The 113,421-nt window shown below is 61.6% G+C and carries 104 protein-coding genes, 1 tRNA gene and 2 pseudogenes (2 of these 107 only partly in view); 49 read left to right on the top strand and 58 right to left on the bottom strand.

Annotation, left to right across the window (positions count from 1 at the left end; translation table 11 throughout):
• On the bottom strand, nucleotides 1–1,355 hold the 5' portion of the coding sequence (locus AC6I97_RS02980) for an N-acyl-D-amino-acid deacylase family protein (protein WP_497944013.1). 313 nt of this gene lie to the left of the window's left edge; the window shows 1,355 of its 1,668 coding nt (coding positions 1–1,355); the start codon lies at nucleotides 1,353–1,355; its stop codon lies off the left edge, out of view.
• 10 nt (nucleotides 1,356–1,365) lie between these two features.
• Nucleotides 1,366–2,673: an alanine racemase gene (locus tag AC6I97_RS02975; protein ID WP_497944012.1), complete on the bottom strand. Its 1,308-nt coding sequence runs from the start codon at nucleotides 2,671–2,673 to the stop codon at nucleotides 1,366–1,368.
• 180 nt (nucleotides 2,674–2,853) lie between these two features.
• Here AC6I97_RS02975 and AC6I97_RS02970 point away from each other — a divergent pair, with 180 nt between their 5' ends.
• From AC6I97_RS02970 to AC6I97_RS02960, 3 genes are read left to right on the top strand one after another with little or no spacing between them, the layout of a single operon-like run.
• Nucleotides 2,854–3,861 (top strand): sugar kinase, encoded by a 1,008-nt coding sequence (locus tag AC6I97_RS02970; RefSeq protein WP_497944011.1) that lies wholly within the window; start codon nucleotides 2,854–2,856, stop codon nucleotides 3,859–3,861.
• Nucleotides 3,862–3,865: 4 nt separating this feature from the next.
• Nucleotides 3,866–4,627 carry an IclR family transcriptional regulator gene (locus AC6I97_RS02965; protein WP_224165837.1) on the top strand — a complete coding sequence of 254 codons (762 nt, stop codon included), beginning with the start codon at nucleotides 3,866–3,868 and terminating at the stop codon, nucleotides 4,625–4,627.
• Nucleotides 4,624–5,028 (top strand): RidA family protein, encoded by a 405-nt coding sequence (locus AC6I97_RS02960; protein WP_024818727.1) that lies wholly within the window; start codon nucleotides 4,624–4,626, stop codon nucleotides 5,026–5,028. The genes AC6I97_RS02965 and AC6I97_RS02960 overlap by 4 nt, the downstream gene beginning before the upstream one ends.
• Nucleotides 5,029–5,251: 223 nt before the next feature.
• On the opposite strand, the gene AC6I97_RS02955 is transcribed toward AC6I97_RS02960, so the two are convergent.
• Nucleotides 5,252–6,553 (bottom strand): LssY C-terminal domain-containing protein, encoded by a 1,302-nt coding sequence (locus AC6I97_RS02955; protein ID WP_224165841.1) that lies wholly within the window; start codon nucleotides 6,551–6,553, stop codon nucleotides 5,252–5,254.
• A 221-nt stretch (nucleotides 6,554–6,774) separates the two neighbouring features.
• On the opposite strand from AC6I97_RS02955, the gene AC6I97_RS02950 reads away from it, so the two are divergent.
• The 3 genes from AC6I97_RS02950 to AC6I97_RS02940 are packed head-to-tail and all read left to right on the top strand — an operon-like array spanning nucleotide 6,775 to nucleotide 10,558.
• Nucleotides 6,775–7,377 (top strand): PadR family transcriptional regulator, encoded by a 603-nt coding sequence (locus tag AC6I97_RS02950; RefSeq protein WP_224165842.1) that lies wholly within the window; start codon nucleotides 6,775–6,777, stop codon nucleotides 7,375–7,377.
• Nucleotides 7,374–9,140 carry a sulfatase family protein gene (locus AC6I97_RS02945; RefSeq protein ID WP_497944010.1) on the top strand — a complete coding sequence of 589 codons (1,767 nt, stop codon included), beginning with the start codon at nucleotides 7,374–7,376 and terminating at the stop codon, nucleotides 9,138–9,140. Before AC6I97_RS02950 ends, AC6I97_RS02945 begins: the two co-directional genes overlap by 4 nt.
• Nucleotides 9,141–9,199: 59 nt before the next feature.
• On the top strand, nucleotides 9,200–10,558 hold the full coding sequence (locus AC6I97_RS02940) for an MFS transporter (RefSeq protein ID WP_497944009.1): 1,359 nt from the start codon (nucleotides 9,200–9,202) through the stop codon (nucleotides 10,556–10,558).
• Between the two features lie 56 nt (nucleotides 10,559–10,614).
• Here AC6I97_RS02940 and AC6I97_RS02935 read toward each other — a convergent pair whose 3' ends face one another.
• Nucleotides 10,615–11,592 carry an NAD-dependent epimerase/dehydratase family protein gene (locus AC6I97_RS02935; RefSeq protein WP_497944008.1) on the bottom strand — a complete coding sequence of 326 codons (978 nt, stop codon included), beginning with the start codon at nucleotides 11,590–11,592 and terminating at the stop codon, nucleotides 10,615–10,617.
• Nucleotides 11,593–11,864: 272 nt separating this feature from the next.
• Here AC6I97_RS02935 and treS point away from each other — a divergent pair, with 272 nt between their 5' ends.
• On the top strand, nucleotides 11,865–14,141 hold the full coding sequence (gene treS / locus AC6I97_RS02930) for a maltose alpha-D-glucosyltransferase (protein WP_309928336.1): 2,277 nt from the start codon (nucleotides 11,865–11,867) through the stop codon (nucleotides 14,139–14,141).
• Nucleotides 14,142–14,242: 101 nt separating this feature from the next.
• Nucleotides 14,243–14,683, top strand: a complete 441-nt coding sequence (locus AC6I97_RS02925) for a VOC family protein (protein ID WP_224165847.1) — start codon at nucleotides 14,243–14,245, stop codon at nucleotides 14,681–14,683.
• A 9-nt stretch (nucleotides 14,684–14,692) separates the two neighbouring features.
• On the opposite strand, the gene AC6I97_RS02920 is transcribed toward AC6I97_RS02925, so the two are convergent.
• Together AC6I97_RS02920 and AC6I97_RS02915 are read right to left on the bottom strand one after the other, a co-directional pair.
• On the bottom strand, nucleotides 14,693–15,343 hold the full coding sequence (locus AC6I97_RS02920) for an alpha/beta fold hydrolase (protein WP_497944007.1): 651 nt from the start codon (nucleotides 15,341–15,343) through the stop codon (nucleotides 14,693–14,695).
• Between the two features lie 25 nt (nucleotides 15,344–15,368).
• Nucleotides 15,369–15,713 (bottom strand): rhodanese-like domain-containing protein, encoded by a 345-nt coding sequence (locus tag AC6I97_RS02915; protein WP_497946906.1) that lies wholly within the window; start codon nucleotides 15,711–15,713, stop codon nucleotides 15,369–15,371.
• A 237-nt stretch (nucleotides 15,714–15,950) separates the two neighbouring features.
• Between AC6I97_RS02915 and AC6I97_RS02910 the strand changes: the two genes are divergently transcribed.
• Genes AC6I97_RS02910 through AC6I97_RS02900 form a run of 3 tightly spaced genes read left to right on the top strand, consistent with a single transcriptional unit; the run spans nucleotide 15,951 to nucleotide 19,196 of the window.
• Complete coding sequence (locus tag AC6I97_RS02910) at nucleotides 15,951–16,322, top strand: metal-sensitive transcriptional regulator (protein ID WP_224165849.1); 372 nt, start codon at nucleotides 15,951–15,953, stop codon at nucleotides 16,320–16,322.
• A 49-nt stretch (nucleotides 16,323–16,371) separates the two neighbouring features.
• Nucleotides 16,372–16,605, top strand: a complete 234-nt coding sequence (locus AC6I97_RS02905) for a heavy-metal-associated domain-containing protein (protein WP_497944006.1) — start codon at nucleotides 16,372–16,374, stop codon at nucleotides 16,603–16,605.
• 8 nt (nucleotides 16,606–16,613) lie between these two features.
• Complete coding sequence (locus tag AC6I97_RS02900) at nucleotides 16,614–19,196, top strand: heavy metal translocating P-type ATPase (RefSeq protein ID WP_497944005.1); 2,583 nt, start codon at nucleotides 16,614–16,616, stop codon at nucleotides 19,194–19,196.
• A gap of 81 nt (nucleotides 19,197–19,277) precedes the next feature.
• On the opposite strand, the gene AC6I97_RS02895 is transcribed toward AC6I97_RS02900, so the two are convergent.
• A complete protein-coding gene (locus AC6I97_RS02895; protein WP_011776687.1) occupies nucleotides 19,278–19,550 on the bottom strand; it encodes a DUF2277 domain-containing protein in 273 nt (90 codons plus the stop codon).
• A 158-nt stretch (nucleotides 19,551–19,708) separates the two neighbouring features.
• Between AC6I97_RS02895 and AC6I97_RS02890 the strand changes: the two genes are divergently transcribed.
• Entirely contained in the window at nucleotides 19,709–19,972 is a 264-nt protein-coding gene (locus AC6I97_RS02890; protein WP_011776688.1) for a WXG100 family type VII secretion target, read from the top strand.
• A 73-nt stretch (nucleotides 19,973–20,045) separates the two neighbouring features.
• Here the strand turns inward: AC6I97_RS02890 and AC6I97_RS02885 are convergent, their stop codons facing one another.
• Nucleotides 20,046–21,092 (bottom strand): EamA family transporter, encoded by a 1,047-nt coding sequence (locus AC6I97_RS02885; RefSeq protein ID WP_497944004.1) that lies wholly within the window; start codon nucleotides 21,090–21,092, stop codon nucleotides 20,046–20,048.
• 71 nt (nucleotides 21,093–21,163) lie between these two features.
• On the opposite strand from AC6I97_RS02885, the gene AC6I97_RS02880 reads away from it, so the two are divergent.
• Nucleotides 21,164–21,712 (top strand): CGNR zinc finger domain-containing protein, encoded by a 549-nt coding sequence (locus AC6I97_RS02880; protein WP_224092762.1) that lies wholly within the window; start codon nucleotides 21,164–21,166, stop codon nucleotides 21,710–21,712.
• 90 nt (nucleotides 21,713–21,802) lie between these two features.
• On the opposite strand, the gene AC6I97_RS02875 is transcribed toward AC6I97_RS02880, so the two are convergent.
• The 3 genes from AC6I97_RS02875 to AC6I97_RS02865 all read right to left on the bottom strand — a co-directional run bounded on the left by AC6I97_RS02875 (nucleotide 21,803) and on the right by AC6I97_RS02865 (nucleotide 24,154).
• On the bottom strand, nucleotides 21,803–22,156 hold the full coding sequence (locus AC6I97_RS02875; RefSeq protein WP_224092748.1) for a hypothetical protein: 354 nt from the start codon (nucleotides 22,154–22,156) through the stop codon (nucleotides 21,803–21,805).
• Between the two features lie 75 nt (nucleotides 22,157–22,231).
• Complete coding sequence (locus tag AC6I97_RS02870; RefSeq protein ID WP_309928354.1) at nucleotides 22,232–22,804, bottom strand: DUF308 domain-containing protein; 573 nt, start codon at nucleotides 22,802–22,804, stop codon at nucleotides 22,232–22,234.
• Between the two features lie 9 nt (nucleotides 22,805–22,813).
• Complete coding sequence (locus tag AC6I97_RS02865) at nucleotides 22,814–24,154, bottom strand: MATE family efflux transporter (RefSeq protein WP_497944003.1); 1,341 nt, start codon at nucleotides 24,152–24,154, stop codon at nucleotides 22,814–22,816.
• A gap of 42 nt (nucleotides 24,155–24,196) precedes the next feature.
• On the opposite strand from AC6I97_RS02865, the gene AC6I97_RS02860 reads away from it, so the two are divergent.
• Together AC6I97_RS02860 and AC6I97_RS02855 are read left to right on the top strand one after the other, a co-directional pair.
• Nucleotides 24,197–24,817, top strand: coding sequence for an antibiotic biosynthesis monooxygenase (locus AC6I97_RS02860; protein WP_497944002.1), 621 nt, complete (start codon nucleotides 24,197–24,199; stop codon nucleotides 24,815–24,817).
• A gap of 4 nt (nucleotides 24,818–24,821) precedes the next feature.
• Nucleotides 24,822–25,256: a DoxX family protein gene (locus AC6I97_RS02855; RefSeq protein WP_224165855.1), complete on the top strand. Its 435-nt coding sequence runs from the start codon at nucleotides 24,822–24,824 to the stop codon at nucleotides 25,254–25,256.
• 151 nt (nucleotides 25,257–25,407) lie between these two features.
• On the opposite strand, the gene aztD is transcribed toward AC6I97_RS02855, so the two are convergent.
• Complete coding sequence (aztD, locus tag AC6I97_RS02850) at nucleotides 25,408–26,721, bottom strand: zinc metallochaperone AztD (protein WP_497944001.1); 1,314 nt, start codon at nucleotides 26,719–26,721, stop codon at nucleotides 25,408–25,410.
• Between the two features lie 146 nt (nucleotides 26,722–26,867).
• Between aztD and AC6I97_RS02845 the strand changes: the two genes are divergently transcribed.
• Nucleotides 26,868–27,851, top strand: coding sequence for an acyl-CoA thioesterase (locus tag AC6I97_RS02845; RefSeq protein ID WP_224092743.1), 984 nt, complete (start codon nucleotides 26,868–26,870; stop codon nucleotides 27,849–27,851).
• A gap of 76 nt (nucleotides 27,852–27,927) precedes the next feature.
• On the opposite strand, the gene AC6I97_RS02840 is transcribed toward AC6I97_RS02845, so the two are convergent.
• The 8 genes from AC6I97_RS02840 to AC6I97_RS02805 form a co-directional block, all read right to left on the bottom strand.
• On the bottom strand, nucleotides 27,928–29,019 hold the full coding sequence (locus AC6I97_RS02840; RefSeq protein WP_309928359.1) for a nitrilase-related carbon-nitrogen hydrolase: 1,092 nt from the start codon (nucleotides 29,017–29,019) through the stop codon (nucleotides 27,928–27,930).
• Between the two features lie 179 nt (nucleotides 29,020–29,198).
• The gene (locus AC6I97_RS02835) at nucleotides 29,199–30,191 is read right to left on the bottom strand and encodes a LacI family DNA-binding transcriptional regulator (protein ID WP_497944000.1); all 993 of its coding nucleotides are present in this window, start codon (nucleotides 30,189–30,191) and stop codon (nucleotides 29,199–29,201) included.
• 149 nt (nucleotides 30,192–30,340) lie between these two features.
• Nucleotides 30,341–31,054: a gluconate 2-dehydrogenase subunit 3 family protein gene (locus AC6I97_RS02830; protein WP_224165859.1), complete on the bottom strand. Its 714-nt coding sequence runs from the start codon at nucleotides 31,052–31,054 to the stop codon at nucleotides 30,341–30,343.
• Between the two features lie 39 nt (nucleotides 31,055–31,093).
• Nucleotides 31,094–32,746, bottom strand: a complete 1,653-nt coding sequence (locus AC6I97_RS02825) for a GMC family oxidoreductase (protein WP_497943999.1) — start codon at nucleotides 32,744–32,746, stop codon at nucleotides 31,094–31,096.
• 44 nt (nucleotides 32,747–32,790) lie between these two features.
• A complete protein-coding gene (locus AC6I97_RS02820) occupies nucleotides 32,791–33,741 on the bottom strand; it encodes an aldo/keto reductase (RefSeq protein WP_224165861.1) in 951 nt (316 codons plus the stop codon).
• Between the two features lie 42 nt (nucleotides 33,742–33,783).
• Complete coding sequence (locus AC6I97_RS02815) at nucleotides 33,784–34,842, bottom strand: ABC transporter permease (RefSeq protein WP_224165862.1); 1,059 nt, start codon at nucleotides 34,840–34,842, stop codon at nucleotides 33,784–33,786.
• Nucleotides 34,843–34,881: 39 nt separating this feature from the next.
• Entirely contained in the window at nucleotides 34,882–36,459 is a 1,578-nt protein-coding gene (locus AC6I97_RS02810) for a sugar ABC transporter ATP-binding protein (RefSeq protein ID WP_224165863.1), read from the bottom strand.
• Between the two features lie 73 nt (nucleotides 36,460–36,532).
• On the bottom strand, nucleotides 36,533–37,624 hold the full coding sequence (locus tag AC6I97_RS02805) for a sugar ABC transporter substrate-binding protein (RefSeq protein WP_224165864.1): 1,092 nt from the start codon (nucleotides 37,622–37,624) through the stop codon (nucleotides 36,533–36,535).
• Between the two features lie 262 nt (nucleotides 37,625–37,886).
• On the opposite strand from AC6I97_RS02805, the gene AC6I97_RS02800 reads away from it, so the two are divergent.
• On the top strand, nucleotides 37,887–39,098 hold the full coding sequence (locus AC6I97_RS02800; protein ID WP_346347104.1) for a LacI family DNA-binding transcriptional regulator: 1,212 nt from the start codon (nucleotides 37,887–37,889) through the stop codon (nucleotides 39,096–39,098).
• A 6-nt stretch (nucleotides 39,099–39,104) separates the two neighbouring features.
• Here AC6I97_RS02800 and AC6I97_RS02795 read toward each other — a convergent pair whose 3' ends face one another.
• Nucleotides 39,105–40,019 (bottom strand): LysR family transcriptional regulator, encoded by a 915-nt coding sequence (locus AC6I97_RS02795; protein WP_224167595.1) that lies wholly within the window; start codon nucleotides 40,017–40,019, stop codon nucleotides 39,105–39,107.
• A gap of 154 nt (nucleotides 40,020–40,173) precedes the next feature.
• Between AC6I97_RS02795 and AC6I97_RS02790 the strand changes: the two genes are divergently transcribed.
• The 5 genes from AC6I97_RS02790 to AC6I97_RS02770 all read left to right on the top strand — a co-directional run bounded on the left by AC6I97_RS02790 (nucleotide 40,174) and on the right by AC6I97_RS02770 (nucleotide 45,172).
• A complete protein-coding gene (locus AC6I97_RS02790; RefSeq protein WP_224165865.1) occupies nucleotides 40,174–40,644 on the top strand; it encodes a nucleoside deaminase in 471 nt (156 codons plus the stop codon).
• Between the two features lie 675 nt (nucleotides 40,645–41,319).
• On the top strand, nucleotides 41,320–41,886 hold the full coding sequence (locus AC6I97_RS02785) for a recombinase family protein (protein WP_224093937.1): 567 nt from the start codon (nucleotides 41,320–41,322) through the stop codon (nucleotides 41,884–41,886).
• A 341-nt stretch (nucleotides 41,887–42,227) separates the two neighbouring features.
• Nucleotides 42,228–43,352 carry a tyrosine-type recombinase/integrase gene (locus tag AC6I97_RS02780; protein WP_497943998.1) on the top strand — a complete coding sequence of 375 codons (1,125 nt, stop codon included), beginning with the start codon at nucleotides 42,228–42,230 and terminating at the stop codon, nucleotides 43,350–43,352.
• Complete coding sequence (locus AC6I97_RS02775) at nucleotides 43,345–43,698, top strand: helix-turn-helix domain-containing protein (protein WP_224092706.1); 354 nt, start codon at nucleotides 43,345–43,347, stop codon at nucleotides 43,696–43,698. The genes AC6I97_RS02780 and AC6I97_RS02775 overlap by 8 nt, the downstream gene beginning before the upstream one ends.
• Before the next feature lie 337 nt (nucleotides 43,699–44,035).
• Nucleotides 44,036–45,172, top strand: a complete 1,137-nt coding sequence (locus AC6I97_RS02770; protein WP_224164432.1) for a Fis family transcriptional regulator — start codon at nucleotides 44,036–44,038, stop codon at nucleotides 45,170–45,172.
• A 36-nt stretch (nucleotides 45,173–45,208) separates the two neighbouring features.
• Here AC6I97_RS02770 and AC6I97_RS02765 read toward each other — a convergent pair whose 3' ends face one another.
• From AC6I97_RS02765 to AC6I97_RS02715, 11 genes and pseudogenes are all read right to left on the bottom strand, one after another.
• Nucleotides 45,209–45,487 carry a hypothetical protein gene (locus AC6I97_RS02765; protein WP_224092703.1) on the bottom strand — a complete coding sequence of 93 codons (279 nt, stop codon included), beginning with the start codon at nucleotides 45,485–45,487 and terminating at the stop codon, nucleotides 45,209–45,211.
• A 278-nt stretch (nucleotides 45,488–45,765) separates the two neighbouring features.
• A pseudogene (ppgK, locus tag AC6I97_RS02760) lies at nucleotides 45,766–46,524 on the bottom strand (polyphosphate--glucose phosphotransferase).
• A 103-nt stretch (nucleotides 46,525–46,627) separates the two neighbouring features.
• Nucleotides 46,628–47,629, bottom strand: a pseudogene (locus AC6I97_RS02755) (sugar phosphate isomerase/epimerase family protein); the annotation flags it as partial.
• A 1-nt stretch (nucleotide 47,630) separates the two neighbouring features.
• Nucleotides 47,631–48,842: a Gfo/Idh/MocA family protein gene (locus AC6I97_RS02750; RefSeq protein WP_224092701.1), complete on the bottom strand. Its 1,212-nt coding sequence runs from the start codon at nucleotides 48,840–48,842 to the stop codon at nucleotides 47,631–47,633.
• Nucleotides 48,843–48,863: 21 nt separating this feature from the next.
• A complete protein-coding gene (locus tag AC6I97_RS02745; protein WP_224093936.1) occupies nucleotides 48,864–50,000 on the bottom strand; it encodes a Gfo/Idh/MocA family protein in 1,137 nt (378 codons plus the stop codon).
• Between the two features lie 2 nt (nucleotides 50,001–50,002).
• Complete coding sequence (locus tag AC6I97_RS02740) at nucleotides 50,003–50,773, bottom strand: sugar phosphate isomerase/epimerase family protein (RefSeq protein ID WP_224092699.1); 771 nt, start codon at nucleotides 50,771–50,773, stop codon at nucleotides 50,003–50,005.
• Between the two features lie 516 nt (nucleotides 50,774–51,289).
• Nucleotides 51,290–52,804 (bottom strand): GH1 family beta-glucosidase, encoded by a 1,515-nt coding sequence (locus tag AC6I97_RS02735; protein ID WP_224092697.1) that lies wholly within the window; start codon nucleotides 52,802–52,804, stop codon nucleotides 51,290–51,292.
• 56 nt (nucleotides 52,805–52,860) lie between these two features.
• The gene (locus AC6I97_RS02730) at nucleotides 52,861–55,233 is read right to left on the bottom strand and encodes a glycoside hydrolase family 3 N-terminal domain-containing protein (protein WP_497943997.1); all 2,373 of its coding nucleotides are present in this window, start codon (nucleotides 55,231–55,233) and stop codon (nucleotides 52,861–52,863) included.
• A 215-nt stretch (nucleotides 55,234–55,448) separates the two neighbouring features.
• Nucleotides 55,449–56,351, bottom strand: coding sequence for a carbohydrate ABC transporter permease (locus AC6I97_RS02725; RefSeq protein ID WP_224092695.1), 903 nt, complete (start codon nucleotides 56,349–56,351; stop codon nucleotides 55,449–55,451).
• On the bottom strand, nucleotides 56,348–57,283 hold the full coding sequence (locus AC6I97_RS02720) for a carbohydrate ABC transporter permease (protein ID WP_224092693.1): 936 nt from the start codon (nucleotides 57,281–57,283) through the stop codon (nucleotides 56,348–56,350). Before AC6I97_RS02720 ends, AC6I97_RS02725 begins: the two co-directional genes overlap by 4 nt.
• A gap of 5 nt (nucleotides 57,284–57,288) precedes the next feature.
• Nucleotides 57,289–58,626: an ABC transporter substrate-binding protein gene (locus AC6I97_RS02715; RefSeq protein WP_224165867.1), complete on the bottom strand. Its 1,338-nt coding sequence runs from the start codon at nucleotides 58,624–58,626 to the stop codon at nucleotides 57,289–57,291.
• 159 nt (nucleotides 58,627–58,785) lie between these two features.
• On the opposite strand from AC6I97_RS02715, the gene AC6I97_RS02710 reads away from it, so the two are divergent.
• The 5 genes from AC6I97_RS02710 to AC6I97_RS02690 all read left to right on the top strand — a co-directional run bounded on the left by AC6I97_RS02710 (nucleotide 58,786) and on the right by AC6I97_RS02690 (nucleotide 64,629).
• Nucleotides 58,786–59,442 carry a TetR/AcrR family transcriptional regulator gene (locus tag AC6I97_RS02710; RefSeq protein ID WP_224092673.1) on the top strand — a complete coding sequence of 219 codons (657 nt, stop codon included), beginning with the start codon at nucleotides 58,786–58,788 and terminating at the stop codon, nucleotides 59,440–59,442.
• A gap of 404 nt (nucleotides 59,443–59,846) precedes the next feature.
• Nucleotides 59,847–61,691 (top strand): glycoside hydrolase family 3 protein, encoded by a 1,845-nt coding sequence (locus AC6I97_RS02705; RefSeq protein ID WP_224165868.1) that lies wholly within the window; start codon nucleotides 59,847–59,849, stop codon nucleotides 61,689–61,691.
• 171 nt (nucleotides 61,692–61,862) lie between these two features.
• The gene (locus AC6I97_RS02700) at nucleotides 61,863–62,099 is read left to right on the top strand and encodes a hypothetical protein (protein WP_223948826.1); all 237 of its coding nucleotides are present in this window, start codon (nucleotides 61,863–61,865) and stop codon (nucleotides 62,097–62,099) included.
• 437 nt (nucleotides 62,100–62,536) lie between these two features.
• Nucleotides 62,537–63,730 (top strand): endo-1,4-beta-xylanase, encoded by a 1,194-nt coding sequence (locus AC6I97_RS02695; RefSeq protein WP_224165869.1) that lies wholly within the window; start codon nucleotides 62,537–62,539, stop codon nucleotides 63,728–63,730.
• 737 nt (nucleotides 63,731–64,467) lie between these two features.
• Complete coding sequence (locus AC6I97_RS02690) at nucleotides 64,468–64,629, top strand: hypothetical protein (RefSeq protein ID WP_224092664.1); 162 nt, start codon at nucleotides 64,468–64,470, stop codon at nucleotides 64,627–64,629.
• Nucleotides 64,630–65,123: 494 nt separating this feature from the next.
• On the opposite strand, the gene AC6I97_RS02685 is transcribed toward AC6I97_RS02690, so the two are convergent.
• Nucleotides 65,124–66,470, bottom strand: a complete 1,347-nt coding sequence (locus tag AC6I97_RS02685; RefSeq protein WP_224165870.1) for a flavin monoamine oxidase family protein — start codon at nucleotides 66,468–66,470, stop codon at nucleotides 65,124–65,126.
• A 762-nt stretch (nucleotides 66,471–67,232) separates the two neighbouring features.
• Nucleotides 67,233–68,702 carry an APC family permease gene (locus AC6I97_RS02680; protein WP_224165871.1) on the bottom strand — a complete coding sequence of 490 codons (1,470 nt, stop codon included), beginning with the start codon at nucleotides 68,700–68,702 and terminating at the stop codon, nucleotides 67,233–67,235.
• A 644-nt stretch (nucleotides 68,703–69,346) separates the two neighbouring features.
• Between AC6I97_RS02680 and purU the strand changes: the two genes are divergently transcribed.
• The 3 genes from purU (at nucleotide 69,347) to AC6I97_RS02665 (ending at nucleotide 73,774) form a co-directional block, all read left to right on the top strand.
• Nucleotides 69,347–70,210: a formyltetrahydrofolate deformylase gene (gene purU / locus AC6I97_RS02675; protein ID WP_224092635.1), complete on the top strand. Its 864-nt coding sequence runs from the start codon at nucleotides 69,347–69,349 to the stop codon at nucleotides 70,208–70,210.
• Nucleotides 70,211–70,265: 55 nt separating this feature from the next.
• Nucleotides 70,266–72,740: a GcvT family protein gene (locus tag AC6I97_RS02670; protein WP_224092633.1), complete on the top strand. Its 2,475-nt coding sequence runs from the start codon at nucleotides 70,266–70,268 to the stop codon at nucleotides 72,738–72,740.
• Nucleotides 72,741–72,853: 113 nt separating this feature from the next.
• Complete coding sequence (locus AC6I97_RS02665) at nucleotides 72,854–73,774, top strand: bifunctional methylenetetrahydrofolate dehydrogenase/methenyltetrahydrofolate cyclohydrolase (protein WP_224093935.1); 921 nt, start codon at nucleotides 72,854–72,856, stop codon at nucleotides 73,772–73,774.
• 238 nt (nucleotides 73,775–74,012) lie between these two features.
• Here AC6I97_RS02665 and AC6I97_RS02660 read toward each other — a convergent pair whose 3' ends face one another.
• The 5 genes from AC6I97_RS02660 to AC6I97_RS02640 form a co-directional block, all read right to left on the bottom strand.
• Nucleotides 74,013–74,228, bottom strand: coding sequence for a hypothetical protein (locus AC6I97_RS02660; protein ID WP_224092623.1), 216 nt, complete (start codon nucleotides 74,226–74,228; stop codon nucleotides 74,013–74,015).
• Nucleotides 74,216–75,616, bottom strand: a complete 1,401-nt coding sequence (locus AC6I97_RS02655) for an NAD-dependent succinate-semialdehyde dehydrogenase (protein WP_224092622.1) — start codon at nucleotides 75,614–75,616, stop codon at nucleotides 74,216–74,218. The genes AC6I97_RS02660 and AC6I97_RS02655 overlap by 13 nt, the downstream gene beginning before the upstream one ends.
• Nucleotides 75,617–75,841: 225 nt before the next feature.
• A complete protein-coding gene (locus tag AC6I97_RS02650; protein WP_224092620.1) occupies nucleotides 75,842–77,410 on the bottom strand; it encodes an aldehyde dehydrogenase family protein in 1,569 nt (522 codons plus the stop codon).
• A 62-nt stretch (nucleotides 77,411–77,472) separates the two neighbouring features.
• Nucleotides 77,473–77,823 carry a cupin domain-containing protein gene (locus AC6I97_RS02645; protein WP_224092618.1) on the bottom strand — a complete coding sequence of 117 codons (351 nt, stop codon included), beginning with the start codon at nucleotides 77,821–77,823 and terminating at the stop codon, nucleotides 77,473–77,475.
• Nucleotides 77,820–79,091, bottom strand: coding sequence for a flavin monoamine oxidase family protein (locus tag AC6I97_RS02640; protein ID WP_275964888.1), 1,272 nt, complete (start codon nucleotides 79,089–79,091; stop codon nucleotides 77,820–77,822). The genes AC6I97_RS02645 and AC6I97_RS02640 overlap by 4 nt, the downstream gene beginning before the upstream one ends.
• Before the next feature lie 226 nt (nucleotides 79,092–79,317).
• On the opposite strand from AC6I97_RS02640, the gene pmfR reads away from it, so the two are divergent.
• Complete coding sequence (pmfR, locus tag AC6I97_RS02635; RefSeq protein ID WP_224092615.1) at nucleotides 79,318–80,754, top strand: transcciptional activator PmfR; 1,437 nt, start codon at nucleotides 79,318–79,320, stop codon at nucleotides 80,752–80,754.
• A 42-nt stretch (nucleotides 80,755–80,796) separates the two neighbouring features.
• Here the strand turns inward: pmfR and AC6I97_RS02630 are convergent, their stop codons facing one another.
• The 5 genes from AC6I97_RS02630 to AC6I97_RS02610 all read right to left on the bottom strand — a co-directional run bounded on the left by AC6I97_RS02630 (nucleotide 80,797) and on the right by AC6I97_RS02610 (nucleotide 87,634).
• Nucleotides 80,797–82,968: an amylo-alpha-1,6-glucosidase gene (locus tag AC6I97_RS02630; protein WP_224092613.1), complete on the bottom strand. Its 2,172-nt coding sequence runs from the start codon at nucleotides 82,966–82,968 to the stop codon at nucleotides 80,797–80,799.
• Between the two features lie 543 nt (nucleotides 82,969–83,511).
• Entirely contained in the window at nucleotides 83,512–84,168 is a 657-nt protein-coding gene (locus AC6I97_RS02625) for a GntR family transcriptional regulator (protein ID WP_224165872.1), read from the bottom strand.
• A gap of 120 nt (nucleotides 84,169–84,288) precedes the next feature.
• Nucleotides 84,289–85,347 (bottom strand): transketolase family protein, encoded by a 1,059-nt coding sequence (locus tag AC6I97_RS02620; protein WP_497943996.1) that lies wholly within the window; start codon nucleotides 85,345–85,347, stop codon nucleotides 84,289–84,291.
• Complete coding sequence (locus AC6I97_RS02615) at nucleotides 85,344–86,234, bottom strand: transketolase (RefSeq protein WP_224165873.1); 891 nt, start codon at nucleotides 86,232–86,234, stop codon at nucleotides 85,344–85,346. Before AC6I97_RS02615 ends, AC6I97_RS02620 begins: the two co-directional genes overlap by 4 nt.
• Nucleotides 86,235–86,296: 62 nt before the next feature.
• Nucleotides 86,297–87,634, bottom strand: coding sequence for an MFS transporter (locus AC6I97_RS02610; RefSeq protein ID WP_224165874.1), 1,338 nt, complete (start codon nucleotides 87,632–87,634; stop codon nucleotides 86,297–86,299).
• Nucleotides 87,635–87,838: 204 nt separating this feature from the next.
• Here AC6I97_RS02610 and AC6I97_RS02605 point away from each other — a divergent pair, with 204 nt between their 5' ends.
• The 5 genes from AC6I97_RS02605 to AC6I97_RS02585 are packed head-to-tail and all read left to right on the top strand — an operon-like array spanning nucleotide 87,839 to nucleotide 92,636.
• Complete coding sequence (locus tag AC6I97_RS02605; protein ID WP_224165875.1) at nucleotides 87,839–88,681, top strand: sugar phosphate isomerase/epimerase family protein; 843 nt, start codon at nucleotides 87,839–87,841, stop codon at nucleotides 88,679–88,681.
• A 33-nt stretch (nucleotides 88,682–88,714) separates the two neighbouring features.
• Nucleotides 88,715–89,488 (top strand): SDR family NAD(P)-dependent oxidoreductase, encoded by a 774-nt coding sequence (locus AC6I97_RS02600; protein ID WP_224165876.1) that lies wholly within the window; start codon nucleotides 88,715–88,717, stop codon nucleotides 89,486–89,488.
• Between the two features lie 33 nt (nucleotides 89,489–89,521).
• Nucleotides 89,522–91,273, top strand: coding sequence for a dihydroxyacetone kinase family protein (locus AC6I97_RS02595; protein WP_497943995.1), 1,752 nt, complete (start codon nucleotides 89,522–89,524; stop codon nucleotides 91,271–91,273).
• A gap of 9 nt (nucleotides 91,274–91,282) precedes the next feature.
• A complete protein-coding gene (locus tag AC6I97_RS02590; protein WP_224165878.1) occupies nucleotides 91,283–91,741 on the top strand; it encodes a ribose-5-phosphate isomerase in 459 nt (152 codons plus the stop codon).
• A 37-nt stretch (nucleotides 91,742–91,778) separates the two neighbouring features.
• Nucleotides 91,779–92,636 carry a hypothetical protein gene (locus AC6I97_RS02585; protein ID WP_224165879.1) on the top strand — a complete coding sequence of 286 codons (858 nt, stop codon included), beginning with the start codon at nucleotides 91,779–91,781 and terminating at the stop codon, nucleotides 92,634–92,636.
• A gap of 28 nt (nucleotides 92,637–92,664) precedes the next feature.
• On the opposite strand, the gene dnaB is transcribed toward AC6I97_RS02585, so the two are convergent.
• On the bottom strand, nucleotides 92,665–94,050 hold the full coding sequence (gene dnaB / locus AC6I97_RS02580; protein WP_224092586.1) for a replicative DNA helicase: 1,386 nt from the start codon (nucleotides 94,048–94,050) through the stop codon (nucleotides 92,665–92,667).
• Nucleotides 94,051–94,680: 630 nt separating this feature from the next.
• Here dnaB and AC6I97_RS02575 point away from each other — a divergent pair.
• Nucleotides 94,681–95,151: a hypothetical protein gene (locus tag AC6I97_RS02575; protein WP_224093934.1), complete on the top strand. Its 471-nt coding sequence runs from the start codon at nucleotides 94,681–94,683 to the stop codon at nucleotides 95,149–95,151.
• A gap of 7 nt (nucleotides 95,152–95,158) precedes the next feature.
• Entirely contained in the window at nucleotides 95,159–95,734 is a 576-nt protein-coding gene (locus AC6I97_RS02570) for a hypothetical protein (RefSeq protein ID WP_224092578.1), read from the top strand.
• A 6-nt stretch (nucleotides 95,735–95,740) separates the two neighbouring features.
• On the opposite strand, the gene AC6I97_RS02565 is transcribed toward AC6I97_RS02570, so the two are convergent.
• Together AC6I97_RS02565 and AC6I97_RS02560 are read right to left on the bottom strand one after the other, a co-directional pair.
• Nucleotides 95,741–96,103 carry a TFIIB-type zinc ribbon-containing protein gene (locus AC6I97_RS02565; RefSeq protein ID WP_309931460.1) on the bottom strand — a complete coding sequence of 121 codons (363 nt, stop codon included), beginning with the start codon at nucleotides 96,101–96,103 and terminating at the stop codon, nucleotides 95,741–95,743.
• Between the two features lie 49 nt (nucleotides 96,104–96,152).
• Nucleotides 96,153–96,776 (bottom strand): FMN reductase, encoded by a 624-nt coding sequence (locus AC6I97_RS02560; protein WP_224167597.1) that lies wholly within the window; start codon nucleotides 96,774–96,776, stop codon nucleotides 96,153–96,155.
• 178 nt (nucleotides 96,777–96,954) lie between these two features.
• Between AC6I97_RS02560 and AC6I97_RS02555 the strand changes: the two genes are divergently transcribed.
• The gene (locus AC6I97_RS02555; protein ID WP_497943994.1) at nucleotides 96,955–97,131 is read left to right on the top strand and encodes a hypothetical protein; all 177 of its coding nucleotides are present in this window, start codon (nucleotides 96,955–96,957) and stop codon (nucleotides 97,129–97,131) included.
• 1 nt (nucleotide 97,132) lies between these two features.
• Here the strand turns inward: AC6I97_RS02555 and AC6I97_RS02550 are convergent, their stop codons facing one another.
• Entirely contained in the window at nucleotides 97,133–98,116 is a 984-nt protein-coding gene (locus AC6I97_RS02550; protein ID WP_497943993.1) for an alpha/beta hydrolase, read from the bottom strand.
• Between the two features lie 346 nt (nucleotides 98,117–98,462).
• On the opposite strand from AC6I97_RS02550, the gene AC6I97_RS02545 reads away from it, so the two are divergent.
• The 6 genes from AC6I97_RS02545 to AC6I97_RS02520 are packed head-to-tail and all read left to right on the top strand — an operon-like array spanning nucleotide 98,463 to nucleotide 104,128.
• Nucleotides 98,463–99,446: a GntP family permease gene (locus AC6I97_RS02545; RefSeq protein WP_497943992.1), complete on the top strand. Its 984-nt coding sequence runs from the start codon at nucleotides 98,463–98,465 to the stop codon at nucleotides 99,444–99,446.
• Nucleotides 99,418–99,897, top strand: coding sequence for a GntT/GntP/DsdX family permease (locus tag AC6I97_RS02540; protein ID WP_497946894.1), 480 nt, complete (start codon nucleotides 99,418–99,420; stop codon nucleotides 99,895–99,897). Before AC6I97_RS02545 ends, AC6I97_RS02540 begins: the two co-directional genes overlap by 29 nt.
• 46 nt (nucleotides 99,898–99,943) lie before the next feature.
• The gene (locus AC6I97_RS02535; protein WP_497943991.1) at nucleotides 99,944–101,194 is read left to right on the top strand and encodes a CaiB/BaiF CoA transferase family protein; all 1,251 of its coding nucleotides are present in this window, start codon (nucleotides 99,944–99,946) and stop codon (nucleotides 101,192–101,194) included.
• Entirely contained in the window at nucleotides 101,191–102,168 is a 978-nt protein-coding gene (locus AC6I97_RS02530; RefSeq protein ID WP_497943990.1) for a hydroxymethylglutaryl-CoA lyase-like TIM-barrel protein, read from the top strand. Before AC6I97_RS02535 ends, AC6I97_RS02530 begins: the two co-directional genes overlap by 4 nt.
• Nucleotides 102,169–102,170: 2 nt before the next feature.
• Nucleotides 102,171–103,160: a 2-hydroxyacid dehydrogenase gene (locus AC6I97_RS02525; protein ID WP_224165886.1), complete on the top strand. Its 990-nt coding sequence runs from the start codon at nucleotides 102,171–102,173 to the stop codon at nucleotides 103,158–103,160.
• Nucleotides 103,157–104,128, top strand: coding sequence for a glycerate kinase family protein (locus AC6I97_RS02520; RefSeq protein ID WP_224165887.1), 972 nt, complete (start codon nucleotides 103,157–103,159; stop codon nucleotides 104,126–104,128). The genes AC6I97_RS02525 and AC6I97_RS02520 overlap by 4 nt, the downstream gene beginning before the upstream one ends.
• On the opposite strand, the gene AC6I97_RS02515 is transcribed toward AC6I97_RS02520, so the two are convergent.
• Nucleotides 104,125–104,574 carry an SRPBCC family protein gene (locus AC6I97_RS02515; RefSeq protein ID WP_224092539.1) on the bottom strand — a complete coding sequence of 150 codons (450 nt, stop codon included), beginning with the start codon at nucleotides 104,572–104,574 and terminating at the stop codon, nucleotides 104,125–104,127. The two genes, AC6I97_RS02520 and AC6I97_RS02515, sit on opposite strands and share 4 nt — an antisense overlap.
• A 92-nt stretch (nucleotides 104,575–104,666) precedes the next feature.
• Here AC6I97_RS02515 and AC6I97_RS02510 point away from each other — a divergent pair, with 92 nt between their 5' ends.
• A complete protein-coding gene (locus AC6I97_RS02510) occupies nucleotides 104,667–105,551 on the top strand; it encodes a hypothetical protein (protein WP_224092537.1) in 885 nt (294 codons plus the stop codon).
• Between the two features lie 87 nt (nucleotides 105,552–105,638).
• Here the strand turns inward: AC6I97_RS02510 and AC6I97_RS02505 are convergent, their stop codons facing one another.
• The 4 genes from AC6I97_RS02505 to AC6I97_RS02490 form a co-directional block, all read right to left on the bottom strand.
• Nucleotides 105,639–106,097, bottom strand: a complete 459-nt coding sequence (locus tag AC6I97_RS02505; RefSeq protein ID WP_224165889.1) for a hypothetical protein — start codon at nucleotides 106,095–106,097, stop codon at nucleotides 105,639–105,641.
• A 959-nt stretch (nucleotides 106,098–107,056) separates the two neighbouring features.
• Nucleotides 107,057–107,956, bottom strand: a complete 900-nt coding sequence (locus AC6I97_RS02500) for a diacylglycerol/lipid kinase family protein (protein ID WP_497943989.1) — start codon at nucleotides 107,954–107,956, stop codon at nucleotides 107,057–107,059.
• Between the two features lie 57 nt (nucleotides 107,957–108,013).
• Nucleotides 108,014–108,805: an IclR family transcriptional regulator gene (locus AC6I97_RS02495; protein WP_224092536.1), complete on the bottom strand. Its 792-nt coding sequence runs from the start codon at nucleotides 108,803–108,805 to the stop codon at nucleotides 108,014–108,016.
• 113 nt (nucleotides 108,806–108,918) lie between these two features.
• Nucleotides 108,919–109,770 carry a PhzF family phenazine biosynthesis protein gene (locus tag AC6I97_RS02490; RefSeq protein ID WP_224092534.1) on the bottom strand — a complete coding sequence of 284 codons (852 nt, stop codon included), beginning with the start codon at nucleotides 109,768–109,770 and terminating at the stop codon, nucleotides 108,919–108,921.
• Nucleotides 109,771–109,825: 55 nt separating this feature from the next.
• Here AC6I97_RS02490 and AC6I97_RS02485 point away from each other — a divergent pair, with 55 nt between their 5' ends.
• Nucleotides 109,826–110,254, top strand: a complete 429-nt coding sequence (locus AC6I97_RS02485; RefSeq protein ID WP_224092532.1) for a DUF1801 domain-containing protein — start codon at nucleotides 109,826–109,828, stop codon at nucleotides 110,252–110,254.
• A 58-nt stretch (nucleotides 110,255–110,312) separates the two neighbouring features.
• On the opposite strand, the gene rplI is transcribed toward AC6I97_RS02485, so the two are convergent.
• The 4 genes from rplI to rpsF form a co-directional block, all read right to left on the bottom strand.
• Nucleotides 110,313–110,765 carry a 50S ribosomal protein L9 gene (gene rplI / locus AC6I97_RS02480; protein WP_223935139.1) on the bottom strand — a complete coding sequence of 151 codons (453 nt, stop codon included), beginning with the start codon at nucleotides 110,763–110,765 and terminating at the stop codon, nucleotides 110,313–110,315.
• Nucleotides 110,766–110,783: 18 nt separating this feature from the next.
• Nucleotides 110,784–111,023, bottom strand: coding sequence for a 30S ribosomal protein S18 (rpsR, locus tag AC6I97_RS02475; RefSeq protein WP_003800144.1), 240 nt, complete (start codon nucleotides 111,021–111,023; stop codon nucleotides 110,784–110,786).
• 127 nt (nucleotides 111,024–111,150) lie between these two features.
• Nucleotides 111,151–111,741, bottom strand: coding sequence for a single-stranded DNA-binding protein (locus AC6I97_RS02470; protein WP_216924481.1), 591 nt, complete (start codon nucleotides 111,739–111,741; stop codon nucleotides 111,151–111,153).
• 50 nt (nucleotides 111,742–111,791) lie between these two features.
• Entirely contained in the window at nucleotides 111,792–112,097 is a 306-nt protein-coding gene (rpsF, locus tag AC6I97_RS02465; RefSeq protein ID WP_021473324.1) for a 30S ribosomal protein S6, read from the bottom strand.
• A 231-nt stretch (nucleotides 112,098–112,328) separates the two neighbouring features.
• On the opposite strand from rpsF, the gene AC6I97_RS02460 reads away from it, so the two are divergent.
• On the top strand, nucleotides 112,329–112,667 hold the full coding sequence (locus tag AC6I97_RS02460; RefSeq protein ID WP_497943988.1) for a YnfA family protein: 339 nt from the start codon (nucleotides 112,329–112,331) through the stop codon (nucleotides 112,665–112,667).
• A 71-nt stretch (nucleotides 112,668–112,738) separates the two neighbouring features.
• Here AC6I97_RS02460 and AC6I97_RS02455 read toward each other — a convergent pair.
• Nucleotides 112,739–112,821 (bottom strand) — tRNA-Leu (locus AC6I97_RS02455).
• A 135-nt stretch (nucleotides 112,822–112,956) separates the two neighbouring features.
• Between AC6I97_RS02455 and AC6I97_RS02450 the strand changes: the two genes are divergently transcribed.
• Nucleotides 112,957–113,421 carry the 5' portion of a DUF1345 domain-containing protein gene (locus tag AC6I97_RS02450; RefSeq protein ID WP_224092528.1) on the top strand. It continues 195 nt past the right edge of the window, so 465 of the gene's 660 nt are visible here — the first part of the coding sequence; its start codon is at nucleotides 112,957–112,959; its stop codon lies beyond the right edge, outside the window.

Below are 113,421 nucleotides of genomic sequence, written 5' to 3'. Positions count from 1 at the left end.
CGGGAGTAGTGGCCGAGGTAGCGAGGGAAGGTTCCCCATGCCCGGGGGTGTGGCTTGGCACCGACCAGGAGGCCGTCGCTGCCGCCGGTGTGGGTGCGGTGCTTCATGATTGCCTGGACGTTTTCTTCGTGCCCCACGTGCTGGAGGATTCCGGTGCCCAGGCGGTCTTCGGTGAGGATCCGCACGAAGATATCGAACGGTTCCTCGTTGGTCCCGGCGGCGATCTCCTTGATGGTCTTCCCGACATAGCCGGCGAGCGCCGCGTTCTGGACGCCGCTGATTTCCAGGGTGTCCCACTCGGCAACTACGCCATGGCAGCCGTCGGATCCGTAGATCTCCACGGCTTCCCGGATGCGTGCGCGGGTCTCGGGGTCTTTGAGACGGGCAAGCGTCGCTTCCGTGCCTCCGGACGATGCCCAGCTGGGGAGGATCGCGGAGAGCGTCGTGGCTCCGGGGAGGTAGGGGTAGGTGTCCAGGGTGATGTCCACGCCGTCATCAAGCGCGCTATCGATCAGCTCCAGGAGTTCGCCTGCCCGGCCCTTGTTCTCCGCGAAATTCATGGTTGCGTGGGAGAGGTGCAGGGCGCAGCCTGTGTCCCTGCTCAGGCCGATCATCTCGGCATAGGCATCCAGTGCGCCCTTGCCGTAGGAACGGTGGTGCGGTGCATAAAAGCCGCCCAGCTCGCCGACAGTCCTGCAGAGGCCGGCGAGTTCTTCGGTCTGCGCGTACATGCCCGGCGTGTAGGTCAGGCCGGAGGACATTCCCACGGCGCCTTCCTGCATCGCCGTGCGGATCACGTCTTGCATCTGCTGCTGTTGCTGCGGCGTCGGATCACCTTCGGCGAAGCCCATCACCATGGCCCGGACGGTTCCCTGCGGGACGAGGTAAGCGGCGTTGGTTGCGATCCGGCCTGTAGTGCCATCGTCGTCGGTGCTTTCGTCATCCAACCGATCCAGGTACTCACGCACGGTCCGCCAATTCCAGTCGAAGTCCGCCGGGTTGTCGTTCCAACCAGCGATCTTCTCCCGCACACCTGCAAGCGTGGCATCGTCCACTGGTGCGTACGACAGGCCGTCCTGACCCAGCAGTTCCGTGGTGACGCCTTGGCTGAGCTTGGCGTAATGCTGCCTATTAACAAGCAGTTGCAGATCAGAATGCGCGTGCATGTCGATGAAACCAGGGCTCAGGACCAGGCCCGTGGCGTCGATGGTGCGATCGGCCCCGGTTTCGCCTGCGGTGAACGTTCCGGCGTCGACGACGGCGGCAATCACCGCGCCGTCCAGCAGGACGTCCGCCGGGCGGCGGTCCGCTCCGGTTCCGTCCACCAAGGTGGCGTTGCTGATGAGGGTCTTCATGGCGTTCGTCCTAGAAGAAGGTATGGATGAGGTCGACGACGGTCTGGTCACCGTTGGTGTCTGCGAGTACCGGGATGACGGTCCATTTGTCGAAGGCTGTGCAGGGATGGGACAGGCCCAGCCGGATGACGTCGCCGGGACGAACGGTGGTGGTTTTGGCATCGAAGGTCATGAAGGAATGCTGATCGTTGACCGAGGTGATTTCGGCCCCAACCAAAGGCTCCATGGCTCCGCCGAGGACCGGTCCGATGAACTGCGGCTCGGGCAGGCCTTCGTCGAACGGGAGGTCCCTCTTGCCGGCGTCGAGGATGGCCAGGCCCGGCTCTGTCTGCGAAACCACGCGTGCCCAGCCATGCATTGCGGCATGGAATGGTTGATCGCCTTCCCGGGAAAACGGCGAGATTCCGCGGTAGAAGCCGTCGTCGTGGATGATGTAGGCGCCGCTGCGGACCATGAGGTCCACACTGGGATCTCCCATTTCGGCGCCGGTGCTGATACAGGACGAGAGAACGGAGACGACGTCGTCGAAGTACGCGCTGCCTCCTGCCGTGATGATCACCGACCCGGAGCCGTACAGCCCGCCGGCCAGCAGTTCCTCGTGAAGCAGCCGCATGTCGGTGAGGTATCCGCGGACGGCGCCCAGTCCGGCGTCGTCCGCGGTGTGCGCGAGCGAGCCTTCATAACCGCTGACGCCTACCAAACGCAGGTTCGGTGAGGCGGAGATCGCGCGGGCAACCTGCATCGCGGCGTCAACACCCCGGGCGCCTGTCCGGCCGCCGTGGGCCCCGAGCTCCACGAGCACGTCCAGCACGGCATCGCTCCCGGTGAGCACGCGGTTAAGAACTTCCACCGTTTCCACGGAATCCACCCAGGACAGGATGGGCGCTTCGGCAGTGGCGTTGGCTGCGACCCACTCGATGGCGTGCGGATCCGTGAGGCTGTTCGCGAGCTGAAGGTTTGCGACGCCGAACTCGCGGGCTACGCGAAGCTGCGCGAAGTTGGCGAGGGTGATGCCCCAGGCGCCGCGGTTGAGCTGTTCAGTCCAGAGCTGGGGGGACATGGTGGTCTTGCCGTGCGGGGCAAGCAGCACGCCGTGTTCCTTGCACCAGTCAGCCAGGCGATCGGCGTTGCCCTGGAGCGCCGTGTTATCAAGTGTCAGCAGCGGCGTCTGCAGATCGCCCAGGGTGTGCTTGGCGGCGAGGAATTCGGCGTGCGTGATCCCGTTGGCGGTTGCCGGAATGGCCTTGTGCCGCCAATCAAGCTGACGGTTTGCAAGGCCGGCCACGGCGTGTGCCGAGATGGCTTCGGAAGTGTTCACGGGTTCATTCCCTTCGCGGGGCTGCGTTTTTGAAGCTGCGGTGTGGGGCTGTTCAGTATGCGATTCTCAGTTGCGTTGCGTATTTTGCAACGCTGGTTGCAAACCTGTTGGTGATATGTCTAACATGGTGGCGGACGGAGAGTCAAGACCGCTGAGAAGCGCACAACTAGTGGGAGAACGATGCTGTCAGCTGTATGCGTTGGCGAGACGATGGCCATGCTCACCCCAGCCCAAGCTGTTCCCCTGCACCAGGCCACGGAGCTCCACTGCGGGATCGGCGGTGCAGAGTCGAACGTTGCCATGGGATTGGCTGCCATGGGCCTGGACACGCACTGGGTCAGCCGGGTGGGCCACGATGGCTTCGGCACTCGCATTCTGGACGACCTCCGGGCGCACGGGGTGGGGGTCACCGGCGTCGAGGTGGACGAATCCCGGCCAACCGGCCTCTACGTGAAGGTCCCCGCCCAGGAATCAGACCCCGACGGCGGCAGTTCGGTTTTGTACTACCGGCAAGGTTCCGCGGCGTCGGCCATGGGACGCGGCACACTTTCCAATCCCGCCGTTTCCTCACTGCTGGAGAACGCAGCGCTGATCCATCTGAGTGGCATCACCGCTGCCCTGTCCCCCGAGTGCCTGTCTCTCTTGGAAGCCTTGCTGGCCGAACCGCGGAACGGGCGCATCGTCAGCTTCGACGTGAACTGGCGAGCCGCCCTTTGGGCAGGCCAAGACCGGTCCGTCCTGCAGCGCCTGGCGAACCGGGCCGACGTCGTGCTTGTTGGAAAAGACGAAGCCGAGCACGCCTTCGGCACCACCGACGAAGCCGAACTCCGCCGTTTGATGCCGGACCCTCAGGTGCTGGTCATCAAGAACGAGGCGATCAGCGCAATCTCCCTCGACCGGAGTGGCACACGGGAAGAGGTTCCCGCACTGTCCGTCGCCGTCGTCGAGCCTGTGGGCGCCGGCGACTCGTTCGCCGCCGGTTACCTCAGCGGCATGCTGTTTGGGCTCGGCCAGAAAGCGAGCCTGCGCAGGGGGCACGTCGCAGCCGCCTGCACCTTGACTGTTCATGGCGACCGCGGTCCGCTACCCGACGCCGGGGAGCTCGCGGCCATCCTCGATTCTTCGGATGAGGACTGGGCTGCTATCCATGTTGAAGAGGGACATTTCAACACCAAAACCGGAGCGTGACATCTTGAGCCAGAGCCTCATGCGGGCCATCGACCTGCTCGCAGAACTTGCAGCGAAGCCCGCCACCCTTGACGAGCTCTCGTCCAAAGCATCCGTGCACAAGACCACCGTGATGCGGCTCCTGCACGCCATGGAGGAGAAACGGTTTGTTGTGAGGGACGAAGAGCAGCGGTTCATGCTGGGTTCCAAACTGTTCGAACTGTCATCGCTGGCCCTGGAGCAGCGGGACATCCGAAAGGTAGCGCACCCGCACCTGGCCGAACTGAACGGGCGAACCGGGCACACCGTGCACTTGGCCGCATTCGAAGGGAATGAGGTGGTGTACATCGACAAGTTCGAGTCGCACCACCCCGTCCGCATGTACTCACGCATCGGCCTGACTGCATCGCTGCACTCGGCCGCTGTGTCCAAAGTCCTCCTCGCTGACATGCCGCGCAGCCGGCAGGAAAAGATTGCCGCGGGGCTGGACTACGTAAAAGTTACCGAGAACACCCTGACCTCGCCGGAGGCCCTGCTGGCCGAACTCGAGCAGGTCAGGGAACAGGGCTGGGCCCACGACAACGCCGAGCACGAAGCATTCGTGCACTGCATCGCGGCCCCCATCCGCGACGCCAGCGGCGCCGTTGTTGCCGCAGCCTCTTGTTCGGTACCGGTAGTAATGCTCAGCTATGAAGGCTTGCTTGAGCTGCTGCCCGACCTCAAAGCCAGCACCGAGGCCATCTCGAATGACCTCGGCTGGATCAGCCACGAAAGGAACTCAGCATGAGTGAAAAGACCGTAGTACTGACCGAAAACGCCCCCGCCCCGGCGCACGTATTCTCCCAGGGCATCAAGAAGGGCGGCATGTTCCAGGTCTCCGGCCAGGGCCCCATGGACCCCGCCACAAACCAGTACATCGGTGAGGGCGACGTCCGCGTCCAGACCCGTCGCACGCTGGAGAACGTCAAGGCCATCCTCGAAGCCGGCGGGTCCTCCGTTGAAGACGTCCTCATGTTCCGCGTCTACCTCACCACCCGCGATGACTTCGCCGCCATGAACGAGGTTTACGGCGAGTTCATCCGCGAGAACGTCCCCAGCGGTTTGCTGCCGAGCCGCACTACTGTCTTTGTTGACCTCCCCCACGAGGTCATGCTGGTGGAGATCGACGCCCTGGCAGTTACTGCGTAGGCTGCCTGGCTGCGCCACCCACTTTCGTTAGAGCCACAGTTTCGGGCTGGCGACACCTATATCCGGGTGTCGCCAGCCCGTTTCTGTATCCCCCGCGAATTTGCGCGTCGTCACCCTGGGTGGTGGCTATCGGGTGTGTTGCTTCCTGACCCACTTTGACTCCCGGAGCGTGCCGACACGCCGTATTCCCCGGCGTCTCGAGAGGCCCCGGTGTGAAAGAAGGTCAGGAAGCCACACGGCGAACCACCGACGGCGGGACGGCCGGAACCCGCTGGCGCTTGGCATAGATCCTGGCTCGTTGGCTGGATAGAGCCAGGAGCACCAGGATGTCCGTGGCCAAGCCGGACAGGCCTGCCTCAAGCGTGAGATTGGTGGTCCCCGTGGAGGCGTCGATGGCCTGGACCACGATCGAGATGGAGCTGAGTGCCATCGCAATCACGCGGGCGCCGTTGCTGCCCAGGAATATCCGCCAGGCAAGGAACACTTCGCCGAGCCCGAAAACCAGGACGATCATAGCTATGGTGACGATTGCCGCCGTCGTGGTTTGTGGGTCAAGGTTGGCGTCCTCGACGGTGATGTTGCCACCCGAGCCCAGCAAAGTGACGGCCAAAGCAAGTGCAGCAAGGGCCCGGATGACCACGAGGAATGCGCCCGTCATGGTGGGTGCGGGGCGGCGGTCGCGGCTGTCCGTCCGACTGGCTGGCTGGTCGGCGGGGACGGGCACGCGGCGGGCGTCGATGATGGGCAGGTCGCCGTCTGTGGAGATGGAGTCGCCTCCTCCATTGCGCGAGTGGTATCCGGTGGAAAAGTCCTTGATGACGCGCACTGTCACGGCAGGTTCAGCCGCGGACACCGTTCGTACGATGTGGTCCCGCTCCACGTCCGTATTCTGCTCGATCTTGTGCGTGATCTGCAGGGTGAACAGGGAGAAGCCAACGCTGCGGTCGTAAGTGCCGGCGGCGAGCCAATCCACCTTGTGCCCGCCGGGCAGCATCCAGCCCTCGGGGCAGCGCCAAAAGCGGACGTGGTGGCGTTTGCCGGGGTTGCTGTCCACTTCCTGCTGGTAGGCGAAGTCCTGTTGGCGGTCAAAGAGGTAGAGGGGGCTCACGGGGGCCTGGGTGTAGCTCTGCCTCAAAAGCGTAGAGCTCACGATGCGCCGGCTGCTGGCGAAGGTAACGTCGTCCGCGATGGTCCACCCTGCGGCACGCATGATCGCGTGGATCTGCGGCTCGGTGCCCATCAGGGCCACGTTCACCGGGTCACCGAGCAGTCCGTCGCTGGTCCGGGCCCGGCCGATGAAGTAGCCGGGAACGTAAATGGTGGTCAGGATGCGGTGGAGGCGAGGCAGCAGCAGGTAGGCCAGGAAGGCCCAGAACACAAAGGAAAACCACACCTGGCCCCACCCCAGATGAAAGCTCTCCCCCACCAAAAGGAATGCCAGCCACACCGCAGCTGCTCCACCCAGGACGAAGAACGCGTGGTCGAGCCGGCTGTCCGTGACTCCTTTGTTCGGCGCTTTGTACATTCGGAACTCCCCCTGGGTGCACGTGCTCCTTAAGCTTCGCCTCCTGGCCTCCGCGTGTACACAGTCCCGGGCATTAAGGTTCGACGCCGGAACTTGGCCAGATGCCGTCGTCGAACCAAAAAGCATTCCACTTGTGTCATTGACTCACCATTCCACTTGTGTCATTCTTTTCTTAGAAAGCGTGACCGGCATCACGCAATGACCTGTCAATGGAGAGAACAATGAAGCTCGAACACATCCTTCTTGGAGTCCTGCTGGAGCATCCGAGCACGGGCTACGACATCAAGAAGTACCTGGACACCCATGGCCGCTTCCTGCGTTCCAATACGCAGATGAGCCAGGTTTACCGCTCGCTCGGGAGCATGGAGAGCCAAGGTTGGGTGACCCACAGCGTGGACCCCCGTCCCGGCGCGCAGGACGCAAAGACCTACCGCGTCACTGACGAAGGAGCCACCGTGTTCCTTGATTGGCTCACTGGCCCGTACCACCCGGCCAGCCGTTTCCAGGACCCCGAACTCGCTGCACGGTTGTCCTTTGCCGGCTTCATGAGCGCCGAGCAACTCCTCCGGATTCTCGACGTCGAAATCCACACCCGCCAGGACGAAATCGCCAGGTACCGCAACCGTGATCGCAGGGAACAGTGGGCCCCCACGATCGCCTTCGACACCGAGCTCGCCGAATCGGTGGGAGAGCGCCTGCACCTCATGGGTGCGAGTGCCATCGACGCCCACGTTGCCGGACTGATCAGCCTGCGCAAGGAGCTTCTGGATGGGCAGCTCTCGTCCCGTTCGCTCACCGCAGTACCGGCGGAGCTGCAACCATGAAGGCCATCATTCTCATGTTCGACAGCCTCAACAGGCATATGCTCTCCCCTTACGCGGCGGACACGTTCGTGGACGCCCCCAACTTTGCCCGCCTGGCAGCAAAGACGGCGACGTTCGACAACTTCTATGCCGGTTCGATGCCCTGCATGCCGGCACGCCGCGAGATGCACACCGGCCGCCACAATTTCCTGCACCGCAGTTGGGGCCCGCTGGAACCTTTCGACGATTCCATGCCGGAGATGCTGGGAAAAGCAGGAGTGCACACGCATCTCGTATCAGACCACCCACACTATTGGGAGGACGGAGGCGCCACCTATCACCCGCGCTACACCACCTGGGAGTTCTTCCGTGGCCAGGAAGGCGACCCGTGGAAGGGTGTGGTAAATCCTTCCGGCGGAAGCCAGGACTGGCGTGCCGGGATGAAGCGACAGGACCTCATCAACCGCAGTTATATGCCCACCGAGGCAGACCACTCGCAGACCAAAACCGTGGACGCCGGCCTGCACTTCATCGATACGAACCATGAAGCAGACAAGTGGATGCTCCAGATCGAGCTTTTCGATCCGCACGAGCCCTTCTTCACCCACAGCAAATACAAGGCTTTGTACGAGCATGATTACGACGGCCCCGAATTCGACTGGCCGGGATACCAGAAGGTCACCGAACCTCAGGATCAGGTGGAGCACGCCCGCTACGAATATGCCGCTTTGGTCTCGATGTGCGACAAGTCGCTCGGACGGGTCCTGGATGCCATGGACCAGTACAACATGTGGGAAGACACCCTCCTCCTGGTGAACACGGACCACGGCTTCCTGCTGGGCGAACACGGCTGGTGGGCAAAATCCGTTCAACCATGGTTCAACGAACTCGTGCACCTGCCCATGTTCCTGTGGGACCCGCGCACCGGCGGCAAGGACACCCGGCGTGGAGCCCTCGCCCAGACCATCGACATTGCACCCACCATGCTGCGTTTCTTCGGCGTCGAACCTACGGAGGACATGCAGGGCCAGGACCTGGCCGCCGTGCTGCAGGACGACAGCGAAGTACGTGAGGCGGCCCTGTTCGGTATCCACGGTGGCCACGTCAACGTCACTGACGGCCGCTACGTCTACATGCGTGCCGCCGTCGGTCCTTCCAACGCACCACTGGAGGATTACACGCTGATGCCCACCCACATGCGGTCGCGGTTCTCCACAGCCGAACTCGCGCAGTGGGAACCTGCGGAAGCGTTCAGCTTCACCAAGGGACTGCGGACAATGCAAGTCCAGACCACCTCCATGATGAACTCATGGGTCCACGGAACCCTCCTGTTTGACCTTGAAGAAGACCCACACCAAACGAACCCCATCATCGACGACGCGCTGGAACTGCGCCTCCTGAAAACACTGGCCAAACTTATGCACGCCAACGATGCACCGGAAAGCCAGTTCCAGCGGCTCGGAATTCCTTTCGATTCCGAACCCACAGCCCAGCACCTGCTCGCCGCCCGGCAAGCGGACAGGGCGCGGATCGCTTTGGAACCCCTGCCACCGATCGACAGCTTCGCCGACGGCGGAGCTGCCCTGACACTGCCCCTTCTGGAACTGCTCCAGGACGTCCGCGGCCGCGAAGCCGTGGAGAATCACCTCCCCGACCTCATCAGCACTGAACTGGTTAACATCCCCGCCCAGCTCAGCCTCTACCAGCTCGCAGCCGTCATCCCGGTTTCCTCGAGCGCCCTCGGGTCCATTGCCGAGGAACTGGCTGCCGTCCCCACGGCGTAACTCCAAGCCAGTGACACATCCCCAACCCAGCCTGACAATGTAGACAGGACCTACAGCCCATGACCTCCCAACCCAGCCCTGCCCTCGCCACGGAAGCTCCAGCAGAAGGAGCAGCCCAAGCCAGCAAAGTCCCCCACCGCTGGCGAAACCTCGCTGTCCTCACCGGCGTTACGGTCGTGGACAATACGGAAGCCGGCCTCAGCGCCACCCTGTTCCCGACCATTGCGGCGGCCCTGAAACTGCAGAGCAGCCACCTCGGCCTGCTGGCCGCACTCGGCAAGATCATTGCTGTCCCAGCCGGTCCGGCGTGGGCCTGGCTTGCCGGGAAGATCGGCCGACGGAAAGCGCTGATCGCCACCACCCTGGCCGGTGGCGTCTTCGGCATAGCAGCAGGTTTCTCCCAGGACTTCGTTCAACTGTTGATCCTCAACACGCTGATGTCGGCGTCGATCATCGGTGGAAGCCCGATCGCCAACGCCATCATCGCGGACTCCTTCGATGACAGCCAGCGCGGCAAGGCTGCGGGCTACTTCTACGGGTTCATGAGCCTCATCAGTTCCTTCATTGCCCCGCTCATCGCATTGTTCACCGGTATTACTGACGGCTGGCGCTTCGGCATGTGGACCATCGGTGGCATTTGCATCCTTGCCGGCCTGCTGGTGTCACTGCTCCTGAAAGACCCCGGAGTGGGAGCGTCCGAGAAGCAACTCGCAGACCTCAGCGGCCGCGAGCGCCTCACCCCGAAAGTCACTGTCCGCTCGGTGGCCTCCCTGTTCCGGATTCCCAGCTTCTCCATCATGATGCTCTCGCGCCTGCTCTCCGGGCACCTCCTCATCGCGATTTTCGGTATCCAGTTCCTCGTGGTGGAGCGGGGCTTCACCAACGCGGTGGCGGCCATCGTCCTGGTGCCCTTTGGGCTCGGCTACTTCGCCGGGACCGCCGGTGGCGGCTGGCTCGTCGCGCTCCTGGACCGGGTCCTTCCCGACAGGGGCCGGGTTGCCTACCTGCAGGGCGCCCAGGTTCTCTTCGCCGCCGTCGCATTCTTCGCAACCCAATTCGACTACGACAACATCGGCATCTACAGCGCGTTCTGGGCCCTGATCGGCTTCGCCCAAGGAGCCAATCCGCCCGCCAACCGTCCGATCGTCGCGGCCGTCGTCCTCCCGGAACTCCGAGGCCAGGCCTTCGCTATCTTCCTGACCGTTTTCGAGACCATCGGGTGGGCCGTCTTCTCCCTTGGAGCGGGCGCCCTGGCCTCAAGCCTCGGAATCCAGGCCGTGTTCCTCTGGACTCTGGTGATCCTCATGCTGGTCAACGCAGCAGTCCTCACCGCCCTCTACTTCTGCTACCCGCGGGACGTGGAGCGTGTCCGGAATGCGTTGGAGCAGCGTCGGCAGGAAGCACTGCACCAGGGCTGACTTAGGCAACCGTTCGGGCTCGACGTCGGCACTCAGGTGAGTGCCGACGTCGCGGTTTAACTTGTGGCGAGGATTCCGACGCTGAGTTGTTTGTGGTCGATGAGCCACTCCAGGGACTCGCGGACCGCTTGTTCCGGCTCATACCGGGGTGCATAACCCAGCAGGGACTTGGCTTTTTCAATGCTGAAGCAATGGTTGCGTGACAGATGGTTCCAGCTCGTATCCGCGTGCCCAGGTGTGGTGGTCCTGCGGAACTCCTCCCAACTGACTGGCTCGAGGCTGGCTTCCTTCCCGAACCACGACGCAGCGATCCCAACGTATCCGCGAACTGTCAGGGCGGTGGGAGCAACAATGTTGAAGTCCTCCCCGGCCGCCGCTTCACGTCGCTGGATGGCCTTCTCGAAGGCTTGCGCGACGTCGTCGGCGTGCACGTGATGCATCAGCTCCGTGCCACTTCCGGGAACCTTCAAAGGCCTCCCGGCGGAGATCGTCTCCCACACGGATGGGTCCAGGTTTCCAAGTGGCCCGATCGGCTGCCATCCAGGTCCGACGATGTGACCGGGGTGCAACGACGTAGTAGCCAATCCGCCGGAAGCCGTCTCTTCCTTCAACATGCGGGCTATAGCGCGCTTCTGGATGCCGTACTCATCGGTTGGGGCAGCGGCCGAATCCGAGCCCCCCGCGATGGGCAGCTTCATGCTGGCGCCATACCGCCAAATAGAACCGCAATGCAGGAGGTGGCCTACCTCGCCGCGGAGTCGCTTCACCAGCGCGGTGGCGGAGTCGAGCGTAAAGCAGACCAGGTCAATCACGACGTCGGCACCCAGTTCCACGATCCGGTCACCAAAGATGCCGTCCCGGTCCTCCTGCTCCCGGTCCGCTGTGACCTGGCGGGCCTGCTGCCACTCGGGCGTATCGGTGTAGGCGTGCCGGATCCCACGGCTAATGTTGGTCACTGCATGGCCGGCGTTGACGAGCCTGGGCACGAGGAACGAACCAATGTGGCCACTGCCGCCGATGACAACTATTTTCATGGGTAACCTTCGCTTTTTGGGCCTGCTTGGGTTGGAGTTCCAGAGTAGTTCCTCTATACAGGCGCGGCGTGGGCGGCCTCACTTAAGCGGGGACTGCGGAGACATCAAGCGACGATTGGCCAGCAACCTGACGACTCACTTCTCCCAAGCTCGACAAACCCCATGCCCTCGTGACTAGCATGAATACTCCGGGCAAGCCCGGGTACGTGACCTCTTGAACGACCCCCTCGGACGGTCGGCGTTGACGCGGCGACCACGTAAAGGAGAAAGCTGTGCGGGAGCCTGTAGTCAGCGAGAGCCTGTCAGAAACCAACGGGAATCCAGAGGAAACAACGGAGGATCCGCAGGAAACGCAACCCGAGGAAACCGCCACAGAGTCACCCGAGATCACGTTTGACGAACAGTTCTATCCCGCCCGCCCGAAAGCCCTCCGGCCGATCGCCCGACGCCGGCAATTCTTCGCAGCCAGGCCCTCCTTGGAATTCGATGGGCGCAATCCGACATATGTGGACTGGCTTCGCAACCAGTCGATGCTCGGCGATGCCAACACCATGGCCCGGCAACTCTCTGGCCAGGCGAGCATGTGGCAGAACGCCTACGCCCGACCAAACCCGCGGGCGGCAGTGGAGCGTGCACCTGTGTGGTTCACGGCCTACCCTCTCTCCTTCATTACCCGCGAGGGTCAGTCATTTCTGTCCGCGCTGGGAGAGCCGGGCCTCTGGAAGGCGTTCCGGGAGATCGGCATCCGCGGACTCCACACTGGCCCCGTAAAGCTCGCCGGAGGCATCAGCGGTTGGTCCCAGACGCCCAGCGTGGATGGCCATTTTGACCGCATCAGCATGGCGATCGATCCGGCGTTCGGCACGGAGGAAGAATTCCGCCGGATGTGCGAAGTCGCCGCAGATCATGACGGGACGGTCATCGACGACATCGTGCCCGGCCATACAGGCAAAGGCGCCGACTTCCGTCTTGCTGAGATGAACTTCCGGGACTACCCGGGCATCTATCACATGGTGGATATCCCCGAGGAAGACTGGCACCTGCTGCCTGATGTTCCCGAGGGCGAAGATTCTGTGAATATCAGTCCCGATACCGAGCAGGCCCTGCAAAAAGCCGGATACATCATCGGCAGGCTCCAACGCGTGATCTTCTACGAACCCGGGGTCAAGGAGACCAACTGGAGCGCCACCAGGCCGATCGTGGATACCACCGGCAAAACCCGTCGCTGGGTTTATCTCCATTACTTCAAGGCCGGGCAGCCATCCATTAACTGGCTGGACCCTACCTTCGCCGGGATGCGGTTGGTGGTGGGCGATGCGTTGCACTCCCTCCTGGACCTGGGCACCGGTGCCCTGCGGCTGGATGCCAACGGCTTCCTCGGCGTGGAGAAGAGCGCGGAGGAACAGCCGGGCTGGTCGGAAGGCCACCCCCTGTCCGAGGCAGCGAACCAGCTCATTGGCTCTATGATCCGCAAAGTGGGCGGGTTCTCCTTCCAGGAACTCAACCTCACCATTGATGACATCAAGGCGCAGTCCGAGTCGGGCCCGGATCTTTCCTACGACTTCATCACCAGGCCCGCCTACCACTATGCGCTGGTCACCGGTGATACCGAGTTCCTGCGGCTGACCCTTCGGTTGGCCATGGAGATCGGTGTGGACCAGGCCTCGCTGGTGCACGCTCTGCAGAACCACGACGAACTGACCTACGAGTTGCTCCACTTTGCCGCTGGACACAGGGAAGACATCTTCGAGCTTGGCGGCGAAGAACTGACCGGCGCCGAGGTTGCCGAGAAGGTCCAGAGCACCCTGCGGGAACGCCTCACCGGTGAGAACGGGCCCTACAACGCGGTCTTCACGACCAACGGCATCGCCTGCACCACGGTCAGCTTCCTCATGGCGGCGCTGGGAATCAAAGACCCGGACTCGATAACGCAGGAGCAAGAGGCCCAGGTCCTGGATGCCCACGTGCTCCTGTCCATGTACAACGCGCTGCAGCCTGGGGTCTTCGCGCTTTCCGGATGGGACCTCACCGGCATCACCGCGTTGGATCGGGAAACAGTCCGGGAGCTCACCTCGCAAGGCGACACCCGCTGGATTAACCGCGGCGCCCACGACCTCATGGGCACCAGCCCCGACGCCAAGACCTCCCTCGCCGGCATGGCGCGGGCCCGGAGCCTCTACGGTCCGCTGCCTGAACAGCTCAAGGATCCAGCCTCCTACGCCCGGCGCCTCCAGCAGATCCTGAAAGTAAGGGAAGAATCAGGGATCGCAACGAGTACCTTGCTGGACGTGCCCGACGTTTCCAACCGCGGGCTGCTGGTCCTGGTCAACCAACTCGGCAGCGGCGAGCTTGAAGTCACCGTCCTGAACTTCTCCGACCAGGACATCGCAGGCAGCATCCAGTCCTCGCACCTTGTTCCTGGCGCCAGCGTCCACGATCTCTTCAGCGGCGAAAACGTGGGGCAAGTGGATGACCTTGGCAGCTTCTTCCTCGAACTGCGGGCGTTCCAAGGGACGGCTCTCGTTCTGAAGGAAGCCGAGACCGAATAGAAGCCCCGACGTCGGCACTCGCGTAAGTGCCGACGTCGGGGTTAGGTTTCCTCCCGCCTCGCCACTGGAGCCAATCGCTTCACCTTGATAGCTTCGAACCCATGGCCATCAAACTTGAGAATGTCGGTATTGCGGTACGGGACATTGAAGAAACCATCGCCTTTTTCACCGACCTCGGCCTGACAGTGGTTGGCCGTGACACCGTCAGCGGCGAGTGGGCCGATACCGCCGTCGGGCTTGATGGCAACCACGCGAAGATTGCGGTGCTGCAAACCCCCGATGGTCAGGGTCAGCTGGAACTCTTCGAATACATCCACCCTGATGCGATCGAGACGCACCCCACCCGTCCGAACGACATCGGAATGCACCGGGTGGCCTTCTCCGTTGACGATATCGATCAAGCCCTTGAGATAGCGGCGAAGCACGGATGCACTCCGCTACGCGGAGTGGCCACCTATGGAGATATCTACAAGCTCACGTATCTGCGCGGACCCAGCGGAATCCTGGTGATGCTCGCCCAGGAATTGAAGAAGAAGGACTGAGGACCATATTTAGCGGCCCGCATTGATCTGCTTGGCGAACTCGTTGAGAGCGGCTGCTACAGCTTCCGGATGGCTCAAGCTGGCATAGTGACCGCCCGGGATCTCCACCGGTTCGATTCCTAGCCGATCACGTACTTGGTGCCTCATGAATGACGATGGAAAGAACAGGTCGTCACGGCACAAAATCGCCAGGGTAGGCACATCCGGATGCTGGCCGGGCCAAGGCGCGGACATCCACGCACCTTGCTGGTCGCGCTCTTTGCCGGTTGCCTGCTGTGCCAAATCCTCGGGGACCAGGTTGAAGAATGCTTCTTCAGGGATGGACTCCCGATCATGCCCTGTATTGGTCCACCAGTCCCCAAACGTCTCGCCCGGCATCGGAATCATTGCCGAGAGGTACACAAGTCCGTCGGAGTGGAGGGCGTGGCAGGCCAATGGTGCTGTGAAGCCACCCAACGAGTGCCCAACAACGATGGTGTTCTGAGCGTCGCCTACGGCTGCAGTCACTGCCCGCGTGTAGTCCTCAAGCCCTGCGCCCGCATCTTCAATGGGCAAGTCGACAGCGATGACGCCATGCCCCGATGCCTCAAGCAGTGGCCTGACCAGATGCCAGTCCCATGCCGAGGAACCGCCACCGTGGATCAGTACGAAAACGGCCACATTCCCACCCCGCTTTCCAGGGACATCACGCGTGAGCTGTTACCAGCGGATCGGGCTTCTGCGAGCTGACGCCGGAAGCAGTCTCAAGTGGTAGGCCGTTCCGGATCCAGTACTCGATTCCGCCTATCATTTCCTTCACGGAATATCCCAGCTCGGCGAATGCGAGCGCCGCGAAGGTGCTGCCGTTGCAACCCGGACCCCACGAATAGACCACCACTTTTGAGGCCGCCGGGATCAGGTTTGAAGCCAACGCCGGAATCTGCGCGGTCGGAATATGTACCGCACCGGGAATATGCCCGTGGTCCCATGAGGACTGCCTACGCGTATCCACCACAAGCAACGATCCCGGCTCCGACTCAGCCACTTCCATGACGTCGATTTCGCACTGCAACTTGGCGCGAAAAAAGGCGGCGGGATCGAGCGTTAGGCCGGTCGGTGAGGTTGTCACGTATCCTCCGTTGAGAAAAGCGATTCTGCGGACGATCTCCTTCCGCCCCAGAGCAAACACTACGCGAAGCCTGGGCGCGTTCCCATTTCTCGAAGCCATACGCCCAATACCCCCAGGGGGTACTTGATTTGATACCCCGGAGGGGTATACATTCGAAGCATGAGCAATGCAGACCTGAGCTTCAACCACCTGAGCGCGGACCTCCCGACCATCGAAGTCGACCTTGAGCACGCCGCACCACACGGGTACACCAGCAACAAGGACGCCTACCTGCGCCGCCTGAAACGCATCGAGGGGCAGGTCCGCGGTATCGCGCGCATGGTGGAAGAGGACAAATACTGCATCGACATCCTCACGCAGGTGGCTGCTGCAACCAAAGCCCTGCACGCCGTCAGCCTGGGACTCGTTGAAGAGCACATTGGCCACTGCGTGGTTGGCGCCGCCTCCGAGCCCAATCCTGAAGCCCGCGCCGAACAGATCGATGCCAAAGTAAAGGAGGCCACCGATGCCATCGGGCGCCTGCTGCGGTAATTCCGCCAACACACATCACACCATTCAACTCACCACCAAGGAGCGCATCATGAGCCAGACCATCCAGACAAACGTCATCGTTTCCGGCATGACCTGCGGCCACTGTGTTTCAAGCGTGAGCGAGGAACTCGAAGCACTTAACGGCGTGGAGGACGTCTCCGTGGACCTCAACCCCGGCGGGCTATCCACCGTAACCATCACATCCACCAGCCAGCTCTCGCCGTCCGAAATAGGCGAGGCCGTGGCAGAAGCCGGCTACTTGGTGGTAGCCAACGAAGCCTAGGAGTCCTCTTGACTAACCAGGAGACCTTCAATCAGCCCGAAACCCGGGTCATCGAACTGGACATAGAGGGCATGACCTGTGCCTCGTGCGTCAATCGGGTTGAACGAAAGCTCGGCAAGCTCGAAGGCGTCGAAGCCAGCGTCAACCTTCCCCTGGAATCAGCCCACGTCACCGTCCCAGCCACGGTGACAGACCAACAAATCGTGGACACGGTCAACGCCACAGGCTACAAAGCCAAAGTCCGCCAACCCCCGGCCCCCCACACCAGGGACCACCACAATCGTGGCGTCCAGGGTCACCAACCAAGCTCCGTCACCGAGCTCACGAGTGACCTCCCAGATCACAAGGACCACGCAAAAACGTCCACCAACAATGGACACGCGGCGCAGGCCGAACCGCCCCAAGCCACGGAGACTAGAACCGGACACGACCACACTGATGCGTCCGGCGCTATGCGGCAGCATGCGTCCAAGGGAGGAACGACCGAGCATGCAGAGCATGGCGCCGGGGGCGTTACGCAAGGCAACCACGAGCACTCAGAGCATGGTTCCGGCGGTTCCGCGCCAGCAGAGCATGCCGAGCACGCGAATCACACAGATCACATGTCTCACGGCCCGGCAGCGTCAACACTCCGCCCACGCCTGATCACGGCGGCGGTATTGACCGTGCCCGTCTTCGCGATTTCCATGGTTCCTGCCCTGCAGTTCACCAACTGGGGCTGGATTGTGGGTGCATTGGCGCTGCCTGTGGTCAGCTGGGCTGCGTGGCCGTTCCATAGGGCCGCCGCTATCAATGCCCGGCATCTCGCATCCACCATGGACACGCTCGTTTCCATCGGGGTGATCGCGGCCTACCTCTACTCCGCGTGGCAGTTGTTCGCGGATCCCAGGATGACGGAGCACCCGGGCATGGAAAGCATGTCCGGTGGTGGGCTGTATTTCGAAGTCGCCGCCGTTGTCACCACATTTCTGCTGTTGGGACGGTACCTGGAAGCAAATGCGAAGGCCAAGGCCGGCGACGCTTTGAAAGCCCTGCTGAATCTGGGCGCCAAGGATGCCACGATTTTGGTGGACGGCCGGGAACAGAAAATACCTGCTGAAGAACTCCTGGTAGACGATGTCATCGTGGTCCGCCCTGGTGAGAAGATCGCGACCGATGGTGTGGTGATTGACGGCGCGTCCGCCGTCGATGCCTCTCTCGTGACTGGCGAATCTGTTCCGGTCGAGGTCGGTCCAGGGAGCCCTGTCACCGGCGCTACCATCAACACCTCAGGCCGCCTTTTGGTCCGGGCCACGAGGGTGGGTTCTGACACGACCCTCGCCCAGATGGGCCGTTTGGTCAGTCAGGCGCAGACCGGAAAGGCGCCAATCGCGCGGCTCGCGGACAGGATCAGCGCGGTGTTCGTGCCGATCGTGCTGGTGCTTGCGTTGGTGACGTTCGTTCTGTGGCTGTTCTTCTCGGGCGACCTCAACGCGGCGTTCACCGCTGCAGTTGCCGTCCTGGTGATCGCTTGCCCCTGCGCCCTTGGCCTCGCAACTCCCGTCGGGCTGTTGACCGGAACGGGCCGCGGCGCTCAGCTGGGCATTCTCATCAAGGGTCCGCAGGTGCTGGAGGACACCCGGCATGTGGACACCATCCTGCTGGACAAGACCGGCACCGTGACCAGCGGAAGGCTTGCCGTGGACCATACGGTCGCCCTCAATGGCCACTCCCGGGCAGCAGTCCTGACGCTTGCCGGTGCGGTCGAGTCAGCCTCGGAGCACCCCATTGCCCATGCGATTGCGGCAGCAGCCAAGGAAGCAATGCCCGACGCCGGCGCTCTCCCCGGTGTGGATGGCTTCAGTTCCGCTCCTGGCGGCGGAGTCCGCGGAACCGTGGCGTTGGACGGCACTAAAAAAACGGTTGTGGTTGGGCGCTCGGGCTGGCTTGAGAAGAACGGCATCGCCCTCGATGCCAGCCAGCGGGACGAGCTCGCAGCTCAGGAGAATAGCGGCGCAACTGCAATTTGGGTGGCTGTGGACGGTCAAGCTGCCGGAATCGTCAGCCTGAGCGACACCATCAAGCCCGGCTCCGCAGCTGCGATCAAGCGACTGAAGGATCTCGGTATCCGTCCGATGCTCCTGACAGGTGATAACGCCGCTGTCGCCGCCCAAGTAGCTGCCGCCGTCGGGATTTCCCCTGACGACGTGTTCGCTGGGGTCCTGCCGGAAGGCAAAGTCGACGCAGTCCGGAAGCTTCAGGCCTCCGGCGCAACGGTGGCAATGGCAGGCGATGGCGTGAATGACGCCGCTGCCTTGGCCCAGTCGGATCTGGGAATCGCGATGGGGTCCGGCACGGACGTTGCAATCGAAGCGTCTGACCTCACCGTGATGGGCAGCGACCTGGGCCAGCTCGTTCAGGCTATCGAGCTCTCCCGCAAGACGCTCTCCACCATCAAGACCAACCTGTTCTGGGCCTTCTTCTACAACGCGATCGGCATCCCAGTGGCAGCCATCGGACTGCTCAATCCGATGATCGCAGGCGCAGCAATGGCGGCGAGCTCCGTGCTTGTCGTCGCGAACTCCCTGCGGCTCCGCTCATTCGGGAAGTAACCCATCCGCGTAGCAGCACAGGGCGCTCCGAGCTCTCAGAACGTCATGTGCTGCTGCGCAGTTTGAGGACTTGTGCCCGGGCTAAGCCGTCCCGAAGCGGACAGCAGCCCGGGCCTTTGCCTTGGCGGCTTCCTCGTCACGGTTCTTCGCCGGGCCATGGCTCACCAGCGAATCCAGCAAATGCTGCGTGATGTGGGCGATCTCGTGGACGGCCTCAGCGAAAGCTTCCTCGTTGGCTTTGGACGGTTTGGTGGAACCGCTGATCTTGCGCACGTATTGCAGCGCGGCGGCCTCCACCTCTGCCGACGTAGCGTGTGGTTCGAAGTTATGAAGAGTCCTGATATTCCGGCACATAACCCCATGCTAACTATGGGCAGCGCTCCATGGGGAGGGGTGCCCATCGACGCCTTTTCGAATCCCACGATAGGTTTTAGCTATTGGATCTTCCGGATGAGCCGGAGGCCGCTGGGGATGCCGAAGAGCTCGGGTCCGAACAAATGAAGGAGAATCTCATGGCTATTTGGGGTGCAGATGTTGATCAGCTTCGTCAGCTCGGTAACAAGCTGAAGGCTGGTGCCGAGAACATCGAGCAGCAGCGCTCACAGCTGAAGGGCGCCCTTGACGGCACCGACTGGAAGGGCCCGGACGCCGACAAGTTCCGCGGCGAGTGGGACAGCCAGCACGCTTCCAACCTGAAGAAGGTTGCCGACGCCCTTCGCGAAGCCGGCGACCGCGCTCAGAAGAACGCTGAGCAGCAGCAGCAGGCTTCCAACTAGGACCGTTGGGAAACCCCGGACGCTACGGCGTCCGGGGTTTTCGCTTCTTAAGATCCAAACTCGAAGTTGCCGCTTAGTCCCGCGGGACCTTGGCGACGTGCCCCGACGGGACGGGTTCGACGTCGTTCGCGTGATCAAGGACGCGTGCCCGGGCAGCCTCCTCGGCGGTCCGGGCGGCCTTACGGTCGCCTCGCAATTCGTCCACGCGGACCAAGACCACACCGCCCACAATCAGAAGCCCACCCAGCAACTGGATGGTGCTCGGCAATTCACCCAACAGCAGCCAAGCCCAGATCACGGCGAACAGCACTTCCGTCAGGGACACGAAAGACGCCACTTTGGACCCCAGGCTGCGTGCGGCCATGATGCCGGAGACGTAGGCGAGGACGGTCGCGAGAATAACAAGCCCCACAGCTGACACCCACCAGGGTATGGTCCAGGGACCGAGGGCCGTATCGGCGGTACTGAAAGTCATGGGGATCAACCCCACGGCACCCACCAGCCACATGACCAGCGCGCCCACCAGGAGACCGCCCGAGGCAAGCACGAGTGGAGGAAGGGTGTCGTTTTCCTTGGCTGTGATGAAGAAGTAGATCACGAGGCACACGGCGGCAGCCATGCCCCAGAGGACGCCGATGAAGTCCACCTTCACAGCGCCGGTGAGGTCGAGCACAAGGACTAGTCCACCCAACGAAAGCAATGCGCCAGCGGCGGTAAGGGCCCGTGGGCGGCGACGGCTGGCGATCCACAGCCACAGCACGATCATGACCGGAGCAAGGTATTCGAGCAGCAGGGCAACCCCCACGGACAACCGGGCTACTGCGTTGAAGTAGAACAGCTGGCAACCTGCGACTCCGATGAGCCCAAACAGCAGGATAGTCAGCCAGTTGTCCTTGAGCTGGTGCCAGCGGCCGCGAAGAACCACGACGCCGGGAATCGCCAAGATCAGCGCTGCACCGGTGAGTCGCACGGCAACAGCAGCGCCAGGTGACCAGCCGGTTTCAAGCATGGACTTGGCGAACGAGCCGGAGGTACCGAAAACCGCGGAGGAGAATAAAGCGATGCCGAGTCCTGAGGCCACGAAACCTTTTGCATCAGCCTTCGTCTTTGTAGCTGACACAGCAGCCTCCTGTCAGGAGTAAAGTGGGCTTATGGTCATGACAGTACTCCCGAAACATGTAAGGAGTCAAAGTGCATTTTGCGCCTGACACCGAGATTGCACTACGCACCGTCGTTAATCTCGTCAACACAGCAGCCAACGGCGAGGATTCGCTGGCATCAGTAGAGGACCTCGACGCCTTTTTGGAGGCCGAAGAATTCTCGGGTTCGAGGACACATGACGAAGCAGAATTGCGCAGCGTCAAGCGGCTGCGTAGCGAGCTGGCATCACTCTGGGCCGCCGATGAGGACACCGCCGCAAAGACCGTGAACAAACTGCTCATAGACGCGCAGGCACTCCCGCAACTCGTCAAGCACGATCACTGGGACTGGCATCTCCACGCCACTACACCCGAGGCACCCTTGGCCGACCGCATGGGCACAGAAGCTGCCATGGCAATCATCGACGTCATCCGCAGCCAGGAAATGGATCGCATGCGTATTTGCGCCGCAGACGATTGCGATGCGGTGGTCCTGGACCTCAGCCGTAACCGCTCCAAGCTCTATTGCGACACAGGCAACTGTGCCAACCGCGCACACGTCGCAGCGTATCGGGCGCGGAAAGCGGCCGTGGGCGAGTAGATCTCCTCCCCGCGGAAAATGCAGGGCGCCACTGCGGCCCCACTCTACGAAAAAGCGCTCCCCCACCTGTAGTGAGGAAGCGCTTGACGGTTAGTGGCCGCCGTCGGGCGTTTCAGTCTCGTCTGCAACGGAACCGGGAGCGGCGGGACCACCATGCCCGGGACGCTTCGAACTGAGGTTGACACCCGAGCCCTTACCCAGATGTTCGGCGTTTTCCTTGTGGCTCATGGAGAGCATCGCAGCCACCACGAGGCTCACGATAAACGCGATACCAGCGCCGGTGAAGGCGAGGTCGAACCGCGGAGCGCGTGCGCTGCCGCCAGAAGCGAAAATGAGCACGGCAACGAATGCCAGTACTGCGAAGAACGCGGAGAACATGAGGGGTCCCTTGACCGAGGTCCGCATCTTGCGCGGCTCTCCTGGTGTCTGGTCTGCCACGATCATTCCTCCAATGATGGCGGGCCTGTTCGGCTCCCCGCCGGTCTGCAAAAGTTCTACAACGAGTAGAACGTCCAGCTACTAGTTTACGGCCTCCGGGGAAGCACCCGGCGCAGTGGCCTGGTTGCCCGTGTGAGCATCGTGCCGGAGCGTCAGCCCGGAGAGAATCCACAGCACGCCGGAAAGGATCGCTCCGCCACCGGCAACACCGAGAAGTGCGTGCGCGCCGAGCGATATGAAGAACGGCAACGCCACAGCAGTACCCACAGCGATAACACCGGACACCAGCCAATCACGGGTCAACGAGTCGCGATTCCGCAGTGCGTGGACCAGTTCAAGAACGCCAAGTACCAGCAACGCGGCGGCGGCAGAAAGCGCGACGCCGGCATCTGACTGAGTGACCAATGCCCCCACACCGCCGATCGCGACAACCACCGGAACTGCCGCAGGCAGAACGCGCGAGACCCACAACGAACCCGCTGTTGCGAGCAGGTACAAGCCAACGGCCCAGGCCAGCACCTGCACCGAAGGCGATCCCCAGAAGATGGTGACCAGGCCGAACACCAGCGCAACCACTGCCCGGGTCAGCACTGGTTTCCAGAGCCCGGGCACGGACGCAGGAGGTGTCTGGGAAGGAGTCGTGGGGAGAGTCACGCATCCAGTTTAGTGCGAACCAAGCACTACCCATTTGTCCGTGCGCGCGCGCAGTCCCAAAGTGACCCCGCGCGCCAGCATGTAGCCCAGCGCAAAGACGACCCACAGCCACACCAGCCCCGCCGCGCCGTCGGGCCTGGTCAGGTAGACGGCCGCCAGGAGCGGCAAGTAGACCGCAAGATTTACGACGCCGGCAATCGCCAGATAGCGCGCGTCACCGGCACCGATGAGGACGCCGTCCAGGACGAAGACGTAGCCTGCCAAAGGCTGTCCGACTGCAAGGACCCACAGGGCGACGGTCAATGCCTCACGCACACCGGCATCGGACGTGAAGAGGTAGCCGGCCCATGGCGCGGCCACGGCGAGCAGCACGCCGGTTATCACCCCGAACCCCAGGCCCCAGCGGATCATGGTTCGCGTCAATTCCCGGACGCGGACAGCATTTCTGGCGCCCAGTTCCTTGCCGATCAGGGCCTGCGCCGCGATGGCGAGCGCATCCAAGGCAAAGGCGAGGAACGAGAAAATGGTCATGGCCAGCTGATGGGCTGCGAGGTTCACGGCGCCTTGTGCAGTGACTACCAGGACTGTGGAGAGGATGGCTAGGCGGAGGCTTAGGGTACGCAGCATCAGCCACGAACCAACCTTTGTCATGGCCCGAATGCCATGCCAGTGGGGTTTGAGGGAGACACCGTGCTGCCGGGCGTTCCGGCCAACCATCACCAGATACACGGCGGCCATGGCCCATTGCGCAATGCTTGTGCCGATGGCCGAACCGGTGACGGACAGATCCAATCCGTAGACGAGGAACCAGTTCAACGCGATGTTCAGTGCGAATCCGGCCGTGGCAACCACCAAGGGCGTCCGCGTGTCCTGAAGGCCGCGGAGCACGCCAGTGCCTGCGAAGATGAGCAACATCGCGGCCAGCCCGGGCATCGACCAACGCAGGTAATCCACTGCGAACCCGCGAACCTCACCCGTCGCGCCCATCAGGCCAACCAGGGGTTCGGCGGCGACAAAGCCGGCGACGGCGAGAACCGCACCGAGGATCAGAGCCAACCACACGCCGTCGCGCCCTGCCGCCAAAGCCTTGCCGAGCTTGCCGTCGCCAATCGCCCGGGCGACTGCCGGCGTCGTCGAATATGCCAGGAAGACCATAAGTCCAACAGCCGTGTGCATCAGCGTGGATGCCAGCCCAACGCCGGCGAGCTGATCCACGCCAAGGTGGCCCACAATGGCGGAGTCAGCGAGCAGGAACAGCGGCTCGGCTATGAGCGCGCCGAACGCGGGTACTGCCAGGCGCAGGATCTCGCGGGCATTGGAACGAGTGGTGAGAGTTGTGGTTTGAGGCACTAAACAAGCCTAGTCCGCTTGGGGGCGGGTAAATTTGGGGCCGTGTCACACAAGCATCCCGTTACAGTTTCCGTCGCCCGCACCATCCTTCCGGAGTACACCCGGCAAGCAAATGCCTGGGCACACGCTGGCCAGGAATTGGCGCGCGAGTGGCCCGGATATCTGGGCTCGGGGTGGGTCCGGAGTGGGGCCGGCTCGAACGAATGGCACATGCTGTACCGGTTCGCCGATGCTGAAACGCTGCATGGATGGGAGCAGTCCGAGGAGCGGCGTTGGTGGATCGACAGCGCGCGGGAAATGATGGAGACCACGCGGGTTGAGCGGCGTACAGGCATCGAGGGTTGGTTTTCGCAGCCCGGCGATGCCTCCGTGATTGTTCCGGAAACTGTTGTGCCACCGCGTTGGAAACAGGCGATCAGCATCTTCCTACCGTTCTTCCCTCTTAGTCTGTTGGCCAATTTCCTGCTGCACCCCTTGACGCTGGGCTGGCCGCTGGTGTTCCAGGTGCTGCTCAACATCGTCATCCTCACACCGCTGATGACGTACATCTTCCTGCCCATCACGACGCGCCTCCTCCAGCCTTGGCTGCAGGCAAAACCACGTGGGATGAGTCACGGAACTTCTCAATTAGTTGACTCTTCAACTTATCTCCGGGAAGGTTGAAGGCATGAACAAGTCCAGCTTGAGCACCACAGCCCTGACCGTCCTGCGCGTTATTGCAGGTTTTCTCTTCGCCGCGCACGGTTGGCAGAAGTTCAACGAATTCACCATCGCCGGCACCCAGGCCTCCTTTGCACAGATGGGCGTACCAGGCGCTTCCGCAGTAGCCCCGGTTGTTGCAACCCTCGAGCTTGTGGGCGGCATCGCCTTGATCCTCGGGCTCCTGACCCGGGTGTTCGCGGCCCTCCTGGCCATTGACATGCTGGGAGCACTGTTCCTGGTTCACGCTCCGGCCGGCGTCTTCGTCGCCAACGGCGGATACGAGCTGGTCCTCCTCTTCGCCGGCGCCGCTTTGGCCCTCGCCCTGGCTGGAGCAGGCAAGATCTCCGCCGACAACGCCCTCTTCGGCCGCTCCGCCAGCAAGCTCCGCGTCCTCGCGTAATTTGCCCCCAACCCCCCGATGTTCTCTCACATCCGAGCCTGAATAGCGGAACGCTCGCTCACTTTCGCCAAGAAAGTGAGCGAGCATCGGCGTTAAGGGGTCACGATGTGAGAGAACGTCGGCGCTTAAGGGTCACGATGTGAGAGAACGTCTAGCCTTCGACGCCGGTCAGCTCGTTCGGGACGTGCTCAAGCTGCACGGACTTCTTCACCTTGCCTGTTTTCAAGTCCACCGCGTGAATAGTTTGCGTCGCAGGTTCGGTGACGAACGCCGTCGAACCTTGGACGAAAAGCGTGGGGCGCGGGTCCTGCCACGTGGTGGATTCTTCCCACGCGGCGACTACAGGGATGGTCGAGGACACTTCTCCCGAGAGCGGGTCGATGACGCGCAGGCCGCCGTCAGTTCCGAGCACCAGCGCTTCGCCCGCCGGTCCGCGGCCCAGCGAGCGGAACGAGTAGCTGGTTCCAATATCCACAAGCCGGAGGGTTGCGGTTTCAGTGTTGACCAGGGAAATGCGCGTGGGCCGTTCCAGCTCAGCGGCTTTGTCCACTTTGTAGTCGCCCAGGATCACCGGCGACTTCTCCGAGCCCGCCTGGTTGCCCATGCGCCCATATGCATCCGGGCTTGCGACCTTGGTGATGGCACCGTCCTTGTAGATCAGCATGCCATTCTCGCAGCCAACCACCACAGCTTCTCCTGCAGCAACTGCCTCGCCGTGCACACCAGGGCAGTCTTCGTTACGCACAACTTCCTTACGGTCCTGCCCCTTGCCGGCCTCCAGGACAGCGATGCCGGTGCGGCCCTCGTCGTTGCCCAGGGTAACCAGCAGCTTGCCATCCTCCAACTCCACTGCGACGCCGTGGTGAGCCTCGGCCGTGGTGTAAGCGTCCGTGGCGGGCAGCTTGCCAGCCTCCACAGCGTCGCCCAGGGCGCTGGACTCGAAGGTTTCCACCTTGCCGGAGCCGTCACTGAACAGCACCGTCTTGTCCGCGTGCCGCACGACGTGACCTGCCTTGCTCGCCTCGAACGACAGATCGGTCAGCCTGGGTTCGGCAACGTAGTGATGGCTGTGGTCGCCGTGCGGCTCGGTCCAGGCGCCGGCGTCGAAAACGCGGAACGCGTCGCCCGTGGACACCAGGACATGCCGGCCGTCACCTGCAGGGTTGAGGCGGTTGAAGCCGCCCAGCTCCGCTTCGCCGCCCACGGGTTCGAGCGTCTTTGCGTCTACCACCGCGATGCCGCCGTCGTACGTGTAAACGAGCCGAGGCGAGGGAGCGCCCGCTTCCTTTTCCTTCGATGCTGCTGCATGGGATTCGGTTGGCGCTTCAGCCGGGCTGGCCCCGGGGGCAGCGCATGCGGTGAGGAGAAGCGCAGAAAGCCCGACGGCGGCAAGCGGCCGGGCGCTTCTGCGGCGCCTTGTTCGGGTGGTTGGGCGTGGCGAAGTAAGGGTCGGGTGATGAGTCATGGATTAAATGATATTGATTCTCATTTGTGTATCAAATCGCCTGGGTCGTCCGTTTCGGATTGGCCGGGCAGAAAGGTCTGGCCAGCCGGACGGCGGGCGCACGACGTGGACACGTAACAGAAACCCGCCAACAGTAAACTTCGAGCATGAGCGAGTCCCCCAGCAACTCCGTAACCCTCCGCTTCCTCGCCGCCCCCATGGACGTGGGCCACAGTGGATCCGTCGACGCCGGCACCGTCCTTGAGTGGGTGGACAAGGCTGCGTACGCGGCGGCCGTTGGTTGGGCGAAGTCCTATTGCGTCACGGCCTACGTGGGCAACATCCACTTCACAGATCCGGTGAACAGCGGCGACATGGTGGAGGTGACGTCCACCATCGTCTACACCGGCCGTTCTTCCATGCACATCCACACGGTGGTCAGCTCGCGCGATCCCAAGGGTGGACCGGAGACGATGCACAGCCAGTGCATGGTGATTTTCGTGGCCGTCGGACCTGACGGCAAGCCCATTCCTGTGCCACAGTTCGAGCCCTCCACTCCGGACGAGATCGAGCAACGCGATCACGCGCTTGCCCGCATTGAAGTCCGCGAGCAGATCGTCAATGCGATGAACGCCCAGGAATATACCGACGCCGGCACCGCCGAACGCGTGACGTTGCGCTTCATGGCGTCCCCCACTGATGTGAACTGGGGTGGCAAAGTCCACGGTGGCATCGTCATGAAATGGATCGATGAGGCCGCCTACGTTTGCGCCTCCAGGTACTGCGGCCGGGATACTGTGGCGGTGTTCTCGGGCGGCGTGCGCTTCTACCGGCCGTTGCTGATCGGCCACGTAGTGGAGGTGGAGGCGCGGCTAGTATACACCGGGGCAAAGGGAATGCACATCGCCGTGCACGTCCGCTCCGGCGATCCGAAAACCCGCGAAATGAACCTGACCACGTATTGCCTGACGGTCATGGTGGCCCGTGACGAAACCGGAACAGCCGTACCCATTCCACCGTGGGTGCCGGTATCCGAGGAAGACAAGAAACTGCACGCGCACGCCAGGGAATTGCTGGAGATCCGCGGCAGGGCCCCCGGAAACCGGCTGCCCGACCACTTACTGAAGGCAGGCGGCTACCAAGAGGCATGACTTCGGCTTAGTCAGGCCCGATGGAACAGACCGCGTTGGCCGCGGGCGCGAAACACGCCCGTGGCCAACCCTCGGTCTAGGCCTTGTAACCCGTCGGCGGTGTGAGAACGCCGCGCTCGATGAGCTTCTCGATATTGGCGGCCCGTGTTGAGTCTTCCCGGGCAAGCCAGCCCTCGGCCGGGGGCGCGTCGAGGTACTGGTTCTTCGGATAGATCGGGGTGTCGTAAATGACCCGGTACTGCTCCGTGCGCAGGTCCTTGAACTGGTTGTACAGGCCGTTCGAGAGACGGGCACGGCGCAGCGCCTCGATGTCGATGGTGGTGCAGACGAACGAGTCGCCCGAGGTCCAGCCCTGCTGCTTGGTCAGGATCTGGCCGCGTGGACCGACGATCATGGACTGGCCGCCGAACAGGTCCTGCATTGACCCGTCGTCACGGACTTCGGGCCCCAGGTTCGGAGCGACGACGTACGCCGAGTTGAACATGGCGTGGGCCCGGTTCTGCAGTTCCCACATGCCGTTCTGCACGGCCGGCTCGATCAGGGTGCCCCGGATAATGATCTCGGCACCGTTCATCGCGAGCCCACGCGGCACCTCGGGGTACACACCCTCGTGGCAGATGGCGTACCCGATGTTGCCGATCTCGGTCCTGGCCACAGGGAAAATGGCGTCCATTGCATTGCCATCGCCCTTCTTTTCAATCCATTCGTCCCAGACGTCGTGCGGGTTCATGTTGCCAAGCATGCCGCCCTCGTAGGCGTCACTGGTGGCTTTGTAGCGCTTGTAGATGATGTCGCCCTGCGGATCGATGATGAAGGCGACATTGAAGTGGCGGTCCGGGAAGTCCTCGTCCTTGACCATGTACAACTCAGCAGCGATGTAGGTGTTGAGTTCCACGGCCTTTTTCGCGAGTTCGTCCGTCTCCGGACCGGGGATTGTCACGGCAAAGTGGCGCTCCTTTTCGCGGTTCCCTGGCGTGTTGGCGATCATGCCCTGGATTGCCATTTCCGGCAGGACGACCAGCTTGACCGGAGAGCCTTCCCAGGACCCGACCATGACTGCCGTGTCGATGAATTCGTTGATGCGTTTGACGTTCGCTACGCCGTCGCCGGGATTTTTCACGTTGATGGTCCGCGGCGAGACTGCGACGACGACAAATGGATCGACCATTGTTTCTTTCTCTTTTCTCTTCTTTGAGTACCTGAGTTAGCGCTAACTCACGGTATTCCGGTTTAGTTAGGAATTGCAAGAACTCGGAGTGGTCCGGTTCTTAGGTGTGGACCAGAGACCATTGATGGCCCTGGTCGGGAGTTGAACCCCGGGTATGGCGGGGCAGGCGGCGCTTTGTGTTAGCGCTTGCTTCGCGGCGGTGCTGTGGTGTCGCGGAGTATGAGGCGTGGTTCCAGCAGGGGGATGTCTCCCTCGGCTTCCTCTTTGATCATGGCGAGGATACGGCTTACAGCGATATGACCGATTGCTTCGAAATCCAGCTTTACGGTCGTTAGCGCCGGGCGAAAGAAGGGTGCTTCTTTGACGTCGTCGAATCCCACCACGCTGACGTCGACCGGAACGTCGCGCCCGGCCTCGTCCATGGCCTTGATTACTCCCAGCGCGAAGGGGTCGTTGGCGGCAAAGACCGCCGTGACGTCCTTCTTTGCGGCGAGTTCACGGCCGACACGGTATCCCTCGGCGGCCGACCAGTCGGAAGTTGGCAGCGGCGTCGGAACGACTCGTCCAGCAGCCCCGAGCTCCGCTGCCCATCCCTGGACCCGGGCAGATGTTGCCATCCAGCCCGGCGGGCCTTGGACGTGCCATACGGTTTCGTGTCCGAGGTCCAGCAGGTGGCGCACCACCATCCGCGCACCACGCACTTCGTCAACAGAAACGCTTGTCGGGCTCGGCTGCGATCCTTGCTGGAAGGTCACTACGGGAACACCGATGTCGAGGCCCTCAAGCACCGTGATCGCATCCAACAGGGGCGCGAGCACGATCACGCCGTCAACTGTGTCCGAATTGATGGATTCGAAGGCAGCCCTAATATCTTCCCGGCGAAGACTGGCCAACGTGACTAAACGCGTCGCATAGCCATGTTGCCGGGCTTCCTCGGAAATACCGTACAAGGCCACCGTTGGTCCGAGGACCGACAGTTCGAAGCTGACAACGCCGATTGTCATGGTCCGGTTGCTGGCGAGAGCCGCTGCCGCTGGATTGCGGCGGTACCGCAGCTGTGCGATGGCGTGCTCAACGCGTTGACGGATGTCCGGGTCCACGTTGGTCGCTCCCCTGACAACCCGTGACACCGTCTGCTGGGAGACCCCGGCGAGCCGGGCAACATCGGACATGCGGGGGGCCTTTGACCTGGAGGCCAGCCGCTCCCCGCGCCCGTTGGAGTTCCGGGCTTCTGAAGGTGCAGGGGTCGTGGACACCACTCCATTATCCCCGGTCACCCTCGACGAACCCCTGAACGCGACGCCGGGCGTTGCGCCGGCTGTCACGGGCGCCTGTACCGCAGGACTTCGGGATGCTGGTCGTACGGCCACTCGGCCCCCTCCACCATGTATTTTCGGGTTGTGTAGCTGCCGTCCATCGTTGAGGCCAGCGACGGGGGTCCGTCGAAGCCGATGACACCCCAACCGACCCGGTTCTCGTTGCCGCCGTAAACCGGGTCGCCGTAAAACCCCTGACGGGTGTTGAGCACCAGCAGCGGGAAGAACTCCAGAAAGTCCTCGTTGACCGGTTGGTTGCCCGCCGGCGCGCCGCCAAGACCAGCTTCGGAGTGCTCCAGTGAGAAAGCGTTCGGCTTCTCCGCGCCCGATAACGTCTCCAACACCGCGTCCTGGTCATCCGCCGGAAGTTCGAGGAACCCGACGTCGGCACGCTCTTTCGCCAGCCGGTCCAACTCCACAACGCCTTCGCGGTAAAACTCCCGGCGCTGCTTGATGCGCTCCTGCCACGCGGCCTCGTCGCGGCCCTCCATCCGGAGGAACCCGTTCCCGTCAGCAGCCGGGAAGATGAACTGCGTTCCCGCCAGCATCCGGTCAATGAAGCGCACAACCTTGGCCTCACGCGCGCCCGGATGATGGTCAGTGGGGATGATCCGGGCCGTTGCGGCCTCGATCGTATTCCACTCGTGCTCGGTGAAAAAGACCGGCCCTTCGACGTCGCGTGTTGAGATCGGTACCGTAGCCCATTCCGCCTGTCCCATGTGAGATCTGTCCTTTCGTATCCTGTGTGGGGGTGCAAATCAGTTTTCGGACCAGCCGTGGCGGTCGACCTGGAGGATGCGGTCCGAGCACCGCCAAGCATTGGCCATGATCGTCAGGGCCGGGTTGATGCCGGTCGCGGTCGGGAAGAAGCTCGCATCGAAAACGTAGAGGTTTGGTACCTCGTGCGAGCGGCACCAGCGGTCGACGACGGACGTCGCCGGGTCGTTGCCCATGCGGGCGGTGCCCAGTTCGTGCGAGGTATTGCCCGTGATCCGCTCCATGTTGACCGGTATGACCTTCTTCGCCCCTGCGGCCTCGAGGATTTCCCCGTTCTTGGCGACCTGCCAGCGTTCCTGGGCGAAGTCGTTGGAGTGGGGCGTGTGGGTAATGCGCGCCACCGGCAGCCCCCAGGCGTCTTTGACGTTCGGGTCAAGGTCGACGCGGTTGTCCTCAACCGGCAAATCATGCAGCAGGACCCCGATTTTCATGCTGTGGTTGAAAAAGTCGCGGTCCGCGTCCTTCGCCGCCTGGCCCCAGGTCGGCCTGCCGGGGAAGCTCCAGTTCACAGGGTGCCCGATCATCGAGGGGAAGATCAGAGACCCGAGAATATGGCCCCGGCTCTCGTCCGTTTCGTAGAAGTCGAACGAACACAGGCTCATGTAGTGGCCCGCCCACCCGTACAGCGGATCATTCACCTCACGGTCAAACAAGCCAACCGAGAAAGAGTATTGGTGGAAGGTCGCGTTCTTGCCAACCATGCCGTTGCCGTTGCCGAGGCCGTCCGGGAAGAGCCCCGACTTGGACATGAGCAGCAGCCGCGGGGTTTCGATGCCGCCGCCACAGACGATGACGGCTTTGGCGTGTTGGACGAATTCGTCGCCGTCCTCGTCCTGGTAGCGGACACCGGTGGCGCGACCGTCCTTGCCAACGAGTATCTCGCTGACGTAAGAATCTGGGCGGAGGTCGTAGCGGCCGGTCGCTATCGCGTCCGGGATAAAGCTGATCAGGGTCGATGACTTGCCGGTGCCCGGATCGGGGTACTGCTGCCAGAAGCCGTTCTCGCTGAAGGGTTGCCGCCCCCGGTAAGGTTCGGTGACCATGCCCTGCGGCATCGGGAAAGTGCCGTGGCCGAGCTTGGACATCGCGGTGGCGAAGGTCCGCCCGATCTGGCTCAGCGGTGATGGCTTGGTCGGGTAGCCCCGGCTGCGCCACGCTTCCCACTTGTTCGCCCCCGCCAGGCCCGACGTGCCGAACTCCCACTCAACGCGCGTGTAGTACGGCTCCAGTTCGTCATAGGAGATGGGCCAGTCGACCAAGCTCGCACCCGGCACGTCGCCGTGCAGGCTGCGCAGCTTGAAATCGCTCTCGGCCATGCGCGGCACCATGCCGCCCCAGTGGGTGGTACCTCCGCCGACAACCTGCGGCGTCGCCGAGAAGTTGGTGATTTCCGCCTCGACCTTGTCGTTCGGACGATAGGTCCGCGGCTTCACCTTCGGGTCCTGCCAGATGAAATTCCGGTTGAGGAACTTCAGCTCGTCTCCCGAGGCGTGCTCAGGCTTCAGCCATGGCCCCCGCTCCAGGCCCACCACCTTCAGGCCAGCCTCGGACAGCACCTTTGCCGCTGTGGCCCCGCCGGCGCCTGCGCCGACGATGACGACGTCGACAGGCTCGGGCTGCTTCTTCCTGGTCATTATTTTGGTTTCCTTTCGTAAAGTCCTGCTTCGCGCACTGGCGTTCAGACCGTCACGGCTTCAATGCCGTTGCGGCCCACGCTTGCAAGAGGCAGGAGCTTGTCCCAGAGTTCCTGGGGGATGTCGTGGTTAAGCAGGTGGAGGGTCTCCTCGACGCGGTTCGGGCGGGACATTCCAACGATGGTGGATGCCACGCGCTCGTCGCGCACGGAGAACTGCAGGGCAGCCGCTGCGAGTGGGACACCGTACTGCCCGCACATCGCCTCCATGCGCAGGACCCTGTCGATCGTCGCCTGATCGACAGGGGCGTAGCAGTATCGCGGGACGGCCCGCGGGCCCTTGACGAGCATGCCGCCGCCGAAGGGGGCGGCATTGACGAAGGCGACTCCGCGGCGGGCTGCGTCCTCCAGGAGCGGCTCGGCGGTCTGTTCGACGAGGGTGTAGCGGTTGTGGCTGATGACGGCGTCGAACGCGTCCGTCTCAAGATACTGCAGCTCCAGGTCAATCGGGCCTCCGGCGACGCCCAGGCTCTGGATAACGCCCTGATCCCGAAGATCTATGAGGGCTTCAAGGGGGCCTCCCTTGGCCACACCCTCCTCGAACGAGATCTTTTCGGGGTCGTGCAGGTAGACGAGCTGGAGCTTATCGAGGCCCAGGCGCTCGAGGCTTTCCTCGACGGACCGGCGGACGCGGTCACCGGAGAAGTCGGTGCTGCCGGGAACGGGGTCGACCTTCGTGGCGACTACGTATCCCTCGGGGATGCCGCCCCGCTCGGCGATCGCCCGGCCAATCCGTTCTTCACTGGCACCCCCGCCGTACTCATTTGATGTATCGATGAAAGTGAAGGGCCCGTCAAAGACGCGGTGAATCGTGGCGACGGCGGTGCCTTCATCGACTTCGTAACCGTACTGGGCGGGAAAGCTGCCCAGCGCGCTCGTGCCTACACAGATATCGGAGACAGTCAGGCCGGTGCGGCCCAGGGGACGAATGGACATAATTCCTGCTTTCTGGAGCTGAATGGGTTGACGGTTTGGGTCTTAAGCAACCCGGGGGCGCCGGAAATGTTTGGAGAAGAATCCGGAAATCCTCTGGACGCCGCCCGCGCTGGAGAGGAAGACGGCGAGGATGATCACTGCACCCTTTATGAGCAGCTGCGGTTCGGAGGAGATTCCGACGAGGTTCATGATGTTGATGATGGTCGTCAGGATGAACACGCCGATCACTGCGTTTAGGGGGTCGCCCTTGCCGCCCATCAGGGAGGCGCCGCCCACGACGACGGCTGCTATCGCGTCGAGTTCGTAGCCTACGCCGATGAGTGAGCTGCCCTGCCGTAGCTGGGCCGCCGCAACAAGTCCGGCCAAGCCGGCAAGAACGCCGGAGATGGTGTAGGTGATGATCAGGTTCCGCGCGACCGGCAGGCCCGAAAGCCGCGAGGCTTCAGGATTGCCGCCAATCGCGTAGAGGGAGCGGCCGAACGTCGTGTATTTGGCCACAAGCGCCGCCACCACGGCCACGATGATGAAGATCAGGACCGGGTTGCGGATACCGAGGAAGCTGCCGCGGGAGAAGGCCTGAATGAGTCCCTGGTCGCGGATCTCGATCAAGCTTGTCGACTGGATGATGTAGCTGAAGCCCTTGACGGCGCTCATCATGGCAAGCGTTGCGATGAAGGGCGGAATGTTCAGCCAAACCACGAGGACGCCGTTGATCAGTCCTGCGACAGCGCAAGAGGCCAGTACGAACACGACGGACGCGCCAGCGGGCATTCCGGCCTGCAAGGTGAGTGCGGTAAGGACCGTGGACATGGCCAGGATCGACCCCACAGACAGGTCAATGCCGCCTGTCAGGATAACGAAGTATTGTCCGATGGCCAGCACGACGACGATCGATGCGGCCGTGATCACGTTTTCGGCATTGCGGAACGTCAGGAAGTCATCGGAGACGTAGTAGCCCACCGCGATGATCGCGAGGAGGACCAGGATCAGATAACTCTTGGGCAGGGCGCGCAGGGCGCTGCCCCGCAGCCGCGAGGTGATGCTTGAGGATTGGGACGTGGTGTCACTGCGCTGGGGCAGGGGCGACAGGGTCCGGGACATGGTTGTTCTCCTGTGTAGAAAGTCTGATGGATAGCGCCGTCAGGCGAAGCGTTCGAGAATGGCGTTGCCGGAGGGGTCGATGTCATCGTGTGCGAGTTCTGCGACGACCCGGCCGCGGGCCATGACGAGGACGCGGTCGCACATCATCGCCTCGGTGATCTCCGAGCTCGCCACTACGACGGTTCCTCCGGCCTGCGCGAACTCGCGGATGAGTTCGTACATGTCCTCCTTCGCGCCGACGTCTACTCCGCGGGTTGGTTCGTCGCACACGAGGATGCGTGACTGGCGGACAAGCCAGCGGGCCAGGATGGCCTTCTGCTGGGTTCCCCCACTCAGCGTCTTGAGCGGCTGGTTCACCCCGGAGACCTTCATGCCGAGTCGTGCCACCATCTCGCCGGCCACGCCGCGCTCCCGCCGGGACTGGATAACGCTCAGCCGGCTGAACTGCGGAAGGCTGGCCAAGGTGATGTTGCCGGCGACGCCCATGTCCGGGATGAAGCCTGCGGCTTTCCGGTCCTGCGGCAGCAGCCCGATCCCTCGGCGGATCGCATCGCGCGGGGCACGGAAGTCCACTGCTTTCCCGTCGACGCGGATCTCGCCTGAGGTCCGGCGCCGCGCACCCGCGATGAGGCCAGCGAGTTCTGACTGGCCACTGCCGATGAGCCCGGAAATGCCGAGGACCTCGCCTTCATGCAGTTCGAACGACACCTTGTCCACGTACCCCTCCTCGGAGAGGTCGCGGGCTGAGAGGATGACGCTCTCCCGGGGGCCTGCACCGAGGCTGGGTGAGCGTTCCCCGCGCAGGGCCGCCTCGGCAATGGAGCCTTCAAGGCTCTTGCCGACCATTGCCGTGACGACATCGGCGGGTTTGGAGTCTGCAGTCTTCAAATCCGCGGCGTTCACGCCATCGCGCAGCACAGTCACGGCGTCGCAGAGCGAGAAGAGCTCGTCCATGCGGTGCGAGATGTACAGCAGCGTCACACCCTGCTCGGACAGGGACCTCAGGACCGTGAAGAGCCGTTCGACGTCGGGCATCGGCAACGTGGACGTGGGTTCGTCCAGCAGCAGCACCCGGGCGTCCTTGTGCAAGGCCTTGGCCAACTCCACGGCCTGCTGCTCCGCGGTGGAGTAACTTGCTACGGGGCGGCGAACGTCCAGGTCGAAACCCACCCGGTCCAGGGCGGCCCGCGCCTGGGCCTGCATCCGCTGCCAGTCCACGGCCGCGCCGCCGCGCAGTGGCAGCTGGCCCAGGAAGATGTTCTCGGCCACGGACAGGGAAGGAACGAGCGAGAGCTCCTGGTAGATGGTGTGAATACCTGCCTGCTGGGCATCCATTGGATCCCGGAAGCGCTGGAGCTCGCCACCAAGGCGTATGCTCCCCGAGTCCGGTGATTCGGCGCCGGAAAGGATCTTGACGAGCGTGGACTTGCCGGCCCCGTTTTGTCCGGCCAACGCGTGGATCGATCCTCGGCCGACGCTGAAGCTGACACCCTTCAGCGCCTTCACGCCGGGGTAGGACTTGGTGATGCCCTCGAGTTCGAGCTCTGGGGCGCTGAAATGGGATTTCCCCACGGTCCCGGTGGCTGATGCCACCGGTGCCTGGTTGTTGGCGGACATAGACGTTCCTTATCTAGGACTTTCGGGGCCGGGAGGGTTTCGGCGCAAGATTGCTGTCCGGACCGGCAGGTTCTTAATCTTTGGCGCGGACGTACGTGTCACCGGGGACGTAGTATTTGGCCGCGTCAGCGGGCGTCACCACGGTTGTATCGATGTACTTGGTCTTGCCGGGGCACTGGGCCTGGTCACCCTGGATGGCGGCAACTGCCATGCGCACGGCTGCGGCTCCCTGGTCCCAAGGCTGGTTGGATGCATCCGCCTGGAGCGGTCCCTTCGGGTTGTCCACCATCTCCTTGATGGCGCCCATGCCCCCGTCGTAGCTGGCCATGATGATCCCGTCACCCCACAGGCCGGCCTGCTGCAGGCCCTGGACGATGCCGCCGTGCATGACATCGCTCATGCTGTAGACGACCTTGAGGTCGGGGTTGGCGGTGGCGACGTCACGTATTGGGGCCAGGGCCTTGTCCGGTTTCCACTCACCGTACTTGGTGTCAAGCTTGACGGTGGTGACACCGGGGTGCTTCTCCATAATGCGGTTCCATCCGGCCATGAAACCGTTGAACCGAAGGTCGCTCAGCACATCTCCGGGGAAGCCGCCGATACCGACGAGCTTAATCTCGCCCTTCTCTCCGTACTTCTCCAGCGCGCGCTGTGCAGCTACCTCACCGGCGAGCGAGCCGGTGTGCTCCTGATCCTCGGCAACGTAGCAGAACATGTCCGGAACCAAGGACTTGTCCACGCTCGAGTTGACCGTCACAACGGGTATGCCCGCGTCCTTCAAGGCCTGAATCGAGGGACCAACGCCAAGCGGATCATTTGGGTTCATAACGACCACGTCCACACCCTTGGTGATCAGGGTCTGCACGTCGGCGTTCTGCCGGACTGTGTCACCGTTGGCGTCCAGCAGCTCCACACGCGCGCCGACCTTGCCGGCCTCGGCCTGGCCGCCCTCAACAAGAGTCTTCCACCAGTCACTGCCGCTGATGCCGCGCTGGCTCCAGCCGATGACCAGCCCCTTGCCGCTTGCCTTCTCCCCCGCGTCGTCCGCGGCAGCGCCGCCCTTACAGCCAGCCAGCCCAAGCATGGAGACCGTCAGGACAGAAGCACACAGTGCCGCTCTGCCAAGTCTCTTGTTTCGACGAATTCCAGTTGTAGTTCTCTGCATGAACAACACTCCCTTGTGTTCGTGATCACCCCAACTTTGGGGCACGAGAGTCACGTTACAGTCTGAGTTAGCGCACTATCAAGAGGCTGGAGGAAAATTTAATGAAGCTGGCGTTTTCCGAATAAGTCCTGCAAAATAAAGGGAAAGTCAGAGGTATCCGCTGATCAGGTCAGTGATAAGGATCCTGATTTATCGCTAACTCAGACGTATCTTTCTTCCCGCGGACGCATCGAAGCGGCCCGCGGCCAACCAGGTAGGACAGATGTGCTGGGACCTTGACGAGAACCCGCCCCCGGAGCAACGGGAACAGTTGCGGCATCCTGATTTGGGGCCAGGCGATCGGCTCCACGCGGGCGCGGGACCGAAGACCACCTTCGCCAAACCTGCCGCAACCGTCATTGATCGTGTATCGATGGTGGATGTTGCCGTACGGGCCGGAGTTTCGACGCAGACCGTGTCCCGGGTGGCGAACGGGAGCCGCGATGTGCGAGCTGACACCAGGCGGCGCGTCACTGCTGCGATGAATGAATTGGGATATCGGCCCAACAGTGCGGCACGGGCGCTGAGGCGCGGAAGTTTCCGGACCATCGGCGTGATCACGTTCTCGCTGTCGTCCTTCGGGACCATGCGTACGCTTGAGGCAATCGCGCTGCACGCAGCCCGGCAGGACTTCGCCACCACACTGATCCCCGTCACGGCCCCCACCCAAGCCGGTATCCAGGGTGCGTTCTCACGCATCGGCGAACTCGCCGTCGACGCGGTGATTGCCATCATGGAGGTCCACCTCCTCGAGGCAGCGACAGCGACTCTGCCCCCGGGAGTGAGGGTCGTCGTCGTCGATCCCGACGCCGGTGAGCAGTACAGCGTGGTGGACACCGACCAGGCCGGCGGCGCCCGCAAGGCCGTCAAACACCTCCTGGACCTCGGCCACGAAACCGTCTGGCACGTCGCCGGCCCCGAAGCGTCCTTCGCCAGCGAACGCCGCGCGGCCGCCTGGCACGCGGCGCTCACCGACGCCGGCAGGCCTGTCCCGCCGCTGCTGCGAGGCGACTGGTCAGCGGACTCCGGCTACGCCGTCGGTCTGCGGCTCGCCGACGAGCCCGGCTGCACCGCGGTATTTGCCGCGAACGACCACATGGCGCTCGGCATGCTCCGGGCCTTCCGCGAAAAGGGGAAATCAGTTCCAGGAGACATCAGCCTGGTCGGCTTCGACGACGTCCCCGAAGCGTCCTCGTTCACTCCCCCGCTCACCACGGTGCACCAGAACTTCGCTGACGTCGGCAACCAGTGCGTCGACAACGTCCTACAGCAGATCCGAACCAAGACCACCAAACACGGCGTCACCCTCATCCCCACCCAGCTCGTTGTCCGCCAAAGTACCGCTGTGCCTCCCAAAGCAGCGCCCCCGGTTCAGAATTTACGAAGCGACGCGACACATCCACCGGAGGGCCCCATCATCGAACAGGAGACATGAAACCCGTTACCACGTGGTGAGCTTCCCGTGCTTATCCAGCTCCTGAATCTTATGGTTTCTGAGCCGGGTAAGCAGCCAGCTTTCCGCCTTCCCTATCCGGCGTCCCCTCAAAGACAACAGGTCCACCGATACGAGCCAATCCGTATAGGGGTAAGCCTCCAGTTGTAGCTCGATCAGTTGGCCGCCGTTTATCTGGTCCACGATCAGCTGCCGTGGCAAAGTTGCCCACCCCAAGCCCGCCGATGCCATCGAAATGAGAGCCTCATAGTTATCGGCACGCCACACCTGTGCGGACTGCAGGTATTCAGTGGTCGGCAAGCTGGCAGCATGCGCGGTGTAAACAATGTGCCTGTGCGCGCGTAAGTCGTCAAAGCTCACAGTGGTCTTCGCCGCCAACGCATGCCGGGCATGGGCGACGTGGGTGAGGATCAGTTTCCCGAGTTGATGAAACTGAATTTCCCGGGGATACCGGGGCTGGGCAAAAGCAATCCCCAGGGCGGCCTCACCGCGTTGGACCAAGCCGGCGACGTCACCGTGTTCAGGATTTCGGATAACAAGGTCCGTGTGGGGAAAGTTCTCGGCGAATTCCACCAGAATGGCCACCAGGTTCTGGTACGGGATGCCTGCCGCAATGGTGAGGCTCGCCGGGTCGCCTTCCGACATGGCATCCGCGTGGCTTTCCAATGCTTGGCATCGATCGTAAACAATTAATGCCTCGACCAGCATCGTTTCGCCGGCTGGGGTCAGGGTGGGAATACGTGTCGTCCGATCAAACAACTCCAGCCCAAGAGCTATCTCCAGGTTGGCCACGGCAGCACTGATGGTGGACTGGCTGCGCCCTAATGCTCTGGCCGCAGCGGAGAAGGAACCCCACTTGCAGCTCATCACGAAAGCCTCGACCTGCTCCAACGAGTACCGCATCATCACTCACCTATCGTCTGTTCCGATAGTAAATCACTTCTTCTGCAGCGTTTGGCGGCATATCGTTGCATGAACCCGGGCACAAAGGCCCGTCGGAACCACGAAAAGACCTCACCGCCAATGTCTCTGGCGCCGTTGAGGTGAAAGGACCAGCATGAACAACGACCTCGAATATCTCCGCCGCGCCATCATCGTTTCCCGGAACGCCCGGGACAACGGCAACCACCCCTTCGGCGCAATTCTCGTAAACGCCAACGGCAACATCGTCCTGGAAGCTGAGAACACCGTGACAACCGAGAACGACGTCACAAACCACGCCGAAACCAACCTGGTGCGTTTGGCATCTCGGTCCATCCCCCACAATGAGCTTCCCAGCCACACCCTGTACACATCCTGTGAGCCCTGCGCCATGTGTGCGGGCGCGATCTACTGGGCTGGCATCGGCCGGGTGGTCTATGGCCTGGCAGAAACGGGTTTGCTGGCGATAACCGGCAGTCATCCGGAAAACCCCACTCTGTCTCACCCCTGCAGGCTTGTATTCGCCGATGGAGGCCGCCCCACCGAGGTCTCGGGCCCGCACATTGAAGAAGAAGCCGCGAAACCACATGCCGGCTTCTGGAACTAAAAGAACGAGGCACCATTTCCCTCAGAGCCGTGCAAGGATGGCCCTGGCCAAGCAATGAGGCGCCTGTCTGGGGCCGAAACAGACCCTAACTCCGGAGCGGGCTGTCGAGCTGCTCCAGCGGGACGTCAGTAGTGATTCAAAAGTCGTCCTTGCCCCCGACTTCCGGATCACCAGGGAGACGGCCCACAGTATCTGCGCCAAGCGCGGACGTTAGGAACCCTCTGCGCTGCCGAGTAAATCCTCTTGGCCCAGCCGAGGGACGTCTACTCGTCCTATTTGGGGGCCGATAACCGACGTTATGTCGTGTTAATGCTTGAAGCTTCAACTAACTTTTATTTTTGAGAGTCTACCTCAGGCCCTCTCCCCCGCGATCGCCCTTGCTGTTTACGCCGTACGGCAAGGATTTCAGCCATTTGCGCAGCAACCCGCTGCGCAAAGGAAGCCGGCCCGAACGACGGCAACGCCAAGGCATAAAACGCCTGCCTGGCCGCCCAATTGTCCAAAGTTCTTTGGACAATTGGCCGAAGCGATTGGAACCCGGAACTATTCGAGCGCCGGCCGGGAACCCGGTGCTTCGTTGAAGCCTGTCCACTCTGACGCCGTTGGGACATGAATGTCTTGACGCTGCTTGCCAAGGACTCTCAAACTCAAAGGGACGGCGGCGGGAGGATTCCGGTGAATGGTCAACGAATCGGATACGTGCGAGTGAGCACTCTCGACCAAAACGAGAAACGCCAACTCGATGGCGAAGTCCTGGATCGCGTCTTCACGGATAAAGCCTCCGGCCGGGACACGGCAAGGCCGCAGCTTGCTGAACTTCTGCGGTTTGCCCGCGAAGGCGACACCGTGGTCGTGCACAGCATGGACCGGCTCGCCCGCAACCTGGACGATCTGCGCTCCTTGGTCCAGGGCCTCACCCGCAAAGGAGTACGCGTGCAGTTCGTCAAGGAACACCTCCTCTTCACCGGGGAGGACTCCCCCATGGCCAACCTCATGCTCTCGGTCATGGGTGCCTTCGCCGAGTTCGAACGCTCCCTCATCAAGGAACGCCAACGAGAAGGCATCGCCCTCGCCAAGCAACGCGGCGCCTACCACGGACGCAAAAGGAGCCTTAGCCCCGAACGCGCCGCCGAGCTCGTGCTAAGGGCGGACAGCGGAATACCAAAATCTGTCCTGGCCAACGATTACGGCATCAGCCGGGAAACTGTTTACCAGTACCTGCGCCAGGCAAAGCAGACGTGAGTACTTGATCGATGGACGGCCCCGATGGCTCGTCCATGCAGACCGCAATGCACGCTCGTCCGTGAGTCCGCAGAGGACGCAGTCGTGAGCTTCTGCCGCAGGAGCCCGCGGTCGTAGTTCATTCCCAGGCTGGACGGAACGTCGGTTATCGGCGTTCAAACAACGGGAGTAGAAGCAGCTGCGAGAACTCCCGCCCCATGACGAATCCAGCGTTTCCGCAGGTCAGCCGGGCTTTGCCCGGCGCGCGCATTCCTCACGCCAACGACTGAATTTGCCCTCGGATCGCTTATGGCTATAGGTTTCCTGCATCTAATGCATGTTTCCATGGTTTAGGGGTCGTGGTGGGTAATGCCGTTCCGGGTTTCGTCCCGCGGATGCTGGTGGATCCGGACATTGGGCTGTTCCGGGCTGATGAACGGGTTTTCACTGCCATGCTCGATGGCTGGCGCGCGCAGATGCTGGCACGTGGCCTCACGACTCAGACCATCAAGCAGCGCGGCCAGCTGCTGGAGCGTTTTCAGCGCTTCACGGGTGAATTCCCATGGCAATGGCGCCACGCCGACATCGATGACTTCCTGGCCGATCTGCGCTCGGGCGAGAAACCGATCAGCCTGAAAACGTTGCGCTCGTACAGCAACGCCGTGGCGATGTTCTGCTCTTATCTGACGCATCCTGGCTATGGCTGGGGCGAGTTCTGCGAACGGACTTTCGGCGATATTCCGAGCCAGATCTGCTTCGAGTGGAATATGCCAAGGCACACCACCGATGATGCCGTCCCGGCGAAGAAGCGGTCGTTCACCAAGGCGGAACTGCAGCGACTATTCGACTACATCGATGACCTTGTCGACCGGGAATACGCCGCTGGCAGCAAACGATGGCTGCCCCTTTTCCGCGACTCTGTGGCGTTCAAGGTCTGCTATGCCTATGGGCTTCGCCGACGTGAGATGACCATGCTGGACCTGGAAGACTTCGGCCCGAACCCGCACGTCAGTGACTACGGCCGGTTCGGAGCAGTTCAGGTACGGTTCGCCAAGGGAACGGCAGGCTCAGGACCCAGACGGCGCACCGTGCTGACCGTTCCGGAGTTCGACTGGGTCGTGGACCAGCTCAAGACCTGGACATCCGGAGGGCTGCGGCAGCAGTTTCCGACAGCTGAACGGTCCTCGGCTCTTTGGCCGAGCGAGCGGGGTGCCCGGATGTCCCTGGGCTCTTTCGGGGATGCGTTCGCCGCTGCCCGGGATGCCGTCGGCTTGCCCCAGGAGCTGGGTCTGCATTGCCTCAGGCATTCCTACGTGACCCACCTGATCGAAGCCGGCTATGACGCGGCCTTCGTGCAGACTCAGGTTGGCCACTCCTACGCCTCGACCACCGGGCTCTACACGTCGGTATCGTCGGACTTCAAGCAGAAATCCGTGCAGCAGATGATTGCACGCCGCATCGCGAACTTGGAGGACCCAGATGCCTGAACAGCGCCGGATTGGCTACCGCTGGAACTTGCGAGCCCTGATGGCAAAGCAGAACCTGTGGAAGACCACCGAACTGATGCCGCTCCTGAAATCTCGTGGTATCAACCTTTCCGAAAGTCAGGTCTACAGGCTGGTCACATCGACTCCGGAGCGCATTCCGGCCAAGACATTCGCGGCGCTCTGCGACATCCTGGACTGCACACCCAACGACCTGTTCGAACCATTCGTGGAGATGCGCGCCGCGGCGACAGCCAATGCCCCGAAGCGCAGTGAAGACCTCGGCATCCAACCAGGCAACCCCATCGCACGACGTGTCCGCCTCGTCGCTTCTGAGGACGGTGAGTAGGCCACGCAAAGCAGAGGACCCGATCCGCTGGCCGGTTCCCTGCAGTCGCTGCGGTCAGCACCATCAAACCGTCGCGCGCTGGCCCGACGGCGGCGTTTGCGGCTACTGCTATCAGCAGGCAAAGCGCACCCGTGGAGTCTGCGCCTGCGGCCATGAAGGTGTTCTTCCGGGAATTATCGATGAGGAGCCAGCATGCCGCAGCTGCTCGGGCGTTCGGCTCAACGTTGACTGTGTGGGCTGCGGCGCCGAAGACGAACTTTACAGTGGTGGACGCTGCTGGACCTGCGTCCTCGGCGACATCGTAGACGACCTGCTTACAGACCCAGCTACGGGAGTCATGGCCACGGAACTGATCCCGCTGGCGGCGGCACTGAAGTCAATGAAACGGGCCAACAGCGGCATGACCTGGATCCGGCAAAAGCACGTCACGGCCTTCCTTCGTAACCTCGCTACCGCACCCAAAATCAGTCACGACACCTTCGATGAACTGCCCGACTCCCGCACCCGCGAGTACGTCCGAGGGCTCCTCATCGAGCACGGGGTGCTCCCCCAGCGAAATGCGTTCCTGATTCGCTACGAAAGCTGGGCCACCCAAGCCATGGAACGCGTCAGCGACCCACAGAACCTTGACGTGATCCGCCGCTACATCCGATGGCATCACCAGCGACGCATGAACCTCATGGACGAAGTCTCCCGCGGCACTTTCCTGCGCGCCAAACAGGAAGTCACCGTCGCCATCGACCTCCTGAACTGGCTCACCGGTCATGACATCAAACTGCCGGAACTGCAGCAGTCCCACCTTGATGTATGGCAATCCGAGGGGCCCACGACGAGACGCATCGCTGAGCGCTTCCTCAAATGGGCCATCAAAACCAAGGCCGCCCCAGCGGGGCTCACCATCGTCCCGCACCGCCGCGGCACCAGCCCAAGACTCCCCAAGATCGGGCAAGACAAAGCGCTCCAACAAATCATCCACACCAACGGACCGGAGACCCGTGACCGGGCCGCCGCGATCCTCATCCTCGTCTTCGGACAACAAGCCGAAAACATCGCCCGGCTGACCTGGGACGACGTCACAGTCACTGAAGACTTAGTCACCATCCAACTCGGAACCACCAAAATTGCGCTGCCGGACCCGTTAGCCCAGCCATGGCGGGAGCTCGCCGCAAACCCAGGCCACGAACTGACCGCAGCACACCCCAACACCAAGTGGGTATTCCGCGGAACATCACCCGGACGCCACATCCACCCAGGGCACCTCACAACCCGACTCAGCAAGCTCTTCAACACCCGCGCCGCGCGACTCGGAACACTCCACGAACTCACCAAACTCGCACCCGTGGCCATCATCGCCGAAACCCTCGGCTACTCCCCGACTACCATCGAACGCCACGCCACCGACTCGGCATCCGCCTATGCCCGGTACATCGCAGCAGTAAACGAGTCCGTCCTGCACGAAAGCCCGAGAAACTAGAACGGCTCCGTCTCGCTTGCGTCCGTGAGGACATACCTAAAGCTGCCGGCCCCGACGATCCCAGTCCTGGCGACGGGCTTCTTCCTCGTCCCAGAAATGACCGTCGTAGTGGCGCACATAGAGCAGATAGGCGGTGAAGACCGCGCAGATAATCAGCATTGCCAGCATGAGGTAAAGAAAGGGACCCCAAGCTTGATTCCACCGGAATGCAATTTGCACGATTGCGTTTACGGCCATGAAGGACACCATGACCAGCTGCCAGCGAAATCCGCCCCGCGTCATACGCGGCTCAAGGCGCTTCCGACCCTCAGGCATATTCGGAGCCTACAGCCGGAGGAGCTTTCTGTCATGAGCTAACACCGGCCCCGCCACCGAGCAGTATGAGTGCCGTTCACCGTCGGCAAATCACGGAGGCGGCTACTCCCGTCCCATGAATACCCGTGCATGCCAGTTAAGTAGGACGAGTAGAAGTAGATGAGAGAACCTGCCTTACGAACTCCGCGAGGGAGCCCTTCGCGAAGTCGGAGCAGCAATCACTGCACATCCTTTCGGTGGCTACCAATCGAGTTCATCATGGCGGTCGTCAAACCGATTCAGTGCGCGATGGTGGCCTGAAGTGCTGCACCGACTATGCCGGCATCATTGCGGAGCGTGGCAGGAAGTACTGCGGTTCCCAATTTGAGGTTGGGTAAGTAATCGTTGGCGTGCTGTGAATGCCTCCACCGATGATAACGAGTTCGGGCGAGAACAAAAAATTCCAGGTGTGACAAGCATCGCTGCAGCACGTCGCTGTACTCCTTCCAGGAAAGTCCGTCCCTTTCGCGTGCCACTGCTGAAGCCCGCTTTTCGGCCGCAACACCATCTACTTCCAGGTGTCCGAACTCGGAATTGGGGACGAGCTGACCGTTGAGGAACAACGCAGATACAATGCCAGTCCCCAGCGTGATGGCTAGGACCGAACCGTCTATGCACATGCCAGCGCGGTAACTGATTTCGGCATTACCTGCGGGATCAGCGCCGTTTACAGCCTGTACCGGCCGACACAGCCGGGCGCTTAGGAGTTGGTTGATGTCAGTGTTCAGCCAGCTTTGCTCCATGTTCGCCGCAGAGTGCACAACGCCATGCCGGATTATGCCGGGAAATGTCACACCTACCGGTGCAGACGCAGCCGGAGCCTGCGGGTGGACTGAGATACATTCGATCACCAAGGAAACTGCCGCGGCTACTGCTTCGGGGGTCGCCGGGTGCGGAGTCGGTACGGTCACCGAGGAGTTTTTGCCTTGATTCTTGTCTCCCAGCCCTCCTTTGATACCCGTGCCTCCAATGTCAACGCGGATAAATGCAATGTCCATGCGCTTGGTACCGAAGAAGTGTGAAAACCGTGCACTAGCGTATCGCCGGGGACTGCCGTTGCCGCCCCGGCAACCTTTCTGCCGAGATCGGTAGCCCCCACGAGTCGTTGCTGCTGAAGGCGGCGTCGAAGCTGGTTTGGGAGGCGGGGAAGTCGAATTTCTTCAGGGCGGCGAGGGCTTCGGGGGCGCCATGCAGGCGGTCCATGCCGGCGTCTTCCCATTCCACGGAAATGGGGCCGTCGTAGCCGATCGCGGTGAGGGCCCGGAAGGAGGATTCCCAGGGCACGTCTCCGCGTCCGGCGGAGACGAAGTCCCAGCCGCGGCGGGGATCGCCCCACGGCAGGTGCGAGCCGATCACGGTGTTCCTGCCAGTGGGCCGGAGCTTGGTGTCCTTGCAGTCCACATGGTAGATCCGGTCCTTGAAGTCCCAGATAAAGGAGACAGGGTCAATGCCTTGCCACATGAAGTGTGAGGGATCCCAGTTCAGGCCGAACGCGGGCCGGTGTCCGATGGCTTCGAGGGTGCGGACGGTGGTCCAGTAGTCGTAGGCGATCTCGGAGGGGTGGACTTCGTGGGCGAAGCGGACACCGCATTCATCGAAGACGTCCAGGATGGGGTTCCAGCGGTCGGCGAAGTCCTGGTAGCCGGCGTCGATGACCTTTTCGGGGACGGGCGGGAACATGGCGACGTATTGCCAGATGGAGGAGCCGGTGAACCCGACGACGGTGTCTACTCCCAGTGCGCGTGCCAGGCGGGCGGTGTGTTTCATTTCTTCGGCGGCGCGTTGGCGGACGCCTTCGGGTTCGCCGTCACCCCACACGCGCGATCCGACGATTGCTTCGTGGCGGAAGTCGATGGGGTCATCGCAGACGGCTTGGCCTTTGAGGTGGTCTCCGGAGATGGCCCACACCTTGAGGTTGTACTTTTCCAGTATGGCGAGTTTGGATTCGACGTAGCCGGGTTCGTCCCAGCGCCAGGCGTCCAGGTGGTCTCCGGAGATGGCGATTTCCAGGCCGTCGTAGCCCCAGCCTGAGGCAAGGCGGGCGACTTCCTCGAAGGGGAGGTCGGCCCACTGGCCGGTGAACAGGGTGTACGGGCGGGGCATGTCAGGCTCCTTGCGTAGCGAAGGTTGGTTGTAGGACAGGCGTGACAACACCGCGGTTGTCGGCCGATTCCTCGATGACGGTCAGGACACGTTGGATCTGCAGTCCGTCTTCGAATGACGGCGAGGGCGGGGTCTGCTCCTGGATGGCGGTGAGGAAATCCCGGATCTGGTGGGTGAAGGTGTGTTCCCAACCGATGATATGGCCCTGCGGCCACCACGCCGCCAGATAGGGGTGCTCGGGTTCGTTGACTAGAATCCGGCGAAACCCCTGTTCGCGGACTGGAACGGTAGCGTCCAGGAAACGGAGCTCATTGAAGTTTTCCAAGTCAAACGCGAGCGAACCAGCAGTGCCGTAGATCTCTATGCGAAGGCTGTTCTTTTGGCCGGTCGCGACTCGAGACGCCTCAACTGACGCACCGACGTCCCCCGTCAGTCCAAGTGTGGCCCAGACAGCATCATCTACCGTGACATCTTCGGGGCCGTGGGGCCCGGGACGTCTTGCGACGAATGTCCGCAGTGTTCCGGTGGCCTCGGTAACTGTCTCATTGGTGAGATGTTGGATTTGGTCGATGGCGTGGGAGGCGATATCGCCGTGGGCGCCGGAGCCGGCGGTTTCCTTGCGGAGCCGCCAGGTCATGGGGGACTCGGCGTCGGAGAGCCAGTCCTGAAGGTAGGCGGCCCGGACGTGGCGGACGGTGCCGAGCCGGCCTTCGGCGATCAGTTCGCGGGCCAGTGCAAGAGCGGGGACGCGGCGGTAGTTGAAGCCGATCATCGACTGCACGCCGTTCGCGCGGGCCGTTGCCGCGGCTGCGGTCATGGCTTCTGCCTCGGCGATCGTGTTCGCCAGCGGCTTTTCCACGAGGACGTGTTTCCCGGCAGCGAGGGCGGCAACAGCGATTTCGGCGTGCATCCAGCCCGGAGCGCAGATATCGACGATGTGGATGTCGTCCCGGGCAATGACGGACCGCCAGTCGGTGGCGGACTCTGCCCAGCCGTACTTGGCGGCCGCCTCCGCAACGGATTCGGCGTCCCGGCCGACGAGGACTTTCTGCTCGAAGGCGGGGACGTCGAAGAAGCTGGCCACGTTCCGCCACGCATTCGAGTGGGCCTTCCCCATGAACGCGTAGCCAATGGCGGCCACACCCAGCGGGGCAGATGCTGGGCGGTATGCCGGGGAAGGCGTTTGGTCGGATGGGCGGACTGGGGTGGTCATGGTGTGGTTCCTCGCTGATTCTTAGAGCGTGGCGGTTTCCGGCGCCCAGTCCTCAGGGACGGGTTCGGAGGAGGGCGCGTTGCTGGTGACGTCCACGAATGAGCCCGATTCCACGGATTCGGAAATCGAGACCATGGTGTCCAGCACGTGGTAGGCCAGTTCGCCGGTGGCCCTGTGTGGAGTGCCGGAGCGCAGGGCACGGGCCATGTCCAGCACGCCCAGGCCGCGACCGTTGGCCGGTCCGGTGGCGGGGATGATTTCGGGTTCTTCCGCGCCGGGTCGCCAGAGCTTGAGGCCGCCGTCGAAATAGTTCGGGTCCGGCAGCGAGAGCGTGGCCTCGGTGCCGGTGATTTCCACGAACCCCATTCGCTGGCGGGGGGACTCGAAGGAGAACACGCTGTGGGAGGACGCACCGCTTTCGAACTGCGCCATCGCGGAGACATGGGTGGGGACTTCGACGGCGAATTCCTCGCCGGCCTTCGGACCGGAACCGATGATCCGGGTCGCCCTTGCGGAGGAGCCGACGGCGGCAACCCTGCGCACCGAGCCGAACGTCTGGATCAGGGCAGTGAGGTAGTACGGGCCCATGTCGAACAACGGGCCGGCGCCGTGCTGGAACAGGAACGCCGGGTTCGGGTGCCAGGATTCCGGACCGGGGGTCTGGAAAGTGGTCATCCCCGTCAGCGGAGTTCCAATGTCGCCGCACTCGATGATGCGGCGGGCGGTCTGCAGGCCCGCACCCAGGAACGTGTCCGGCGCCGTTCCGAGGCGGATGCCGGCGGTATCTGCTGCCTTGAGCAGCCCCAGTCCGGACTCGCGGTCCAGGGAGAAAGGCTTCTCCGTCCAGATGTGCTTGCCGGCGTTGACCGCAGCCGTGGCGACCTCGACGTGTGCTGCCGGGATGGTCAGGTTCACGATGATTTCGACGTGGGGATGGTTCAGCGCCTTTTCCGGGCCGCCCCACTCGGGGACGCCGCATTCCTTGGCGCGCGCCTCGGCGGCGTCCTCGAAGAGGTCGGCGATGACCAGAACCTTCAGGTCCGGAAAAACCGTGAGGTTGTCCAGGTACGCCTTGCTGATGTTGCCTGCTCCGATGACGCCGACGCCCACCGGCCCCCGAAGGGAAGACGAGGTGGACGGACTGGATGCTGCGGGGATGCTCACGCGTTGGCTCCTTCGGTAGCGCCCGTACCGGCGCTGGCCGCGTTGCTGTTCAGGAAGGCCAGGCTCTGCGCGATGCCGTCGAAGATGTCGCCGGAGTAGTCATCGAATTCCACCACGCCAACTTCGAGGGATTGTGCCGCGGCGATCACCTCCAGGACCGGGACGTTGCCCTGCCCTGCTGCTTTTTGTGCCTTGTTGTCCTTGTTTATGGGACCGTCTTTGATGTGGATGAACTTCACCCTGTCGCCGAGCTTTGTGAGGATATCCACGGGGTCGTGGCCGCCCACGGCCACCCAGTAGGTATCCACCTCCAGGATTACCGCGGGGTCGAGGTACTCGGCGAGGTATTCCAGCGCCGTTCGCCCGTCAACAATGGACTCGAGTTCCCACTCATGGTTGTGATAACCCACGCGAATGCCATACTCGGCGCCTTTCTTCGCAGCGGCGTTGAGCTTGGCCGCAGTGGACTGGATGGTTTCGGCGTTCTGCCATTGGTCCGCTGGCTGGTAGGGGTCAATGACGGTGCTGATGCCCAGTTCCTTCGCCGCGGTAAAGATTTCATCCTGGTCCTGGGAAAGCAGCGGCGCATGGCCGGAGGGCGCCGTGAGGCCGTTGTCCTTCATCGCGGCGCCGAGCTCCTTGGTCGTAGCGACGAAGTTGTAGGGCTCAACCTGGGTGAAACCGATCTCCGCAACCTTCCTGAGAGTTGCGGGGAGGTCTTCGGAGATGGCATCCCGGAGGGTGTAGAGCTGAATTGAATAGGACATTGTTCTTCCTTTTGCGGGTGGTTCTGAAACATCGGGGTTAGCTGTTGTTTCGGCGAACCCCGGAAGCCTGTTTCGGCTGTTACGGGGCGTTATTTCAGTCTTTTGATGTGCGGATTGCTGCCTCATCCCTTGACGGCTCCCTGCATAACGCAAGCGACGAGTTGCTTGCCGCGGATGAAGAACAGCACCAGCAACGGCACGACCGAGATGAGCACGCCGAACATGATGAGGGCGATGTCTTTGAAGAACGACCTTGTCGGTAACGTGCATGTTGTTCTCCTTTTAAGCAGGTGGGGTCCAGCAACTTCAGGAAGAGGCGCCCGGAGCTTGCGGTTCCATCCGCCGGCGGGGATTTCGCGGTTGTGGCCAGGGGCATCCAGACGCCGTCAACATTGAATTGGCCGAGCACGGTGTCGCGTCAGGTGAAATCCCAAACGCGCGGCTTCGGTTGAATCTGTGCCCAGGAAGACACGCCACATGCGGGTGTAATCCCCGCGCTAGACGATCACGTCGTTTCTAATCCTTACTCAGGTTGGCCACGAGGGCGTCCTCTGTGTGAGTAGTAGGCGCCCGGCTCTGATCGGGCCTGCTGTCGAGTGAGAACTCGCGCAGGGTTGGGATGGTTTTTGATGCGCAGAGTTGAGAGAACCAGTGGGAGCTGAGTTTCGGGGTCCGCTGGAGGGTGTCGTAATCGACGTGAATGATGCCGAATCGCGGTCCGTATCCGGCGGCCCACTCGAAGTTGTCCAGGAGTGACCAGACCAGGTAGCCAACAACGTTGGCCCCGCGGTGGCGGGCGCGGTCAGTTGCCGTGACGTGTTCGATGAGGAAGCGGGTACGGTCAAAATCTAGGACAACGTTGTTGCCGTTCAACGAGGTGACGGTGTCGGGAAAAGCTGCTCCGTTTTCCATCACCATGATCGGCAAACCAGGATGTTCAGCAGAAAGTGCCACGAGGTGGTCTTCGAGGCCTTGGGGTTCAATCCCCCAGTCCATCCCGGTCCGCTCGAGGTCTCCTCGTCGAAGGAACTCAATTCTTTCCGAGCCCGGGAAGGCGGTGCCGCCGTCTTTTTCGGTTTCCGGGTCATAGGCGGGGTTCAGGCGTACATGCATGACTTCGTAATAGTTCACGCCCAGGAGATCGATCGGTTGATGACTGGTTTCCAAATCCCCGGGAAGGACGAAACTCCAGTCCGTGAATTTCCGTGTGTCGGCGAGAAGGTCGGCAGGGTACTGCCCGTTCAGCATGGGCCCGGTGAAGACGCGGTTCGCCACCGCGTCGAACTGGCGCGCAGCTTCTGCGTCTTCCGGGGTTTCAGCGGCTACGCGGAAGATGTTCAGTGCCACAGAGATTTGCGCGTCGTTCCGGGTGATGGTTCGCCGGAGCGCTTTGACGGCAAGTCCATGCGAAAGGTTGAGGTGGTGCGCTGCGATGAGCGCATCTTCATGGCTTGTTCCACCGGGTGCAAATGCTCCACTGCCGTATCCGGAGAAGGAGTTGTTCCAAGGCTCGTTGTGGGTCGACCAGATATAGACGCGGTCACCGAGAGCAGCGCCCATGATCTCTGCGTACTTTTCGAAGGCGAAGGCGGTCTTGCGTCCGCGCCAGCCGCCGTACTTGTCTTCCAGCGCTTGTGGAAGGTCCCAGTGGTTGAGCGTTACGACCGGTTGGATTCCGCGCGCCAGCAGACTGTCAACGAGGCGTGAATAGAACTGTAGGCCCTCAGCGTTCACCTCGCCCTCACCGGTCGGCATGACGCGCGACCACGAGATCGAAAACCGGTAAGCGGTTAGGTTCAGGGCCTCCATCAACCCGAGATCCTCCTCGACACGGTGGTAGTGGTCGGCGGCGACGTCTCCCGTGGCGCCCCCTTCGGTCTTCCCTGGAGTGTGGCTAAAGGTATCCCAAATGGAGGGGCCCCGTCCCCCTTCGGTTGCGCCGCCCTCAATCTGGTAGGCGGCGGTCGCGGCGCCAAGAATGAAGGAGGGCGGTAAATCGATGTGTCCGCTATCGAGGAGACCGTGGTACATGGTCAGTCCTTTCGCGTCGGTCGCGTGACCGCGTTGGTTCCGCGGCAGCGGCTGGTTCATGGCAAATCCGCGGTGAGGGTCAGAGACTTTGATTCAGTCAGGTATGCCCTGCTGTCCGTCACGTCCGCAGTTCCGCCGGTAACGTCCAGCAGAGTGCGCAGTGGGCGGTCGTCCGAAGACGCGCCGACTGAAATGGACATTGGGCCTGGCTCAACGATCCACCTGCCTTCAAGCGAGAGGTAGGCCAGGAGCGCCAGCTGCAGGGTGAAGACCAGTGTTGCTTCCTGGCTAGGCTCCAGCGTGATGCGCTGGAAGCCGGCAAGTTGAAGCGCAGGTCGTGAGATTCCGAGTGCTTCGTCCTCGACGTACAGCTGGACCACTTCGGTGCCGGTGCGGCTGCCGCTGTTGATCACCGTGACCGTCACTTCGACCTCTCCGTCCGTGGCGACTGATGGCGTGCTGAGGGCCAGTGCTGAGTACGTGAAGCGGGTGTAGGTGAGACCGTGCCCGAACGGAAACAGTGGTGTGGCGGCCTCATCGACATATCCGCCATGGTCGTCGCCTTCGCGGCGGCGGTAGCCGCTGCCGAATCGTTGGCTGGAGTGGATTGGTACCTGACCGCTTGATCGGGGCATGGTGTACGGGAGTCGTCCTTGCGGCTCGCTGGCGCCAGTGAGAACGTCCGTGACGGCGCGGGGGCCGAATTCGGAGCCATAGTATCCGAGTACGAGCGCGTTCAGTTTTGGTTCGATGACGCCCAGCGCGAGGGGCCTGCCTGAGAAGAGTACGCCCACCATCGGTGTGTCCAGGGTATGGAGCGCATCGACGAGTTTGCGCTGTGATTCAGGAAGTCGCAGATCGGAGGTGTCTGCGCCTTCGCCTTCGGTGCGCTCGGCGAAGAACCAGCGGGCCAGTCCGCCGAGCGCCAGGATAATGACATCTGCGCCGCGCGCCGCGTCAACCGCGGCCGGGATTTTGTCGATGCCGCCGTCAACGTCGCAACCTTCGGAAACCACTACCGTCGCATTCGGCAGTGCGGTCCGCAGGGCCTCGCTGAGCGACGCGGCGTCGTACTGGACTCGTGCGTATTCGTCCTCGCCCATTGACAGGAGATCGCCGATCTCGCCTTCAACGTAGGAGTTATCGGGCTGGAACGTACCTTCATCCACTCCGACCATGGAGCTGGCCACTCCACTGCGCAGAGCGCGGGTCAGGGCGATGAATGCGGGAAACGTATATGGTGCAAATGCGGTACCCACCGCATCGGCGTGAGGACCAATGATGGCTATGCGTTGTGCATTGCCGAGGGGCAGGACACCGTCGTTCTTTAACAGCGTGACCGACTCGTGCGCCAGCCGCGACGAGAGCTCGCGGCCCTCCTTGGCAATTGACATCACCGTGACCTGATCGGTGGACACATACGGATTCTCGAACAAGCCGAGCTCGAACTTGTGAGTGAGGACCCGCAAGACCGCCTCATCTACAAGTGCCTCACTGATCTCCCCGTCCTGGATGGCGGAGATAAGGGCTTCCCCGTACCCGAAGGGAGCCGGTAACTCTACGTCAATGCCAGCGCGAAGTCCCAGCACCGCTGCTTCGCGCGCATTGCTGGCGGCCCGGTGGTGGACGACCAGGTTCTCGATTGATCCCCAGTCGGAGACCACTGTCCCGTCGAAGCCCAGTTCGTCCCGCAACAGGTGGCGGAATATCCGCGAGTCAGCGGCAGCGGGCACGCCATCCCAATCGGAGAGGGAATTCATGACCGAATCCAGGCCGGCCAGTGTGATGGCGGCAGCGAACGGACGCGCATAAACCTCCCGGAGCTCTCGCTCGCCTAGGGTCACGGACGCCATGTTTAGCCCTGCGTCACTCATCGCGTAACCAAGGAAATGCTTGCCAGTGGCAATCACCCCATCCTTCAGCGACGCTCCACGCAGATTGCGGATGAACGAGACTCCAAAAGCGCTCACGAGGTAGGGATCCTCGCCATACGTCTCGTGTACTCGCCCCCACCTTGCATCTCTTGCAACGTCAAGGACCGGCGAAAGCGCGTGGTGGAAACCAACCGAGCGCATCTGCCGGCGTGTCAGGGCGGCCATCTCACCGACCCCTTCTGGATCCCACGTCGCCGCAAGGCCGATCCCTGTGGGGAACGAGGTAAATGACGGTGCGTTGACACCATTCAGTGCCTCGACGTGCATGATGGCGGGAATCCCCAGACGGGTATTCTCTACCAGGTATCGCTGAACCTCATTATTGAGCCGCGCGACCTCGGCAGCAGTCCGCGGGAATCCCCCCATATGGGGTTCCACGTACCCGATCCCATCACCGAGCTTGGTGGCGGCGATTCCGGGGCGAATGCCATCTGCGTCGAACAGCATCGTCGGCACCAGAGAGGTGAGTTGTGCAACCTTCTCCGAGATTGTCATTCGTTTGATCAGATCAACGGCCCGAAAGCGCGCTTCCTCCACGTATTGCTCCTAAAGTTTCTTGCTGTGTGGCTCACCGAGGTGGCCTCTCGCTTGGACGTTGATCAGCCCGAGGCATCTACTGGTGTGGTGTGGTGTGGTGTGGCGGCCGGGCCGGTTGCCAACGTCGGGGAGGAGTCGCTACCGGCCGCCGACGTATCTACTTGGCCCGGACTTCAGCCCTTGACTCCGGAGGAGACGGTGGAGCGGATGAAGTAGCGCTGGGCGAAGAAGAAGATCGACAGCACGGGCAGGATGTACAGCACGGCAGCAGCGGCCTGCACGGTGGGAATGGTGTTCCCGTTAGGGTCCTGGTACCACGCGGTAATGGCCACCGCGAGGGTCGTGTGGTCCGTGTCCAACAACAGTGCGGGTCCAATGTAATCGCCCCAGGTCCACGTGAACGACAAAAGGAACGAGGTAATCAGCACCGGGCGGGAGAGGGGAAGGAAGATCTGGACGAAGATTCTCAGCCAGCCGGCACCATCCATAATTGCCGCGTCTTCGAGTTCGCGCGGGAGCGACGAGAAGAACTGGCGGAAGAGGAACACCATATACGGTGATGCGGCCAGCCCCCACAAAATCCAGGGCCAGTAGGTGTTCACCAGCCCGATTTGCGAGAAGAGAACGTACGTTGGCAGCAGCGTCAGAATCTGCGGGATCATCATGGTTGAGAGCAGAACCAGGAACAGGGCCTTTTTTCCGGGGGCCCTTAGCCGGGCGAAACCGAAGCCGACCGTAGCGCTCGATATGGTTATCAGCACCGAATACGTTGTCGCGAGGAATAAAGAGTTGGCCGTGTAGGCCACAAAGTCCATTTGGGTAACGGCCTCGACGAAGTTGTTCCATTGCGCCTTATCAGGCAGGACCTGGATCGGAAACGAGGCCCATTCAGCGGGTGTCTTCAGCGCCGCAAGTATCAGCCACAGGAATGGGCCGATAAAGAACACCGACAGGAGCAGGATCAAAATGTAGAGGATCGCCGGGGGCCGCTTGTCCTTCCGGACCTTTTCGGCTTTCCGGATATGTTTGGCCTCGGGTGCCAGCCCGGCGGGTGTTTCACGCTCAGTCGTGGTCATCGGGTTGCTCCTTCTTTCTCGGCTTCCGTGTCGACTTCGTAGTACACCCATGACTGGCTCGAGCGCAGGAAGAGCAACGTCAGACCGAGGATGATGAGGAAGAACACCCACAGCATTGCCGATCCGTAGCCGAAACGGTTGCTGAGGAAGAACTCCTTGTAGACCTGCACCATGTACAGGTTGTTGCTGTCCGGCACCCCACTGACCTTCGAGATACCGGCCGAGCTGGTCAGGAGCAGGGGCTGGATGAAGACCTGCAACGCCGCGATCACGCCCGTGATCACCTGGAAGAAGAGGATGGGCGAAATCATCGGTACTGTCACGTGCCGGAAGACAGACCATCGTCCCGCGCCGTCGATGGTGGCCGCTTCCTCGAGCTCGGCCGGAACGCCCTGAAGAGCGGCGAGCATGATGATCATGCCTGCGCCCAGACCCCAGAGCATCAGGATCACCAGAGCGTAGAAGGCGGTAGGGTCCAGAAGCCACGCGATCGGCTGGATGCCGACGACCCCCAGGATGGCGTTGAGGATTCCTGAATCCCTGTTGAAGACAAGCTTCCACATGATTGCCATGGCGACAACCGGGACGACTGAGGGCAGAAAGAACAGAGTCCTCCACAGTCCCAATGCCCTCAGCCGCCGGTTGATGATCATCGCCAGGCCAAGAGATCCGCCGATGGTCAGCGGGACAACGATGGCAGTGAACAGCAGCGTCCTCAGCAGCGCCATCCACGCCTCGCCGTCACTGAACAGTTCAACGTAGTTATCCAGGCCAACCCACTTGAAGCGCGGAGAGCTGCCGTCGAAGTTGGTAAGGCTCACAAGCAGCCCGAACACCATGGGCAACGCCGTCAGCAGCACGAAACCTATTACCCAAGGCCCGACGAATGCGTAGAACGCTTTCTTGGGGTAGCGGGACCACTTGCGTGCCATAACTGTTAGCCGATCTGCTTCTTGCCCTGCGCGAGGGCTTTGTTCAAGTCATCAGTGAGCGCCGAGCATGCCTGGTCTACGCTCAGTTCACCCTTGATTGATTTCTCAAGGTACGTCTTGATCGTGGCGTTCAAGAGATCTGTCGAGATGTAAGGCGAGTCGGGCAAGGGCTTCGCATACTGCAGTTCATTCTGCGCGACCTGGTACGCCTGCTTCTGGAATGGAAGATCCTGCGGCAACTTATCGCTCAGCGACTTCAGCCCCGGAAGGCCCCAACCACTCGCGGCACGCTCCTTGGCCGGCGTGCCGGCCATGTAATACTCCATGAGCTTGAAAGCTGCATCCTTGTTCTTCGCCTTCTCCGGGATCCACCAACCCTGCCCGGAGAACGTCGGCGCGACACGGGTGTCTCCCATTACAGGTGAAGGAGCCATTCGGACAGTCTTCAGCGCATCGGGGGCGGCGAAGTTGCCGCCATACCAATAGCCATCCTGACTGATCGCCATGCGCTGTGCGGCGAAGGTCGAGTAGTCAGAGCCGTCCGGAAGCGGGTTCAGGGACGTCGGGCCCACCCCTGATTTCCCGAAATCGACGTACCACTGGAAGGCGCGCTTGGCGGCGGCCGAGGTGAAGTCGATCTTGGTCAGGTCTTCGTTGTACAGCTGCCCACCTTGCTGCATTACCATCGCCGACATGGGCTGGGAGAGGGACCAGTCCCATTCGACGCCCAGTCCGAAGGTCCTCGTTGTTGTGCCCTCGGTGACAGTGAGCTTTTTGGCGATTTCCAGGAGGTTGTCGTAGCTGGTTGCCTCGGTGTCACTCAGGTAGGGGACGCCGGCTTTGTCGAAAAGGGCGGTGTTGTACCAGAGTGTCGAGTCCTGGCTCCAGTCTTTGACGACGCCGTATAGGGGACCTTCGCCGCTCTTGGTGCCGTTCCAGCGGAAGCTGTTGTTGACGGGCTGAAGGTCGTCTTCCTTCAGCACATCACTCTTCTTCAGGTATGGGGTGAGGTCCGTAGCCAATCCCCGCGCGTTGAAGTTGGCGCTGCCGACGGCGGCGCCAACAGTAATGTCGGGCGGGTTGCCCGAAGCAAGCATGGTGTTCAGCCGGGTCGCATCGAACAGAACCTGGTTGATCTTGATGCCAGGGTTGTTCTTCTCGAACTCGGCAACCTGTTCCGCGCTGAGATCCTTGGCTCCGACCATGACGGTCAAAGTGGTCTCCCCCGACGGGCTGCTGGCGCCACCGCCGCCGGCGGTGCACCCGGCAAGTAGGGCTGTTGCTGCAATGAACGAGCCCGCGACAAAGGTACGCCGCTTGAGTGTTGCTGCTGGTGTAGGCATGTCTACCTCCTTGTGACATGGGGCGCCCGGAACTGGGTCGCCGTGGTGATCGTGATCATCATTACACGAAAACGAAACAGTTGCTACAATTTTATTCAAGCAGTTTCAAAGGGCCGGTGTTGCCCAAGGCGCCGGGCTATAGTTAGTAAGGTCACTAGCATGAGTGAACAGAAGAGCCCCGGCGCCCGGGGTCCGTACGCAAAATCGGCGCAGCGATCGAGTGACATCCTCGATGCCGCCGCCACTGTGTTCGCAACACACGGCTACCACGGCGGCTCATTGCGGGACATCGCGCGCTCCCTCGACCTCAGCCTGACCAGCATCGTCCACCACTTCGGGTCCAAGTACGAGCTTCTCGAGGCCGTGCTCGAGCGGGCCGACAGGACCACTCCCGGCAACGAAGAGTTCGACTTCGACGCCGCTTGCGCCGAACGCGGGGTCGCGTCCGCCACACTGGAGCGGGTGGAGTCAAGCATCGAGCGGCCCGAACTGCTGCGCCTCTTCGCCATCCTGGCAGCGGAATCCTCCACCCCCACGCATCCCGCGCATGACTGGTTCGTCGCCCGCTACCGGCGCAAAACGGAAGAACTTTCGGCCGCCTTCACCTACGACCAGGCCGCAGGCCGAATCAGCCCAACCCGAGACCCCCACACCCTTAGCCGCCTGCTCATAGGTACCTGGGACGGCATACAGCTGCAATGGCTGATCGACCCGACCGCCGATATGACCAGGTCTATGAGGGCATTCTTTGAATGGGCCCTTCCGGAATCGGTGAAGGATCTCCCTGGCGTTCCGAACCGATCTGCCGCCCGGTAATCTGCCCGATCCTTCTTTCCCCCGCTCCAGTGCCGCGTGGTTAGTGCGGCCTTAGCGGAACCATAACTCCGAAAAATGTAGCAGTCGTTCAAATTTCGTCGTAAGGTGGGCGCTGTCGCTTGTGCTGTCGCGACGACATCGTGACCCCTCAACGAGGAGATCCTTCCATGAGCGGGCCGGAACCGGGCAGCGTGCGTGTGGATCGCCCGCACGGCTCGCAGGGGTAGTGGTGAGTTCGCTGCGGGACGGGTAGTGAAGTCCATTTCCACGATCGCTACGGCAAAGACACTGCCGGACGTGCCCTCGCCTTCTCACTAAAAGCACAATAACTCGCTCCGATCTCGGGGTTCGGCGCGTCTTCGCCGAAACGAAAAATAAAACCGCCCATCCAGGAGAGGATCCACATGACCCACCTAAATCTGGCAACAACACCTGACGGAATCCAGTACCGCGACCTGAACGGGAACGGGATCATGGACCCCTTTGAGGACCCGCGGAGAACACCCGAAGAGCGCACCGAAGACCTTCTCAACCGGCTCTCGTTAGACGAAAAAATCGGCCTCATGTTTCAGACCGTCATCGAATCAGGACCAGGCGGCTCCTTGCTGGAGACAGCCGGGCACATCAGCAAATCACCAACCTCGGTAGTGGTTCTGGCGAAGAACATGACCCACTTCAATGTCCACGGACTCGACGACGCACGCGAAGCCGCCCGGTGGAACAACGCCCTGCAAAAACTCGCAGCTCAAACGCCTCACGGAATTCCCGTCACAATCTCCACGGACCCTCGCCACGCATTCGCCGAAAACGTCGGCGTCGGATTTTCCGCAGGCCCGTTTTCGCAATGGCCGGAAGGGCTGGGCCTGGCCGCGATCGATGAACCTGAAACCACCCGCCATTTCGCCGAGATCGCCCGTGCCGAATACACTGCGGTCGGAATCCGTGCTGCGCTTCACCCGCAAATCGACTTAGCCACCGAGCCCCGATGGGGGCGGCAACTGCAAACTTTCGGTTCCCGCCTCGATCGGGTCATAGCCCATACGGCCGCCTACCTGGACGGCTTCCAAGGCGCCACGCTCGGTCCCGGCAGCGTGTCCTGCACGACTAAACACTTCCCGGGCGGGGGACCGCAAAAGGACGGCGAGGACGCCCACTTCCCCTACGGTCGCGAACAGGTGTACCCGGGCGGCCGATTCGAAGACCATCTGGCACCTTTTAGGACTGCCATCGAGCATGACACCGCGGCCATCATGCCGTACTACGGGATGCCGGTGGGTCTTGAAATAAACGGACAACCGGTGGAAGAAGTAGGTTTCGGCTACAACCGCCAGATACTTCAGGAACTCCTGCGCGAGGACCTCGGCTTTGAAGGTGTCATTGTGACGGACTGGGAACTCGTCAACGACAACGTTATTGGCGACCAGGTCCTACCCGCCCGGGCCTGGGGAGTAGAACACCTCGACGCCCGGGGCCGCATGTTGAAAATCCTTGAAGCAGGAGCGGACCAGTTCGGCGGCGAAGAATGCGTCGAAATCCTCCGCAGCCTGGTCGATGAAGGTCTCGTCGCGGAATCCCGGATCGACGCTTCGGCTCGACGACTGCTGCTGGTGAAGTTCCGGCTTGGGCTTTTCGACAACCCCTTCGTCGACGAAGATACAGCGGCCCGCGTCGTTGGCAGCCCGCAACACCGTGCCGCGGGCGAGCTGGCGCAATCACGCTCCGTTTGTGTCCTCGAGAACAAGCTCCACGGAACTGAACCGACCCTTCCCGTTGCGCCGGGCCAACGTCTCTACATAGAGGGAATCGATCCCGCCATAGCCGGCACGCTCGGAACCATCGTCCCCACGCCGGAGGAAGCAGATCTAGCAATTATCAGAATCGCCGCACCATTCGACGCCAGAGACGACCTTTTCCTCGAATCATTCTTTCACCAGGGAGGGCTTGAATTCCGGCCCGGCCTCATCTACCGACTGAACGCGATATCCTCCCGCATACCCCTGATCGTGGATGTCGCCCTTGACCGTGGCGCCATCCTTACCCCGATCTCAACGATCACATCCGCGCTCACGGCCAGTTTTGGAGTATCCGATTCTGCACTATCGCGGGTCCTCAGTGGCGAAATCACACCAGTCGGACGGCTGCCAATCGCACTGCCAATGGCAATGAATGACGTCCGGACCGTCGCTCCGGACACTGGCCTCGCAGCCGATAAATGTCTTTACCCGGCCGGACACAAAGCACTTCTGTAAACGGCTCCCTCGGGGCCACCCACCCGTTCATCCCGACGCCCCACCAGTCCAAGGGCTCTTGACCCCGGCTCCCCTGCAACTGCTGGATGCTGCATCGAGCTTGGCATGCGTCCGCCGTAGCGCCCCTCGCTTCGCCTCGCACCGCCGCACTCGGTGCGGTGAAAGGAACACATGGAAATCACGACCGGAGAGCTGGAACAGCCCGGCATGCTGGAGGTACAGGTCAAGGACGCCTCTGAGGTGGATAACGCTCTGGAAGAGGCGATATCCGTCGTGCAGAAGGCCGCACGCAAGCACCGGATAGGGATCCTCGTGACACGGATCGAGACGGGCAGATATATCGTGCGTGCTCATCCCGCTGTCCCCTTCGGGTTGATCCGCCAGCGACACGACGACGCCAGTAGATAGACCCCAAGGCAATCGGCATACCCGGAAAGCACGTCCGGAACACGACTGCGCCGACCCCGACGACACAGACAATGGCGGGTTCACAGGTTCCGCGCTGAACCTCGGGAGGCAGATCAGGGGCCTCTTCCTCCGGATCGGGGCCTCTGACCCCCGCGCCCTGCGCAAGAACCCCACGCATGTCTTCAGCGCTTCAAATCAACGTGCGCAGGCAAGCAAACAAAAGAAATTGTTGCACCCGTCACAATTTCGGGTTACCTTTTCACCACCGAAGCAGAACTCGCTGCCGCCGCCTTACCCGGCCGCGGCGGAATGGCACGGCTGCCCCCACCCGGGGTCAGAAACCATCCCAGCGCACCGGAAGCTGGCTCGTATTTCGAGCAGTCACCTTGCGGCCGAACGCGCTGTTGGCAGTCACTTACTCGAAGGAATTCGCCCCAATGAAGACGCGAAAAACTCTAGCCATGCTCGCCACGGTCAGTCTTGGCCTGACGATGTCGGCATTCGCCAGCCAGGCTGCAACCGCCACGACGACGCCAAGCCCAACCTCAGACGCGCTTCCCGCAGTGGGGGCCGAGGGTGGCATCGGCTCGCTCCGGGAGGAGGCCGCGAAGGCTGGCCTCATCATCGGATCCGGTTCAATCAAGGGCATGACATCAACGGCCGATGGCCGGCCCTCGAACTACCTGGCAGAACCTCAGTTCGCGGAGGTGCTGGCCGAGCAGTTCAACAGCCTGTCCCCCGAGAACGACCTGAAGTGGCAATTCGTTGAGCCGCAAGAGGGCATCTTCGACTTCGAGGGCCTGGACCGACTGGCAGCCTTCGGTAAAGCGAACGACATGCAGGTCAAGGGCCACGGCCTGATCTCGGGTTGCTGCAACCCCGATTACCTTGTATCTAAGGTCAATGACCCTGTCGCGTTCCGCGCCGCCATGGTCAATCACTTCAATACGATCATGAAGCGCTACAAGAACAAGATGGACCGCTGGGACGTCGTAACCGAGGCGCTGGAGACGATGGGTGGGGGCCTTCAGCACAACGACTTCTACAACGCCCTCGGCCCAGGCTACATCGCAGACGCGTTCCGGATCGCCCATGATGCGGACCCGAAGGCCAAGCTGTTCCTGAACGAAAACCTTGTGGAATCACTCCCAGGGAAGCGGCAGGAACTGTACGACCTCGTTTCCGGTCTCGTTGCCGACGGGGTGCCGATCAACGGCGTGGCCTTGCAGATGCACGAAACACTCCAGGGGCCTCCGCCCGGAGCCATCACCGAGATGACCAACTTCTTCCACGGCCTGCGACTCGAAGTCTCCATCGCGGAACTGGACGTGCACACATACGACCCCGTCTCCCAAGCAAAGATCTACGGCAACATCGTCACTGAGGCGCTCAACGCCGGCATCAAGGAAATCAGCGTCTGGGGCTTCACGGACAAGCACCTCTACACATGGCTCCCGGGAGCGAAACCGTGCCTGTTCGACGAGAACTACAACCCCAAGCCGGCGTACTTCGCCGTTCGTGATGCCCTGCGGAACTACGTGGAGAAGACGGAACCACTCAAGTACCCGCTCGGCAAACTACCCAAGCAGCCTGTCAGCAAACCCTCCAACACCAGCGACTTGCAACTGTAGTCCCAAAATGGACGCGGCAGCTGATTGTGCACCGGCCGCCCGGTGACACCCGTTGTGGTGCGTGGTCGCACTAACGCACCACAACGAGTGTCCTTCCTGCACAGCGGTAGAGCATCCAAGGGGTGATGGCGCCCGGGAAATCTCATCCCCTCGTAGTAGTAAGCCTTCAGTCGAGTCGGCCGGCAGCGAAATGGGAGCTAGGGTCTAGTCGACGCTGGGAACCCACGCCGTCGCCAGGAAATTGGAATCCGTCCGCCGCCACCCAATGACGCTCTCCGGCCCGGGTAGGACTCACGCCGGGCTCACCCTGGTAACGCGCAGGTTGGAGAGGTGCGACGACGGTTCTCCGGACTCTCCGAGCTTCAGCCCCGCGCTATGCACACAGTCCCGTGCCGCGGCCAAAGCATAAGTATCAGAGGAAGCGTCTTGGCCAGAAGCCCCCGCCTTGGTTATTTACACCCCAAACTGACGTCAAGGTGGTCTGACGTGGGGCGGACTTGGCTAGCGGCGAGACTCTCATATTTATCAGGGGTCCGACCAGTCAGGATGTGTGCATGCCTACCGAACGGCTCGAAGTGGACTCATCAAGTCCGTGTTCTTTGGGCTACTTCCCTGTTCGCGGGCCCTGCTCCATCTCATTTTCTTACCATTCGACTGTCGGGATGAGATGGAAGAAGATGATGAGCGGCCGTCCGGGAAACCGAATTCAGTTCGATTCTGACGCAAGCGTCGGCACCGTGACTGTTCTATTCGAGGTTGGTGACGGTACTGGAGTGCACTTCGCCGGTGGCCTGATCGACGTCGAACCGTCGCAGGTCCCGCGCCCGACGGCCTCAGCGGCCAGTTGGGCGAGTTTCAGCGCGTTGGCGGCGCAGTCGGACTCCGCCCCTCTCAGATAGCAGTGGTCGATGACGGCGTCCGGGACGATCCTGCCGCCCAATGGTCGGGTTGTTCAGCCTTCCGGACCACCATCGTTGCCGCGCTCGTTCGACCGCGCTGGACCGGCTGGTCTCGACGTCGACCACATCGACTTCCTCGGGAGCTTCGTGCGGCCTAATGGCTAAGAATCGCAGAATGTTCGTAAAATGGGATGAGTTCTCTCTAAGTCATCCCTGCATTCGGTGACCGTCAGTAGTGCTAATTGTCGCTACGGCGTGGAGCGCCTTGGCGATGGTTGGTGGGGCGAATGTTGGCTTGAAACACTCGCCCCACGGAACCGTAAGTGGTTCAGTTCAGCCTGCGCATGGCTTTGCTGGGGAGCTAACGACTTCGCAGTGCAGGATGCCAGCCGGGGAAGATCGCCCGGACCTGTCGAGATACGATCCGGGTACTCTTTCCAATGGGAGCCGCAGCGGAAGAGGGCTAGTGCTGGCATTCCCGTCACTGGTCTGCCCTACAGGGTTGATACTTTCGCCTGCTTCGGAGGATTGGGAATGTGCATGCGCTCGGAGGCCAGCATGAGGTTCGACGCATTTGCTGCCGTGAATGCGGATTCTATTGCACCGTCAATCCACCCGGCCCAGCCGGAGGCCAAGTCTGAATTGGCGAAGTGAACGCGCCCGTGGGGTACTTGAAGATGGTTGGAGTACTTCATGACTTGGCCTGGCCGGTACGCCATCCACGTTCCCAAAGAGAATTCGTCTTTGTTCCAGTCGTGCGAGTCCACCGCGAGGACGGTTGCTTCGGGGAGGAATTGGCGTACGGCATTGGTAACGGCGTCCAGGTCCGTTGCATCAATGTCAGCTTCGGCGCTGGCGAAGCAGCAAAGGTAGGTCCCGTCTTCGGTTGTGTATTCCGATGCAATCCATTTGAATGTGGTGTCGATGCCGATGCCGTAGAAGTCGTTTTCCAACTTGGGCACAAGTGCCCAGACTTTCACGGACTGTCCTGCTTGCTTTTCGGTGGCCATGGCACGGTGCGCGTGGGGGAGTTCGGGGACGAAGTTGATTCGTTCCCAGGTGTTGACGGGGGCGGTTACGATGATGGACCTGGCGAGGATCGTCTGGCCGTCCCGGGTAACGACTCGTACTTGCGCACCCTCATCCGCGATCGATGCCACAGCCGTGTCGTAGCGCACCTCGGTTTCAGCTTCGGCGAGGATGTGTTCGATAAGACTCTTCGTTCCCCCGACGAATTTGTCAGTCAGCAGGGTGTACCAGCCCACGGAGCTTCCGAAGCCGCTCACCCAGGAGATGACGTGAAGGGCGGAGAGCTCTTGAGGGTAGGCGCCGAAGTAGAAGGTGGGCCAGGCCAGAAGGAAGTCGCGTGTCTTGGCCGGGACGTTGAGGGCATCAACGTAAGCCGAGAACGGTATGTCCAGGTCTTCCAAACCTGGTTGCCCAAGGGGTGCTTCATAAAAGCGGATGCGGTCTGCGTCCTTGTCGATCTGCACGATGGCGTGCTCGAGCGCGGCCCATTCGTCGGCTGGGATGGGGAAGGCCGTGTTCAGCATCTCACCGTTGAGGCCCCAGCCAAAGTTTGATGCCACGGGGCTTTGGAACGTCTGGACCTTATAGCGTTCCAGCTCCGCCTGTACGAACTTCTGCTGGTCGGGGGCAATCCAGGTGCCGCCGATTTCAACTCCCTGGTCTGTTCCCTGGAACTTCCTGTACCAGGTGCGTCCGCCGAGGCGTTCGCGGCCTTCGAGCACAAGCACGGACTTCCCGTCAGCCCTTGATTCGCGGGCTGCGATTGCACCAGCGAATCCACATCCAACGACAACGACATCAAATGACTCCATTTTGGTCATCTCCTCTTTGTTGTTACTTCAGCGACGAGCCAGCCCGTCAACAGACTGTTCACGGCGATTGTTAATCGGACGTGGCAGGCTGGCGGGGTCCCGGCTGATGGTTTTGAGACCACAGATGGCCTCAACTCTTGGGTTCATAGTTGGCAAACACTCATAGTTAAGTCCGTCTGCCGTTTGGCCGATCTGCGACAGCCTTGCTGCAGCGGCGTGCTGGCTAGTAGTTCGCTGCATCTTCGCGAAACAGGTACACATAGACTGAACTATCTATGACCGAACTTCACGTGTTTCCGCACGCCGACTTCGATCTCTCGCGGGGCAGGGCCAAGGAACCAGCGTGGCCCACACCCATCCATCAGTGATCTCCTTCAGTAGCTCTTAATGTGATTCACCTTACGCCTAAGCGAGGACCCTCCGAATAGTACGTTTGCAAGAATTTCAGTGCCATATCCGGCATGTGTAACAAGTTATTCGCAGTTGGGTCCACGGTGGCTTTCTGATCCACCGTACTCAGTGAGGCGCGGTCATACGATGTGACAACTTTGGCCCTTGTCGACGTGGAAACGCGGGACGAGTATCGACATGCTCTTCTATGAGGGCTGCATCCGTGACAGGAGCCTTTTGGGGCACGTCTGGTTGGCTGATTTCTTGTACCTGCGCATGACTGAGGGCCAGGCAAACGCTTGCGCGTCGACACTGGCCCTTCAGCGGGAGGTGTTCGTCGATTTGAGAGGCCTCGAGGGGCAGCTGGCCGGGTTAGGCTCCCTGCCGGCCGATTCGGGCGTAGACCCCGGGGTTCTTTCTGCGATAGATCAGAGCGAGAGCGATACCTGCTATGAGCGAACCATAGAACAACGTCAGAAGTATGCCGGCCAGGACCTCATTGCCCCCGATCAAAAGGGCTATGTTCTGCGTACCGATCACGGCCACCACGGCAAACCCGATAGCGGCCAGACCTGGGGCCAGCAAGCTCCTCCATACCCCCACCTGATACTGCGGATTCCGGCGGAAGTAGACGATGACAGCAACGCTGGTGAGAAGCATCAGGAGGATCAGCGGATAAGCAGCGATCCCTTCGAGAATGCCGAACAAGGACGTTCCATCTACTCCGGCAATTGCCAGTACCGCGATGAAGACCAGAGCGACAAGACTCGTGGCAAGTGAGGCCACATGGGGGGAACCATGCTTCACGTGGATCCTCCGTAGAGATGCATGGAACACGTGGTCCATGCTCAGGGAGTACATGTACCTGGCACTGATATTGTGCGTGGCAATCATGGCCGCGAAAATGCTGGTGCACACCAGGGCCAGGACGACATCGAAGGCGATCTTGCCAAGGTAAAGTGCGACGGCCCCGGTGGCGGTTCCGCTCGGGTCTTCTGCAGATGCGGCAACGACGCTGCTTGCCCCCACTCCGGTGATAAGGGCCCAGGCACTGATCGCATACATGGATCCCATGGACAAGATGGAGATGTAAGTTGCCCGCGGGATCGTACGTTCTGGATTGCGCGCCTCTTCGCGGAAGACTGCCGTAGCCTCAAAACCGGCGTAACACATGACGCCCAGCAGAGCAGCCAGGCCCACGTTTCCGGAGAAAATGTTCGACGGCAGGAAAGGCGCAGCGCTCACACCCTCGGGCCCGCCATTGACGAACGAAGCCACGTCGAAGGCAACGATGATGACAACTTCGAAGATCATGAAGACGGTCAATATTTTGGCCGAGAGGGAGATTTCAACGTAACCGAGCACTCCGACGATGGCGATCAAGACGAAGGTGTACACCCACCATTGGATGTCAGGTCCTGAGAACACGTCTGTGACCAACGACTCCAGGGATACGCCACCAAATGCGAACGCGCCTGCGAGGAAAAAGAAGTAAGCCAGAAGGGCCAGGAACGATGCGCCGAGTCCGAGCGGTTTGCCGAGTCCTGCAGTGATATATGCGTAGAACGCACCTGGATTGGACAGGCGCCTGCCCATGCTCGTGAATCCGACAGCGAAGCAAAGCACTAACGCGCACGCCGCCAAGTATGTGACGGGGGTTCCGAGTTGATTCCCGGAGCCGATGATGAAGGGTATCAGGCCCACGAAGACAGTAAGAGGCGCATTGAAGGCCAGGACGGTGAAGACAATCCCCGATGTTGTCAGATTGCCGGTAAGCCGTTTCGTCGCCACTCCCTCAGGCGGCGATTCAGGGATTTCTTTCTGTTCATTCACAGTTGTCATTTCTATGCTCCAAAAATTATGGCCGGGGTAAGCCGGGCCTTGCTGCGGAGGGAATGCAGTCGATGCCGGCATGGCTGGCCGGGCTGCGTCTCGACATGTTGTGTGCGCTGCCTACCCGTACGCTCCTCAGGATCAGCTGATGCTCGTGTTCTCTAGGTCGGCACCGGCGCCGTTAGTGGTGTACCGGCTGATCGAATGTGCGCTGGGTCTCATTTCTTACATCAAGAAAACCACCTGACCTACAGCAGACCAATAGTGGCAAGTTACATATCTTTGATTTTTTTCATACGGATGTCTAAAGCTAGCCGTGCGTTGCGGCAGGCCTGGTTCAGGCCACGGGTTTGGGACTTCGGCGCTGGGACATGGGAACGATCCCAGAGTGATGGGCTCGGGTGTCGAGGCTGGATGGCTCCAACATTTCTTTGCCACGGGCTCACCCCCACCACAAAATCGACGGATCCGGCATTGATATGAAAAGGATTATCTTTTGTGGCATTTTCAGCATGGCTGCAGTGGTCTTGCTCGCGTAAGTTCGAGTCTGTTCAGCTACCGGATATGGCTTGTCTATCCGATGCTCTCTTGTCAATTACCCGAGGGCGCTTCCTGGCCGCCCAGGCCGCGCACCGAAATCCTCTAGGAGTACTGTGGAGCACGTCACCACCCGCGAAGTGATTCTTTCCCTCAGCTGCCAAGACACCGTGGGCATCGTCCACGCCGTCTCAGGCTTCCTGGTCGAACACGGTTGCAACATTCTCGCCAGCCAGCAGTTCGATGACTCGTCGATCAAACGGTTCTTCATGCGCGTCCAAGCTACCTACCCTTCCGAGGTCGCCGTTGGTGAGCTGAAGGCAGCCTTCCAGACGACGGCGGACAAGTTCGGCATGAACTGGACCATGTCCGACGCAGCCGACCGGCCCCGGGTCGCACTCCTTGTCTCCAAGGCTGAACATTGCCTGAACGACTTGCTGTTCCGGTGGCGGTCCGGGCAACTCAAAGTCGATTTCCCTTTCATCGCATCCAACCACCAAACACTCCAACCCGTGGCCGAAGCGCACGGTATCCCCTTCTTCCACATCCCTGTGACACCCGAGACCAAAGAGGCAGCAGAAGAAAAGCTTCTTGCCTTGATCGCCGAACACCAGGTCGATCTGACCGTCCTGGCCCGTTATATGCAGGTCCTCAGCGATGACCTCTGCAGCGAACTTGCCGGCAAGGCCATCAACATCCATCACTCTTTTCTTCCCGGCTTCAAGGGTGCCAAGCCCTATCACCAGGCGTTCGACCGCGGCGTGAAACTGGTCGGCGCCACGGCTCATTACGTGACCGCCGAGCTTGATGAAGGGCCCATCATCGAGCAGGAAGTGCTTCGGGTTGGACATGACTACAGCCCGGCGCAACTGGCAGTCACCGGACAAGATGCTGAACGGCTAGCCCTGGCACGTGCCGTGCAATGGCATGCCGAACAGCGGGTCCTGCTGAACGGCAACCGCACTGTCGTTTTCAACTAACGAATCACCCTTGCGCCCCTCGCGGTGCACCGATCAAACAGAAGTGAGAATTCCTATGGACCGCCTCGTCGACCGCTCCATCAGCGCCAAAGCCTTCACCGAGACCTCCCGCGATCCGCTTCCGCCCCGGGTCCGGACCGTCATCGTGGGAGGTGGGATTGTAGGAAGCAGCATCGCCTATCACCTGGCTGCTGCGGGCGAGAGCGACATTCTCTTACTTGAAGGCAATGTTCTCGGCAGCGGCACCTCCTGGCACGCGGCAGGCCTCGTAACCGGCGCCCGAGGATCATCCACAATGACCAAGCTCTCAAAGTACGGCTTGGAGTTTTACACCCAGTTGGAGCAGATGTCCGGGATTGACGTGTCCTTCCAACGGTCCGGTTCCCTCAGCGTCGCCCGCACGCCCGGCCGCGTCGATGAACTCCTCTACGCCAAGGACGTAGCTGATCAGCAAGGCGTCCGCACGGAGTGGCTCACAGAAGACCGTTTCCATGAGGTGTGGCCGTTGGCCAGCCACGCAGGCGTCCTTGGTGCGCTTCTGCTGCCGGATGACGGACACATCAACCCGGGCTACGCCACCATAGCCTTCGCCAAGCTTGCCCATCAGTTGGGCGCCCAGATCCGTGAGAGTGTCACGGTCGAGAAGATCCTGCGTGAGAACAACAAGATCGTTGGCGTCCTCACTGACCAGGGCGCCGTCCACTGTGATCGTGTGGTCCTCGCCTGTGGCTTGTGGACCCGGGATTTGGCCGCAACAGCTGGCGTTCACGTGCCGCTGTACGCAGCCGAGCATGTGCACGTCAGGACCGGGCAGATCGATGGAGCAGCGCCGCAGCTGCCGGTATTCCGGGACCTGGACAGCAGCTACTATTTGCGCCATGAACAAGGCCGGCTGCTGGTAGGTGCTTTTGAACCCGACGGGCTACCCCGCCCGGTCGAGGATATCTCCACAGCAGGCTTTGCCGAATTCGACGCCAACTGGAACCACTTCGCTCCCATCCGGGCGAAGGCTGAAACCACGGTGCCCGCCCTGGCGACAGCTGGATATGACCGCTTTCTCAACGCTCCCGAGAGTTTCACCCCTGATGCGAATTTCGCCCTCGGAGAGACCGCTGAGGTATCGAATCTGTATGTCGCAGCCGGTTTCAATTCCCAAGGCATCATTTATGCCCCCGGCGTAGGCAAGGAACTCGCAGAGTGGATTATCTCAGGGACGCCCCGTTTCGATTCATCCAGCGTAGACGTGCAGCGGTTTTCCCGGCACCAGAACAGCCGTAGGTACCTCAAAGCCCGCACCAAGGAAGGGCTTGGTCGGCTCTATGCCATGCACTGGCCAAACCTTCAAATGGACACAGCTAGGAACGTACGCCGCACTCCCCTGCACTCCAGGCTGGCCGAACTCGGAGCATGCTTTGGCGAGGTCAACGGTGGGGAACGCGCCAACTGGTACGGAGACCCCGGCACGTATCCGGCCTACGACTATAGCTACGGCCGCCCTGGCTGGTTCTCCCGCGTCGAGGAGGAACACAAAGCCGCCCGCGAAGGAGTCGTGCTCTTTGACCTGAGCCCCTTCGCGAAATTCGAGGTGGCCGGGCGTGACGCGCTGGCTGTTTGCCAGCAAGCCTCTACCGCCGACGTCGACGTTGAGGTGAACAAGGCGGTCTACACCCTGTTCCTCAACGACTCTGCAGGAATCGAGCTCGACGGCACCATCACGCGCCTCGAAGAGGAACGCTTTCTCGTTGTCACTCCCTCCTTTACACAGCAAAAGACCCTTGCCTATCTGAAGCGACTGGCCAAGGGCCGGGCCGCCTCGGTGTTCGACTGCACAGCCGCCCTGGCCACGATCGGAGTCATGGGACCGAAAAGCCGGGAACTGCTTTCCCGGATTTCACCGGAGGACTGGTCCGACGACGCCCAGGGATACACCCATGGCCGGACCGTTGAAATTGCCGACGGCTACGCCTACAGCCTGCGGGTCAGCTTCGTAGGTGAACTCGGCTACGAGCTGTACCCCAGTGCTGATCTTGCAGTGAACATTTTCGATGCCCTCTGGGACGCCGGCCAGGACTTGGGCATCCGTCTGGCCGGATACCACGCCCTCGATTCGCTCCGAAGCGAAAAGGGATTCAGGCACCTTGGACACGACATCGGCCCCATTGACGATCCCTACTCGGCCGGTCTTCGCTTCACCGTTGCCCTGGATAAACCCGGCGGCTTCGTTGGCAAAGAGGCGTTGCTGAAACTCGATCCCGCCACACCCGAGCATCGCACCGTGTATGTTGCCATCGACGATCCCGAACCGGTCTTTGTTCACGACGAAACCGTCTATTGCAACAACATTCCCGTCGGCCGGATGACCAGCGGAAGCTACGGCCACACACTTGGCCGTGCGGTAGGCATTGCAGCAATCGACCCCGAAACGGACCTTACCGGTTCATTCGAAGTCCAATGCAAGGGCCGACTGTACCCGGCCACCGTCTCGCGCCGTCCGTTCTATGACCCCAAGGGTGAACGTCTGCGCGGCTGACACCCGAGGCAGTCCGCAGTTCCCCTCAGGGAGCTGCGGACTCCCCCGTCAAGGGCCCGGACAGCGGAGCCCTATGAGCCACACGAAAGGACTGACCATTGTCAGAGAATCTGATGGAACGTGAAACATCCGTTGCCCTGCGCGGCACGGGCCGCGTTCTCGACGGCAAAGCAACCGCAGCAAGCATCAAGGCAGAACTGGGCGGACGCGTCGCTGCGCTCAAAGACGCCGGCATCGCTGTCGGGCTGGGCACCGTTCTGGTCGGAGACGACCCGGCAAGCCACTCCTACGTAGCTGGAAAGCATCGCGATTGCGCTGAGGTCGGGATCGAATCCATCCGCCGGGATCTTCCTGCCGACATTTCACAAGAAGACCTCGAAGCAGTCCTGTTAGAGCTCAATGAGGACCCTGCCACCACCGGGTATATCGTCCAGCTTCCCTTGCCGGCACACATCGACCAGAACGCCGTCCTGGAAAAGATTGCCCCCAACAAAGACGCCGACGGGCTGCACCCAACCAACCTGGGCCGACTCGTGCTGAACGTCGGAGAAACCATCGATTCGCCCCTCCCCTGCACGCCGAGCGCCATTGTCGAGCTGCTCGAACGGCACAACATTGCCCTGACCGGGATGGAAGTGCTCGTGATCGGGCGCGGCGTAACTGTCGGACGGCCCTTGGGCCTGTTGCTGACACGTCGTGCCATCAACGCCACTGTGACCCTGGCACATACGGGCTCAACTGACCTTGGCAGGCTGATCGCCCGCGCGGATGTAGTCATTGCCGCAGCGGGCGTGCCCGCTATCGTCAAGACCCCCCAGCTCAAGCCAGGAGTGATTGTTCTGGACGTGGGAGTGTCTCGGAGCGTTGACGAGGCCACCGGTAAGTCCAGGCTGCAAGGTGATGTCGAGACCGGCGCCGAAGCGGTCGCCAGCTGGTACTCACCGAATCCCGGTGGTGTTGGTCCCATGACCCGGGCCATGCTCCTCGTCAATGTCGTGGACATAGCCGCACGAACAACTCCGAACGGACAGTAAACCAGAAGGAATTCGTCGTCGGCAGGCGAAGCTCGCAACAAAGCTCACCCACATAAACCCTGCGCAAGCCCACGACGAACAGCGACGGCTCAAGAAAATTGAGGTCATCGCAACAGATGCCCCGCCCCTTAGGGAGCGGGGCATCTCTCGTCTCTGCCCGAGCCTGCTGCTGTGACAGGAGGCGTTTAAACCGCTGCAGCGCCGGCCGTTCCAAGGCCGGCGCTGCAGGTTCGGACTTTCAAATCGCGTAGAGGGTCAAGGGATCGTCTCGCAGGTGCAGCGACCGGGACCCCGGTTCGTTGCGGAGCCAGATAATGCTTCCATCCTCAAAAAGCGTATCCACGAGTGCACGGGTGACTTGGCCATCACCGTTATCCACCTGAACCGGTTGACCCGGGCTGAGGTCCGTCCAGTCGGAGATCTCGTTGACCAACGGGCGGTTCACTGTGCCCATGTCTTCCCCTTCGTCCCGGTCGTGTCAGGGCCGATCCAGACGGTCTTCATGTTAGTGAATTCGCGGATGCCTTGGCGGCCGAGTTCGCGTCCATACCCCGATTTCTTGATGCCACCAAAAGGAAGACGCGGGTCAGAGACCACCATTCCGTTGACGAAAACCGCTCCGGCATCCAGTCGGCGCACGACTGCCTTTGCTCTGTCCGTATCTCGGGTCCACAAGGAAGCGGCCAGTCCGAACTCGGTCTGGTTGGCCAGTGCGATTGCTTCTTCGGTGGACGAGACGCGGGTGATAGCAGCTACCGGGCCAAAGGTCTCTTCGTCAAAGGCGGCGTGCCCCGGAACGACCCGGTCGATGATCGTTGGCGGGTAAAAATACCCGAGCCCCTCAGGCAGTTCTCCACCCAGCAGGAGCCGTCCTCCTGCCTCCAGGGTGCGCTGGACCTGATCGTGAAGTGTGGCGCGGAGGTTTTCTCGGGCCATGGGTCCCATGTCGGTGGCAGGGTCAAACGGATCGCCAAGGATAAGTTCCCGAGTCTGGATCACGAACTCGGCAACGAACTCGTCGGCGATCTCTTCATCGACGATGAAGCGTTTGGCGTTGATGCATGCCTGTCCCGCGTTGGTGAAGCGGGCCCTAACTGCGGTCCGTGCGGCGTCCTTGATATCCGCATCGGATAAAACGATGAACGGGTCGGACCCACCGAGCTCCAGGACCTGTTTCTTGAGGGCCGCTCCGGCCTGGGAAGCGACGATGGCGCCGACTTGAGTGGAACCGGTGAGCGCGACCGCGGCGATCCTGTCGTCAGCGATAATAGCAGCGACCTTCTCTGGTTCGATCAGGACCGTGGCACAAAGACCAGGGGCCAAACCCGCCTTGTCGAGAATGTCCTGTACGGCCAACGCTGAACGGGGCACGTTGTTCGCATGCTTGAGGATCGCGCCGTTCCCGGCCACTAGCGCCGGGAGCGCGAAGCGGAAGAACTGCCAGAAAGGATAGTTCCATGGCATGATGGCCAGCACGACGCCCAGCGGCTCGTAGACCACACCGCTTTCCTTGACGTCGGCGTCTATGCTTTCGAAATCCAAGAACCTGACGGCGTTTTGGGCGTAGAAGTCCGCGGCGACGGCGGACTTTTCAATCTCGGCCCGAGCCTCGGAAATAGGCTTGCCCATCTCCAACGTGATCAGGTGCGCGTATTCGTTGACGTTTTCACGTAGGATCTTGGCTGTGTTCCGGAGGATCTGTACGCGATCCTCAACGGATACCAGCCGCCAGGCCTTCTGCGCGTCAACGGCGGCAGTAAGGATCCCGTCGATCTGGAAGTATGAGTGCGTATCGAACGTTTGAAGTTGTTTGCCCGTAGCCGGGTTGATCGTGGAGATCATGGGATTCTTCCTTTGGGAAAGGGGGATAAACGTCCCGGTGTTGAACCAGTCCGGGCAGCCGTGGGGAAAGTACTGCCGCCGCGTTCTGAATAGGTATTCCAGTCAAGACACGGCGGCAGGAGGTGCTGGATTCACCAGCACCGTTGCACCTGGAAGGTCATCCATCCAGTCCTGTCAACAAGTTTGAAAACTTGTTGTGGTCCGATGACCTCATGTGTTGCGGGGTCAGGCTCCAGCGGCTACGTAGCTGTGGGAGTTCTGGACGGCAGCTTCTTCGCTGCCCTGTGCACCACGCCAGGCTTCCTTGTCCTTATAGGGGAACCACCAGAAGTCGTGGCTGGAAGCTGCCGGATCGATCATGACGAGTTTGGTGTGACGGAAGGTGTCGAGCCCTTCGGCGCCCAGCTGGCGGCCAATGCCGGACATTTTGCGGCCACCGAAGGGTCCTGCATCGTTGTCGAGGATCGGCGCGTTGACCCACACCATGCCGCTAACGATTTCGTTGGTGGCTCGGGTGATCTCTTCGATGTCCTTGGAGTACAAGGTAGCGCCGAGACCGAAAGGCGAGTCATTGGCGATCTTCAAGGCCTCTTCGAAGCTCGAGACCTTATAGACCGGAGCAACGGGTCCGAACACCTCGGTGGTGAAGATGTCCATGTCCGGGCGCAGGCCCTCCAGGACTGTGGGCGCGTAGAAGAACCCGTCCTGCAGCTCCCCGCCGAGGTTCAACCTGTGTCCGCCGATGGTGACGGCGGCGCCTTGCTCAACGGCCCGGGCGACCAGCTGCTCTACGCGGGCAACCTCACGTGCGTTTTCCATCGGGCCGAAATCGACCTTGTCGAGGCCGTGGCCGATCCGCAACCGCTTCACGTTAGCGACAAACGTTTCCATGAACTGGTCGTAAACGTCCTCATGGACAAGGATCTTCTCGGCAGAGGTGCACACCTGGCCGGCGTTGAAGAAGGACGCAAAGGTAGCCGCGCGGGCTGCCACGTCAATAGGGGCAGACGGCATAACCAGGAAAGCATCACTGCCCGAAGCTTCAATCAGATGCGGCTTGAAGTGCTCAGCACAGGCCCGTGAAACAGCCTGGCCGGTCGCAACACTTCCGGTGAAGGCAATCATGTGGGTGTTCTTGTGGGAGACGAGCTGCTTCGCCGTGTCGGCACCACCGGAGACACACTGGACCAACCCAGTAGGCAGGTTCCGGAAGACCCGCATGAAGGAAAGAGTCGTCAGGGAGGCGTTTTCCGAGGGTTTGACGATCACAGAGTTGCCCGCTGCCAGGGCAGCTGCCGCGGACCACATCAGCAACAGAATGGGGAAGTTCGCAGGAAGGATGCTGACCACCGTGCCCATGGGCTCCTTCAAGGTGTAGTGGGTCTGGCCGACAACAGAGGTGCCCAGAACCGAACCAATCGAGTGCCGACCGAGTTCTGCGTAATAGTCCACTGCAGAACCTGACCAAGCCATTTCGTCAGAGCTTTCCTTATACGGCTTGCCCGTTTCACGGGTCAGTAGTTCAGCAATTTCGGGTGCGAGCTTCTTCATCTCCGCTGCCACTTTGTGCAGCATCTCGGCACGATCCAGTGCCGTATAGGCGTACCATGCCTTCTGCGCAGCGTTGGCGGTAGCAACGACGGCTTCAATGTCGTCGTGGCCGACCTCAGCCATTTGGCCGATGACTCTATTGTTGGAAGGGTCCACGACATCGCGGCCCTGCGATACGGGGATGTACTCTCCGTTATGGAAGAAGGTGTTGCTAACTCGAGCGAATTCGAGATTGGCATTCATGAGTGGTTCCTTACGTTGTTCATTGGTATAGGCAAAGAGTGGTTGGGGCGCTGCCGGCGGCTCTACTGTGCCCGGACGATCGAGTAGGACTTGACGAGCTCTGTTTGCACGCTCCAGCGGCCCGCCCAGCCCTCAGGGAGAGCCACAATTGTCCCCGCCCGCAGGTTGGTTTCCTGCCCTTGGTCATCGATAAGTTGACCCTGGCCGTCAACGATGTGAATGAACTCCCTGTAGCCAGTCAGCTTGGTGGTGAATTCGCCAGGAGTGACCTTCCAAAGGCCGGCTTCCGTGCCAGGATCGCCGTACAGGACCAGAGTGCTTGCCGAAGGGGCACCGGAGAGGACGCGCTCCGGGCTTATAGGCACCTGCTCGGGCCACTGGATATCGTCTGTAGTTGCTACGGCCGCGTTCATGCGCTGGCCGCCTCAACTTTGAGACCCTGGACAGCATTCCTGATCCTGACCGCCGCTCGTTCGCCGCTGCGGAGTGCGCCTTCCATCAGGCCGGTGAAGTCAGGATCAGCGTACTCGCCGGCGAAGAGGAGGTTGCCTACCGGGCGTTCCAGTTCTTCCGCATCAGTTCTTCCTCCGCCTGGGGCGAAAGCTGCATAAGCGCCGCGGGCGAGAGGATCGTTGCGCCAAACCGTGGCGACGGCGTCACTCTCACTGAAGTCCAGTTCCGGGCGAATGTGCCGGGCATGGGTTATCCACGCGTTGAAATCCCCGTCGCCTTGTGCCCGGTCCAAAGCGCCAGGAGAGCCCATAAAGGAATTGAGCACAGGAGTGACCGAACCGGTATTGTCCTGCGCAGTCCATGTCCAGAAGCGGCCGTTCGTTGACATCACCGCGCTCGTTGCCGGGACGGATCGCAGCGGGAGGTGAAGCTTGGCCGCATCCCCTTGCAGTACCCGGTTCAGTGCGCTGGTCTTCCATTCCGGAACCGACAGGGCAAGAGTCGCTTGGTCCCGCACGATGGACAATGGGAGCGCCACGACGGCGGCGTCGAAAGTCGCGCTGCCTGCCGATGTTTCCACGAGGACTTCTTCGCCGAGGTCTGTAACCGCGTGAATGGTTTCCCGGTAGTGCACCGAGTCGCCGAGACGGGCAGCCAAGGCTTTAGGAAGCTCCTGGTTTCCGCCGCTGATCCTCCAACTCGGACGCGGCTCGAAGGATGCAATGTGCTCAAGAGTGTCAGCGCTGACTTGATCTGCCGCGACAGCGGTGGAGATTTCGATACGAGCGCGAAGTGCATCCACGAGCCGATCATCGCAGTCCAAACGTTGCAGGACCTTTTCTGCGGACGGTGGTGAGGGGTAGGTTCGGGCGATGGCGGCAGCTGCTCGGCCTGCTTCTACCACGTCTTGCGTGCTGATGTCGGGGGTGTCCGCCAGAGCACGAACGTAGTAGCTCATGCCGGTGTCAACCAGGGACAAGCCGGTCAAATCAAGCAGGCGCCGCATCGTCGTGTAACCATGCAATACGAACTCGGCGCCCCGTTCGATAACGCAGGGTTCTTCGCGCCCGGCCGTGATTGATTCTGACCAGACGCGCCCCCCGGACCTGTCCCTGGCCTCAAGAACGGTCACATCGAAGCCATCGGCTCTTAGCTGCGTAGCAGCTGCCAAGCCTGCAAGTCCAGCTCCCAAAACCGCGATGCGGGAACCCTGACGAAGGGCGCTCATGATGCAACGTTCATCGTGTGGACCAAAGCCGTTCGCGCTTGGCCACCGATTCGCCATACTGCGGTCCGCTGCATGGAGAAAGGTGCAGTATCTGGTGACATGTCGGAGCCATCTCCTTTGACGATTCTATTTGTTGTGTGACTCACACTAGTAACCGCAACGCAAGAGAAGTATGGTACAGACGTAAGAAATTTGATGCTTATTAGTGTTGCAGTAAGGTTTTTGCATGGAACAGTCAGTGTTGACCGTCAACGATCTCGTTAGCACTCAAAGCTTGGGCACCCGCGTACTGGCCGGAGCCGCCGGCTTGGAACGCCAGGTTCTCTGGGCGCATAGCTGCGAACTTAACGACCCGGCAAGGTGGCTCGGTCCGCATGAATTGCTGATGACCGTCGGGCTCTGCGTCCCGCATGGTGCCAAGGAGCAGAGCACCTTCATTCAAAGACTCAATGAAGCCGGGCTGGCAGGCGTCGCACTAGGTGACCACCCCAGCCTGCCCCCGTTGACACAAGAACTCCTCGACGAGGCCGACAGATTGGGATTCCCGGTCCTGCTGACAAACGAGGAAACACCGTTTGCCGCGATAGGGCGCACGGTTGCAGCCGCCACGGCCACCACCCAAACACTCCAGGTCCTCAAGCTGAGCAAGCTCTACCAGCTCTCGACCTATGCCCATGCGGACCCAGCACGCCTGATGGACGACCTGCAGGCACTCTTTAGGTCCAGGCTCACCGTACTTGACACCCAGACCGGATTGACGATCATACAAGGACCGCCATTGCCCACGCTGACATCAACGGCACGGCAACGCTCTTATACACTTCCTGGTGAGCGTGGCGTGAAGTTAGTAGTTGCAGAATTCCCCGGGGAAGAGGTCAGCAGCTTCCTGCTCATTCACATCCTGCAGGTCGTTGACGTAGCCGTGAGTCAACTTTTGACCACAATCCGGGAAAGGGCCGATCGCTCTAAGGTCATGCTTGAGGCGATTCTGGAAGGACGGATACCTGAGAATATCGACGACGTCCTCAAACCGAATGCGATGGCGGAGGGATACAAACTAATAGCCATCAAGACCGAAGACGGTCCGAAAACAGCGAGGGCAGTCTCGATTGCTGCCCTGCCTGTACTCACCGGAACAGGGCGGCACTCCTATTTCCTAATGGTGCCGGAACCGGCCCTTCCGGATACACGCAAACTTCTCGAAGATCTCGGGATCCGCGCCGCAGCATCCTCGACATACCTGGATATCCGCGATGCAAAAGTCGCAGCCGAGGAAGCACACAAAGTCTTGTCCTCCGGCGGGACGAACGACAACTGGGTCGACTTCACCGGCGTACCTGTATCGCTTCTGGCAAGATCCAGGAAAGAAGCAGACAGTATTGTCCGGCAGGTACTCGGAAGCCTTGCAGACCTGGACCCGAAAACGACGGCCCTAAGGGAGACCCTCTTTAGCTTCCTGAAGAATGACCGCCGCTGGAACGAAACTGCCGCTGAGCTGGGCATCCATCGACAGACACTGTCTTACAGGCTTGCCAAAATAAAAGAGACAACCGGGCGGGACACCTCTACCTCTGCAGACTTCGCCGCACTCTGGCTGGCATACCAAGCATGGCTTTCCTACCCACCAAGCGCTGCACAACAACGACCAGCGCTTCGCCGGTAAAGGCCCCAGCTACTGCGATCGCCAGCCAGTTGCCCGTAATCCCTAGCTTGCTCCTCGTGGCTGACCTTCCCCGAAAAGACGGGCCTGTTCGACCAGTTCCGTCATCCAGGGTCGATGGCCCTGTCGAAACGTCAGACCCTCGGGCAGGCCTTGAGCGGTAGCCTGGGAGCCGATGACTTCAATAGTGATGGGACCTCTGCCTGTCGGTGCGTTGATGATGTGCAGATCGCCAAATGACTCCGGAATAGCCGGGTCCATCCACAAGCCCCCTCGGGAAACATGGGCGTCGTAGCGCAGCAGGCTCATGACCAGGTGTATCGGCGTCGTGGCAGCCCACGCCTGGGGCGAACAAGCGGCGGGATAAGGTATGGGCTGCGGAAATTCATCCCGACCGAATCCGCAGAACAGCTCCGGAAGACGGCCATCCGAATACTCAGCCGCCTCAAACAGAGCTACGGCTATACGCTGTGCCTCGGCCACGAATCCATATCGCACGAGGCCGGTGGCTATGATCGCGTTGTCGTGCGGCCACACGGAACCATTGTGGTAACTCGCCGGGTTGAAGGCCCCCATGTCACTCGCCAAAGTCCGCACCCCCCAGCCACTGAACATTTCTGGCGACATCAGACGGTCGACAACGAGGGGCGCCTTATCCTCATCCACGATCCCCATCCACAGGCAGTGGCCCATGTTCGATGCGCAAGCGTCAACCTGCCGTTTCTTTGCATCCAGCGCAATCGCGTAATAGCCGCGTTCCGGCATCCAGAACTGTTCGTTGAACTGCTTCTTGAGTCGCGCAGCCTTTTCCGCCAACTCGGACCCCAGAGAGTCATCGCCGGCGTCGTAAGCCATCCAAGCACGCGAAAGATATGCGATATAGACGTAGGCTTGGACTTCGCACAGTGCGATGGGAGGTTCCGCGAGAGTCCCATCGGCGAAGTTGATGCCGTCCCACGAGTCCTTCCAGCCCTGATTGATCAGTCCCCGCTCGTTAAGACGCTCATATTCAACAAAGCCGTCACCGTCTTTGTCACCGTAATCGCGAATCCAGGACAGCGCGCGATCCGCATGCGGCAGCAGGGCAGCTACCGTATCGGAGGCAAAGCCCCAACGACTAAGCGCCCCTATGGTGTTCACGAAGAGGGGCGTGGCGTCCACACTGCCGTAGTAAACGGATTTACCACCCAATGACAATCCACTTGAGACACCGAGCCTGACTTCGTGAAGAATCTTTCCAGGTTCTTCCTCCGTCAGCGGGTCTACAGCCTTGCCCTGGCGGTCGGCAAGGGTCTGCAAAGTGCCAAGGGCGAGAGAGGGGTCCACAGGAAGCGCCATCTCAGAAGCCCACAACGAGTCACGTCCAAATAGAGTCATGAACCAAGGGGCGCCAGCCGCCACAACAACCCGCTCCGGTTGATCAGGATCTTCAATCCTCAGAGCGCCCAGATCGTCATAGCTCCGCTGTAAAGTGCGTTCAACAGAACTGTTGCCCATACGCATTGCCGGGATCTTGGCTACCCACTCCTGTCGGCGGCGATCCTGGGGGGATAAGCCCTTTTCATCCGATCCCCTGAACGGTAGTGCCTCCCTTCCCTCAACTGCGGGGACAACGGTCAGTCCAGTGGTCCAGGAATCGCGCGGTGAAACGACCGCCTGATAAGTCACACTCCGAGGCTCGACGACAGCACCGGCGGTATTAATGTCAACGCCCCTGCGGACCTCTTCCCAAGCCGCCCGAATTTGTAGTGAATTTTCGTTCGCTTGGTGGGTTTTGTCCCAGCGGTGCTGAATCCTCGCCTCCTTAACCTCGAACAGATCAGCAAAATCCGCTTCTACGCTAAACCGAATGACACAATGGAACGGCTCCGACGAATAGTTGCGCACTGTGATCTGCTCCAACATTCCCTCACTCACCTCCCGCAGTCGTTCGACAATCAGAGAGCTGTCCGCATGGCCGTCGGTTCGAGGGACACGGCAAATAAACTGGGCCCTATAGGGTTCCTTTCCCCCCGCTGCCAAAGGCTCAAGAGCCAATCCGTTGATCGTGAGATTCCAGCAAGAGATGATCCGCGTGTCATGGACAAACAATCCGTGCGGAAGTGCCGGATCCATGTCCCCATTCGGAGAAGAGATACAGAAGGACGAACCCTCCACCAAGGTAACGGCTCTGGATCCGGGCGTACCTGCCAATGTATCGGCATTCCATCCAGCCACGTGCAGTCCCTTCAACGGCTGGTCAGTTGGGTGCCAACGGAGAACCTTCGAGTCCCGCTCAAGCCTTCGTCCTTCGTCGCTAAAATCGACGCTACGCCTGACTTCCTCCCGGCACCATAGCTCGATGAGGTGCGACTGAGGCTGGCAGTTTCCCTCAAGACAAGATGGCATTGATGGCGGCGTCCGACCAGCGACGAGGGCCAGCCGCCGCACGAGGTTCGTTGTCCTGGGCGGTAAGTTCCCACATGGGAGGTGAACGACCGTAAAGTCCCACGGCTAAACCCGTAATACATGGGAACTGGCTACACCCCAACCTGACGTCGGCCACGCCTCGATAGGACGTCAGGCAAGGATCCAAACCGCAATTCTCTGACACCCCACGAACGGTGTCTTAGCCCCTAACCTGACACCCTAATCAGAGTCACCTGTTCAAAATAGGCGCAGCGGCACACCCGGCAGCGGAGGAACGGCGGGCATCTTTCCATCGGCGGGCACCTTCCCACCGAAGCGCCACGGCGTACCCGGCGCCAGCCGTGACTATCCCTACCCCACCAGATTCTCCGCCGCACCATCCATGTGGGAAATGATGGTCTCCCGCGCCTTCGCGGCATTACCGGTTTCGATCGCAGCGACAATGTCGTGATGGCGGCCTACGCTCATGTTCCGCGTGGCGCGCTCCAACCCGGCAAACATGATGGACATCCGGATGGAGCCCTCCAGGGATTCCCACGAGTGCAGCAGTGTCTCGTTTCCGGACAGGCGGCAGAGGGTGCGGTGGAATTCGAGGTCGGATTCGATCCGTTCCTCCAGGGATGCCTTCGCGGCCTTGTCCATATTGTCGACTGCGGCACGCAGTTCCGCGAGCGCGGTCTCCTTGTCCGGCATCTCGCTAAGGGTGCGGGCGGCGAGTGATTCAAGGACTCCGCGGACAGCGAAGATGTCGCGGATCTCCTTGACGTCGAGGTGCCGCACGGAAAGCCGACCCCGGGCACCGGCGGAGACCAGGCCTTCCTGCTCCAATTGACGCAGGGCTTCCCGGAGTGTGCCTCGGCTGATCTGCAGCATTTCAGACAGTTCGGTTTCCACGAGGTGCCGGCCGGGCTCAAGCTCACCGCTGGTGATCGCACTACGCAGAGCGGCGAGTGCCTGTTCGCGCAGGCTCTTCTTCTCCAGTCCCAGCAGGGATGCGGTGACGGCCATCGTGTGTGTCCTCAAATTCTATTGGCGACTGCTAACAGTCCGGTGTTAACTGTTGATACTACGGGCAGCGGTGCGGGACCGGCAGTAATTGCCGATCCCGCACCGCTGTCAGAGCAAGAATCAGCCCAGTTCAGCCAGCACCTTGGCTACGATCCGGTCAACAGACAAGCCGTAACGTTCGTGCAGCGTTGGCAACGCACCGGCGTCGAGGAATTGGTCCGGAAGCGCGATGGGAACCACGCGCTTGCCGAGACCGGCGGTTACGACGGCGGACGCAACGGTTTCGAACAGACCGCCAACAACCGTGTGGTTTTCCAGCGTGACGGCCAGGCGGTCGGTGTTCAGCTCGGCCAATACAGTGTGGGAGTCGAACGGCTTGATGGTGGGCGCGTGCACCACAGCGACATCCACGTTGTGCTTAGCAAGCGCATCCGCAGCCTGCAGGGCACGCATGGTCATCAGGCCTGAGGACACGAACACCACGTCGTTGCCTCCTCGCAGGACTTTGGCCTTGCCGAGCTCGAACGTGTAGTCGTACTCATCCAGGACGGTGGGCACGTTGCCGCGCAGCAAGCGCAGGTACGTTGGCCCGTCCGAGGCCGCAAGCTGCGGGACAGCCTGCTCAATGTCCACCGAGTCGCAGGGATCCACGATGGTCAGGTTGGGCATGCCGCGGAAGATCGCCATGTCCTCGGTTGCCTGGTGGCTCGGTCCGTAGCCGGTGGTCAGACCGGGAAGCCCACCAACAATGTTGACGTTGAGGTTCGGCTCGGCGATATCCAGGCACAGGAAGTCGTACGCGCGGCGGGCGGCGAACACCGAATACGTTGACGCGAACGGAATAAGTCCCGTCTCCGCCATGCCTGCTGCGGCTCCGAAGAGTAGCTGCTCCGCCATGCCCATTTGGAAGAACCGGTCCGGAAAGGCCTTGGCGAAGATGTGCATGTCCGTGTACTTGCCAAGATCGGCGGTGAGTCCAACAATCCTGGAGTCAGCCTCAGCTGCCTTGACGAGCGCGTGCCCAAACGGCGCCGAAGTCGTCTTCTGGCCGGGGTCCGCGAAGGACGCGATCATGGCCGAGGTCTTCAGCTTCGGCTTGGCCGGCGAACCCGGCGAACCCGCCGAACCAGCCAGGCCGGCCGAACCCGCCACACCCGCCGCCGTCGTAACTGTGCTCATACGGAAGCCGTCCCTTCGTATCCTGCGGTCAGCTGCTCGCGGCAGATCTGCCATTCGTGTTCTTCAATGCGCATGAAGTGCGCCTTTTCGCGGGTTTCCAAGAGCGGCACGCCGCGCCCAACTTTGGTGTCGCAGAGGATCACTGATGGCCGCCCGACAGCAGCTGACTGCGAACTGATGTTGTCGAACGCTGCCAGCAGCGCACCGACGTCGTTCCCGTCCACCCGCTGCGTGTACCAACCGAACGCTTCCCACTTTTCGGTGACCGGCTCGGTGCGCAGCACGGTATCCGTGGCGCCGTCGGCTTGCAGGGCGTTGATGTCCACCATGGCGGTGAGGTTCCCGAGCTGGTGGTGGTGCGCGCCCATGGCGGCCTCCCACGTGGAGCCCTCATCCAGCTCACCATCGGAGAGGAAGTTGATCACGCGGGACGCGGAGCCCTGAAGACGCAGGCCCAAAGCCATTCCGACGGCGATCGTCAGGCCGTGTCCCAGCGAACCGCCGGAGATCTCCATGCCGGGCGTGTAGGTGGACATCCCGGACATTGGGAGGCGGGAATCGTCGGAGCCGTACGTTTCGAGCTCAGCGACAGGTACGATTCCGGCTTCGGCCAATGCTGCGTAGTGGCCGATTGCGTAGTGACCCGTGGAGAGAAGGAAGCGGTCGCGTCCCTCCCAGTGCGGGTCGTCGGCACGGTATGTCAGCTGGTCGGCGTAGACGGCAGCCAGCATGTCAGCCGCGCCGAGGGCCTGGCCAACGTAACCCTGGCCTTGGACCTCGCCCATGGTCAGGGCGTGGTGGCGGATGCGGTAGGCGGCGGCACGGATGCGCTCTACCCGCTCGGCCGCGGGAGCGGCCGTGGCTGTTTCAACTGATGAGAGAGTCACTGGTTTCCTTTCGGAGCCGGGCGCGCGCCGATGGGGAGTACGCGCCCGACGTCGATGGCTGCTTAGGCGTTTACCGTCTGGGGAGTTTTGCTGGCGGCTTCTTCGGCGAGCGCACGCTCACGCTTGCCCCAGGTTTCCCGGGTGATGAGTGCTGCCCACAGGCCGATGGCTGCATAGAAGCTGAACAGCAGCGCCGGTCCCATCCAGCCCATGCTGACGAACAGCAGGGTGGTGATGAAGGGGGTGAAGCCGGAGACCATGGCGGAGATCTGGTATGACAGCGAAGCTCCGGATGAGCGGGTCTTGGCCTGGAAGAGTTCGGGGAACCATGCTCCCTGGGCTCCGGCGAGGGAATTCTGGCACACGGCGTAAGCGACGACGATTGTCGCGATGATCAGCAGGAACAGGCCCGTGTTGACCAGCATGAACATCGGGATTCCGAAGACGACGGCGAACGCGGTGGACCAGATGTAAACAGGACGGCGACCAACGCGGTCCGTCAGTTTGCCCCAGAAGTAGGTGGCGAAGATACCGATGCCGGCTGCCACGCAGAGCGCCACCAGGGTTTCAGTCTTGTCCGCCAGCTTGTTGGTGTGAAGGTAGGAAATCATGTAGGTCACGGACACTGCGTAACCGGCGGTTTCGGCAATACGGAGGCCGATGCCCCGGACAATGTTGCGCCAGTCGGTCTTGATGACATCCACGATGGGAGACTTCACGATGTCGCCCTTGGATTTGACGTCCTCAAAGACCGGGGACTCGGGAACCTTGGAGCGGATGATGAGGCCCACGGCAACCAGCACGATGCTTGCGAGGAACGGTACGCGCCAGGCCCATTCGCTGCCGAGTCCCACGCTGCTGAGGAAGACGAGGTTTGCGAGCAACAGGCCAACCGGGAAGCCGGCCTGCACGATTCCCGTGAACTGGCCCTTCTTTCGCCACGGTGCGTGCTCGTAACTCATGAGGATTGCGCCGCCCCACTCGGCACCGAAGGCCAGGCCTTGGATGACCCGTACGATCACCAGGAGCGCGGGAGCCAGGAGGCCCACCTGCTGGTAGGTGGGCAGAAGGCCGATAGCGAAGGTTGCCAGGCCCATCAGGATGAGCGAAGCCACCAGGACCGGCTTGCGGCCGAGCTTGTCGCCGAGGTGGCCACCGATGATGCCACCCAACGGACGGGCAGCGAAGCCGACGCCGAGGGTCGCGAAGGAGGCCAGGGTGCCAGTCACCGGGTCGGCGCCCGGGAAGAACGCTGTACCGAAGTACAGTGCAGCGGCGGTGCCGAAACCGATGAAATCGTAGGTTTCGATGACTGCGCCAACGCCCGAACCGACGGCAACGCGCTTTGCTTCCTTGGTTCCATGAACCGGACCACGCATGGTCAGAGCTTCATTGCTCATTTGTGTATTTCCCTTTCGAAGAGTGAGGCGCTTCTTAGGCAACTTCACTGTCGACAGTCAACATAATACGTCAACTGTGACGGAGGACACCAGCAATGTCAACAGTCAACTTCAAAGGTTGACTGTCAACAGTCAACCCGGCTAACGTGGTCTCCATCACTAAGGCCTTCTCCGGCGAGGGCCCTAACTTGAGGATCAACGACGATGTTCCATCACCGACTGGGCTGTTCTTCCATCAGCTTCCGACACCAGGATTTGGCGACTGCCCTGAAAGCCATGGGCGCCCTCGGCTTCGAAGAAATCGACCTTGGCGCGCTGCCCGGCGTTTGCGACCACGTGCCCTACGTACTGGACGCTGAGGCAGTCGAGACGGTCGCCGCCGTCGTCAATAACGCGGGCCTGCGGGTCCGCTCGGTAAACGGCGACGTCGGGGACCTGAACGCATTGCTCGACGGCGGTGCGCAGGAAGCGCGCGATCGGCACCTGGAGATGCTGCTCGCCTTGGCGGCAAAGACCGGCGCGAAGGCTCTGGTCCTGCCGTGCGGCGCGATCGACCATGACCCGGTGAAGAGCTTGGAAGAGGACATCGACGCTGTGGCAGCTCAACTGATCCACGCGTCTGCCCGCGCCAAAGAGTTCGGCGTCGAGCTGTGGACCGAATCCCTGCACTACTACCGGTTGTGCTGGAACACGGAGCGCGCCCAACTGCTCGCCGACCGCCTGGCGGGCTCCGACGTCGGAATCGTCATGGACTTCAGCCACATCGTCGCCTCCGGAGGCGACCCCCTGGACTTCGTCAATCGTTTCTCCGCCAGCATCAAACACGTCCACTTACGGGACGCTGTGCCCGCCACGGAAAACGAACCGGGGAACATCAACCTCAGCATCGGCAATGGCAAGGCCGACTTCCCTGCCGGACTCGCAGCCCTGCGGGAAGTTGGCTACACCGGCCACTTCTCCCTGGAGCTCGAAACCAGGGACGTCACCCATGATGAACGCCCGGCAGCCGCAGCCAAAGCTGCCAATTACATCACAGACCTCATCTGAACTTTTTCCACCAACCACCATTCAAGGAGCACCATGACCACCATCCAGCGCACCGCCGTCCTCACCGGAGCTACCTCCGATCGCGGCATCGGCCTGACCACCGCCCGCCGCTACGCCAACCAAGGCTGGGGCATCGTCATTCTGGACCTCGACGGCGAGAAGTCCGCCAAGGTTGCCGCCGATATAGCCAACGAATTCAACGTCCCCGCGTTCGGCTACGAAATCGACGTGGCCAACGAAGCCTCCGTCACCGCAGCCCAGGCAGCCGTCGCCGCGGAAGTTGCCGCCGGGAACCTCCCGCCCGTGGGCGCCCTTGCCAACATCGCCGGCATCACCTCGCCCATCCCGTTCCTGGAGACCACCCTCGAGCTGTGGCACAAGGTCATGGACGTCAACGCGACCGGTACATACCTCGTCACCAAGGCATTCCTTCCGGACATGATCGCCAACGGCTGGGGCCGCATCGTCAACATGTCCTCGGTCTCCGCCCAGCGCGGCGGCGGCGTGTTCGGCAAGGTTCCCTACTCCGCGGCCAAGGCCGCCATCCTCGGCTTCACCAAGGCACTTGCCCGCGAAATCGGCGAGACCGGTGTGACCGTCAACGCCATCACCCCCGGCGCCGTGGACACCAACATCCGCGTCGGCAGCACCGAAGAGCAGGAAGCTGCCATCAACGCAGGCATCCCCTTGGGCCGCAACGCCACCACCGAGGAAGTTGCCGCCGTCATCACGTTCCTCTCCTCCGAGGACTCCGCGTACCTGACGGGCACCACCATCGACATCAACGGCGGCAGCCACATCCACTAGTTCGAGCTGCTCGAAGGAAACCCAGGACCCACCATGACCAGAATCTTCAACGATCCCGCCGACTTCGCTGACGAAGCCCTCGCCGGTTTCTGTGACGCCCACTCGGACCTCGTCCGCCAGGTAGAAGGCGGCGCAGTCCGCCGCAGCCGCCCCGCAGCACCGAAGGTCGCCGTCATTACCGGCGGCGGCTCCGGACACTACCCGGCCTTCGCAGGCATCATCGGACCGGGTTTCGCTGACGGCGCCGTGGTGGGCAACATCTTCACTTCGCCCTCCACCCAACAGGCCTACTCCGTGGCCAAGGCTGCCAACTCCGGCGCCGGCGTCGTCTTCACTTACGGCAACTACGCCGGGGATGTCATGAACTTCGGCATGGCCAGCGAACGCTTGAACACCGAAGGCATCCCGGCGGAAAACGTGCTGGTCACGGACGACATCGCCAGCGCCTCCCCCGAGGAGATCGAAAAGCGCCGCGGCATTGCCGGGGACTTCGTGGTCTTCAAGGTCATGGGTGCTGCCGCGGAGGCCGGGCTGAATCTCGAGTCAGTGGTCCGCGTGGGACGCAAGGCCAACAGCCTTACCAGGACCATCGGCACTGCATTCAGTGGCTGCACCTTCCCTGGCGCCGACCAGCCATTGTTCAAGCTTCCCGAGGGACAGATGGGCCTGGGCCTGGGTATCCACGGCGAGCCTGGACTATTCGATACCGAGCTGCCGTCCGCCGTCGAGCTTGGCCAGGAGCTGGTGAAGCGCGTGCTGGCTGAGACGCCCGGGTCCGGTTCAACGCGGCTGGCCGTGATGCTCAATGGATTGGGTTCAACGAAGCACGAGGAACTGTTCGTTCTCTGGCGCACTGTGGCTCCCCTCCTCCGCGAGACTGGCTACACGCTGGTCATGCCGGAGGTCGGCGAACTGGTGACCAGCCTGGACATGGCCGGCGCTTCGCTGACGCTCACGTGGCTGGATGATGAACTTGAGCAGTACTGGACCGCTCCCGCGTTGACGCCGGCGTACCGTCGTGGGGCTGTTGGCTTCGAGGCTGCTTCGTTCGAAGACCCGGGCGTCGACGCTTCTGCCACTGACGCTGTTGACTACTCCTCCACCAGCGAGTCGCGCGAATACGCTGGGCAATGCCTCTCCGCCCTGGACGCTACTGCCGCCCTGTTGCGGGACTCCGAAACAAAACTGGGCGACATGGACGCAATCGCTGGCGACGGCGACCACGGACGCGGCATGGTCCGCGGATCCGCGGCAGCCCTCGCAGCGGCATCTGTTGCTTATGCACGTGGAGCCGGCGCTGGCTCCTTGCTCATTGCTGCCGGAGACGCCTGGGCCGACAAGGCCGGCGGTACGTCGGGAGTCCTGTGGGGTGCCGGACTGCGTGCCTTTGGCGAGCGGCTGGGAGACGCAGAAACCCCGACGCCGGTAGTCCTCGCCGAATCTGTTCGCGCCTTCGCGGACCGCATCACGAGCCTCGGCAAGGCGGACCTTGGCGACAAGACCATGGTGGATGCCCTGCTGCCGTTCGCTTCGACGTTCGCGGCGTCCGTTGCTGCCGGATCCATGGCCGAGGAGGCCTGGTCTTCCGCGGCTGACGTCTCTTCCAAGGCAGCTGCGGCCACGGCAGAACTCCGTCCGTTGAAGGGCCGCGCCAGGCCGCTGGCCGAGAAGAGCATCGGCACGCCGGATCCAGGGGCGACGTCGCTCGCCATGGTGTTTGCCGCCGTCGGGCCGCATTTCACCGCAGTTCCCGCCACTGCAGGCAACTGCGCAGCAAGCAACTAGGAGAATCACATGCGCATCATTGTGGGCGCCGACGAAGCAGGCGTTGAGTACAAAGACCGGATCCTGGCCGACCTTGAGGCTGACTCCCGGGTCACAGAGGTCATCGACATCGGAGTAAACCCTGCGGACGAGGACTTCAGCAAGCCCTATCCGTACGTGGGCATCGCGGCCGGTGAAATGATCCGCGACGGCAAGGCCGATCGGGCCATCCTGTTCTGCGGCACAGGAATCGGCGTGGCCATCGCCGCCAACAAGGTTCCGGGCATCCGGGCTACCGCTGCACACGACTCCTTCTCCGTGGAGCGATCCATCCTGTCCAACGACTGCCAGGTCCTCACCATGGGCCAGCGCGTTGTGGGCGTGGAGCTGGCGCGTCGGCTCGCCAAGGAATGGATCGGCTACGCGTTCGACCCCCAATCCAGCTCGGCCGCGAAGGTCAGGGTTCTGAGCGACTTCGAGGGCTGCTAGGCCTTCGGGGCGCTCCTGCCTCGCGCTAAACTTGACCATGACCGGTGCCCGTGCCCGTCTCCTGGCTTGGTTCTTCGCCCTGGCCGTCCTCCTTTCAAGCTGTTCGTCCGCGAACGGCGTGGACGAGGCCGCCTCCAACCAGCCGCAACCAGTCGAGTCGGCGCAACCAGCCGACTCCGCGCAGGCAGCCGGAGGGGAAGTCGCCCTCGCCACTCAAGCACCCCCGCCGGCGTCCCCCAGCCCGACTTCGGTGCCGGCACCAGTCCCGGCACCTCTCCCGGCACCAGTCGCGACGCCTCAGCCGTACTCCCTTAACCTCTACCAACAGGGCGACTTCGTACCGCAGTACACGTTCGACTGGTGCGTAGCGGCGAGCATACAGATGATGCACAATCTCATCGATGACACCGGCGGCGGTACCTGGGCCGGCCGCGCCCAGCAGAACGAGCTATGGGACATGGCGCGAATGAGGTCTTCCGATTCATTCAACGGCGCCAACCCGTTCGGTTGGGCAGCAGTGCTGACCGCGGTGGGAATGGGCCCCTACCAAGTTGTCAGCATTGCCGACTACGACGATGCCCTCCAGACAGCGGCGCGGGCCATGGCCAGTACGGGCCGCCCGGTGGGGCTGGTCATGTGGAGTGGTCGCCACGCCTGGGTAATGAGCGGATTCGAGTCACTCGGCGATCCTGCCCAGTTCCCGGAAATTCCGGTGACCGCAGTACGCGTGCTGGATCCGCTGTACCCGTACGGCAGCGGACAATGGGGGCCATCGCCGGCCCCCAACAGCCTGCTTACCCCGGATCAGCTGGCGACACAATTCGTGGTCCGGGAGCCGCGACGCTGGAGCAGTGCGCTCCCCGCCGGGTACCTGCTGGTGCTTCCCCGGCCCTGACCAGCCCGCCGGGGCCCCGCGACTGCAGCTAGAACCCGCCGCCACCACCGGCATCGCCAGCCATGTTGGCGAAACGCGAGTAGTGACCCTGGAACGCCACGACGATGTCCTTGGTGGGGCCGTTACGGTGCTTGGCGATGAGGATGTCGGCTTCGCCTGCACGCGGCGATTCTTTGTCGTAGACGTCTTCCCTGTGGAGGAGGATGACCATGTCGGCATCCTGCTCGATGGAGCCGGATTCACGGAGGTCGGAGACCATGGGGCGCTTGTCCTGGCGCTGTTCGGAACCACGGTTCAGCTGCGACAGCGCAATGACGGGGACCTGAAGTTCCTTGGCGAGCAGCTTGAGGGCACGCGAGAACTCGGAGACTTCCTGCTGGCGGGACTCCACTTTCTTGCCCGAGCTCATGAGCTGGAGGTAGTCGAGGATCACGAGTTTGAGGTCATGCTGCTGCTTCAGCCGGCGGCACTTTGCCCTGATTTCCATGAGCGACATATTGGGGCTGTCGTCAATGAAGAGCGGGGCATCGTTCATTCGGCCCATGGTGGTGGCGATCTTGGACCACTGCTCGTCCTTGATCGTGCCCTTACGAAGGTCCTGCAGTCCGATGGTCGCTTCGGCGGAAAGCAGGCGCATCGCGATCTCGTTCCTGCCCATTTCGAGGGAGAACATGACTGTGGCCAGGTTGTTCTTGATAGCGGCGGAGCGGGCGAAGTCCAACGCGAACGTGGACTTACCGACGGCAGGGCGGGCAGCGATAACGATCATCTGGCCCGGGTGGAGTCCATGGGTCAGTTCGTCGAGCTCATAGAAACCGGTGGGAACGCCAACCATGCCTTCGCCGCGATGCCCGGAAGCTTCGATCTCGTCCACGGTGGACTCCATGACGTCCTTCAACGCCACGTAGTCTTCGGCAGTACGCTTTTCAGCAACCGCGTAGACCTCGGCCTGTGCCTGGTTGACGAGGTCTTCCACTTCGCCGTCCTGGCCGTAGCCCATCTGGACGATCTTGGTGCCGGCGTTCACGAGTCGGCGCAACACTGCGCGCTCTGCCACGATCTCGGCGTAATAGCCTGCGTTGGCGGCTGTGGGAACGGTTTGGATGAGCTCGTGCAGGTAGGCCGGTCCGCCGATCCTGTTGATCTCTCCGCGCTTGGTCAGCTCATCGGAGACCGTAACTGCGTCGGCAGGTTCGCCGCGGCCGTAGAGGTCAATGATCGACTCGTAAATGGTCTCGTGGGCGGGACGGTAGAAGTCGTGGCCACGGACAATTTCGACGACGTCTGCGATTGCGTCCTTGGACAACATCATGCCGCCAAGGACTGACTGCTCAGCGGGGATGTCCTGCGGAGGTTTCCGGCTCGAGTCCGAAGCGCGTGCGCCCTCGATTGAGTCCAAGTGCGTAACTGACAAAGCCGTCCTCCATTTGTGTACCGCTGCAGAGAGTTAGTCCTCAGTGGTGCGTAAAGCGCAGGTGTACCTGGGATGGATTGCCCGAGCCTCCGGACCAGCCGAGTGCTCCTGTTATATCCATGGGGGTCCGACAATTTTCGGCTTTCCCCAATTTCCACAACTTATCCACAGAAGTCTCCCCAAGCACGTTTGCGCGCGGCTGCCTGAAGGTCACTGAGAGGGCAAATTCCATACTGAAACAGGTACCCGAGCCACGTTAGCGGTGCGCAGTCCGGGCGCAAAGTCCACTGTCAAGCCCACATGTGGATAACCTGTGGAATACCGCCCCCACGTTGTGCACAGTCTGTGCGTTACCCTGTGGATAGAGAAATTCTTTTTGCGGCAACTAGCTTCTGACCTGCGGAAACACTCATCACAGCCTGTGGAGCAAAGAAAGTTTTGGTGGAAAATCATCCACAGACCCGGCACGGCCGGCTGGTCGTCGTAGCCCAAAATCCATGCTAAACATGCCGCAAATGTGATGCGTCTTACAAAGAGGGCCCTAATTTGACACTGTCCTCTCAGAAGTCTATGCCGGGAATGGAATGTGCTGTGGATAACCAAGTTCTGGCATAAGCTCTAAGCATGGGGATGAACTTTGGTGACGTGCTGATGATTGCCCTTCCGCTAATTGTCCTCCTGGGCCTGCTGTGGGCGCTTTCAGCGGCTTTCAAACCGCGCGACACAGGCCTTTCGGATGCCGAGCGTTATCAACACGAACTTGCGGCCCGGTCCGCAGCGCACCAAGCCTCCCAGGTTCAGGCGGCCCTTGCTGCCCGCGCCAAAATCGAGGCTTCCACCAAGCCAAGCCAGAACGAGGCCCAGCACACCCAGCAGACGGAACAAAGCCGCGCTGCTCATCAGGCTCAAGCAGCCAGGACGGCCGGCGCCCAAAGCGGGCACCAGCCAGCGGTGCTTCCCAATGGCCAGCTCAATCCCCAGCTCGCCTTCGACTTGCAGAACCTGGTCCGCAGCGGGCGCAAGATCGAAGCCATCAAGGTCTTCCGCCAGGCAACCCATTCAGACTTACTCACTGCTAAGAACTACGTAGATCGGCTCTGACAACGCCATGGATTCCTTGTTTATCCCGCTCGTAATTTTGATCGCGGTCATTGCGGGCGTACTGCTGCTTATGCGTTCCTTCAGCAAGCGTTCGGCCGAGACCAAGGCCGGCGCCGCTGCGGCCAACCCACCCAAGGATCCAGTGCAGTTGGCGAAAGAATCGGCGGCGAAGCTGAACGAGGAACAGCACAGGCGGCTCTACTCGCTTATTGCCCAGGGCCAGGGCATGGCAGCGATCAAGCTGTATCTGCAGGCCACCGGTGAGGGTCTACGGGCATCACGCGACGCCGTGGGCGCTCTGGCCGCACACCCCCAGCCCTTCACGCCGGAGGCGCAGCCCAAGGATCTCCTGTCGGACGACGACGACGAGCCCGAGCGCTTCCCGTACCGGTACCGGGCAATAGTCAGCAAGGGCGATGTAACGCGCGAAGTGAGCAGCAACATGCTCAACGACGAGATCTACGGACGGATCCGTACCTTGGCAAAAAGCGGTGATGTGGAGGGCGCAGCATTGGCACTGACACGCCACTCGGACATCACCATCAAACAGGCCCGTGAATTCATCGAGCTCCTGGAAGACTAACGGCGGCTAGAAATCGAAAAGGTCTCCCAGGAAGCCTTCCTTCTTCTTGCGTTTACGGCCATATTCGTCGCGACGGTCATAGTCACCCCTGCGCTCATAATCCCGGCGGTCATAGTCGCGTCGATCGCCGCGGTCATCGTAGCGGGGTTGTTGGGGCCGCGATTCAAAGGGGTTGTAGACGGGCGGCGGTGCGATCGGAGGGTGCGGCGGGGCCGGCGCCTGCCTCGCAGGGGCCGGCATGGAGTCGGCAGCGACGCGATCAATGATCTTGTCCAGCTCACCGCGGTCCAGCCATACACCCCGGCATTGCGGGCAATAGTCAATCTCCACGCCGCTTCGTTCGCTCATCACCAGGTCAATGGAATCCACAGGACACTTCATGCTTGGCCCAACGATCGGACCCGGTGAAAAGTTCGGACTACCTGCCGGCTGAAATGCCGGCCAGCAGCTGTTCGAAGGGCAGTGACTCCAGCGCCGGGGCCTTGCGGCCCGGCTGGGCGCCACTGAGCAGTTGCACGAGTTCGCCGGCCGCCCGGTCCACTCGCGCTGAGAGGGGCGAGCCGCCGTCGTCGTTTCCCCAGTCCTGGGGCCCGGCGAAGACGCCGGTGGCAGCCGTGCGGGTCCTGAGGTAGCTGAACAGCGGCCGCATGGCGTAGTCCAGGACCATCTGGTGGCGGTCGGTGCCGCCTGTGGCGCCAAGCAGTACGGCTTTGCCGTCGAGGGACTTGGGGTCCAGGACGTCGATGAACGACTTGAAGAGGCCGCTATAGGACGCGCTGAAAACGGGACTGACGGCGATGATTCCGTCTGAATCCTCGACGCCGGCGATCACTTCTGCGAGGCGGGGCGCGGCATAGCCGGTCACGAAGTTGTTGGCGATGTCCACCGCCAGGTCCCGCAGCTCGACGACGTCAATCCTCACCTCATATCCTGCCGCGCGCAACTGCCGCTCGGCGGAGGCGGCCAGTTGGTCCGCCAGCAGGCGGCTCGACGACGGGACGCCGAGTCCGGCGGAAAGGACGGTGATGCGGCGGGTTTCCATGGCATTCTCCTGTTGCTCGTTCATTCCCAGCTTACATGCATATGCATCTAAATGAGTGAACGAGGGAGCATCACGAACTATTCCCATAGGTACGGTCACAGCTGAAGAGCCCGGTCGCATCCGGACGTCGAGTGACGAACGACGGTAAAATTGGGGCTAGAGGTGCATGGCGATGTCTATGGCTTTTGTTGTTGTCCTGGTCTTGTTGGGTGCGGCTTCCCTTGCCGCGGCGATAGGCACGGTGGCGTTGGTGATCCGCGACGGTCGCGGGGAGATTCCACTGGAACCTCCGGTTCGGCCATGGGCGGCGGGGCACCTCCCAAGCCGGCCGTACTCCACTCTTCCCCGCATTTAGCTCACTTCGACCTGGCGGCGTGCGTGGACAGGAAGTCGAAGGTCTTGTCCCTGGCATCGCGCGCCTCGGCGAAGTTCAAGTGGAACTGGTACTCATGCGGCAGTTCGGGATCGTGGTCCGCGGCCCAAAACAATTCGGTCACCGGAACACCCGCTTCCTTCAGGCGATTGCCGTAGGGGACCGACTGAAGCCACGTCAGACCATCGCCGTTGCCGCCGCTGATGAAGGTCGGCGGGAAATCCTTGGTTACAAAATCAATGGTGGACATGGTGCTGCCCGCATATGTGGAGGACCAGTCCTTCGTTCCGGTGTAGGCCCACAGCGAGGTTTTGAAGCCCCACGCAACCAGGCCATTGAGGTCGGCCATTGCCCGCAGGTCATACACACCGCAATGCAGGATGGTGGCCGCGAGGTCCGATTTCTGGAGCGCGGGCTGGATCCCCATCAGGTTGGCATACTCGGGATTAACAGTGAGAGTGGTCATTTGGCTGGCCAACTGCGCGCCTGCTGAATCGCCAGCCAGGACAATCCGGGTGGTGTCCACGTTCAATTCACTGGCGTGCGCTTTGATGTAGCCGAGCGCATCGTTGATGTCCCGTATCGCGGTGGGGTAGACGGCCTCCGGCGCGATCGGGTAGCTCACCCCAATGGTCGTGTAGCCCTCGGCAGCAAGAATCCGAAGATAGGGTTCCACATCGCCTTGAGCCCCCGAGATCCACGCACCGCCATGGATCCAGACGATCGTCGGGAGGGCCTCGGTAGTGCCGGCAGGACTGAAAACATCGAAAGTAGAACCGGGCTTATAAACCACACCGGCCCGCTCCTCCAACGGAGTGTCCGGGACGTAGGGCGCCATCTCGTCAATGGTGGACTGCGCTCCGCGCTCAAAAACACTGCGAATCAACATGGCGGAGGGCCAAGGAGTCGCCGACAGGGCAAGCAGGATGAACAAGATCAGAATGATGGCGAGGTCGAGTTTCCTCACTCGGGCAGGACGCCGTCGTTTGGCCTGCACAGCTGCCCTGGAACCGGGACCTAAAGGGGAACCACCTCCCTCATCCGTCCGGGCTGTTGCCCCGCCAGTCACGTTGGCTTGAGTCGATTCCAATGGCCCCATTACACACTCCCCCAATTGGTGTACCTGTGGACCATGCTAAGTCTGCGGGGCTGGATCATGAAGGACCCGCCACGCCATTGGCTCAGTCTAATTTGTCGAAGAGGCTTGCAATATGAGTTTAAACTCATAATATGGGATCAGTGATGTGGCCTGTCTCACGGCGCGCATCAATTCCAAGCCTTCAGAGTGGAAGGCCCAACGATCGGATTCCCCCATGTCAGACATTGCTGTTCTGATCAACACAGCTGTAGCGGTCTTGGCCGCCGTCGTGCTGATCGTCCGCTTCAGAGTCAACCCCGTCATCTCCCTGGTCATCGCCTCCGTGTACCTGGGCCTGGCCGTCGGCCTCGGCGTCGAAGAGACCGTCAAAACCATCACCTCCGGCTTCGGTGAGATCATGGTGGACGTCGGCCTGCTCATCGCGTTCGGCGTCCTAATGGGCTCCATCCTCAATCAGAGTGGCGCCATCCGGCGCCTTGTGGAGCAGCTGCTCAAGACCTTTGGCCCGAAACGCCTGCCTTACACGATGGGCCTGGCAATAGGCACGCTCCTCCAGTCCATCTTCCTTGACGTCCTGCTCGTCATCTCAGCCCCGCTGGCCCGCAAACTCGCCCCGAAAATCGGAAAGCTGGGTACAGCCCGCATGGCAACCGCCATGGCCATCGCCCTGGAATGCGGCATTGTCTTTACGGTTCCGGGCGTTGCCTCGCTGGCCTTGGCAGGCCTCCTCAACGTTCCCCTCGGCAAGATGCTGCTCTTCGGCCTGTTGCTGGTTATTCCGACCATCATCATTTCCATTGCCATCATGACGTTCCTCTTCCGCCGCGGTTTCTGGAATGAAACCAAGGACGAGGACCACACCTTCGTGGCCGAGGAAGACAGCGAGGGCGAGGAGCCCACCAGCGGCCCACTCCCCGCAACAAATACCGCCGGCAAGTCCGCAGTCGGCTCCAACACGAAGCCAACCGGCGCTGCACTGGCTGTTGCCGAACGCGAGAGCAAAGAGAAGCCGCTGATCATGCTCTTTGCACCGCTCCTGACTTCCCTGATCCTCATCGGCGCCGGAGCCATCCTGCAGATTTTCAAGATTGATCTGCCCTGGCTCCAATTGCTTGGCGAACCCGTCATCGCCCTTCTCATCGGACTCATTGGTACGTGCCTTGTCACCCGTGCATCCATCGGGCCAGAAGAAGGTTGAGGAGGCCATCACCGTCGGCTTCAAGGAAAGCGGCCAGATCCTGATCCTCACCGGTGTGGGCGGATCCCTCGCGGCAACGGTAAAGGCCGCCGGCCTCGGCGATATCCTTGGTGGCTTCTTCTCAGCGAGCACCGTCGCCCCGCTCCTGGTGGTCTGGGCCATCGCCGCAGTGCTGCACATCGCCGTCGGGTCGGTCACCCTGTCCGCCATTACGGCAGCCGGCCTGCTGGCACCCATCGCTCCCGCGATCGGCCTGGATCCAGTACTGCTCGCCCTCGCAGCCGGCGCCGGATCGCTCTTCATGGTTCACGTCACCAGCAACACGTTCTGGCTCCTGCAGTCCCTTTTGGGCCAGAGTGTGAGGGGTGCATTGAAATCGGTCACCGTGGGAGTTTCGGTAGCCTCGGTGGTCGCGATCTTGCTGATCCTGCCCATGAGCCTGCTGTTCTGACCGCCCCGCCAACCGTCCCATCACGAAGCACGCACGAGAGAAGACCATGACACACCAAACAATCGCCCCATTGGACGGCGTTCGAGTCCTCGAGCTCGGCAATTACATCGCCGCTCCCACGGCTGGCAGGCTGCTCGCCGATTTCGGCGCTGAAGTCATCAAGGTCGAGCGTCCAGGCACCGGCGACGAGCTCCGCAATTGGCGCCTCCACAAGGGCAACACGTCGATGCTCTACCGCACGCTGAACCGCAACAAGAAGTCAGTGGTCCTGGATCTCCGAACGGAAGCCGGCAGGGCGGCCGTGTTGGCGCTCGTTGCAAAGTGCGACATCCTGCTGGAGAACTTCCGTCCTGGAACGCTGGAAAAGTGGGGCCTCGGCCCAGAAGTCCTCAACCAGGCCAATCCGGACCTCATCGTCACCCGCATCTCCGCCTTTGGGCAGACTGGGCCACTGTCCGAGCGGCCCGGTTTTGCCGCCGTCGCCGAGGCGTATAGCGGGTTCCGCAACCTGGTGGGCGATCCGGACCGCGCGCCTGTCCGCGTGGGCGTCTCCATCGGAGACTCGATCGCGGGCCTTTACGCCGCCTTCGGCTCCATGATGAGCCTGTACCAGCGTGAAGCACGACGCCGGGACTCGGCTGGCGCTGTGCCGCTCACCGAGCGCATCATCGACGTCGCGCTGAACGAGGCGATGTTCTCCATGATGGAATCGCTCATTCCCGACTACCAGGCGTACGGCGTGGACCGTCAGCGCGTTGGCGGCCGCATGGAAGGGATCGCTCCCTCCAACGCCTATGTCTGCAAGGACGGTGCCAGCATTGTGGTGGCCGGCAACGGGGACTCCATTTACCAGCGGTACATGGAAACCATCGGCCGGGCGGACCTCGCCAAGGACCCGGAGCTGCAGAGCAATGCAGGACGCTGGGCACGCCGCGAGGAACTGGACCAAGCCATCGGCGAATGGTCCGCGCAGCTGACAGCTCCTGAAGCTTTGGCAGCCCTGGATGCCGCTGGGGTTCCGGCTGGTCCCATCTACACAGCCGCGGACATCAGCACGGACAGCCAGTACGCGGCCCGCAACATGATCCAGAAGTTCGACGTTTCCACTGGCGAGGAGATCCTTCCGGGGGTAGGTTTCCCGGGCATCGTTCCCGTGATCGGAGACCAGTCCCTGCCCATCCGCAATCTGGGACCGGACCTCGGCGAAAACACTGAAGAAATCCTTGGCGGGCTCCTTCACTTGGATGCTGCGCAAATCGATGCGGCTTCGGGCCGCGAGGAGGCTCTCCGACCATGACCAGCTTTGAAAGCCCCCTTGCCACAACACTGGGCAACACTCTGGGCAACACCATCCTGCGGGACGTCACCCTGAGGGACGGGCTTCAGCTCACCGGCAAACTCCTGCCCACTGAGCAGAAGATCGAAACTGTGCGGGAGTTACTGCGGCTGGGCGTGCCGGCCATTGAGCTGGGATCCATGGCCCGGGCTGACCTGGTCCCCACCATGGCGAACACCTTGGAAGTAGTCCAGGCACTCACTCCCGAGGAACTGGAAAAGTGCTGGATCTGGGTAGCGACACCCGGCCACGTTGCCAAGGCATCATCTGCGGGCGCACGGAATTTCCAATACTGCCTGTCTGCTTCCGATTCACATAACAAGGCGAACATTGGCCGCACCACGGACGAAAGCCTGGCGGCTTTGCCCGAGGCGGTTGAGTACGCCCGGGCAGTCGGAGGCCAGATACAACTCTGCATCGCAACGTCCTTCACCTGTCCTTTCGAGGGCTACGTTCCGGAGGAGCGGATCCTTTCGATCGCCAACGATCCCCGGGCCGAGGGCACCACGGACATCGTCATTTGCGACACCCTGGGGCAGGCCGTTCCCGCCCAGGTTTCCAGCCTGATCACGCGGGTACGGGATGAATCCCCTGCCCGGCGGATCGTCTATCACGGTCACGACACCTGGGGCTTGGGCGTGGCCAACACCCTCGCTGCAATCCAGGCGGGCGCCGCTATGGTGGACGGCGCTTTGGGCGGCCTGGGCGGTTGCCCGTTCGCGCCCGGCGCCAGCGGCAACACCTCCAGCGAGGACATCCTGTTCGCCACACGTCCCGAATGGCTCACGCCGGACGTGTTTGGCGAACTCGTGGTCCTGTCAGAGAAGCTGCTTGCCGAGCTGGGCGAGCCCAACCGTTCAAAGGCTGCCCAAGGCGCGCGCTCCCGGGCTGCAGCTTTCGACTGGGTCATCCCGTCCTCCACAGGGAGCAACTAACCGTGGGCAACCACTTCCTTGTCACTACGGCCATCCCTGAGCCCGGTCTGCAATTGCTCTCCGACGCCGGTCAGGTCACGGTCCTTCCCCAGCCGCCTGATTACGCAACACTTTCAAGCTTGTGCGCTTCGGGAGACTACGACGTTGTCCTCACCCAATTACGCGACGTCATCGACGAGCCACTGCTGGCCGGGGCGCGGGTGAAAGGCGTTTCAAACTACGCCGTGGGCTACAACAACATCGACGTCGAAGCCGCCACCCGGCACGGCATCCTCGTTGGCAATACACCCGGCGTCCTGACCGACGCGACGGCGGATATCACCATGCTGCTCATCCTCGGTACTGCACGCCGCGTGGTGGAAGCCGACAGGGTTGTCCGCGAAGGAAAGTTCCTCGGATGGGAACCGGAGTTCATGCTCGGGCGGGACGTCTCAGGCGCCGTCCTGGGCCTGGCTGGTTTCGGCAGGATCGCCCGCGCCGTAGCTCGGCGGGCCCTGGGTTTCGGCATGGAAGTGCTCTTCGCCCCACGGCCACCCGGCGACCGTCCGGTCTCCGACCAGGAACTCGGTGAGTTCGCAGGAAAGGTCCGGCAAGTGCCTTGGCTCGAGCTGGTGAAGCGCAGCGACTTCCTCTCACTGCATGTTCCGCTGAACGAACAGACCCGACACCTGGTAAACGCCGACGTGCTGGCGCGGATGAAGCCCGATGCCATCCTCATCAACACTGCCCGAGGTCCCGTGGTGGACGAAGCCTCTCTCGTGGAGGCCCTCCGCGCCGGTGTCATCGCCGGGGCTGGTTTGGACGTGTTCGAGGACGAGCCCCGCCTCTCGCCCGGACTCGCCGACCTGCCAAACACGGTTCTCCTGCCACACGTCGGCAGCGCAACCGTCCCTGTCCGCGCCGAAATGGCCAGGCTCAGCGCCCTCAACGCGATCGCTATCGCCGAGGGCAACCTGCCACTGCACGCCGTCAACCCTCTCGCCAGAGCATGAGCATTCTGGTTGCCCCTGACAGTTTCAAGGGCACGTATACGGCTGCTGAGGTTGCGTCTGCTATCGCAGCAGGAATTCACGACGGCGGCGGCTCGGCTACTCAGCTACCTGTCGCCGACGGCGGTGAGGGGACTTTCGAAGCACTCTGCCGCAGCCTTCGCGCCTCGCCGGTGAGTGTCGACGTCGTCAATTCTTGGGGCGAGCCGCTCCGGGCGATTCTGGGGATGGCACCCGACGGGACCGCCGTCGTCGAGGTGGCGCAGGCGAGCGGGATATCTGCCGCGCGGAACAGCCCCCAGGACAGTATGTCCGCCAGCACCTATGGGACGGGGCTCCTGATTGCTGCTGCCGTGGACCTTGGAGCGTCGAGTGTTCTGGTGGCGGCGGGCGGCTCCGCGACCACAGATGGAGGCCTCGGAGCCGTTCGAGCCATCAAGGAAAATGGGGGCCTTGGCCGCGCCAGGATCACTGTGCTTTCCGACGTGACCACCTCGTTCCTGGATGCGCCAAGGATCTTCGGACCGCAGAAAGGCGCCGATCCCGCCACGGTTCAGCTGTTGGAAGAACGATTGCGGCAGCTCGCCACGTCCCTTCCTCGAGACCCTTCAAACGTGCCGCGCACCGGCGCGGCCGGAGGGCTATCCGGCGGCCTCTGGGCGCACTTCGGCGCAGAACTCGTATCCGGAGCGGAGGCGGTGCTTGACGCCTCCGGTTTTGACAGGCTCCTTGAATCGGCTGAGGCCGTGGTGGTTGGTGAAGGCCGGCTGGATTCGCAAACCGGAGAGGGAAAGATCATCTCCGCCATCCTCAAACGCGTTCGGAAGAGTCCGCGGGAGATCCCGGTGGTGGCCGTAGTGGGGTGCGTCGCAGACGACTTGGGCAGATATGCGGAGAACTTTGCTTCGGTGTTGGTAGCGACTGATGCCGAGGCGATGCGGGCTGCCGGGCTGGCCGTCGCAAGGCTCTAGCTTGGCTTCCCCGCTCCGCCGGCTGCCATCAACTCCAGCCGTTTTAGTGTCTCGCGGTTGCGGACGGTGATGATGGGATCCCGGAGCACCTTCGGCACCACCTTTCCCGGGCCCCGGGTGGCGTCCTCAGCCATGGAAACGCGGCACTGGTTGCCACCCAGATCCTTCAAGGTAATGCGCACTTTTGCCTCACCTACGGGCCAGCCACGGGCTAAAAGTTCCAGGCTCCGTCCAGGTTCCACGGCGGTGATGCTGGTGCTGTCGTTGAGAAGGAGCGGCCAGGCTCCCACGGAGTGATGCAGCTTTGAACCGACCTGTGGCCAATGATCATCCACCGCACGAATCCTTGAGGCGCCAACTACCCACCCGGAGTAGAGCCAGCCATCGGCGATGACATTCCAGACGTCGGCGGCAGTTGTGTTGAACAGCTGGGTAACGGTGGACATGGATTTCCCTTCTGTGTGCCTTCGGCATCTGTGGTGAGACTAAGCTAAGCATGCTTACAAATTGACTGCCATAGCCCGCCTACACTGTTGGCATGGTCATCAGGGAGTGGCGTTACTGGGCGGCATGCGTAGCTCTGGTGTCCATGCTGCCTCTGGCGTCATGTGACGGTGTCCGCCGCCAGGAACCGCCGACCACCTCCAAGGATCAGCCCATCATCGTGGAGGTCAATCAGTCCCGCGACCAATACGGCAAGCAAGCCATCCTCATACAGCTCACCAATACCACAGACAATCCCCTTACCGTGAGTGGTGCGCGGCTGAGCTCCCCGTTGTTTGAGAAAGACATTATCTGGGAGCCAACAACGGGCGTTCTGGAGCTACCACCCCGGCAGCCCAAGAGCCTTCCCGCCAATTTGCCTGCTCCGCATTGCAGGCAGTTATCTTCTGAACCCGTCAAGGCCGTCGTTCAATATTCGGAACCAACTCAGGGACCCACGGAAACCTCGGTTGAGGCGCGGGATCCGTTCAACGTCCTGCCCCGGAACAGCGACGAGCTGTGTTTGGGAGCCGATGCTGCCTCCGTAGCCGCCATCGTCTTGGACCCCGCCCTTGAGGTGGCCCCGGATGGCCGCACCGCCGTCGTGCGTCTTGTCATCACCCCTGTGAGCACCCCCGGTCAGTCGCCCCAAAAGCTCATGATCAAGTCCATCGACGGAACCACCCTGCTGGCCGAATCGCCTGCGGATCCCTGGCCCCGCGACATCACGATAGCCTCTGACGCGGCCATGCGGGAGTTACCCGTGACGATCCGTCCGGCGCGATGCGACCCGCATGCAGTGGCCGAGGATAAGGTGGGAACGCTGTTGCCGCTGAGGATTTCGGTGGGCGCACGGGAAGGCGTGCTGAAGGTTGCAGCACCGAATGAGTTACGTGGGCGTATCTACGACTTCGTGACGGCGGCCTGCGGTGGAAAGTGAGGGTTCGCTTGATGTCGATTGCCGGAAGGACAGACGTCACCCCGAAGCTGGCTGCGCTCCGGGGTGAGCCGTTCAATCCCGCCTTATCTATTTGTCAGTACTCGAAGTGACGGTCCCCTCTGAGAAGACGAACTCACCTATGACCGTGACGCCGTCGAGGTCGTAGACCGGGATACTCACCGGACCCTTCGGTCGGTTTGCCTGCCAATGCAATGCTTCTTCTGGCGACTTGAATAGCGACGGATCGCCACTTGCTACTTTTCGTTCGCTGTTCTTGACGTACCCAATTCGATCGTTGGTTGCATAGGCCCGAATCAGGTCCGGTTCAACGGAAACCCCCTCGACCTCAGTTGGAAGCCCATACGTTTGGCCAGCGGCATTTTTCTCGAAGGGGGCGTCACTCAACACGACGGCGGGCGATTGGGGCGATACTTCGGGTGTGACTGTGGGCTGGGATGTAGCGCTGGCAACTCCGATTCCGGCACCGCCGAGAAGAATTGCTCCTAAAAGGACAGTTGTGGTTCGGGTTTTCAACAGACGTTTCATTTGCCGCTCCGAAATCATGGGTTCTGGACTTTCCCTGGAATAGTCGAGTACTGGTTATAGGAGCTTGACCACGTGTTCCAAGCCATGGTTTCACCGTGGCTGTAGAAGTACCGCATTCCTCCACCAAAGTTGTAGTAAGCCGTGTACCCCCGCCACTCGCCAGGACAGAGGGTGACCTCGGTGTAGTACCAAGGACCTTCAGACCTCAAAGCAGCGCCAGTGCCGCTCGCCGAACTCTCAAAGAGCTTCGCTTTAGCAGCGATCGAACCTGCTGAGACACAATGCGTGTCCGGTCCGCTTCTCGTTTCTCCCCAAGCCTGAGTACTTTGCACGATGACGTTGGCCTGATTCCAATATTGAATTCCGCTAACCGTGTAGACACCTCGATCTCCGGGCGCATTACCCGCGTGCGCAGCAGTGGGCGACAGTGCCAGGGCTGTCGCTAGGCTTCCTGCCAGTAATGTTTTTTGTAAGAGACGCATAAAATCCTCCGATGACTCGAATTCAAAACTCGCCTTACTACCTAAATTCCCTATATACGTTTTCGCACAATAGAATACTGCCGTCACTGCCTCACTCCGCCCGCGTCACCAGGCCAACACTGACGTGCCGACACCTACTAGGTGTGCGCGCACACGGAAACGTGACGCAGTTCTCATTACCCAGGATCGAGGAGAATTTTTTTTGCGGCATCATCGAGCCGGAGTTTCCCTCAAGAACCGGCAGACATAGGCCGCGCTGGAAGTGCGGCCTATGCGCTCGAATGGCATGTCGGGCCAGCTTGACCGTTAGTGCCGCAGCGTTGAGATTTGATCGATGGCAACACGTAGAATTTCATGCGCATTGAACGGCGATTCTTGCCTAAGAACCGGACGAGCAGAACACGTTCCAGAGACTCACTATGGACGAGTAGACCGCACGATCCATGTAGCCGATCTCGCAGCCCAACGAGGCTGGCGTTAGCCGACTGTAGCCAGAGCGGCCGGAGCGCATTCCACCCTGACTTTCACATTGGCTTCCACTGTCTTCACTTCACCATCCATCTGGTACGGCAAGGGTTTGAGCGTAGTGAATTCATAGCTGCTCACGCTCGGCTGATCGCCCAGGCCTTGGGTGGTTGCGCGGAGGGCTGTCAGCAGCACACGCCATTTGGGCATGTGTGGAAAGACGATGACTTCGAATTTTCCGTCAGAGGGGTGGTCTTCGGCCTCACTGAGCGTGGCGTACTTGGCCATTTCGGGGATGTTGGCGAAAACCAGGCTGTCGAATTTCCTGCGTTTGCCATCGGATGTTCGGATGGCGAATGGCTCGAATTTTGAAAACGTCTTAATGACGGAGACCATTTCAGTCAGGGCTCCCTTGCTGCCCTTTTCGAGCTCGGTGGCCACAACAGGTGTGAGACCAAATCCGATATAGGAATGCGCATATTCCAAAGGCTGGCCTTCTTTTTGGCCTGTGTGAATGCTCAAGAGGTCAATCTTCCGGACGTGGCCCTCAGCAATAGCTTCTTCCAGTGGCTTGGTTCCCGTGATCCGTCGGTGATCGTTGGCGTTGCCCGCAGCCATGACCGCACACACGGCTTGCGGGTTCCCGGCCTGTATTACTCCGTTGACAACCTCGTTATAGCCACCGTCACCACTCACGGAGACAACCAGGACGTCGCCTCCCTTTGCCGCCGCCGTCCTGGCCAGCTCAACGGCATGTCCAGCGTGTTCAGTAGGCTGCAGGGTAATCTCTGGCGCGTAGGAGAGCATGTCCTTCAGCTTGACCTGTAATTGCTCAGCCAGTTCGGGTGCATCACCTGTGCTGTTGGGATTGAAAATAATGGCGATCGATTCAAAATTCCGTGCAGAATGCATAATGTGCTCCTTGCGTGTACGCCCGTTTGGTTACTACCCGTTAGCTCTTAATAGCCCTTACGACTCCCCCGGGAACCGCCCGCCGATGAGTCTGGTCATGTGTTCCGCTGTTGCGAGCAAAGGTTCCACCCACGCCTGGCACGTCTCCAGCGGCATCCGCAGCGTCGGGCCGCTGATGGTGACTGCTCCCACCAGGGCAGCAGCTGAATCGAACACAGGCGCCGATAGCCCGGAGGCACCGTCTTCCCGCTCCCCCACGGTAATAGCAAAGCCATCCGCCCGCGTCTTCTTGACTGCTGTCTCCAATTCCTCGGAACTGGTGATGGTGTAGTCCGTGATCGGCTCCAACGGGTCCTGAAGGACAGCCTCCATCAGTTCAGGAGACCAAGCAAGCAGGACCCTTCCCGCCGAACCCGCATGAAGCGGGATGATCTTGCCAAGGTGCATCTCGCGCCGGAGCGCGTGACGGGTATCTGCCATGGCGACGCAAACGCGGTAGTGCTGTTCTGCTTTGAAGAAGCACGCAGTCTCACCGGTAGTATCGCGCAACGTCTTGAGCAGCGGGCTTAGAATGTCAACCACTTCCATGCCACGGGTGGCCGGAGCTGCCCAATACGCCATCCGCATGCCAATGCGGTACGCGTCGCCTTCCCGGTCCAGGAATCCTTGGGACGTCAGGTTGGTGACGAGACGCTGCACCGTGGAGGTCGGCATCCCCGTGTGCTCACGAATGTCGCTCAGCTGCAGCACCGGCTTCGACAGGGAGAAGGCGTCCAGGATGGACGTGATCTTGCCAAGGACAAGCAAAGGGTTGCCGTTGGCCTTCGCGGAAGCATCGGATGCTGACATAAGTCTCACGCTAAACGCTCGCCCGGGGGGACGCCAATCCATCCCCCAAGTAGGTAGCAGGTGATGCCGTTTTGAGCGTTCATAAGGGCATCAGCTGCTACCTACTTGGGGGGCTAGAGCAGCACGGTGCCCTGGATGCACGTAGCCGATGCCCCTCCGATCCAGATGTCACCGTCCTCAGCCTTCACATGGATGCGCCCCGCCCTGCCCAAGGCAGTGCCCTGCGCCGCCACGTATTCATCAGGTGCCCGCCCCGTGCCGATCAGCCACTGCGCTGCACCGGCGTTGAAACTTCCGGTCACGGGATCTTCCACCATGGCGTCGCCCGGAATGAACGTGCGCACTTCAAAGTCGACGTCGGACCCAGGCTCGTGTGGGCCGATCACCCCGACCTTGAGGTCACCCATCGCCACGAGATCCGGTTCGATCGCCAGGACCTGTTCTGCAGACTCAAGCAGGACACCAACCCACTCCGGGCCATTTACCAGCCATGATGCGTCCAGCAAGGCGTCCTCCGAAAGCCTCAGACCGGCTGCCAGCTGGGAACGAACGGCAGCGTCCACTGCTTCGAAGCGGGTCAGTGGTGGTGCAGCGAAAGCCAGCCTTCCGGCGTCGTGCTTCACTCGAACCAAACCTGCGCCGCATTCCTGCACCAGCACGCCATCCGTCTTGGGCTCTCCACCGGCCTGCAGCCAGGTGTGGGCGGAACCGAGGGTTGGGTGCCCGGCGAACGGGAACTCCTCGCTGCCAGTAAAGATGCGCACACGGTAATCGGCACGCGGATCCGTGGGAGGAAGAAGGAAGGTGGTCTCGGAAAGGTTGGTCCAGTTGGCGAAGTGCTGCATTGTCTCGCTGCTCAGTCCCTCTGCATCAACCACAACTGCGAGGGGATTACCGCGATACGGCTGGGCGGAGAAGACGTCGACCTGGTGGAAGGGGCGGATACGCAAGGATTCTGAAGTCACCGCTGCAGGCTATCACTGGGTGGCCGGCCAACCGCGTGTCTGCGAAACTACGAGCATGGCAGAGAACAAGACCCAGCCCACGGGCATGTCCGTGGATGAATTCCTGTCCGCGGTGGAACACCCCGGCCGGCGCGCCGACGGGTTGGAGCTGCGGCGGATGATGCAGGAGATCACTGGAAAGGAAGGCGTCATGTGGGGGCCGACGATCGTCGGATTCGGCAGCTACCACTACAAATACGAGAGTGGACGCGAAGGTGACTCCGCCGCCGTCGGATTCTCACCGCGCAAGGCAAACCTGGCACTTTATGGCCTCACGTACGGTCCCGACGCCGATCGACTGCTTCCTGAGTTGGGCAAACACAAGACCGGGGCTGCATGTTTGTACATCAACCGGCTGGACGACGTGGACCGTGAGGTCCTCGCAGAAATGATCAGGACGGGCTACCAACACGTCATGTCGGAGCTCCACACGCCGACCTCGTAAGCAAAAGGACCCCCACCACCGGAAACCGGTGACGGGGGTCCTTCTTAGCAGTCAGAGACTACTTCCCTGCTACGACCTCGAGGTCGATAACAGCGGAAACATCCTCGTGCAGGCGAACGTTGGCCTGGTACGAACCGACAGACTTGATGTGGTTCGGCAGTTCAACGTTGCGCTTGTCGATGGCGCCAAGGCCAGCGGCCTCAACAGCAGCAGCGACATCAGCAGGCTTGACAGTGCCGAAGAGACGACCGGACTCGCCGGCCTTCACCTCGAGCTTGACCTTCTTGGAGGACAGAGCCTGAGCCTGTGCCTGTGCAGCTTCAACAGAAGCGTGGGCACGAGCAGCGCGGGCAGCCTTGATGGACTCAACCTGCTTCTCGCCACCCTTGGTCCAGGTCAGAGCGAAGCCGCGGGGCAGCAGGAAGTTACGTGCGTAACCGTCCTTGACCTCGACAACGTCGCCAGCAGCACCGAGACCGGTTACTTCGTGGGTCAGAATGAGCTTTGCCATGTTAGTTAATCCCTTCCCTTAGCCGCGGCCAGCGCCGGAGTAAGGCAGCAGAGCAACTTCGCGGGCGTTCTTGATTGCCTGGGCGATCTTGCGCTGTTCCTGAACGGTAACGCCAGTAACGCGACGAGCGCGGATCTTTCCGCGGTCGGAGATGAACTTGCGCAGCAGTGCTACGTCCTTGTAGTCGATGACAGTGATGTCAGCGGCCTTCAAGGGGTTGGACTTTGGTTTGGGCTTACGGAGTTCAGCCTTAGCCATCGTGGAGCTCCTTTTCTATGGAGCCCGTGGATATTGATCCACGGGATGGTGGTGTTCGACGGCGGTAGTCGCCCGGGTGCCTTGCGGCAGTCCCGGCGGGTTCCGGCGTCGGACTTTTTCTTGGTGTTTAGAAGGGAGGTTCGGAATCCGGGCCGTTGCCCCAGCCGCCTGCATTGCTGACACCGGGCGTAGCCCAGGGGTCATCCTGCTGTGCGGGCTGGTTGCCGCCCCAGTTTCCACCGGAGTTGCCGCCCTGGCTTGCACCAGCTGCAGCGCCTCCTCCAAAGCCACCGGCGTTACCGCCACCGAAGCCACCCTGACCACCGTTTCCGGCGCCGAACTGGCCACCGGAGCGCTGGGTACGGTTGACTTTGGCGTTTGCGTAACGCAGGCTCGGGCCGATTTCATCGACCTCAAGCTCGATAACGGTGCGCTTCTCGCCTTCCTTGGTTTCGTAGGAACGGCTCTTCAAACGGCCGGAAACAATGACGCGCATGCCCTTGGTGAGGGACTCGGCCACGTTCTCGGCAGCTTCGCGCCAGACGGAAGCGCGGAGGAACAGGGTTTCCCCGTCCTTCCACTCATTCGACTGACGGTCAAAGGTCCGGGGAGTAGAAGCGATGGTGAAGTTCGCTACTGCTGAGCCAGACGGGGTGAACCGCAGCTCCGGGTCATTGGTGAGATTACCGATGACCGTAATAGTCGTTTCGCCTGCCATCTACTGCCTCCTTGTTCGTTCCTGCGGTGTAAAGATCTGGAAGGGGCTGATTACTCAGCAACGACCTTCTGGTCTTCGGGGCGGATGATCTTGGTGCGCATGATCGTCTCGTTAAGAGACAGCTGGCGGTCAAGTTCCTTGGCGGTAGCCGGCTCAGCGGTGAAGTTCACCACTGCGTAGATACCTTCGGACTTCTTCTTGATGTCGTATGCCAGACGGCGACGGCCCCAGATGTCAACCTTTTCGATGGTTCCACCATCGGTGGTGATGACATTGAGGAACTTCTGAAGCGACGGCTCTACGGTACGCTCTTCGACCTCGGGGTCGATGATTACCATCAATTCGTAAGGACGCATATGTGAACCCACCTCCTTTGGGCTAAGCGGTTACGGTATTTCCGTAACAGGAGGTTCATTTGCGATGCTGTGGCTCGCTCCCCCGCCGAAGACTCGGAAGGAGGGCGCAACACAGACTTCAATATCTTAGTGCATCTCCTGCACTCAAAGCTATTCGGTGGAATCCACGACCGGAACCTGCCAATCGACGTATGTGGATAACTGAGTCCAGCGACCGTGAATACTGGGAGCATGACCGTCCTGAAGTCCACCATCCTCTTCATTCTTGCCGCCGTCACAGAGATAGGTGGCGCCTGGCTCATCTGGCAGTCGGTCCGTGAGGGAAAGGCCTGGTGGTGGGCCGGTCTCGGGGTGGTGGTGTTGGGCATCTACGGCTTTGTCGCGGCGTTCCAACCCGACGCCCACTTCGGCCGCGTCCTCGCCGCGTACGGAGGGGTCTTCATTGTCGGTTCCCTCGCATGGGGAATGCTCGTCGATGGTTTCCGGCCGGACCGCTGGGACGTGGTTGGCGCAGTGCTCTGCATTGTGGGCGTCGGGATCATCATGTTCGCGCCGCGGCCCGGCTCTTGACCGGAGCCTCCAATCAAAGCCGGGAAACGACAAAACCCCTGGAAGATCAGCGATCTTCCAGGGGTTTCCTGTGCGCGGAGGGGGACTTGAACCCCCACCCCCTTTCGAGGACTAGCACCTCAAGCTAGCGCGTCTGCCATTCCGCCACCCGCGCAGGGTGATTCGGAGAAACAGTGTTTCACTTTTCTCCGTAACAGCGACAAAGACACTAACACGAGGATGCCCATTTCGTGGATTCCTGCATCCCAATACGCCGGATTGAACGGGGAACCCGGGCTAGGGTGGGGGCATGGATGCACTGAGAGTGAGGCGCAGCCGGGTGCGTTTCGTTGTCATGGTGGCTGCCGGTGCCGCGGCCTTCGTGGTCACGGGCCTCGCAGGCAGCTGGGTCGACGCCCCGGCGGTCGGCTGGGCCACGGCAGCGCTGATCTATGTTGCCTGGGTGTGGCTGGTGATAGCGCGGATGGACCCCTCTGAAACCCAGCAACACGCAACCTCCGAGGACCCTTCCCGCGGGGTTACCGATGTACTGATCCTCATCGCAAACCTGGCCAGCATCGCCGCCGCTGCCGCGGTGATCGTCAACTCGCACACTGAAGGTACGGACACCCGCTTTTATTCGGCTGCGCTCTCCCTTGCGTGCGTAGCCCTGTCCTGGATGCTTGTCCAAACCCTCTTCACTCTGCGTTATGCCGAGCTGTACTACAGCCCTGAAGCCGATGCCGGTGGTGAAGTGGGCGGCATCAGCTTCAAC

The sequence above is a fragment of the Arthrobacter sp. TmtSoilC48 genome, from assembly GCF_059739425.1.
The sequence above is the reverse complement of the archived record's forward strand: the minus strand, read 5'-3'. Positions and strand labels throughout refer to the sequence as shown.

Excerpts from the sequence above, each read along its gene's own strand:
- AC6I97_RS02970 (WP_497944011.1), top strand. The coding sequence starts at position 2,854 with ATGCTGTCAGCTGTATGCGTTGGCGAGACGATGGCCATGCTCACCCCA.
- AC6I97_RS02960 (WP_024818727.1), top strand. The coding sequence starts at position 4,624 with ATGAGTGAAAAGACCGTAGTACTGACCGAAAACGCCCCCGCCCCGGCG.
- AC6I97_RS02955 (WP_224165841.1), bottom strand. The coding sequence starts at position 6,553 with ATGTACAAAGCGCCGAACAAAGGAGTCACGGACAGCCGGCTCGACCAC.
- AC6I97_RS02950 (WP_224165842.1), top strand. The coding sequence starts at position 6,775 with ATGAAGCTCGAACACATCCTTCTTGGAGTCCTGCTGGAGCATCCGAGC.
- AC6I97_RS02945 (WP_497944010.1), top strand. The coding sequence starts at position 7,374 with ATGAAGGCCATCATTCTCATGTTCGACAGCCTCAACAGGCATATGCTC.
- AC6I97_RS02940 (WP_497944009.1), top strand. The coding sequence starts at position 9,200 with ATGACCTCCCAACCCAGCCCTGCCCTCGCCACGGAAGCTCCAGCAGAA.
- AC6I97_RS02935 (WP_497944008.1), bottom strand. The coding sequence starts at position 11,592 with ATGAAAATAGTTGTCATCGGCGGCAGTGGCCACATTGGTTCGTTCCTC.
- AC6I97_RS02925 (WP_224165847.1), top strand. The coding sequence starts at position 14,243 with ATGGCCATCAAACTTGAGAATGTCGGTATTGCGGTACGGGACATTGAA.
- AC6I97_RS02915 (WP_497946906.1), bottom strand. The coding sequence starts at position 15,713 with ATGGAAGTGGCTGAGTCGGAGCCGGGATCGTTGCTTGTGGTGGATACG.
- AC6I97_RS02910 (WP_224165849.1), top strand. The coding sequence starts at position 15,951 with ATGAGCAATGCAGACCTGAGCTTCAACCACCTGAGCGCGGACCTCCCG.
- AC6I97_RS02905 (WP_497944006.1), top strand. The coding sequence starts at position 16,372 with ATGAGCCAGACCATCCAGACAAACGTCATCGTTTCCGGCATGACCTGC.
- AC6I97_RS02895 (WP_011776687.1), bottom strand. The coding sequence starts at position 19,550 with ATGTGCCGGAATATCAGGACTCTTCATAACTTCGAACCACACGCTACG.
- AC6I97_RS02890 (WP_011776688.1), top strand. The coding sequence starts at position 19,709 with ATGGCTATTTGGGGTGCAGATGTTGATCAGCTTCGTCAGCTCGGTAAC.
- AC6I97_RS02875 (WP_224092748.1), bottom strand. The coding sequence starts at position 22,156 with ATGATCGTGGCAGACCAGACACCAGGAGAGCCGCGCAAGATGCGGACC.
- AC6I97_RS02855 (WP_224165855.1), top strand. The coding sequence starts at position 24,822 with ATGAACAAGTCCAGCTTGAGCACCACAGCCCTGACCGTCCTGCGCGTT.
- aztD (WP_497944001.1), bottom strand. The coding sequence starts at position 26,721 with ATGACTCATCACCCGACCCTTACTTCGCCACGCCCAACCACCCGAACA.
- AC6I97_RS02845 (WP_224092743.1), top strand. The coding sequence starts at position 26,868 with ATGAGCGAGTCCCCCAGCAACTCCGTAACCCTCCGCTTCCTCGCCGCC.
- AC6I97_RS02840 (WP_309928359.1), bottom strand. The coding sequence starts at position 29,019 with ATGGTCGATCCATTTGTCGTCGTCGCAGTCTCGCCGCGGACCATCAAC.
- AC6I97_RS02835 (WP_497944000.1), bottom strand. The coding sequence starts at position 30,191 with ATGTCCGATGTTGCCCGGCTCGCCGGGGTCTCCCAGCAGACGGTGTCA.
- AC6I97_RS02830 (WP_224165859.1), bottom strand. The coding sequence starts at position 31,054 with ATGGGACAGGCGGAATGGGCTACGGTACCGATCTCAACACGCGACGTC.
- AC6I97_RS02825 (WP_497943999.1), bottom strand. The coding sequence starts at position 32,746 with ATGACCAGGAAGAAGCAGCCCGAGCCTGTCGACGTCGTCATCGTCGGC.
- AC6I97_RS02820 (WP_224165861.1), bottom strand. The coding sequence starts at position 33,741 with ATGTCCATTCGTCCCCTGGGCCGCACCGGCCTGACTGTCTCCGATATC.
- AC6I97_RS02815 (WP_224165862.1), bottom strand. The coding sequence starts at position 34,842 with ATGTCCCGGACCCTGTCGCCCCTGCCCCAGCGCAGTGACACCACGTCC.
- AC6I97_RS02810 (WP_224165863.1), bottom strand. The coding sequence starts at position 36,459 with ATGTCCGCCAACAACCAGGCACCGGTGGCATCAGCCACCGGGACCGTG.
- AC6I97_RS02805 (WP_224165864.1), bottom strand. The coding sequence starts at position 37,624 with ATGCAGAGAACTACAACTGGAATTCGTCGAAACAAGAGACTTGGCAGA.
- AC6I97_RS02800 (WP_346347104.1), top strand. The coding sequence starts at position 37,887 with ATGTGCTGGGACCTTGACGAGAACCCGCCCCCGGAGCAACGGGAACAG.
- AC6I97_RS02795 (WP_224167595.1), bottom strand. The coding sequence starts at position 40,019 with ATGCGGTACTCGTTGGAGCAGGTCGAGGCTTTCGTGATGAGCTGCAAG.
- AC6I97_RS02790 (WP_224165865.1), top strand. The coding sequence starts at position 40,174 with ATGAACAACGACCTCGAATATCTCCGCCGCGCCATCATCGTTTCCCGG.
- AC6I97_RS02775 (WP_224092706.1), top strand. The coding sequence starts at position 43,345 with ATGCCTGAACAGCGCCGGATTGGCTACCGCTGGAACTTGCGAGCCCTG.
- AC6I97_RS02770 (WP_224164432.1), top strand. The coding sequence starts at position 44,036 with ATGGCCACGGAACTGATCCCGCTGGCGGCGGCACTGAAGTCAATGAAA.
- AC6I97_RS02765 (WP_224092703.1), bottom strand. The coding sequence starts at position 45,487 with ATGCCTGAGGGTCGGAAGCGCCTTGAGCCGCGTATGACGCGGGGCGGA.
- AC6I97_RS02750 (WP_224092701.1), bottom strand. The coding sequence starts at position 48,842 with ATGACCACCCCAGTCCGCCCATCCGACCAAACGCCTTCCCCGGCATAC.
- AC6I97_RS02740 (WP_224092699.1), bottom strand. The coding sequence starts at position 50,773 with ATGTCCTATTCAATTCAGCTCTACACCCTCCGGGATGCCATCTCCGAA.
- AC6I97_RS02735 (WP_224092697.1), bottom strand. The coding sequence starts at position 52,804 with ATGTACCACGGTCTCCTCGATAGCGGACACATCGATTTACCGCCCTCC.
- AC6I97_RS02730 (WP_497943997.1), bottom strand. The coding sequence starts at position 55,233 with ATGACAATCTCGGAGAAGGTTGCACAACTCACCTCTCTGGTGCCGACG.
- AC6I97_RS02725 (WP_224092695.1), bottom strand. The coding sequence starts at position 56,351 with ATGACCACGACTGAGCGTGAAACACCCGCCGGGCTGGCACCCGAGGCC.
- AC6I97_RS02720 (WP_224092693.1), bottom strand. The coding sequence starts at position 57,283 with ATGGCACGCAAGTGGTCCCGCTACCCCAAGAAAGCGTTCTACGCATTC.
- AC6I97_RS02715 (WP_224165867.1), bottom strand. The coding sequence starts at position 58,626 with ATGCCTACACCAGCAGCAACACTCAAGCGGCGTACCTTTGTCGCGGGC.
- AC6I97_RS02710 (WP_224092673.1), top strand. The coding sequence starts at position 58,786 with ATGAGTGAACAGAAGAGCCCCGGCGCCCGGGGTCCGTACGCAAAATCG.
- AC6I97_RS02705 (WP_224165868.1), top strand. The coding sequence starts at position 59,847 with ATGACCCACCTAAATCTGGCAACAACACCTGACGGAATCCAGTACCGC.
- AC6I97_RS02700 (WP_223948826.1), top strand. The coding sequence starts at position 61,863 with ATGGAAATCACGACCGGAGAGCTGGAACAGCCCGGCATGCTGGAGGTA.
- AC6I97_RS02695 (WP_224165869.1), top strand. The coding sequence starts at position 62,537 with ATGAAGACGCGAAAAACTCTAGCCATGCTCGCCACGGTCAGTCTTGGC.
- AC6I97_RS02685 (WP_224165870.1), bottom strand. The coding sequence starts at position 66,470 with ATGGAGTCATTTGATGTCGTTGTCGTTGGATGTGGATTCGCTGGTGCA.
- AC6I97_RS02680 (WP_224165871.1), bottom strand. The coding sequence starts at position 68,702 with ATGACAACTGTGAATGAACAGAAAGAAATCCCTGAATCGCCGCCTGAG.
- AC6I97_RS02670 (WP_224092633.1), top strand. The coding sequence starts at position 70,266 with ATGGACCGCCTCGTCGACCGCTCCATCAGCGCCAAAGCCTTCACCGAG.
- AC6I97_RS02665 (WP_224093935.1), top strand. The coding sequence starts at position 72,854 with ATGGAACGTGAAACATCCGTTGCCCTGCGCGGCACGGGCCGCGTTCTC.
- AC6I97_RS02660 (WP_224092623.1), bottom strand. The coding sequence starts at position 74,228 with ATGGGCACAGTGAACCGCCCGTTGGTCAACGAGATCTCCGACTGGACG.
- AC6I97_RS02655 (WP_224092622.1), bottom strand. The coding sequence starts at position 75,616 with ATGATCTCCACGATCAACCCGGCTACGGGCAAACAACTTCAAACGTTC.
- AC6I97_RS02650 (WP_224092620.1), bottom strand. The coding sequence starts at position 77,410 with ATGAATGCCAATCTCGAATTCGCTCGAGTTAGCAACACCTTCTTCCAT.
- AC6I97_RS02645 (WP_224092618.1), bottom strand. The coding sequence starts at position 77,823 with ATGAACGCGGCCGTAGCAACTACAGACGATATCCAGTGGCCCGAGCAG.
- AC6I97_RS02640 (WP_275964888.1), bottom strand. The coding sequence starts at position 79,091 with ATGAGCGCCCTTCGTCAGGGTTCCCGCATCGCGGTTTTGGGAGCTGGA.
- pmfR (WP_224092615.1), top strand. The coding sequence starts at position 79,318 with ATGGAACAGTCAGTGTTGACCGTCAACGATCTCGTTAGCACTCAAAGC.
- AC6I97_RS02625 (WP_224165872.1), bottom strand. The coding sequence starts at position 84,168 with ATGGCCGTCACCGCATCCCTGCTGGGACTGGAGAAGAAGAGCCTGCGC.
- AC6I97_RS02620 (WP_497943996.1), bottom strand. The coding sequence starts at position 85,347 with ATGAGCACAGTTACGACGGCGGCGGGTGTGGCGGGTTCGGCCGGCCTG.
- AC6I97_RS02610 (WP_224165874.1), bottom strand. The coding sequence starts at position 87,634 with ATGAGCAATGAAGCTCTGACCATGCGTGGTCCGGTTCATGGAACCAAG.
- AC6I97_RS02605 (WP_224165875.1), top strand. The coding sequence starts at position 87,839 with ATGTTCCATCACCGACTGGGCTGTTCTTCCATCAGCTTCCGACACCAG.
- AC6I97_RS02600 (WP_224165876.1), top strand. The coding sequence starts at position 88,715 with ATGACCACCATCCAGCGCACCGCCGTCCTCACCGGAGCTACCTCCGAT.
- AC6I97_RS02595 (WP_497943995.1), top strand. The coding sequence starts at position 89,522 with ATGACCAGAATCTTCAACGATCCCGCCGACTTCGCTGACGAAGCCCTC.
- AC6I97_RS02590 (WP_224165878.1), top strand. The coding sequence starts at position 91,283 with ATGCGCATCATTGTGGGCGCCGACGAAGCAGGCGTTGAGTACAAAGAC.
- AC6I97_RS02585 (WP_224165879.1), top strand. The coding sequence starts at position 91,779 with ATGACCGGTGCCCGTGCCCGTCTCCTGGCTTGGTTCTTCGCCCTGGCC.
- AC6I97_RS02575 (WP_224093934.1), top strand. The coding sequence starts at position 94,681 with ATGAACTTTGGTGACGTGCTGATGATTGCCCTTCCGCTAATTGTCCTC.
- AC6I97_RS02570 (WP_224092578.1), top strand. The coding sequence starts at position 95,159 with ATGGATTCCTTGTTTATCCCGCTCGTAATTTTGATCGCGGTCATTGCG.
- AC6I97_RS02560 (WP_224167597.1), bottom strand. The coding sequence starts at position 96,776 with ATGGAAACCCGCCGCATCACCGTCCTTTCCGCCGGACTCGGCGTCCCG.
- AC6I97_RS02555 (WP_497943994.1), top strand. The coding sequence starts at position 96,955 with ATGGCTTTTGTTGTTGTCCTGGTCTTGTTGGGTGCGGCTTCCCTTGCC.
- AC6I97_RS02545 (WP_497943992.1), top strand. The coding sequence starts at position 98,463 with ATGTCAGACATTGCTGTTCTGATCAACACAGCTGTAGCGGTCTTGGCC.
- AC6I97_RS02535 (WP_497943991.1), top strand. The coding sequence starts at position 99,944 with ATGACACACCAAACAATCGCCCCATTGGACGGCGTTCGAGTCCTCGAG.
- AC6I97_RS02530 (WP_497943990.1), top strand. The coding sequence starts at position 101,191 with ATGACCAGCTTTGAAAGCCCCCTTGCCACAACACTGGGCAACACTCTG.
- AC6I97_RS02520 (WP_224165887.1), top strand. The coding sequence starts at position 103,157 with ATGAGCATTCTGGTTGCCCCTGACAGTTTCAAGGGCACGTATACGGCT.
- AC6I97_RS02515 (WP_224092539.1), bottom strand. The coding sequence starts at position 104,574 with ATGTCCACCGTTACCCAGCTGTTCAACACAACTGCCGCCGACGTCTGG.
- AC6I97_RS02510 (WP_224092537.1), top strand. The coding sequence starts at position 104,667 with ATGGTCATCAGGGAGTGGCGTTACTGGGCGGCATGCGTAGCTCTGGTG.
- AC6I97_RS02505 (WP_224165889.1), bottom strand. The coding sequence starts at position 106,097 with ATGAAACGTCTGTTGAAAACCCGAACCACAACTGTCCTTTTAGGAGCA.
- AC6I97_RS02500 (WP_497943989.1), bottom strand. The coding sequence starts at position 107,956 with ATGCATTCTGCACGGAATTTTGAATCGATCGCCATTATTTTCAATCCC.
- AC6I97_RS02495 (WP_224092536.1), bottom strand. The coding sequence starts at position 108,805 with ATGTCAGCATCCGATGCTTCCGCGAAGGCCAACGGCAACCCTTTGCTT.
- AC6I97_RS02485 (WP_224092532.1), top strand. The coding sequence starts at position 109,826 with ATGGCAGAGAACAAGACCCAGCCCACGGGCATGTCCGTGGATGAATTC.
- rplI (WP_223935139.1), bottom strand. The coding sequence starts at position 110,765 with ATGGCAAAGCTCATTCTGACCCACGAAGTAACCGGTCTCGGTGCTGCT.
- rpsR (WP_003800144.1), bottom strand. The coding sequence starts at position 111,023 with ATGGCTAAGGCTGAACTCCGTAAGCCCAAACCAAAGTCCAACCCCTTG.
- AC6I97_RS02470 (WP_216924481.1), bottom strand. The coding sequence starts at position 111,741 with ATGGCAGGCGAAACGACTATTACGGTCATCGGTAATCTCACCAATGAC.
- rpsF (WP_021473324.1), bottom strand. The coding sequence starts at position 112,097 with ATGCGTCCTTACGAATTGATGGTAATCATCGACCCCGAGGTCGAAGAG.
- AC6I97_RS02460 (WP_497943988.1), top strand. The coding sequence starts at position 112,329 with ATGACCGTCCTGAAGTCCACCATCCTCTTCATTCTTGCCGCCGTCACA.